This is a genomic window from Rhodococcus sp. BP-316 (genome assembly GCF_019836105.1).
Classification (GTDB): domain Bacteria; phylum Actinomycetota; class Actinomycetes; order Mycobacteriales; family Mycobacteriaceae; genus Rhodococcoides.
On record NZ_JABUEE010000006.1, the window covers coordinates 112,514 to 224,496 of the forward strand.

At 69.0% G+C, this 111,983-nt stretch carries 116 protein-coding genes and 1 riboswitch (2 of these 117 running past the window's edge); of the genes, 44 read left to right on the forward strand and 72 right to left on the reverse strand.

Features of this window, described 5'->3' with window-relative positions; all coding sequences use genetic code 11:
* Window positions 1-153, forward strand: the final stretch of a protein-coding gene (locus HQ312_RS13145; RefSeq protein ID WP_027506428.1) for an amino acid permease. The gene continues 1,254 nt to the left of window position 1, outside the view; 153 of the gene's 1,407 nt are visible here — the last part of the coding sequence; the start codon falls outside the window, past its left edge; the stop codon is at window positions 151-153.
* Window positions 154-171: 18 nt separating this feature from the next.
* Here the strand turns inward: HQ312_RS13145 and HQ312_RS13150 are convergent, their stop codons facing one another.
* Window positions 172-1,704, reverse strand: coding sequence for an HNH endonuclease signature motif containing protein (locus HQ312_RS13150; RefSeq protein WP_222638861.1), 1,533 nt, complete (start codon window positions 1,702-1,704; stop codon window positions 172-174).
* 323 nt (window positions 1,705-2,027) lie between these two features.
* Here HQ312_RS13150 and HQ312_RS13155 point away from each other — a divergent pair, with 323 nt between their 5' ends.
* The gene (locus HQ312_RS13155) at window positions 2,028-3,623 is read left to right on the forward strand and encodes an MFS transporter (protein WP_222638862.1); all 1,596 of its coding nucleotides are present in this window, start codon (window positions 2,028-2,030) and stop codon (window positions 3,621-3,623) included.
* Between the two features lie 65 nt (window positions 3,624-3,688).
* Complete coding sequence (locus HQ312_RS13160; RefSeq protein ID WP_222638863.1) at window positions 3,689-5,461, forward strand: EAL domain-containing protein; 1,773 nt, start codon at window positions 3,689-3,691, stop codon at window positions 5,459-5,461.
* 65 nt (window positions 5,462-5,526) lie between these two features.
* Here the strand turns inward: HQ312_RS13160 and clpB are convergent, their stop codons facing one another.
* Window positions 5,527-8,073 (reverse strand): ATP-dependent chaperone ClpB, encoded by a 2,547-nt coding sequence (gene clpB / locus HQ312_RS13165; protein ID WP_222638864.1) that lies wholly within the window; start codon window positions 8,071-8,073, stop codon window positions 5,527-5,529.
* Between the two features lie 206 nt (window positions 8,074-8,279).
* Here clpB and HQ312_RS13170 point away from each other — a divergent pair, with 206 nt between their 5' ends.
* The gene (locus HQ312_RS13170; RefSeq protein WP_222638990.1) at window positions 8,280-9,443 is read left to right on the forward strand and encodes a globin domain-containing protein; all 1,164 of its coding nucleotides are present in this window, start codon (window positions 8,280-8,282) and stop codon (window positions 9,441-9,443) included.
* Here the strand turns inward: HQ312_RS13170 and HQ312_RS13175 are convergent.
* On the reverse strand, window positions 9,437-9,694 hold the full coding sequence (locus HQ312_RS13175; RefSeq protein WP_027506433.1) for a DUF2277 domain-containing protein: 258 nt from the start codon (window positions 9,692-9,694) through the stop codon (window positions 9,437-9,439). The genes HQ312_RS13170 and HQ312_RS13175 overlap by 7 nt on opposite strands.
* 130 nt (window positions 9,695-9,824) lie before the next feature.
* Complete coding sequence (locus tag HQ312_RS13180) at window positions 9,825-10,118, reverse strand: WhiB family transcriptional regulator (RefSeq protein WP_027506434.1); 294 nt, start codon at window positions 10,116-10,118, stop codon at window positions 9,825-9,827.
* Window positions 10,119-10,350: 232 nt separating this feature from the next.
* Between HQ312_RS13180 and otsB the strand changes: the two genes are divergently transcribed.
* Window positions 10,351-12,903, forward strand: a complete 2,553-nt coding sequence (otsB, locus tag HQ312_RS13185; RefSeq protein WP_222633161.1) for a trehalose-phosphatase — start codon at window positions 10,351-10,353, stop codon at window positions 12,901-12,903.
* On the opposite strand, the gene HQ312_RS13190 is transcribed toward otsB, so the two are convergent.
* On the reverse strand, window positions 12,900-13,988 hold the full coding sequence (locus HQ312_RS13190) for a LacI family DNA-binding transcriptional regulator (protein WP_056444302.1): 1,089 nt from the start codon (window positions 13,986-13,988) through the stop codon (window positions 12,900-12,902). The two genes, otsB and HQ312_RS13190, sit on opposite strands and share 4 nt — an antisense overlap.
* 183 nt (window positions 13,989-14,171) lie before the next feature.
* On the opposite strand from HQ312_RS13190, the gene HQ312_RS13195 reads away from it, so the two are divergent.
* The 6 genes from HQ312_RS13195 to HQ312_RS13220 are packed head-to-tail and all read left to right on the forward strand — an operon-like array spanning window position 14,172 to window position 18,963.
* A complete protein-coding gene (locus HQ312_RS13195; protein WP_222638991.1) occupies window positions 14,172-15,083 on the forward strand; it encodes a metal ABC transporter solute-binding protein, Zn/Mn family in 912 nt (303 codons plus the stop codon).
* On the forward strand, window positions 15,080-15,883 hold the full coding sequence (locus HQ312_RS13200; protein ID WP_027506438.1) for a metal ABC transporter ATP-binding protein: 804 nt from the start codon (window positions 15,080-15,082) through the stop codon (window positions 15,881-15,883). Before HQ312_RS13195 ends, HQ312_RS13200 begins: the two co-directional genes overlap by 4 nt.
* Before the next feature lie 2 nt (window positions 15,884-15,885).
* Window positions 15,886-16,755, forward strand: a complete 870-nt coding sequence (locus tag HQ312_RS13205) for a metal ABC transporter permease (protein WP_027506439.1) — start codon at window positions 15,886-15,888, stop codon at window positions 16,753-16,755.
* A gap of 17 nt (window positions 16,756-16,772) precedes the next feature.
* The gene (locus tag HQ312_RS13210; protein ID WP_056443617.1) at window positions 16,773-17,528 is read left to right on the forward strand and encodes a LamB/YcsF family protein; all 756 of its coding nucleotides are present in this window, start codon (window positions 16,773-16,775) and stop codon (window positions 17,526-17,528) included.
* Window positions 17,529-17,530: 2 nt separating this feature from the next.
* Window positions 17,531-18,118 (forward strand): allophanate hydrolase subunit 1, encoded by a 588-nt coding sequence (locus HQ312_RS13215; RefSeq protein WP_374198299.1) that lies wholly within the window; start codon window positions 17,531-17,533, stop codon window positions 18,116-18,118.
* Complete coding sequence (locus HQ312_RS13220; protein ID WP_222638867.1) at window positions 18,118-18,963, forward strand: biotin-dependent carboxyltransferase family protein; 846 nt, start codon at window positions 18,118-18,120, stop codon at window positions 18,961-18,963. Before HQ312_RS13215 ends, HQ312_RS13220 begins: the two co-directional genes overlap by 1 nt.
* On the opposite strand, the gene HQ312_RS13225 is transcribed toward HQ312_RS13220, so the two are convergent.
* From HQ312_RS13225 to HQ312_RS13260, 8 genes are all read right to left on the reverse strand, one after another.
* A complete protein-coding gene (locus HQ312_RS13225) occupies window positions 18,964-19,593 on the reverse strand; it encodes a heme-binding protein (RefSeq protein ID WP_222638868.1) in 630 nt (209 codons plus the stop codon).
* Window positions 19,594-19,639: 46 nt separating this feature from the next.
* On the reverse strand, window positions 19,640-20,476 hold the full coding sequence (locus HQ312_RS13230) for a DUF4436 domain-containing protein (protein WP_222638869.1): 837 nt from the start codon (window positions 20,474-20,476) through the stop codon (window positions 19,640-19,642).
* 19 nt (window positions 20,477-20,495) lie between these two features.
* On the reverse strand, window positions 20,496-21,044 hold the full coding sequence (locus tag HQ312_RS13235; RefSeq protein ID WP_222638870.1) for a dihydrofolate reductase family protein: 549 nt from the start codon (window positions 21,042-21,044) through the stop codon (window positions 20,496-20,498).
* Window positions 21,045-21,260: 216 nt separating this feature from the next.
* Entirely contained in the window at window positions 21,261-22,217 is a 957-nt protein-coding gene (gene rlmB, locus HQ312_RS13240) for a 23S rRNA (guanosine(2251)-2'-O)-methyltransferase RlmB (protein WP_027506446.1), read from the reverse strand.
* On the reverse strand, window positions 22,217-23,623 hold the full coding sequence (gene cysS, locus HQ312_RS13245) for a cysteine--tRNA ligase (RefSeq protein WP_027506447.1): 1,407 nt from the start codon (window positions 23,621-23,623) through the stop codon (window positions 22,217-22,219). Before cysS ends, rlmB begins: the two co-directional genes overlap by 1 nt.
* 11 nt (window positions 23,624-23,634) lie before the next feature.
* A complete protein-coding gene (ispF, locus tag HQ312_RS13250) occupies window positions 23,635-24,147 on the reverse strand; it encodes a 2-C-methyl-D-erythritol 2,4-cyclodiphosphate synthase (RefSeq protein WP_222638871.1) in 513 nt (170 codons plus the stop codon).
* Window positions 24,148-24,157: 10 nt separating this feature from the next.
* Window positions 24,158-24,838: a 2-C-methyl-D-erythritol 4-phosphate cytidylyltransferase gene (gene ispD, locus HQ312_RS13255; protein WP_222638872.1), complete on the reverse strand. Its 681-nt coding sequence runs from the start codon at window positions 24,836-24,838 to the stop codon at window positions 24,158-24,160.
* 7 nt (window positions 24,839-24,845) lie between these two features.
* Window positions 24,846-25,334, reverse strand: a complete 489-nt coding sequence (locus HQ312_RS13260; protein ID WP_027506450.1) for a CarD family transcriptional regulator — start codon at window positions 25,332-25,334, stop codon at window positions 24,846-24,848.
* 259 nt (window positions 25,335-25,593) lie between these two features.
* Here HQ312_RS13260 and HQ312_RS13265 point away from each other — a divergent pair, with 259 nt between their 5' ends.
* The 3 genes from HQ312_RS13265 to disA all read left to right on the forward strand — a co-directional run bounded on the left by HQ312_RS13265 (window position 25,594) and on the right by disA (window position 28,866).
* Entirely contained in the window at window positions 25,594-26,178 is a 585-nt protein-coding gene (locus tag HQ312_RS13265) for a hypothetical protein (protein WP_027506451.1), read from the forward strand.
* Between the two features lie 53 nt (window positions 26,179-26,231).
* Window positions 26,232-27,653 carry a DNA repair protein RadA gene (gene radA, locus HQ312_RS13270; RefSeq protein WP_056443590.1) on the forward strand — a complete coding sequence of 474 codons (1,422 nt, stop codon included), beginning with the start codon at window positions 26,232-26,234 and terminating at the stop codon, window positions 27,651-27,653.
* Between the two features lie 121 nt (window positions 27,654-27,774).
* Window positions 27,775-28,866 (forward strand): DNA integrity scanning diadenylate cyclase DisA, encoded by a 1,092-nt coding sequence (gene disA / locus HQ312_RS13275; protein WP_027506453.1) that lies wholly within the window; start codon window positions 27,775-27,777, stop codon window positions 28,864-28,866.
* 140 nt (window positions 28,867-29,006) lie between these two features.
* Here disA and HQ312_RS13280 read toward each other — a convergent pair whose 3' ends face one another.
* Together HQ312_RS13280 and HQ312_RS13285 are read right to left on the reverse strand one after the other, a co-directional pair.
* The gene (locus tag HQ312_RS13280) at window positions 29,007-29,720 is read right to left on the reverse strand and encodes a hypothetical protein (RefSeq protein WP_222638873.1); all 714 of its coding nucleotides are present in this window, start codon (window positions 29,718-29,720) and stop codon (window positions 29,007-29,009) included.
* Between the two features lie 42 nt (window positions 29,721-29,762).
* Window positions 29,763-30,455: a carbonic anhydrase gene (locus HQ312_RS13285; RefSeq protein WP_051613514.1), complete on the reverse strand. Its 693-nt coding sequence runs from the start codon at window positions 30,453-30,455 to the stop codon at window positions 29,763-29,765.
* A 69-nt stretch (window positions 30,456-30,524) separates the two neighbouring features.
* Between HQ312_RS13285 and HQ312_RS13290 the strand changes: the two genes are divergently transcribed.
* The gene (locus HQ312_RS13290) at window positions 30,525-31,397 is read left to right on the forward strand and encodes an A/G-specific adenine glycosylase (protein ID WP_222638874.1); all 873 of its coding nucleotides are present in this window, start codon (window positions 30,525-30,527) and stop codon (window positions 31,395-31,397) included.
* Here HQ312_RS13290 and HQ312_RS13295 read toward each other — a convergent pair.
* Window positions 31,329-32,117, reverse strand: coding sequence for an alpha/beta fold hydrolase (locus HQ312_RS13295; RefSeq protein ID WP_051613515.1), 789 nt, complete (start codon window positions 32,115-32,117; stop codon window positions 31,329-31,331). The two genes, HQ312_RS13290 and HQ312_RS13295, sit on opposite strands and share 69 nt — an antisense overlap.
* A 36-nt stretch (window positions 32,118-32,153) precedes the next feature.
* On the opposite strand from HQ312_RS13295, the gene HQ312_RS13300 reads away from it, so the two are divergent.
* A complete protein-coding gene (locus tag HQ312_RS13300) occupies window positions 32,154-32,480 on the forward strand; it encodes an antibiotic biosynthesis monooxygenase (protein ID WP_027506456.1) in 327 nt (108 codons plus the stop codon).
* An 83-nt stretch (window positions 32,481-32,563) separates the two neighbouring features.
* Window positions 32,564-33,979, forward strand: coding sequence for a serine hydrolase (locus HQ312_RS13305; RefSeq protein WP_222638875.1), 1,416 nt, complete (start codon window positions 32,564-32,566; stop codon window positions 33,977-33,979).
* On the opposite strand, the gene HQ312_RS13310 is transcribed toward HQ312_RS13305, so the two are convergent.
* The 23 genes from HQ312_RS13310 to dacB all read right to left on the reverse strand — a co-directional run bounded on the left by HQ312_RS13310 (window position 33,976) and on the right by dacB (window position 57,079).
* Window positions 33,976-34,413: an OsmC family protein gene (locus tag HQ312_RS13310; protein ID WP_027506457.1), complete on the reverse strand. Its 438-nt coding sequence runs from the start codon at window positions 34,411-34,413 to the stop codon at window positions 33,976-33,978. The genes HQ312_RS13305 and HQ312_RS13310 overlap by 4 nt on opposite strands.
* Window positions 34,414-34,489: 76 nt before the next feature.
* Window positions 34,490-35,242, reverse strand: coding sequence for a VOC family protein (locus HQ312_RS13315; RefSeq protein ID WP_222638876.1), 753 nt, complete (start codon window positions 35,240-35,242; stop codon window positions 34,490-34,492).
* Between the two features lie 103 nt (window positions 35,243-35,345).
* Entirely contained in the window at window positions 35,346-37,880 is a 2,535-nt protein-coding gene (locus HQ312_RS13320; RefSeq protein WP_222638877.1) for an ATP-dependent Clp protease ATP-binding subunit, read from the reverse strand.
* A 388-nt stretch (window positions 37,881-38,268) separates the two neighbouring features.
* Complete coding sequence (locus tag HQ312_RS13325) at window positions 38,269-38,622, reverse strand: Lsr2 family protein (RefSeq protein ID WP_222633172.1); 354 nt, start codon at window positions 38,620-38,622, stop codon at window positions 38,269-38,271.
* 111 nt (window positions 38,623-38,733) lie between these two features.
* Window positions 38,734-40,266 (reverse strand): lysine--tRNA ligase, encoded by a 1,533-nt coding sequence (lysS, locus tag HQ312_RS13330; protein ID WP_222633173.1) that lies wholly within the window; start codon window positions 40,264-40,266, stop codon window positions 38,734-38,736.
* Window positions 40,267-40,288: 22 nt separating this feature from the next.
* Window positions 40,289-40,735 (reverse strand): rhodanese-like domain-containing protein, encoded by a 447-nt coding sequence (locus tag HQ312_RS13335; protein WP_222638878.1) that lies wholly within the window; start codon window positions 40,733-40,735, stop codon window positions 40,289-40,291.
* Window positions 40,735-41,271, reverse strand: coding sequence for a cysteine dioxygenase family protein (locus tag HQ312_RS13340; RefSeq protein ID WP_235579015.1), 537 nt, complete (start codon window positions 41,269-41,271; stop codon window positions 40,735-40,737). Before HQ312_RS13340 ends, HQ312_RS13335 begins: the two co-directional genes overlap by 1 nt.
* 139 nt (window positions 41,272-41,410) lie before the next feature.
* Window positions 41,411-42,205 carry a type III pantothenate kinase gene (locus HQ312_RS13345; RefSeq protein ID WP_027506464.1) on the reverse strand — a complete coding sequence of 265 codons (795 nt, stop codon included), beginning with the start codon at window positions 42,203-42,205 and terminating at the stop codon, window positions 41,411-41,413.
* Window positions 42,205-42,645 (reverse strand): aspartate 1-decarboxylase, encoded by a 441-nt coding sequence (gene panD, locus HQ312_RS13350; RefSeq protein ID WP_222633175.1) that lies wholly within the window; start codon window positions 42,643-42,645, stop codon window positions 42,205-42,207. The genes HQ312_RS13345 and panD overlap by 1 nt, the downstream gene beginning before the upstream one ends.
* Before the next feature lie 59 nt (window positions 42,646-42,704).
* On the reverse strand, window positions 42,705-43,634 hold the full coding sequence (gene panC / locus HQ312_RS13355) for a pantoate--beta-alanine ligase (protein WP_027506466.1): 930 nt from the start codon (window positions 43,632-43,634) through the stop codon (window positions 42,705-42,707).
* Window positions 43,635-43,644: 10 nt separating this feature from the next.
* Window positions 43,645-44,571 carry a Rossmann-like and DUF2520 domain-containing protein gene (locus tag HQ312_RS13360; RefSeq protein WP_222638879.1) on the reverse strand — a complete coding sequence of 309 codons (927 nt, stop codon included), beginning with the start codon at window positions 44,569-44,571 and terminating at the stop codon, window positions 43,645-43,647.
* 156 nt (window positions 44,572-44,727) lie between these two features.
* Entirely contained in the window at window positions 44,728-45,843 is a 1,116-nt protein-coding gene (locus tag HQ312_RS13365) for a DUF6779 domain-containing protein (protein WP_222638880.1), read from the reverse strand.
* A 79-nt stretch (window positions 45,844-45,922) separates the two neighbouring features.
* Entirely contained in the window at window positions 45,923-46,390 is a 468-nt protein-coding gene (locus tag HQ312_RS13370; RefSeq protein WP_027506469.1) for a DUF3180 domain-containing protein, read from the reverse strand.
* On the reverse strand, window positions 46,387-46,914 hold the full coding sequence (folK, locus tag HQ312_RS13375; protein WP_027506470.1) for a 2-amino-4-hydroxy-6-hydroxymethyldihydropteridine diphosphokinase: 528 nt from the start codon (window positions 46,912-46,914) through the stop codon (window positions 46,387-46,389). Before folK ends, HQ312_RS13370 begins: the two co-directional genes overlap by 4 nt.
* Complete coding sequence (gene folB, locus HQ312_RS13380) at window positions 46,911-47,276, reverse strand: dihydroneopterin aldolase (protein WP_027506471.1); 366 nt, start codon at window positions 47,274-47,276, stop codon at window positions 46,911-46,913. Before folB ends, folK begins: the two co-directional genes overlap by 4 nt.
* Entirely contained in the window at window positions 47,273-48,100 is an 828-nt protein-coding gene (gene folP, locus HQ312_RS13385; protein ID WP_222638992.1) for a dihydropteroate synthase, read from the reverse strand. The genes folB and folP overlap by 4 nt, the downstream gene beginning before the upstream one ends.
* Window positions 48,101-48,145: 45 nt before the next feature.
* Window positions 48,146-48,772 carry a GTP cyclohydrolase I FolE gene (folE, locus tag HQ312_RS13390; RefSeq protein WP_027506473.1) on the reverse strand — a complete coding sequence of 209 codons (627 nt, stop codon included), beginning with the start codon at window positions 48,770-48,772 and terminating at the stop codon, window positions 48,146-48,148.
* Between the two features lie 104 nt (window positions 48,773-48,876).
* Window positions 48,877-51,504, reverse strand: coding sequence for an ATP-dependent zinc metalloprotease FtsH (gene ftsH / locus HQ312_RS13395; protein WP_261782287.1), 2,628 nt, complete (start codon window positions 51,502-51,504; stop codon window positions 48,877-48,879).
* 204 nt (window positions 51,505-51,708) lie between these two features.
* Window positions 51,709-53,055 carry an amidase gene (locus HQ312_RS13400; protein WP_222638881.1) on the reverse strand — a complete coding sequence of 449 codons (1,347 nt, stop codon included), beginning with the start codon at window positions 53,053-53,055 and terminating at the stop codon, window positions 51,709-51,711.
* Window positions 53,056-53,059: 4 nt separating this feature from the next.
* Entirely contained in the window at window positions 53,060-53,614 is a 555-nt protein-coding gene (hpt, locus tag HQ312_RS13405; protein ID WP_027506476.1) for a hypoxanthine phosphoribosyltransferase, read from the reverse strand.
* Between the two features lie 10 nt (window positions 53,615-53,624).
* A complete protein-coding gene (tilS, locus tag HQ312_RS13410; protein WP_222638882.1) occupies window positions 53,625-54,620 on the reverse strand; it encodes a tRNA lysidine(34) synthetase TilS in 996 nt (331 codons plus the stop codon).
* A gap of 13 nt (window positions 54,621-54,633) precedes the next feature.
* Entirely contained in the window at window positions 54,634-55,656 is a 1,023-nt protein-coding gene (locus tag HQ312_RS13415; RefSeq protein ID WP_027506478.1) for a zinc-dependent metalloprotease, read from the reverse strand.
* A gap of 34 nt (window positions 55,657-55,690) precedes the next feature.
* A complete protein-coding gene (gene dacB / locus HQ312_RS13420) occupies window positions 55,691-57,079 on the reverse strand; it encodes a D-alanyl-D-alanine carboxypeptidase/D-alanyl-D-alanine-endopeptidase (RefSeq protein ID WP_308123888.1) in 1,389 nt (462 codons plus the stop codon).
* A 182-nt stretch (window positions 57,080-57,261) separates the two neighbouring features.
* Here dacB and HQ312_RS13425 point away from each other — a divergent pair, with 182 nt between their 5' ends.
* Window positions 57,262-57,753: an inorganic diphosphatase gene (locus HQ312_RS13425; protein ID WP_027506480.1), complete on the forward strand. Its 492-nt coding sequence runs from the start codon at window positions 57,262-57,264 to the stop codon at window positions 57,751-57,753.
* A 109-nt stretch (window positions 57,754-57,862) separates the two neighbouring features.
* Window positions 57,863-58,315 carry a histidine kinase gene (locus HQ312_RS13430; protein ID WP_027506481.1) on the forward strand — a complete coding sequence of 151 codons (453 nt, stop codon included), beginning with the start codon at window positions 57,863-57,865 and terminating at the stop codon, window positions 58,313-58,315.
* Between the two features lie 25 nt (window positions 58,316-58,340).
* Here HQ312_RS13430 and HQ312_RS13435 read toward each other — a convergent pair whose 3' ends face one another.
* Complete coding sequence (locus HQ312_RS13435) at window positions 58,341-59,171, reverse strand: crotonase/enoyl-CoA hydratase family protein (RefSeq protein ID WP_056443536.1); 831 nt, start codon at window positions 59,169-59,171, stop codon at window positions 58,341-58,343.
* Window positions 59,172-59,239: 68 nt separating this feature from the next.
* Here HQ312_RS13435 and HQ312_RS13440 point away from each other — a divergent pair, with 68 nt between their 5' ends.
* A complete protein-coding gene (locus tag HQ312_RS13440; protein ID WP_222638883.1) occupies window positions 59,240-59,731 on the forward strand; it encodes a YbaK/EbsC family protein in 492 nt (163 codons plus the stop codon).
* A 3-nt stretch (window positions 59,732-59,734) separates the two neighbouring features.
* Here the strand turns inward: HQ312_RS13440 and HQ312_RS13445 are convergent, their stop codons facing one another.
* Window positions 59,735-60,151, reverse strand: a complete 417-nt coding sequence (locus HQ312_RS13445) for a hypothetical protein (protein WP_037186306.1) — start codon at window positions 60,149-60,151, stop codon at window positions 59,735-59,737.
* A gap of 132 nt (window positions 60,152-60,283) precedes the next feature.
* Window positions 60,284-61,537: an aminotransferase class V-fold PLP-dependent enzyme gene (locus HQ312_RS13450; protein WP_081821380.1), complete on the reverse strand. Its 1,254-nt coding sequence runs from the start codon at window positions 61,535-61,537 to the stop codon at window positions 60,284-60,286.
* Between the two features lie 63 nt (window positions 61,538-61,600).
* Window positions 61,601-61,716: riboswitch (SAM riboswitch) on the reverse strand.
* Window positions 61,717-61,879: 163 nt separating this feature from the next.
* Here HQ312_RS13450 and HQ312_RS13455 point away from each other — a divergent pair.
* The gene (locus HQ312_RS13455; RefSeq protein WP_261782288.1) at window positions 61,880-65,740 is read left to right on the forward strand and encodes a Pls/PosA family non-ribosomal peptide synthetase; all 3,861 of its coding nucleotides are present in this window, start codon (window positions 61,880-61,882) and stop codon (window positions 65,738-65,740) included.
* Complete coding sequence (locus HQ312_RS13460; RefSeq protein ID WP_222638885.1) at window positions 65,740-67,038, forward strand: M1 family metallopeptidase; 1,299 nt, start codon at window positions 65,740-65,742, stop codon at window positions 67,036-67,038. The genes HQ312_RS13455 and HQ312_RS13460 overlap by 1 nt, the downstream gene beginning before the upstream one ends.
* Here the strand turns inward: HQ312_RS13460 and HQ312_RS13465 are convergent.
* The 9 genes from HQ312_RS13465 to HQ312_RS13505 all read right to left on the reverse strand — a co-directional run bounded on the left by HQ312_RS13465 (window position 67,021) and on the right by HQ312_RS13505 (window position 76,244).
* Window positions 67,021-68,232 (reverse strand): MFS transporter, encoded by a 1,212-nt coding sequence (locus HQ312_RS13465; protein ID WP_222638886.1) that lies wholly within the window; start codon window positions 68,230-68,232, stop codon window positions 67,021-67,023. The two genes, HQ312_RS13460 and HQ312_RS13465, sit on opposite strands and share 18 nt — an antisense overlap.
* 11 nt (window positions 68,233-68,243) lie before the next feature.
* A complete protein-coding gene (locus HQ312_RS13470) occupies window positions 68,244-68,900 on the reverse strand; it encodes a GntR family transcriptional regulator (RefSeq protein ID WP_037186307.1) in 657 nt (218 codons plus the stop codon).
* Window positions 68,901-69,186: 286 nt separating this feature from the next.
* Entirely contained in the window at window positions 69,187-70,965 is a 1,779-nt protein-coding gene (locus tag HQ312_RS13475) for an acyl-CoA dehydrogenase (RefSeq protein ID WP_222638887.1), read from the reverse strand.
* 19 nt (window positions 70,966-70,984) lie between these two features.
* Window positions 70,985-71,557 (reverse strand): methylated-DNA--[protein]-cysteine S-methyltransferase, encoded by a 573-nt coding sequence (locus tag HQ312_RS13480; RefSeq protein ID WP_222638888.1) that lies wholly within the window; start codon window positions 71,555-71,557, stop codon window positions 70,985-70,987.
* The gene (locus HQ312_RS13485) at window positions 71,554-72,021 is read right to left on the reverse strand and encodes an RNA polymerase sigma factor (protein ID WP_027506491.1); all 468 of its coding nucleotides are present in this window, start codon (window positions 72,019-72,021) and stop codon (window positions 71,554-71,556) included. The genes HQ312_RS13480 and HQ312_RS13485 overlap by 4 nt, the downstream gene beginning before the upstream one ends.
* A 191-nt stretch (window positions 72,022-72,212) precedes the next feature.
* Window positions 72,213-73,064: a triacylglycerol lipase gene (locus tag HQ312_RS13490; RefSeq protein ID WP_222638889.1), complete on the reverse strand. Its 852-nt coding sequence runs from the start codon at window positions 73,062-73,064 to the stop codon at window positions 72,213-72,215.
* A gap of 47 nt (window positions 73,065-73,111) precedes the next feature.
* A complete protein-coding gene (locus HQ312_RS21940) occupies window positions 73,112-73,897 on the reverse strand; it encodes a M23 family metallopeptidase (protein ID WP_308123889.1) in 786 nt (261 codons plus the stop codon).
* Window positions 73,898-73,959: 62 nt separating this feature from the next.
* A complete protein-coding gene (locus HQ312_RS13500; RefSeq protein ID WP_222638890.1) occupies window positions 73,960-75,675 on the reverse strand; it encodes an NAD(P)/FAD-dependent oxidoreductase in 1,716 nt (571 codons plus the stop codon).
* Window positions 75,672-76,244 carry a helix-turn-helix domain-containing protein gene (locus HQ312_RS13505; RefSeq protein WP_056443515.1) on the reverse strand — a complete coding sequence of 191 codons (573 nt, stop codon included), beginning with the start codon at window positions 76,242-76,244 and terminating at the stop codon, window positions 75,672-75,674. Before HQ312_RS13505 ends, HQ312_RS13500 begins: the two co-directional genes overlap by 4 nt.
* A gap of 75 nt (window positions 76,245-76,319) precedes the next feature.
* On the opposite strand from HQ312_RS13505, the gene speB reads away from it, so the two are divergent.
* Window positions 76,320-77,261, forward strand: a complete 942-nt coding sequence (gene speB / locus HQ312_RS13510) for an agmatinase (protein ID WP_222638891.1) — start codon at window positions 76,320-76,322, stop codon at window positions 77,259-77,261.
* Here speB and HQ312_RS13515 read toward each other — a convergent pair.
* A complete protein-coding gene (locus HQ312_RS13515; protein ID WP_051613522.1) occupies window positions 77,225-77,878 on the reverse strand; it encodes a DedA family protein in 654 nt (217 codons plus the stop codon). The two genes, speB and HQ312_RS13515, sit on opposite strands and share 37 nt — an antisense overlap.
* Before the next feature lie 40 nt (window positions 77,879-77,918).
* On the opposite strand from HQ312_RS13515, the gene HQ312_RS13520 reads away from it, so the two are divergent.
* Complete coding sequence (locus HQ312_RS13520) at window positions 77,919-78,377, forward strand: hypothetical protein (protein ID WP_222638892.1); 459 nt, start codon at window positions 77,919-77,921, stop codon at window positions 78,375-78,377.
* A gap of 200 nt (window positions 78,378-78,577) precedes the next feature.
* On the forward strand, window positions 78,578-79,390 hold the full coding sequence (locus HQ312_RS13525) for a GAF and ANTAR domain-containing protein (protein ID WP_222638893.1): 813 nt from the start codon (window positions 78,578-78,580) through the stop codon (window positions 79,388-79,390).
* Here HQ312_RS13525 and HQ312_RS13530 read toward each other — a convergent pair whose 3' ends face one another.
* A complete protein-coding gene (locus tag HQ312_RS13530) occupies window positions 79,391-80,137 on the reverse strand; it encodes a 3-hydroxybutyrate dehydrogenase (protein WP_222638894.1) in 747 nt (248 codons plus the stop codon).
* A gap of 81 nt (window positions 80,138-80,218) precedes the next feature.
* Between HQ312_RS13530 and HQ312_RS13535 the strand changes: the two genes are divergently transcribed.
* Genes HQ312_RS13535 through HQ312_RS13545 form a run of 3 tightly spaced genes read left to right on the forward strand, consistent with a single transcriptional unit; the run spans window position 80,219 to window position 81,455 of the window.
* Window positions 80,219-80,734 carry a polyketide cyclase gene (locus HQ312_RS13535; RefSeq protein ID WP_027506497.1) on the forward strand — a complete coding sequence of 172 codons (516 nt, stop codon included), beginning with the start codon at window positions 80,219-80,221 and terminating at the stop codon, window positions 80,732-80,734.
* The gene (locus HQ312_RS13540) at window positions 80,731-81,282 is read left to right on the forward strand and encodes a DUF2231 domain-containing protein (RefSeq protein ID WP_027506498.1); all 552 of its coding nucleotides are present in this window, start codon (window positions 80,731-80,733) and stop codon (window positions 81,280-81,282) included. Before HQ312_RS13535 ends, HQ312_RS13540 begins: the two co-directional genes overlap by 4 nt.
* On the forward strand, window positions 81,279-81,455 hold the full coding sequence (locus tag HQ312_RS13545) for a hypothetical protein (protein WP_155957085.1): 177 nt from the start codon (window positions 81,279-81,281) through the stop codon (window positions 81,453-81,455). The genes HQ312_RS13540 and HQ312_RS13545 overlap by 4 nt, the downstream gene beginning before the upstream one ends.
* Here HQ312_RS13545 and HQ312_RS13550 read toward each other — a convergent pair.
* The 9 genes from HQ312_RS13550 to HQ312_RS13590 form a co-directional block, all read right to left on the reverse strand.
* Window positions 81,436-82,323 (reverse strand): polysaccharide deacetylase family protein, encoded by an 888-nt coding sequence (locus HQ312_RS13550; RefSeq protein WP_056443505.1) that lies wholly within the window; start codon window positions 82,321-82,323, stop codon window positions 81,436-81,438. The two genes, HQ312_RS13545 and HQ312_RS13550, sit on opposite strands and share 20 nt — an antisense overlap.
* Window positions 82,323-82,892, reverse strand: coding sequence for a hypothetical protein (locus tag HQ312_RS13555; RefSeq protein WP_027506500.1), 570 nt, complete (start codon window positions 82,890-82,892; stop codon window positions 82,323-82,325). The genes HQ312_RS13550 and HQ312_RS13555 overlap by 1 nt, the downstream gene beginning before the upstream one ends.
* Before the next feature lie 35 nt (window positions 82,893-82,927).
* A complete protein-coding gene (locus tag HQ312_RS13560) occupies window positions 82,928-84,055 on the reverse strand; it encodes a TDT family transporter (protein WP_222638895.1) in 1,128 nt (375 codons plus the stop codon).
* Window positions 84,056-84,129: 74 nt separating this feature from the next.
* A complete protein-coding gene (locus HQ312_RS13565) occupies window positions 84,130-85,017 on the reverse strand; it encodes a LysR family transcriptional regulator (protein WP_222638896.1) in 888 nt (295 codons plus the stop codon).
* 36 nt (window positions 85,018-85,053) lie between these two features.
* Window positions 85,054-85,335 carry a hypothetical protein gene (locus HQ312_RS13570; protein ID WP_222638897.1) on the reverse strand — a complete coding sequence of 94 codons (282 nt, stop codon included), beginning with the start codon at window positions 85,333-85,335 and terminating at the stop codon, window positions 85,054-85,056.
* A 179-nt stretch (window positions 85,336-85,514) separates the two neighbouring features.
* On the reverse strand, window positions 85,515-85,799 hold the full coding sequence (locus HQ312_RS13575; protein ID WP_222638898.1) for a hypothetical protein: 285 nt from the start codon (window positions 85,797-85,799) through the stop codon (window positions 85,515-85,517).
* A gap of 87 nt (window positions 85,800-85,886) precedes the next feature.
* Window positions 85,887-87,419, reverse strand: coding sequence for an AMP-binding protein (locus HQ312_RS13580; protein WP_222638899.1), 1,533 nt, complete (start codon window positions 87,417-87,419; stop codon window positions 85,887-85,889).
* Window position 87,420: 1 nt separating this feature from the next.
* Window positions 87,421-88,548, reverse strand: a complete 1,128-nt coding sequence (locus HQ312_RS13585; RefSeq protein ID WP_222638900.1) for a DUF5938 domain-containing protein — start codon at window positions 88,546-88,548, stop codon at window positions 87,421-87,423.
* Between the two features lie 57 nt (window positions 88,549-88,605).
* Window positions 88,606-89,409, reverse strand: coding sequence for an SDR family NAD(P)-dependent oxidoreductase (locus HQ312_RS13590; protein WP_222638901.1), 804 nt, complete (start codon window positions 89,407-89,409; stop codon window positions 88,606-88,608).
* A 150-nt stretch (window positions 89,410-89,559) separates the two neighbouring features.
* On the opposite strand from HQ312_RS13590, the gene HQ312_RS13595 reads away from it, so the two are divergent.
* From HQ312_RS13595 to HQ312_RS13610, 4 genes are all read left to right on the forward strand, one after another.
* A complete protein-coding gene (locus HQ312_RS13595; RefSeq protein ID WP_308123890.1) occupies window positions 89,560-90,204 on the forward strand; it encodes a TetR/AcrR family transcriptional regulator in 645 nt (214 codons plus the stop codon).
* Window positions 90,182-91,393, forward strand: a complete 1,212-nt coding sequence (locus tag HQ312_RS13600; protein WP_222638903.1) for an MFS transporter — start codon at window positions 90,182-90,184, stop codon at window positions 91,391-91,393. The genes HQ312_RS13595 and HQ312_RS13600 overlap by 23 nt, the downstream gene beginning before the upstream one ends.
* The gene (locus HQ312_RS13605; RefSeq protein WP_222638904.1) at window positions 91,390-91,899 is read left to right on the forward strand and encodes a GNAT family N-acetyltransferase; all 510 of its coding nucleotides are present in this window, start codon (window positions 91,390-91,392) and stop codon (window positions 91,897-91,899) included. The genes HQ312_RS13600 and HQ312_RS13605 overlap by 4 nt, the downstream gene beginning before the upstream one ends.
* A gap of 115 nt (window positions 91,900-92,014) precedes the next feature.
* Entirely contained in the window at window positions 92,015-92,416 is a 402-nt protein-coding gene (locus HQ312_RS13610; protein ID WP_222638905.1) for an ASCH domain-containing protein, read from the forward strand.
* A gap of 163 nt (window positions 92,417-92,579) precedes the next feature.
* Here the strand turns inward: HQ312_RS13610 and HQ312_RS13615 are convergent, their stop codons facing one another.
* Complete coding sequence (locus HQ312_RS13615; protein WP_222638906.1) at window positions 92,580-93,476, reverse strand: hydroxymethylglutaryl-CoA lyase; 897 nt, start codon at window positions 93,474-93,476, stop codon at window positions 92,580-92,582.
* A gap of 137 nt (window positions 93,477-93,613) precedes the next feature.
* Between HQ312_RS13615 and HQ312_RS13620 the strand changes: the two genes are divergently transcribed.
* From HQ312_RS13620 to HQ312_RS13640, 5 genes are read left to right on the forward strand one after another with little or no spacing between them, the layout of a single operon-like run.
* Window positions 93,614-94,279 (forward strand): GntR family transcriptional regulator, encoded by a 666-nt coding sequence (locus HQ312_RS13620; protein WP_222633200.1) that lies wholly within the window; start codon window positions 93,614-93,616, stop codon window positions 94,277-94,279.
* Window positions 94,276-95,481, forward strand: coding sequence for a CaiB/BaiF CoA-transferase family protein (locus HQ312_RS13625; protein WP_056443476.1), 1,206 nt, complete (start codon window positions 94,276-94,278; stop codon window positions 95,479-95,481). Before HQ312_RS13620 ends, HQ312_RS13625 begins: the two co-directional genes overlap by 4 nt.
* A 38-nt stretch (window positions 95,482-95,519) precedes the next feature.
* Entirely contained in the window at window positions 95,520-97,574 is a 2,055-nt protein-coding gene (locus HQ312_RS13630) for a hydantoinase/oxoprolinase family protein (RefSeq protein ID WP_222638907.1), read from the forward strand.
* A 35-nt stretch (window positions 97,575-97,609) separates the two neighbouring features.
* Window positions 97,610-99,499, forward strand: coding sequence for a hydantoinase B/oxoprolinase family protein (locus HQ312_RS13635; protein WP_222638908.1), 1,890 nt, complete (start codon window positions 97,610-97,612; stop codon window positions 99,497-99,499).
* On the forward strand, window positions 99,496-100,137 hold the full coding sequence (locus HQ312_RS13640; protein WP_222638909.1) for an isochorismatase family protein: 642 nt from the start codon (window positions 99,496-99,498) through the stop codon (window positions 100,135-100,137). Before HQ312_RS13635 ends, HQ312_RS13640 begins: the two co-directional genes overlap by 4 nt.
* Here the strand turns inward: HQ312_RS13640 and HQ312_RS13645 are convergent.
* The 5 genes from HQ312_RS13645 to HQ312_RS13665 are packed head-to-tail and all read right to left on the reverse strand — an operon-like array spanning window position 100,114 to window position 104,853.
* Window positions 100,114-101,145 (reverse strand): zinc-binding dehydrogenase, encoded by a 1,032-nt coding sequence (locus HQ312_RS13645; RefSeq protein WP_222638910.1) that lies wholly within the window; start codon window positions 101,143-101,145, stop codon window positions 100,114-100,116. The two genes, HQ312_RS13640 and HQ312_RS13645, sit on opposite strands and share 24 nt — an antisense overlap.
* On the reverse strand, window positions 101,142-101,963 hold the full coding sequence (phnE, locus tag HQ312_RS13650) for a phosphonate ABC transporter, permease protein PhnE (protein WP_056443461.1): 822 nt from the start codon (window positions 101,961-101,963) through the stop codon (window positions 101,142-101,144). The genes HQ312_RS13645 and phnE overlap by 4 nt, the downstream gene beginning before the upstream one ends.
* Window positions 101,960-102,760 carry a phosphonate ABC transporter ATP-binding protein gene (locus HQ312_RS13655; protein WP_222638911.1) on the reverse strand — a complete coding sequence of 267 codons (801 nt, stop codon included), beginning with the start codon at window positions 102,758-102,760 and terminating at the stop codon, window positions 101,960-101,962. The genes phnE and HQ312_RS13655 overlap by 4 nt, the downstream gene beginning before the upstream one ends.
* Window positions 102,757-103,671 carry a phosphate/phosphite/phosphonate ABC transporter substrate-binding protein gene (locus HQ312_RS13660; protein ID WP_222638912.1) on the reverse strand — a complete coding sequence of 305 codons (915 nt, stop codon included), beginning with the start codon at window positions 103,669-103,671 and terminating at the stop codon, window positions 102,757-102,759. The genes HQ312_RS13655 and HQ312_RS13660 overlap by 4 nt, the downstream gene beginning before the upstream one ends.
* A gap of 48 nt (window positions 103,672-103,719) precedes the next feature.
* The gene (locus HQ312_RS13665; RefSeq protein ID WP_222638913.1) at window positions 103,720-104,853 is read right to left on the reverse strand and encodes a TIGR03364 family FAD-dependent oxidoreductase; all 1,134 of its coding nucleotides are present in this window, start codon (window positions 104,851-104,853) and stop codon (window positions 103,720-103,722) included.
* Between the two features lie 185 nt (window positions 104,854-105,038).
* On the opposite strand from HQ312_RS13665, the gene HQ312_RS13670 reads away from it, so the two are divergent.
* Window positions 105,039-105,797, forward strand: coding sequence for a GntR family transcriptional regulator (locus HQ312_RS13670; protein ID WP_222638914.1), 759 nt, complete (start codon window positions 105,039-105,041; stop codon window positions 105,795-105,797).
* Entirely contained in the window at window positions 105,794-106,480 is a 687-nt protein-coding gene (locus HQ312_RS13675) for a phosphonatase-like hydrolase (protein WP_222638915.1), read from the forward strand. The genes HQ312_RS13670 and HQ312_RS13675 overlap by 4 nt, the downstream gene beginning before the upstream one ends.
* Before the next feature lie 130 nt (window positions 106,481-106,610).
* Here HQ312_RS13675 and HQ312_RS13680 read toward each other — a convergent pair whose 3' ends face one another.
* A complete protein-coding gene (locus HQ312_RS13680) occupies window positions 106,611-107,849 on the reverse strand; it encodes an AGE family epimerase/isomerase (protein ID WP_222638916.1) in 1,239 nt (412 codons plus the stop codon).
* A gap of 95 nt (window positions 107,850-107,944) precedes the next feature.
* Here HQ312_RS13680 and HQ312_RS13685 point away from each other — a divergent pair, with 95 nt between their 5' ends.
* A complete protein-coding gene (locus HQ312_RS13685; protein WP_222638917.1) occupies window positions 107,945-108,370 on the forward strand; it encodes an SRPBCC family protein in 426 nt (141 codons plus the stop codon).
* Window positions 108,371-108,376: 6 nt separating this feature from the next.
* Here HQ312_RS13685 and HQ312_RS13690 read toward each other — a convergent pair whose 3' ends face one another.
* Window positions 108,377-109,060 carry a hypothetical protein gene (locus HQ312_RS13690; RefSeq protein ID WP_261782290.1) on the reverse strand — a complete coding sequence of 228 codons (684 nt, stop codon included), beginning with the start codon at window positions 109,058-109,060 and terminating at the stop codon, window positions 108,377-108,379.
* On the reverse strand, window positions 109,057-109,533 hold the full coding sequence (locus HQ312_RS13695) for a hypothetical protein (RefSeq protein ID WP_056443447.1): 477 nt from the start codon (window positions 109,531-109,533) through the stop codon (window positions 109,057-109,059). The genes HQ312_RS13690 and HQ312_RS13695 overlap by 4 nt, the downstream gene beginning before the upstream one ends.
* 74 nt (window positions 109,534-109,607) lie before the next feature.
* Between HQ312_RS13695 and HQ312_RS21945 the strand changes: the two genes are divergently transcribed.
* The 3 genes from HQ312_RS21945 (at window position 109,608) to HQ312_RS13705 (ending at window position 111,329) form a co-directional block, all read left to right on the forward strand.
* The gene (locus HQ312_RS21945) at window positions 109,608-110,102 is read left to right on the forward strand and encodes a hypothetical protein (protein ID WP_261782291.1); all 495 of its coding nucleotides are present in this window, start codon (window positions 109,608-109,610) and stop codon (window positions 110,100-110,102) included.
* The gene (locus HQ312_RS21950; protein WP_308123891.1) at window positions 110,099-110,488 is read left to right on the forward strand and encodes a transcriptional regulator; all 390 of its coding nucleotides are present in this window, start codon (window positions 110,099-110,101) and stop codon (window positions 110,486-110,488) included. Before HQ312_RS21945 ends, HQ312_RS21950 begins: the two co-directional genes overlap by 4 nt.
* 271 nt (window positions 110,489-110,759) lie before the next feature.
* Window positions 110,760-111,329 (forward strand): maleylpyruvate isomerase N-terminal domain-containing protein, encoded by a 570-nt coding sequence (locus HQ312_RS13705; protein ID WP_222638919.1) that lies wholly within the window; start codon window positions 110,760-110,762, stop codon window positions 111,327-111,329.
* 9 nt (window positions 111,330-111,338) lie between these two features.
* On the opposite strand, the gene HQ312_RS13710 is transcribed toward HQ312_RS13705, so the two are convergent.
* Window positions 111,339-111,497, reverse strand: coding sequence for a hypothetical protein (locus HQ312_RS13710; protein WP_222638920.1), 159 nt, complete (start codon window positions 111,495-111,497; stop codon window positions 111,339-111,341).
* A 129-nt stretch (window positions 111,498-111,626) separates the two neighbouring features.
* Here HQ312_RS13710 and HQ312_RS13715 point away from each other — a divergent pair, with 129 nt between their 5' ends.
* Window positions 111,627-111,983 carry the start of an SDR family oxidoreductase gene (locus tag HQ312_RS13715; protein ID WP_222638921.1) on the forward strand. The gene runs 429 nt beyond the window's last position, so only the first 357 of its 786 coding nucleotides appear in the window; the start codon lies at window positions 111,627-111,629; its stop codon lies off the right edge, out of view.

The following is a 111,983-nucleotide window of genomic DNA, read 5'->3' on the forward strand; positions in this document are numbered from 1 at the left end:
ATCGGCTTCATCGTCGTCGTCCTCGTGATGATGGTGATCATGCCGGAGCAGCGGACGGCCATCGGCTTCTCCGCGGTGCTGGCAGCGGTCACTGTCGTGGCCGGTGTCCTACGTCAGCGACGCGTGACCGCCGCCGAATCCGCGCGCGTCTGACAGCCCCGCCACCGTCGTTCAGAACGGTGGCGGGTCGTCGATCGCTGCGGCTTCTCGAGCTCGGCGGTTGCGTGCGCGTTCGGCGCGTCGCCGCGCATGAACGGCCGCAAGGCGAGTGCGTCGTCTCGTCGGTGGCGACTCGGTCCCGGGCGGCGGGTGCACCACTGGGTCGCCGAAGGTGACGTCGGCCAGTTCCGGGTGGAGGTCGTATCCGTTGTGAGCCGGACCGGGAACGGTGCGACCCTCCGGGGTGGTGACGGTCGAGAGGACTCTGCCGGGTAGCTCCGGATCGGGGTACTGATCGTCGAGGAAGTCGGTGAACGTCTTCAGAGTGTGGTGAAAGCGGCACTTGCCGTTGAGATTCACCGCCGTGGTCTGTCCACCGGCGGCCGGGTCGTCGTGGTCGTACTCGGTGACGTGGTCGAGGTCCGCCGTCACCGCCGGGTTGTTGCATCCAGGCCACGTGCAGTACTGGTCGCGGGCACGGACGAACGTCTCGAGTGCCGCGCTGGGCCGGTACGGGTCGGCCGGCTGATGGGCGGCGGGCGTCGCATCCATCGGTCGACGCACGGCATCGGAACGGTTCGCCAGATCCCGCAGGTGGTCGGGCGAGATGACACCGTGACCGTGCAGGAAGCCGGAGCGGCCGGAGGTGTCGGGGGCTGCACCTTCCGGGCTCGATGCTGCTGGGGTGGCCGCATCCAGGGTGGCCGCGTCACCGACCACGTGCACGACGACGGTGGTCGCGCTGATCGAGTCGGGGTCGGTCTCCGTGTGTGTGCACGTGGGATCGCCGCACTGACAACCGAATCCGGTGCCGGTGACGAGCGCGAACAGTGCGTCGGACGCGCGAGCGTTGCGGCTGCGCGGATCGCGCGAGCAGACGTTCGCAGCAAGAGCCTCGACACGGGTTGCGACGAGCAGCGCGTCCTCGGCCGCCAGGGTGGCACCGACGGCCGCCATGCCGTCCGGAGCGTTCTCGACCCAGAAGGAGCGATTCTCCTTGGCCTTGATGCGCCTCTCACGCACCGCATCCGGATCATGACGATGAACGATGCAGTCGACCATGTCCCGAAGCCGGGTGTCGGACCACGAACGGCGACGCCGAAGGGCGGCAGCGATCTCGGCGTCGACCTCGTCGGCGTAGTCGCGGCCGTCGACCAGATCGGTACGAGTGACGATGGTGTGCAGGTGTTTCGGCGCGAGCAGCCCGTCCCGCAGACACTCTGCGACACGCGGCAGGCGATCGCGCAACACGAGGGCGCGAAAGAGAATGCCGTCGGCGGCACCCTGACTGACGGACAGCACGGTGGCGATGCGGGCGGCGCACTGCGTCGCCGCGTCCAGGCGTCGGCGGTCCGAGGCCTCGACCGGCGCGACGATCAGGGCGTGGAGGTGCGCGGCCGCCCGGTAGCGAGTCCACTCCAGGAAGCCGAGGCCGGCGGTCGCGTGAACGACGGTGTCCAGAGCCTCCTCGATCGACGCATCGGTCAGCGCCACCGGAAGGCCCATGGCCTCCGGATCCTGCTGCGCCCACCCCGACTCGAACATGTGTGCGAAGATAACAGGAGCCACCGACACCGTCAGGAATGTCGACGAGCGAGGTCTGCCGCCAGTTCCGCGACGCGTGTCCGCGCCTCGTGCGGCTCCACCACCTCGAGGTGATCGGCGAACTGCAGCAGTTGCCGTACCCCCTCGATGGTCGAGTATCTGATCGACGTCTGCGACCAGCCGTACCACGAGTGTCCGGGTCGCCCCCGTCGACTGACCCGAGCGTGACGGCCACCACACTCGATTGACCGTGACGCAGTGACACAGTTACCTTCTGTCCACCTTCTATGCGCTACCGCATAGAACCGACGGAGCGGGGTTCCATGGCACTGCATCAGGCACCACCCACCACCTCGCTGTCAGGGCGAGGCCGCGCGCTGGCGCTCCTCGTCATCTGCGCGGCCGAGTTGCTGGTGGTCCTCGACAACACCATCGTCAACGTCGCGCTGCCGTCCATCGGCGTCGAGCTCCAGACCTCGATGTCCGGCCTGCAGTGGGTGGTCGACGCCTACACACTGACGTTCGCCGGCTTCCTGTTGGCGCTCGGGCACTTCGGCGATCGGTACGGACGCCGCCGCGTCATGATCATCGGCCTGCTCGGGGTGGCGGCACTGTCTGTGGTGGGGGCGCTGTCGGGTGACCTCGGTCAGGTCATCGCGGCACGCGCCGTCATGGGCGTCTTCGCGGCGGCAGTGTTCCCGGCGACGCTGGCCATGATCATCACCATCTTCACCGACCCCCGTGAGAAGGCACTGGCCATCGCCGCCTGGACGGCCATGGCCGGCTTCGCCATCGCGATCGGTCCGACCGCGGGTGGCTATCTGCTGGAACACTTCTCGTGGCACTCGGTCTTCTGGATCAACGTGCCCGTGGCACTCGTCGTGGCCCTCGCCGCTCGGGTTCTGGTCCCGGAGTCGCGCGCCGAGCACGTCGGCCGCTTCGACGTCGTCGGACTCGTGTCCTCACTGGTGGCGATCACGGCACTGGTGTGGACGATCATCGAGGCCCCGCATCGCGGATGGCTGTCGGCCACCTCCCTCGCCGGCTACGCGCTCTCCGCCGTGGCGATCGCCGGCTTCCTCGCGTGGGAGAAGCGCACAGCCGCTCCGGTTCTCGATCTGACTCTGTTCGCGAACCGTCGCTTCTCGCTCCCGGCCCTGTCGATCGCCGTCGGCTACTTCTCCATGTTCGGCTTCCTGTTCATGATCACCCAGTACTTCCAGGGCGTCCGTGAGTACTCACCGCTCGAGTTCGGCCTGCACTCACTGCCGTTCGCGGTGGCCGTGGGCGTGGGCGCACCGATCGCCACGCTGATCGCTCAGCGCTTCGGTGCCACCGCCGTCATCGTGCTGGGACTGCTCATCGTCAGCACGGGGATGGCCATAGCCGGCCAGACCACCGTGGACACGCCCTACGTCGGCCCGGTATTGCTGTCGATGGTCCTCATGGGGCTGGGACTGGCCGTCGTCCAGGGACCCGCGACCGACTCCATCATGTCCGCGGTCGACCTGGACGGCGCAGGCGCCGGGTCGGCGGTCAACGACACGACACGCGAGATCGGCGGCACACTCGGTGTGGCGGTACTGGGTTCGATCGTCGCCTCGGTCTACTCCGCGCGGGTCACCCCCTTGGTCGATGCGGTGCCCTCGTCGCTGATGACGGACGGCGAGAAGGGTTTCGCGTCCGAAACCGTCATCGCGGTGATCGAGATGGCGAAGCGTCCCACGCCGTCGCTGTTCGAACAGCAGAAGGCGGAACTGATTCTGGCGATGAAGTCCGCAAGCCTCGAGGGATTCCAGTTCGCCTCGTACGTCACGGTGTCCGCGTGCCTGGCGTGCGCCGTGGCCGTCGCGATCTGCATGCCGTGGAAGCCCGCCGCCGACTCGGTTCTGGCCGCAGCACGAACTCGCCGCCGGTAGTCTGACGTCGGAGTGTGCTGATTCCCAGCGCACTCCGGCGCCGCAGACCGTCGAAACGAGTCGTCGTGAGATCACAGCGGATCAGTCCTGATCCGGTTCTGTCGTTTCTCGCGTTGACGCCGAGACCAGCAGAACGATCTCGCGCCGTCATCGCGGGCATCACGGTGCTCGTCGGCGTCGCCGGCCTGCTGCTCCTGCCCTCCGACGCCCTCCGACCGGGCGGCGCGGTGTGGATACTTCTGTTCTCCGCCACGACCGTTCCCGTCGCGGTCGCCTGGTTCACGACCACGCGTCCGAGGCACTTCGAGACCGCCTACGTCGTCTACGCCGACGTGGGCGTGCTCACCGTCGTGACGATGTACGACTCCGCGTTCCTGTCGATGCCGGCATGCGCCGTACTGGTGCTGGTCTCCCTGTTCGCAGCGGCGTTCACCGACACCCTCACCCTCTCATTGCATGTCGCCTTCTCCTGCGGCCTGCTCGTCGTGCTCGCCGCCGTCTCGGTCGAGCAGGGCACGGAGATCTGGCTCGTGCTGTCACGCACGCTCGCGCTGATGAGCATGTTCGCCACGCCCTTCGTCATCCGCATGTACGTCTCCTACCTCCGCCGACAGGTCGAGGCCTCGCAACGCGATCCACTCACGGGGTTGCTGACGCGACGCGGGCTCTACAACCGGGTGACGTCGCAATCGCAGTCCGTGCAGAGTCGCCGCACCGCTCTCGGCGTCTTCGTCGAGATCGCCGACTTCGCGGACGTCGAGCAGCGTTTCGGCCGCGGCTCGGGCCGGGAGGTGCTCGAGGAGATCGCCGAGCGGCTCACCACCGAGGCTCCGGCGGACGCCGTCGCGGCACGGTTGAGCACCTCGCAGTTCCTGTGTGTGCTTCTCGTCGGCCCGGACGGTTCCGCCGATCGCGCGATGCGGGATCTGGCCACCGGACTCGAGAGCACCCCTCTGCGCAGCGCACCGGTCACGGTTCTGACGGGCTCGGTGGCGGAGACCGTCGACCCGCATGCCGACGTGGGCACCACCCTGCACCACCTGATGACGCGCGCGGAGGCGACGATGCAGCGTCGCCACGCCAGTCGGGCGTCCGCGTCGGCGGACCTCCGCGACCGCATCGCGGCGCTCATCGCGTCGGGCGGCCCGAGCATCGTCTTCCAGCCCGTCTGCACCACCGACACGGGAGCCGTCGTCGGCTACGAGGCATTGTCGCGATTCCCCGACGGGTACGGCTCACCGCAGACGTGGTTCACCGACGCGTCGACCGTCGGCCTGCGCGTGGACCTCGAACTCAGTGCCATCCACGCGGCGATCACCGCGTCCAGCGTGCTGCCATCGGGCGCCTTCGTGGCGGTCAACACCTCGGCGGACACCATCCTGTCCAGCGATCTCGCCGCGGACCTGATCGGGCGCGGCGACAGGGGCAGGCGCTGGATCGTGGAGGTGACCGAACACGACCGCATCGACGACTACGACGGGATGGGCGTCGCCGTCGAGATGTTGCGCTCGGCGGGCGTCCTCATCTCGGTGGACGACGTGGGAACCGGCTACTCGGGTCTGCGCCAACTGGTGGAACTACGTCCCGGCGTGGTCAAACTCGACGCCTCGATCGTGCGCGGCATCGATACCGACCCCATGCGTCGTGCCGCCGCCGTCAGCATCGTCACGTTCTCGCGGGAGATCGGTGCCGTCTGCATCTTCGAGGGCGTGGAGACCGCCGAGGAACTCGCCACGGCGCGCGAGGTGGGAGCGGATCTGGTGCAGGGATACCTGCTCGGCCGCCCCGCACCCGCCTCGGAACTGCTCGTGAGGGACACCCCCCACCCCACCGCGTGACGCGCAGACGGCAGCGGGCCCGGACGCCCGTGAGGCTGTCCGGACCCGCTGCCCGCGTGGACGTCTCAACTCAGCTCGAGCGTCGCACCGTCCTCCGACGTGTCCACCGTGACCGTGTCACCGTCGACGACCTTGCCCGCCAGCAACAGCTTGGCCAACTGATCGCCGATGGCCTGCTGGATGAGCCGACGCAGCGGCCGGGCCCCGTACTGCGGGTCGTAACCCCGTACGGCCAACCAGAACCGGGCCGACGGCGTGACGTCCAGCGTGAGTCGACGAGCCGAAAGGCGGCGCTGCAGTTGCAGCAGCTGGATGTCGACGATGGACTGCAGCTGCTCCTCGCTCAGGGCGTCGAAGACGACCACGTCGTCGAGCCGGTTCACGAACTCCGGCTTGAATGCGCTACGCACCGCCGCCATCACATGGTCCCTGTCGCCACCCGCACCGAGATTCGAGGTGAGGATCAGGATCGTGTTGCGGAAGTCCACCGTTCGGCCCTGACCGTCGGTCAGACGGCCCTCGTCGAGCACGGCGAGCAGGATGTCGAACACGTCCGGATGCGCCTTCTCGACCTCGTCGAACAGCACCACCGTGTACGGCCGACGACGCACGGCCTCGGTCAGCTGACCACCGGCCTCGTACCCGACGTATCCGGGCGGGGCACCTACCAGTCGAGCCACCGAGTGCTTCTCGCTGTACTCGCTCATGTCGATGCGGATCATGGCACGCTCGTCGTCGAACAGGAAGTCCGCCAACGACTTCGCGAGCTCTGTCTTGCCGACGCCCGTCGGTCCGAGGAACAGGAACGACCCGGTGGGCCGGTTCGGATCGGACACCCCGGCACGAGCGCGGCGCACCGCGTCGGACACGGCCTGGACCGCGTCGTCCTGACCGACGACACGCCTGCCCAGCTCGTCCTCCATGCGGAGGAGCTTCGCCGTCTCACCCTCGAGCATCCGGCCCGCGGGGATACCGGTCCACGCCGCGACCACGTCCGCGACGTCGTCCGGACCGACCTCCTCCTTCAACATCACGTCACCCTGGGGAACGGTGGCCGCGGTCTTCTCCGCGAGCTCCTTCTCCAGCGACGGGATGCGTCCGTAGCGCAGCTCCGCGGCCTTGCCCAGATCACCGTCGCGCTCGGCCCGCTCGGACTCGCCGCGCAGCGCTTCGAGCTGCTCCTTGAGGTCGCGCACCGAATCGATGGCGTTCTTCTCGTTCTGCCAGCGCGTGCTCAGTTCGGCCAGCTTTTCCTTGCTGTCCGCCAGCTCACCGCGCAGCTTCTCGAGACGAGTCTTCGACGCGTCGTCGGTCTCCTTGGCCAGCGCCATCTCCTCGATCTCGAGTCGGCGCACGACACGCTCGATCTCGTCGATCTCGACCGGACGCGAGTCGATCTCCATGCGGAGGCGGGACGCGGCCTCGTCGACGAGGTCGATGGCCTTGTCCGGCAGGAACCGTGAGGTGATGTAGCGATCCGACAGTGTGGCGGCGGCGACCAGGGCGGAGTCTGTGATGCGCACACCGTGGTGCACCTCGTACCGCTCCTTGAGGCCGCGCAGGATGCCGACCGCGTCGTGCACGGACGGCTCACCGACCAGCACCTGCTGGAACCGGCGCTCGAGTGCGGCGTCCTTCTCGATGTACTTGCGGTACTCGTCGAGCGTCGTGGCGCCCACCAACCGCAGCTCACCACGCGCGAGCATCGGCTTGATCATGTTGCCCGCGTCCATGGCGGACTCGCCCGTCGCGCCCGCACCGACGATGGTGTGCAGCTCGTCGATGAACGTGATGACCTGGCCGGCCGAGTTCTTGATGTCGTCGAGCACGGCCTTGAGCCGCTCCTCGAACTCACCGCGGTACTTGGCGCCCGCGACCATCGATCCCAGGTCGAGCGACACGACGGTCTTGCCGCGCAGGCTCTCCGGGACGTCGCCGGCGACGATGCGCTGCGCGAGGCCCTCGACGATCGCGGTCTTGCCGACGCCGGGCTCACCGATGAGCACCGGGTTGTTCTTGGTACGGCGCGAGAGCACCTGCACCACACGACGGATCTCGGTGTCGCGACCGATGACCGGATCGAGCTTGCCGCTGCGTGCGGCCTCGGTGAGGTCGGTCGAGTACTTCTCCAGAGCCTGGTACGTGGCCTCCGGGTCCGGGCTCGTGACGCGGGCACTGCCACGCACGGTGGTGAACGCCTCGCGCAGCGCCGCCGGTGTCGCCCCGTTCCTCTGGAGCAGCGTCGCGACATCGGAATCGCCCGTCGAGAGTCCGACCACCAGGTGCTCGGTCGAGACGTACTCGTCGTCGAGTTCGGTGGCCAGCTGTTGAGCGGCGGTGATCGCGCCCAGCGCGTCACGTCCGAGCTGCGGCTGGGTGGTGGAGCCGGTGGCCGACGGCATACGGTCCACCAGAGTCTGCGCCTGCGAGCGGATCGCGCTCGGGTCGACGCCGACAGCCTTCAGCAACGGCGCGGCGATGCCGTCCGTCTGGTCGAGCAGTGCGACGAGCAGGTGAGCCGGCCGGATGTCCGGGTTGCCCGCTGCGGATGCCGACTGCAGTGCAGCGGTCAACGCTGCCTGGGTCTTCGTGGTGGGAGTGAACGAGTCCACCGGTCACCTTCCTTCGGGTCGAACGGGTGTGTCGACGAGAACAACCTTAGTCGACTTGAGTCTATTCCGCTCAAGTTTGTTGACGCCGCATCACGCAGGAGGGCGCCGCCCAGCGCGCTGGCCGTGACCGGAAACGACCACTACTCTCGGACACACCACTCGCGCACGAACCCGTCACCCGCCACGACTATCGAAGGTGCCCATTGCTGGACCCGCAGGCCCTGGCGCGAGTGCGCGCCGGAGTTGCCTCCGCGCTGTCCGACGACGGCGCGGACACCGTGGCCGGCGCCTTCTACGCTCGGCTGTTCGCCGAGTACCCCGATTTCCGCGGCTTCTTCCCCGCCGCCATGGATCAGCAGCGGCACCGCCTCCTGCGCGCCGTCGACCACGTCGTCCGGCACCTCGACGACCGCGACTTCCTGCCCTTCCTGCATCAACTCGGGCGTGACCACCGCAAGCACGGCCTGACCAGCGCGCACTTTCTCGCCGCCCAGAACGCGCTGGTCGACGCGTTCCGCACCACGGCGGACCCGGACGTCTGGACAGACGAGACCGACGCGGCGTGGCGCCGCGTGGTGTCGATGATCTGCAACTCGATGGCCGTCGGGGCCGACACCGAGGACCTGCCGCCGTACTGGGGAGCGACGGTGGTCGAGCACCATCGCGTGCTCGACGACCTCGCGATCGTGCGCCTGCAGACGGACGCCGACATTCCCTTCGCCGCCGGCCAGTACCTCAGCGTGCAGATCCCGCAGCGTCCACGGATGTGGCGGTACCTCTCCCCCGCGATCGCACCCAACGACTACCGCGGCATCGAGTTCCACGTCCGGCGGGTGTCGGCCGGCTGGGTGAGTCCGGCCATCGTCTCGGAGACCACGGTGGGCGACCGCTGGCTGCTCGGGCCGCCGCTGGGCGGACTCAGTGTGGACACGTCGCCTGGCAGCGAGGACGTGCTCATGATCGCGGGTGGCACCGGCATCGCCCCCCTGCGTGCGCAGCTGATGGACATGGCGATGCGGAGCCGTAATCCGCGGGTGCATCTGTTCGTGGGCGGCGAGTATCCGAGCGACCTCTACGACCTGGACACGCTGTGGAACCTGGCACGCACCAACCCGTGGCTCACCATCGTGCCGGTCGTGGAGCAGCCCGAGGAGCCGTGGTGGCGGCCCGGTCCGGCACGCGAGTTCCCGCCGGGCATGAACCACACCATGGTGGGCAAGCTCGGGCAGGTGGTCACGCGGTTCGGATCGTGGGCCGATCGGCAGATCCAGGTGTGTGGGTCACCGTCGATGGTGCGCACCACCCTGTACGCACTGCGCAAGGTGGGGACGCCGATGCAGAACGTGCAGCACGATCCCCTGGGTCAGTGAGGGTGCGCGTGCGCCAGGCGGCGTAGGGGCGGCACCGTCTGCGGCGGCTGCTTGCGGGGCGGGAGCACGCTCAGCAACCGGGTGGTCGACGCGGTGACCTCGGCCACGGCGGTCTCGAAGGCGTCCCGGTTCGCGTCCGACAGTGTGCGGAGTCCGCTGACCTTGCGCACGTACTGACGCGCGGCCGCCTCGATCTCCTCGTCCGTCGCCGCAGGCTCGAGGCCGCGCAGTTCGGTGATGTTTCGGCACATGCGAATCACGGTAGACCGGGCGCCGTCCGAGGGGAACACCCGAAGAGCTTTACGCTGTACAGGCACCGCGTCGGATAATGTCCACCAATTCAAGCTTCGTGCAGTTTTCGATCACCGTGAAATAATCTGTTCAACCGATTGCGCGCTGATCGGAAAGCGCATTTCCCAGCATCCGCTCGGGCGCCGACAAACCACCCCAGACGCCGTACGGCTCACCGGCGGCCACCGCGTAATCACGGCACCGCATCAGCACGGGGCACTGCTCGCAGACCCGTTTGGCCTGCTCCTCGCGGGCTGTTCTCTTATGTCCCCGTTCACCTTCCGGATGGAAGAAGACGGCAGAATCCATACCGCGGCACAAACCGTTCAACTGCCACTCCCACGTCGTGGCAATCGGCTCGGGTAACTGGACGGGCTTCGACATGACGCTCCTCGTTGTTCGCCTCGTATGCGACGTCACGCTCTCAGTATTACATTACGAACAATCGTCCAAAAAGTTAATGCGAATAGTCGTGACACACGATTTCCAGTCATCGCGAGTCACAGACACCCTCACGGCCGCTCCTCGGACCTCTCTCCCCGATGAGGCGAGCAGGGCCCCCGTCGCCTAGGTTTGACCGAGTGAGAAGCCCCGGTCACCGTCCAGGTCGTGCGCTGTGAGCGCTGTGGACCTCCCCCTCGACCTTCGCCGCGCCCTCGTCGGCGTCGCGCGGGTGCCGAGACTGCTGGTCGCCTCCGACTACGACGGCACCATGGCGCCGTTCGTCTCCGACCCGCAGAAGGCGTTCCCGCTGCCCGAATCGGTCCGCGCACTCCGCGCTCTCGCTGGTCTCGACGGCACCCAGGCTGCTGTGATCTCGGGGCGCGCGCTGCGTGACCTGGCGATCCTCTCCCGCCTGCCCGTCGAGGTACAGCTCGTGGGCAGCCACGGGTCCGAGTTCGACGCCGGCTTCGTCACCGAGCTCGGCGGCGAGGCGACGGCACTGCTCGAGCGCGTGGTCGCCGAGCTCCGCACGGTCGCGTCCCGCGGCGCGAACATCAGCGTCGAGACCAAGCCCGCCAGCGCCGCTCTGCACGTGCGCAACGCCGACCCCGAGGCCGGACAGCGCGCCCTCGACGAGGTCCGTGCGGGCGCAGCCACCTGGGACGGCGTGCAGGTCACCGAGGGCAAGTCCGTGATCGAGCTCGCCGTCATCGCGACCGACAAGGGCCAGGCCCTCGACATCCTGCGGCACCAGGGCGGCGCCTCCGCCGCCGTCTTCTTCGGCGACGACGTCACCGACGAGAAGGCGTTCCGACGGCTGCACGGGCCGGACATCGGCGTCAAGGTCGGCGACGGTGAGTCGCTCGCCGGCTACCGCGTCGACACCCTCGAGCAGGTGGCCGCGGCGCTCGCGTTCCTGTTGGAGGAGCGCCGCACCTGGCTCTCCGGTGCGGACGCCCCGCGCATCGAGCGTCTCACCATGATGGCGAGCCCACGATCGGTGGCACTCCTGACGCCCGAGGCCGGCCTCACGTGGCTGTGTCACCCCGAACCCGACTCCGCCGCCGTCTTCGCACACCTGCTCGGCGGCGACGAGGCGGGCCACTTCACCGTCGGCCCGCTGCGTCCGTCCCTCCCGCTGAGCCAGCAGTACATCGACAGCACCATGACGGTGCAGACCCGCTGGGCCAGCCTGCAGGTCGACGACTACCTCGCGCACGACGTGCCGAGCGATCGCACCGACTTCACCCGCGTGATCACCGGCAAGGCGAAGGCCGTGGTCACGTTCGCGCCGCGCCCCGAGTTCGGGCAGGCACGCGTCCGGCTCGAGGCCGAGGACGACGGCCTCCGCGTGTTCGGCACCAACGACCCGATGGTGCTGCGCGCGCCGGGCATCACCTGGACCGTCACCAGCGAGCACGGCCAGGAGACCGCGCGGGCGGAGATCGATCCGTCCACCGGTCCCGTGATCCTCGAACTGCGCTGCGGGACGTCGGATCTGGGCCCGTCCGAGGTGCCCGAAGCCGAGCGTCGCGCCGAGGCCGAGTCCTACTGGCACGACTGGGCGGCCGGGTTGACCCTCCCCCAGCTCAAGCCCGATCTGATGAAGCGGTCCGCGCTCACCCTGCGCGGCCTGGTGCACGCCGACTCCGGGTCGATCATGGCCGCGGCCACGACGTCGCTGCCCGAGGAGATCGGCGGTGTCCGCAACTGGGACTACCGCTACTGCTGGCTGCGCGACGCGGCCCTGACGGCGTCCGCGCTGGTGTCCCTGGGCTCGCTGTCCGAGGCGGAGAACTACCTGCACTGGGTGCACGACGTGCTCGAGACGGTCCCCGGACCGGAACGCCTGCACCCGCTCTACACGCTGTGGGGGCAGTCGCTGCCTCCCGAGGCCGTCATCGACGCCCTGCCCGGGTACGCGGGATCCCGCCCCGTGCGGGTGGGCAACGCGGCCAACCAGCAGGTGCAGCTCGACGTCTTCGGACCCATCGTCGATCTCATCGCGACACTGGCCCGCGCCCGCACCGCGAGCGGCGTCACCGCGAACGCCGAGGTGCTCACCGATCAGGACTGGGACCTGGTGTGCGCCATGGTCGACGCCGTCGAGCGACGCTGGTCCGAGCCGGACAACGGCATCTGGGAGATCCGCGGCAACCCGCGCCACCACGTCTACTCCAAGGTGATGTGCTGGCTCACCGTCGATCGCGCCATCACCCTGGCCGAGGCGTACGGCCGCGAGGCGCAGCTCGGCTGGAGCACGTTGCGTGACGTCATCCGTCGTCAGGTGCTCGACAAGGGCTGGAGCGACGAGGCGCAGTCCTTCACGGCCGCGTACGGCGGAACCGATCTCGATGCGGCCACCCTGCACATCGGCCTGTCCGGTCTCATCGATCCGAGCGACCCGCGCTTCGCGGCGACGGTCACCGCGACCGAGGCCGAGTTGCGCAGCGGCGCCACGGTGTACCGCTACCACCACGACGACGGCCTCCCCGGTGGCGAGGGCGGGTTCCACCTGTGCGCGGCCTGGCTCGTCGAGGCGTATCTTCTGATCGGGCAGCGACTTCCGGCCGAAGCGCTCTTCACCCAGCTCGTCGCCGCGGCAGGCCCGACGGGCCTGCTGAGCGAGGAGTACGACCCCGTGGCCGAGCGCTCGCTGGGCAACCACCCGCAGGCCTACAGCCACCTCGGCCTGCTGCGCTGCGCACAGCTGCTGGCCCGCTAGCCGGTCCGCACCGGGCCGAGCGTCACCCCGGCGAGCAGATGCGTCGGGAGGTGCTCGGTCCGGTCCACCCCGGAATGGCTGACGCCCAGCACGATCTCACCGACGAGCCGACCCTTCTCGAGGACCGGCTGCTGGACCGACGTCAGGCCGATGCGGCGCGCCTCGTCGACCCCGTCGAAACCGGTGACCGACATCTGTTCGGGTACCGAGACACCCTGTGCGGCACAGTGATCGAGCGCACCCAGAGCCAGCACGTCGGACGTGCACACCAGCGCGGTGGTGTCCGGCGCCGCCCGGAGCGCTTCGGCGGCCGCCGACCGTCCGGCCTCCCGCGTGTGGTCGAAGCGCTCGACGATCACGATGTCGGGATCGACGCCGGCCGCGATCATCGCGTCGCGGATGCCGGCGAGACGCTCGCGCTGGACGTGGAAGGTGATGCCGCTCCGGCGTTCCGGATCGACGAGTCCGTCGTGCCGGTCGCGGCGCAGCCGCATGCAGACCACGCTGATGCGAGTGTGGCCCCGCGCGAGCACCTCCTCGGCCATCCGTCGCATCGCCACCCTGTCGTCGATTCCGACGAGCGAGGTGTCCTCCGCGTCCCGAGGCTGGTCGCACACGACCGTCGGCAGATGACGGTCACGGACCGCCGTCAGGTGCGGATCGTCGTCGGACACCGAGTAGACGACGAATGCGTCGACCCCGGCCTGCTGCACGACGGCCGCGGCGTCCTCCGGCGTCGAGGCGGGCCCCGCGGGAATGAGCAGCAGACCGCGTCCGGCCCGCTCGCACGACTCGGCGAGGCCGGTGAGGAACTGCACGGCGGCGGGATCGGAGAACGAGTAGCTGAGCGCCTCGGTGAGGACGAGCCCCACCGCACCGGCGCGCCGGGTGCGCAGCGAGCGGGCGACCGGATCGGGCCCCGGATAACCGCGGGCCCTGGCCGCGTCGAGCACACGTTCCCGCATCTCGGGTGAGAGCTGGTCCGGGCGGTTGTAGGCGTTGGACACGGTGGTGCGCGAGACGTTCAGTTCGGCGGCCAGCGACGCGAGCGTGGCCATTCGTCGCGGTTCCGTCGACCTCGCCATGAAGAGACGGTATCCGGTCGGGGTCGCGCACGTCGGCTCCGGCACGGTTTCGCCGTCGGGGTGGTGGGGCGGTAAGGTCACGACAACGGTTTCCATTAACGATAACGTTCGACCGACCCAGGAGCACCCCTCGTGTACGCACCCGCCCGAATTCCCCTCCGCACGCTCGTCACCGCCCTGGGTATGACCGCCCTGACGGCGACCGCCCTGGTGGGATGCAGCTCCGACGACACCGCGACGGCCGAGTCCGGTCGGCCCACCGTCGTCGCGTCGACGAACGTGTGGGGCTCGGTCGCCGAGGCCGTCGTCGGAGACCGAGCGGACGTCACGGCGATCATCTCGGATCCGTCCGCGGATCCGCACTCCTACGAGGCCAGCCCCGGCGACGCCGCGGCACTGTCCGAGGCCTCGCTCGTCGTGTACAACGGCGGCGGCTACGACGAGTTCGTCGACGACGTGCTCGGCTCCGCGGGCGACGTGCCCTACGTCGACGCGTACTCGCTGCTCGAGGGGCACGCGGACGACGCCGACCATGCCGACGAGGCGGGTGCCCACGACCATTCGGGCGAGACCAACGAGCACGTCTGGTACGACCCGGAGATCGCGGCGGCCACCGCCGAGGCGATCGCCACCGAGCTCGGTAAGGTCGACCCCGACAACGCGGCGTACTACACCGAGAACGCCGAGGCGTTCCACGACGACATCCACGAGATCACCGACATCACGGATCGCATCGCCCAGCAGAAGCCGGGCGCACCCGTCGCGCAGACGGAGCCGATCGCGCACTACCTGCTGGAAGGAGCCGGGGTGGACGACAAGACCCCCGAGGACTTCGAGGACGCGATCGAGGAGGGCAACGATCCCTCGCCCGCCGCCGTCGCCGCGACGCGTGACCTGTTCACCGGCAAGGGCGTCGACGTACTGGTCTACAACATTCAGACGGAGGACGCCGTGACCGAGGACGTGCGCCGCATCGCCGAGGAGAACGGCATCCGCGTCGTCGAGGTCACCGAGACCCTGCCCGCAGGGCAGGACTACGTCTCCTGGCAGCGCACGGCGGCGCAGGATCTCGCCGACGCGCTGGGGGTCGTGTGACCGCTGTCCGACTGACCGGAGCCACCCTCGCCTACGGCGACCGGGTGCTCTGGTCCGATCTCGACCTCGAGGTCGCACCGGGCGAGTTCGTCGCCGTGCTGGGCCCGAACGGCTCCGGCAAGACGTCGCTCCTCAAGGTGCTGCTCGGGCAGGCCCACCTCACCGCCGGCACCGCGACCATCGCCGGCGGTCGATCCTCCGTCGGCTACATCCCCCAGCAGAAGGCCATCGACGAGGGCGTTCCGCTGCGCGGGCGCGACTTCGTGGGCCTCGGGTGGGACGGACACCGCTGGGGCATCGGCTTCCGTGGGCGCCACGCCCGTCGCGAGGCCGTCGACATCGCCGTCGCCTCCGTCGGTGCGGACGCGTTCGCCGACGCGCCCCTGGGGCAGATGAGCGGCGGTGAGCAGCAGCGGCTACGCGTCGCGCAGGCACTCGTCGGCGATCCGGACGTGCTGCTCTGCGACGAACCGCTGCTGAGCCTCGACCTCGCCAACCAGCAGGTCGTCGCGCACCTGATCGACCAGCGTCGGCGCTCGCACGGCACCTCGGTGGTGTTCGTGACGCACGAGCTCAACCCGATCCTGCCGATCGTCGACCGGGTGGTCTACCTCGTCGACGGGAAGTTCCGCATCGGCACCACCGAGGAGGTGATGACCTCCGAGGTGCTCTCCGAGCTGTACGACACCGACGTCGAGGTCCTGCGCGTCCGCGGGCGGCTGGTGGTCGTCGGCACCGGAGACGCCATGGACGCCCTCGGGAGCGCCGGCGGCATGCACCACGTGGACGAGTCGGAGTAGGCATGGACAAGGTTCTCGACGCCCTGAGCAAGGCATTCGACTTCGGTACGACGGCCGATCTCCTCACCTACGACTTCGTGCAGCAGGCGCTGATCGCCGCGGCGATCCTCGGTGTGCTCGCCGGGGCGCTCGGCCCCCTCATCGTCAGTCGACAGTGGTCGTTCGCCGTCCACGGCTCGTCCGAGCTGTCCCTCACCGGTGCGTCCGCGGCGCTGCTGGTGGGGTTGGCCGTCGGGGTCGGCGCCATCCTGGGATCCGTCATCGCGGCCGTCCTGTTCGCCCTGCTGGGCCGTCGTGCGCGCGAACGCGACTCCGTCATCGGCGTCATCATGAGCTTCGGGCTCGGCCTGTCGGTGCTCTTCCTGTGGGCGTATCCCGGCCGCACCGGCACCAGTTTCTCGCTGCTGGTCGGGCAGATCGTCGGTGTCGGCAGCACGGGCCTCGGCCTGCTGCTCGCGGTGGCGCTCGTCGTCATCGTCGTGCTCTTCGTGGTCTACCGGCCCCTGCTGTTCGCCAGCACCGATCCCGAGGGCGCCGAGGCGCGCGGCGTACCGATGCGACTGCTGTCCATCGTGTTCGCGATCCTCGTCGGTGTCGCGTGTGCGCTCGGCGTCCAGATCGTCGGCGCCCTGCTGGTGCTCTCGCTTCTCATCACGCCCGCGGCAGCGGCGTCCCGCGTCACCGCCAACCCCGTCACGGCGACGTGGCTCTCGATTCTCTTCGCCGAGGTCGCGGCCGTGGGCGGCATCCTGCTCTCGCTCGCTCCCGGAGTGCCGGTCTCGACCTTCGTCACCACCATCTCGTTCGTCATCTACCTCGTCTGCCGGGCGGTCGGTCGACGCACACCGTCCCGCACCGTCGTCCACGCCTGACCGTTACCCTCGTGTGGATGGTCGATCTGAACTCCGATCTCGGCGAGGGCTTCGGCACCTGGACGCTCGGTGACGACGCGGCGATGCTGCGTGTGGTCACCAGCGCCAACATCGCGTGCGGCTTCCATGCGGGTGATCCGGCCACGCTGCTGCGGACGTGCGCCGACGCCGTCCGGTCCGACGTGCGTATCGGCGCCCAGGTGGGGTACCGGGACCTCGTGGGCTTCGGCAGGCGCTTCCTCGACATCACCGCGGAGGACCTGCGCGCCGACGTGATCTACCAGATCGGGGCTCTCGACGGCCTGGCCCGCTCCGTCGGCGGACGCGTGCGGTACGTCAAACCACATGGAGCGCTGTACAACACGATCGTGCACCACCGAGTACAGGCACAGGCGGTCGTCGACGCCGTCGCCGCGTACGACCCCGGCCTGCCCGTCCTGGGGCTGCCCGGCTCGGCATTCCTCGAGATCGCCGCGCGGGCGGGCCTGCGGACCGTCACCGAGGCGTTCGCCGATCGCGGCTACACGGCAGCGGGAACCCTCGTCTCCCGCCGCGACCCCGGTGCGGTCCTGTCCGACGTCGAGGCGGTGGCACGACGCGTGCTGCGGATGGTCACCGAGGGCGTCGTGGACTCCGTCGACGGGGTGACGGTGCCGGTGAACGCCGACTCGGTGTGCCTGCACGGCGACACCCCCGCCGCGGTGGACATGGCCCTGGCCGTGCGTGCGGTGTTGTCCCGCAACGGCGTCACCCTGACCCCGTTCGTGTCGTGAGGATCGCCCCGGCGGGCGACCGCGCCCTGCTGGTCGATCTCGACGACGTCCGCACAGTCGCGGCGCACCACGCCGGGTGGGCCGTCGGGCACCCGGGAATCGCCGAGATGATCCCCGCCGCCGCCACCGTGCTGGTGATCCTCACCGATGACGCGGAACCCGCACGGGTGTCGGCGTGGCTCCGCGAGACGCCACCGGCGCAGGTGCTCGGCTACTCCGGTGAGACGATCACGATCGACGTCCGATACGACGGGCCCGATCTCGACGAGGTCTGTGCGACAACGGGACTGGACATCGTCGCCGTGCACACCGGTCAGGTGTGGACCGCCGCGTTCTGCGGCTTCTCCCCCGGCTTCGCGTACCTGGTCGGTTCCGATCCGTTGTCGATCCCGCGCCGCGCCGATCCGCGCACCTCGGTGCCGGCGGGATCCGTGGCGCTGGCCGGCGAGTACACCGGGGTGTACCCGACCTCGTCGCCCGGCGGGTGGCAGATCATCGGCAGCACCGACGCGGCGCTGTGGGACGTGAACCGGGACGACCCCGCGCTGCTCGCGCCCGGCACGCGCGTGCAGTTCCGCGCGGTGACGTGATGCTCGAGGTATCGGCAACCGGGCCGCTGACGACTGTGCAGGATCTCGGACGCACCGGGTGGTCCTCGCTCGGCGTCGGCACGTCCGGCGCAGCCGATCGACGCTCGCATGACGCGGCGAATCGGTTGGTGGGGAACACGATCGACGCCGCGACGCTCGAGGTGACACTCGGCGGACTGGTGCTGCGCGCACGCACCGCGGTGGTTCTGGCGGTGACGGGGGCTCCGACCCCGTTCACGGTGGACGGCGTACCGCAGGGGCACGGCGCCGTGGTCGTGGTGGGGTCGGGCGCCGAGATCCGCCTCGACTGGGCACCGGTGGGACTGCGCACGTACGTCGCCGTCCGCGGCGGCATCGACGTGCCCCGGGTTCTCGGGAGCCGATCGACCGACTCCCTGTCCGGTATCGGACCCGAGCGAGTGGCGCCCGGCGCCGTGCTGCCGATCGGTCACGACGCCGAGGACTGGCCCGGGGTCGACGTGAATCCTTACCCGTTCGAGCACCGTACGACCCTGCGGGTGATTCCCGGCCCGCGCGCGGACCGGTTCACCGACGACGCGCTCGACCTGCTGCTCGCCCAACCTTGGACGGTGCGGACGGATTCGGACCGCGTCGGCATGAAACTCCAGGGCGCCGAGCCACTGTCGCGATCGCGGGAGGACGAACTCCCGAGCGAGGGCATGGTGACCGGCGCACTGCAGGTACCGCCGTCGGGACTGCCCGTGTTGTTCCTCGTCGACCATCCGGTGACCGGCGGCTACCCGGTGATCGCCGTCGTGGTGTCGGCGGACCTCGGATCCGCGGCGCAGTGTGCGCCGGGACAGACGATCCGCTTCAGTGTCTGATCATCGGGAGACAGGAACGGCGATCTCGTTGCGGCGGCGGAACGACACCGTCCAGGGCGGGTCGTAGAACCAGGACATCGGCTCGCCGGTCGTGTCGATGCCGCGGGACTTCAGGATCTCCAGCAGCTCCGTGGTGCGCTCGGCCACGGCCCGCGCACCGCGGTCACCGCTGAACCGCAGCACCGCCACCGTCTCGGCCGGCACCTCCACCAGGCGCACCCGATCGTCCTTCGGCGCCGGCAGAGTGTCCATCGTCCATCGCGACGGCATGAAGAACCGGACGACCCATCCCTCGTCGCTCGCGGCGCGCGACACGGGTGCGGTCATCGCGATGGTCTGCCCGCGCGACGCCGACTGCCCAACGGGAGCCGTCATCGCGATCCTGTCGGATCCCTGATTGCCCCCGAAGATGTACCCGGCCAGCCGGCGGAAGCCTTCGTTACGGGCGCGTTCCTCGTCGGCGTCCACGACGGTCTCCGCCGCGATCCGGGGTTCGTATCGGCGAATCTCGACCGCCCCCGTGAGCGACTCGGTGGTGTGGGGTGGTTCCTCGGTACCCACCCGAACCCCCACGATTCCCAGTGCGGCCTCGGCCACCTGTGTCACCGTCGTCCTCAGCCGTTCGATCATGACTCGACGGTACGCGCGGACGAGCCCCACCCCGGTCGCGCTCGACCTAGGGGCCCTGGCGCCACCACGCGACGACGTAGAGCACCATCGCCGTCACCAGACCCGCCACCACCCACAGCACCACGGTGTAGTCGACCCACGACCCGATCGGCGGGGCGCCGGGGAACAGGTTGCGGATGGGCAGCACCGCGAAGAGCGTCACCGCGAACCATGTCATGATCGGCGGCAGGAACTGCTTGCGGCGGCGCAGCGTCTGGATCGACACGAACAGCGTGCACAGCGGCAGCACTACCAGGACCACACAGATCGCGATGTCGAAGATCGTGGTGCCCACCGTGCGCGCGACGCGGATGTCGAAGGCCTGCGCCGAGGAGGAGTCGATGTCGACGGCCTCCACCGCCCAGGACGTGAGCGAGTCGGTCACCACGATCTCGGCGGGTACGGGCTGCCGGTCCGCGCCGGCGCCGGAGAACACCCGCACCTGGATCGACGACGCGTCGTAGGTGTCGAACGGCCATCGCCGGATGTCGCCGTCCGCGTACAGGGAGACCGGGAGCGGGCCCACACGGGTCCCGCTGGGGAACGTCAGGGTGCCGGCACTCGCGGTCGGCGTCACGTCGACGATCAGGTCGTCGACCAGGTTGCCGTCGGCATCGGTCAACTCGGTCCCCGGATACACGGACACGCGGGCGTCGAGCGAGAAGTTCTCACCGGAGACGGTGTCCACGTCGAGGTAGACGAGCGCGGCGTCGGGTGCGGCCTCACGGAGGTCGGGGCCGTTCGGCGGGCTTCCCAGCGCGTAGGTGAGCACCACCGCGACGTACGCGGCGATCACCACGGCCACCAGGACCACACCGCGCACTCTGCGACCCGCCGCTGTCATGGACAGATGATGACAGGACTCAGGTCTGCGCGTGTGGTTCCACGACGTCGTACTCCGCGCAGAGGAACGCGCCGTTGCGCGCGAAGTCCACGAGTCGGAGATCGAACCGACGCGGGAACAGCGGCCTGCCGGCGCCGAGGGTGACCGGCGCGATCGAGACGACGATCCGATCCAGGTGTCCGGCCTCGGCGAACTGCGCTGCCAGATCACCGCCCCCCACGATCCAGACGTCCTTGCCGCCGGCGGACTCCTCGATCGCCGGCCAGAGGTCGGCGACGTCTCCGGCGGCGAATCGAACGTCGTGCTCGGAGTCTGCGAAGTCTCGATGGGTCACCACCCACGCCGGCATGTCGTACGACCATGCCTCCCCGGTCGACGCGTTGTGGTCGAGGACCCAGGCGTAGGTCGTGGCTCCCATGACGATCGCGCCGATGTCCGCGATGAAGTCGCCGTAGTTCATCGGGCCGTGCTCGTCGATGTCCTGACGGAAGAGCCACTCGAGAGAGTCGTTCTCGTCGGCGAGGTAGCCGTCGAGGGTGCTGGCGGTGAAGTAGGTGGTCCTGGTCACAGGGCGATTCTGCACCCGACCACCGACACCGATCGCGCTTGCGGCCGGGCACGTTGCGGTGGGTGTGCACACCCTCTCCGGTGAGCGCACACCCCTCACCGCCGACTGCACAGGGTGTGCGGTTCAAGCGAGGGGTGTGCGCACCCCATCCGACCCAGACTGGCGCTCAGCCGCCGGCCCCGTTCATCGAGTCGGTTCGCGTCCACTGAGCCGGGTTCAGCCCCGGCGCTGCCGCGCGATGCCCGCGAGCACGACTCCGGCTGCGACGGACGCGTTGAGCGACTCCACCGGACCGGCCATGGGGATCGACAGGATGCTGTCGCAGTTGTCGCGGACGAGGCGGGACAGACCCTTGCCCTCGGACCCGACGACCACCACGATCGGCCCGGTGCCGTCGAAGTCGTCCAGCGAAGTGTCACCGTCGGCGTCGAGACCGACCACCATCACACCCTTGTCGGCCCAGTCCTTCAGCGTCCGAGTCAGATTGGTCGCACGGGCGACGGGGAGACGCGCTGCCGCTCCGGCACTGGTGCGCCACGCGACGGCCGTGACACTCGCGCTGCGTCGCTGCGGGATGACCACGCCGTGCCCACCGAATGCTGCGACCGACCGGACGACGGCACCGAGGTTGCGGGGGTCGGTGATGTTGTCGAGAGCGACCAGCAGCGGCGGCTCCTGACGCTGGCGCGCCTGCGAGAGGAGATCGTCGGGGTGGGCGTACCGGTACGGCGGCACCTGGAGCGCGATGCCCTGGTGCATGCCGTTGGCACTCATCCGATCGAGATCGGTGCGGGAGACCTCCAGGATCGAGATGCCCTTGTCCGCGGCGATCTGGACGCTCTCCTTCAGCCGATCGTCGGCCTCGGTGCCCGACGCGACGTACAGCGCCGTCGCCGGCACTCCCGCGCGCAGGCACTCCAGCACCGGGTTGCGGCCCAGCACGTTCTCCGGACCGTCCTCGGTCTTGCGGACCGGCGGACGGCCGCGACCCGAGCCGGACGCGTCCCGGCTGGTCGGCCGTGCGCGCCGGGCGTGCTTGGTGCGCTCGGCCGCCGGCGGGGTCGCGCCGCGGCCCTCGAGGCCCTTGCTGCGCTTGCCGCCGGACCCGACTGTCTGGCCCTTCTTGGTGCCGGTCTTGCGCACCGCTCCGCGTCGACTCGAATTGCCTGCCATTACTTCTCCGTGCCTTCCGGCTGTGCGATCGACCATTCCGGGCCGTTCGGGGTGTCGGTGACCTCCACGCCCGCGCGGGCGAGGCGGTCACGAATACGGTCGGCCGTCGGCCAGTCCTTGCCTGCCTTGGCGGCGCTGCGCAGCTCGAGGTCGTCCGCGATGAGCAGATCGAGCGCTGCCCGTTCCGCCGACGCGTCGGCCGAGCCGGACGCCCAGTGCGGATCGAGGGGATCCACACCGAGGATCGACGTCATGGCGCGGACGGACGACGCGGCCTCGACGGCCTCGTCCAGCTTCCCCGCGGCCAACGCACTGTTGCCCTCGCGGCGGAGTCCGTGGATCTCGGCGAGCGCCTTGGGCACCGAGAGATCGTCGTCGAGCGCCTCGGCGAACGCGGGCGTCCAGGTACCGATCGGCACCTCGCCCGCGCGCTCCGCGGTCTTCGTCACGAACGCCTCGATGCTCCGGTACGCCGATGCCGCTTCCTGCAGTGCCTCGGCGGAGTACTCGAGCATCGACCGGTAGTGCGCGCTGCCGAGGTAGTAGCGCAGTTCCTGCGGACGCACGGTCTCGAGCATCGTCGGGATGGAGACGACGTTGCCGAGCGACTTCGACATCTTCTCGCCGCTCATGGTGACCCAGCCGTTGTGCAGCCAGTACTGCGCGAAACCGTCCCCCGCGGCGCGGGACTGGGCCAGCTCGTTCTCGTGGTGCGGGAACACCAGATCCAGTCCACCGCAATGGATGTCGAACGCGGACCCGAGGTAGGTCTCCGCCATCGCGGAGCACTCGATGTGCCACCCGGGCCGGCCGGGTCCCCACGGGGTGGGCCACGACGGCTCGCCGGGCTTGGCCGTCTTCCACAGCGTGAAGTCGCGTGGATCGCGCTTGCCCGCACCGACGCTCTCACCCTGGTGGACGTCGTCGAGCCTGTGCCCGGACAGAGCGCCGTACTCGCCCCAGCTCCGCACGTCGAAGTAGACGTCGCCGGCGGCCGCGTACGCGTGACCCGCGTCGATCAACCGACCGATCAGCTCGACCATCTGCGTGATGTGACCCGTGGCGCGCGGTTCGGCCGACGGGGGAAGCACACCGAGGGCGTCGTAGGCCGCGGTGAAGGAGCGCTCGTACGTCGCCGCCCACTCCCACCACGGACGGCCGGCGTCGGCGGCCTTGTTCAGGATCTTGTCGTCGATGTCGGTGACGTTGCGGACGAAGGCGACGTCGTAGCCGGCGGCCGTCAGCCACCGCCGAAGGACGTCGAACGCGACGCCGCTGCGCACGTGACCGATGTGGGGATGTCCCTGGACCGTGGCCCCGCACAGATACACCGAGGCGTGTCCGGGGGCCAGCGGAGTGAACTCACGCACGGCCCTGGTCGCGGTGTCGTAGAAGCGCAGGGTCACGACGGCCGATCCTACCGGGGATTCGACTCGCCCTGTACCACGCGAGCGTCGTCCGGGACCGCGCTCTCCAGCACGAGAGCGGTGGCGATCGCGGCCACACCCTCGCCGCGGCCGGTCAGGCCGAGCCCGTCGGTCGTGGTGGCCGAGACGGAGACGGGCGCCCCCAGGATGTTCGTGAGCAGTGTCTGCGCCTCCACCCGACGTGGGCCGACGCGCGGACGATTGCCGATGACCTGGACCGCGGCGTTGCCCACGCGCATCGACTGCTGCGCGAGCAGTTCGCGGACGTGCATGAGCATGGTGGCGCCGCTGACGCCGTCCCATTCTGGGCGACCCGTGCCGAACACCGAGCCCAGATCTCCCAGACCGGCCGCGGACAGCAGCGCGTCGCAGAGTGCGTGCGCCGCGACGTCGCCGTCGGAATGCCCGGCACAGCCGTCGGCGTCCTCGAACAACAGTCCGGCGATCCAGCACTCACGCCCCACCTCGACGGGGTGGACATCGGAACCGATCCCTACGCGCATGGTCTCCCTCTCACGACTGTGTCCGGCGGGCGACGAGTGCGCGAGCCAGGACCAGATCCATCGGGGTGGTGATCTTGAAGGCCTCGGCGTCGCCGACGACCGTGTGCACGTCGACTCCCAGACGTTCGACCAGGCCGGCGTCGTCGGTGGCCGTATCGGGAAAGGAATCGTAGGCACGCCTCAGGGTCACCCCGTCGAATCCCTGCGGCGTCTGCACCGAGCGCAGCGTGGCCCGGTCGACCGTTCCGGTGACCACACCGGCGGCATCGACGGACTTCATCGTGTCGACGACGGGCAGCACCGGCACCACGGCCGACGCGCCGGCGCCGACCGCCTCGACGACGCGGGTGATCAGGCTCGGCGGCGTCAGGCAGCGTGCGGCGTCGTGCACGAGCACGATGTCCGCCGCACCGGCCACTGCCAGGCCGGCCCGCACCGAATCGGTGCGCTCGGCTCCGCCGACGACGACGTCGACCGGCAGGACGCAGGACTCGACCAGACGAGAGGTCGTGTCCTGCAGAATGTTCGGGACCACCACCACGACACGAGAAAGGGCGCCGGAGGCCGACAGGCCGTCCAGCGCCCACTCGAGCAGAGTGCGTCCCGCGAGTTCCACGAACGCCTTGGGCATGTTCTCCCCGAGGCGTACGCCCGATCCGGCTGCCGGAACGAGCGCGACGACGTCCGTCACACGCGCGTCAGGACGCCGCGGCCAGAACCTCGTCCAGCATGGAGTCCGCCCTGACCTCGTCGGTTCCCTCGGCGAGTGCGAGCTCGCCGACCAGGATCTGACGTGCCTTCGCCAGCATGCGCTTCTCACCAGCGGACAGGCCGCGGTCCTGCTCACGACGCCACAGATCGCGCACGACCTCGGCCACCTTGTTCACGTCACCCGACGCGAGCTTCTCCAGGTTGGCCTTGTACCGGCGCGACCAGTTGGTGGGCTCCTCGGTGTGCGGCGCGCGGAGAACCTGGAACACCTTGTCCAGACCCTCCTGGCCGACGACGTCCCGGACACCCACGTACTCGGCGTTGTCGGCAGGAACTCGAACGGTGAGATCACCCTGGGCTACCTTGAGAACGAGATATTCCTTGGCCTCGCCCTTGATGGTGCGTGTCTCGATATTTTCGATCAGCGCCGCTCCGTGGTGCGGGTAAACGACGGTGTCTCCGACCTTGAAAATCATGTGTTCGGTGCCCCTTTCGATATGGCCAGTTTAACACGCCTCCGATCCGGGGTCGTTCCAACGGTGCAGGTCAGGGGCACAGGGCTGGTGGGGACGCTCTTGACAGGGGGCGGGATACATGTATCGAGCAGGCTGTTCGGCCCGCGGCGGCACCGACTGGCGTCACCCGATCCACACGTCCGGACGGCGAACTACTACGCTGCGTGGTGGTGGCCGCCCGTCGGCACAACTCTCGATGACGACCAGTGGAGGACGACCAGTGACCGCATCTACCGCCCGGATCCGGCCGGCCCGAGTCGCGACCGGCGTCGCGCTCGCTCTCGGCACGGTGATCAGCCTCTCCGCGTGCAGCGCCGGGCAGATCTCCCAGACGGCGACGCAGGTCGCCGCGGTCAACGGTAACGGCGCGGACCAGGGCACCGTCTCCCTGCGCAACGTGCACGTCGCCTACCCCTCCTCCGACGAGTTCGTGCTCGAGCCCGGTGGCCGCGCGGAGCTGATCTTCACGGCGATCAACACCAGCGAGACCACACCGGACCGCATCACCGGCATCGAGACCGAGGGTGCCGCCGAGGTCGTCGTCACCGGTGCCACCGGTGGCACCTCCATCGAGATCCCGGCGCAGGCGTCCGTCGCGTCCGGAGTGCCCGCGGACCAGGACCCCACCGCCCCCGAGGGGTCGCAGTCCATCACCGCCGTGATGGAGGACCTCTCCGAGAACGTGCGCCCCGGACTCACCGTCCCGGTCACCTTCACGTTCCAGCAGGCCGGCGACGTCACCGTCAGCGTGCCCGTCGATCCGGGCCCCGTCACCCCGCGCCTCGACGACGAGGCCAACGGCTGACGGTCCCCCGTCGGCCGAGCATTCCTGTCGGTAGACACCTCTAGTCTTCGCGAGTGGCCAAGACTCGTACCAGTTATCGCTGTTCGGCCTGTCAGCACACCGTGGCCAAGTGGGTCGGCCGCTGCCCCGAGTGCGAGACGTGGGGCTCGATGGACGAGGTCACCCTCCTCGCCTCCGTGTCGTCCCGCCCGGGTGCGAGCGCCGTTCGGGCGGGCGGCGCGTCGATGATCCCGACGTCGCCGGCACTTCCGCTCACACAGGTCTCCAGCACGTCCTCCATCGCCCGTCCCACCGGGGTCGACGAGCTCGACCGCGTGCTCGGCGGCGGCATCGTGCCCGGCTCGGTGGTGCTGCTCGCGGGTGAACCGGGCGTCGGCAAGTCCACCCTCCTGCTCGAGGTGGTCAAGCAGTGGGCCGAGCGCAGCCCGCAGGACATCGCGCTCTACGTCACGGGTGAGGAGTCGGCGGGGCAGGTGCGTCTGCGCGCCGACCGGACGGGCGCCGTGCACGAGCGCGTGTTCCTCGCCGCGGAGAACGACCTGGCCACCATCTTCGGCCACGTCGACCAGGTCGCGCCCACCCTCGTCGTCGTCGACTCCGTGCAGACCATGCAGGCGTCCGACGTGGACGGCGTCATCGGCGGCGTCACCCAGGTCCGTGCCATCACCTCGGCGCTGACGTCCCTCGCCAAGGGCAGCGGCACGGCCGTCATCCTCGTCGGCCACGTCACGAAGGACGGCGCGGTCGCCGGGCCGCGCTCGCTCGAGCACCTCGTCGACGTCGTCCTGCACTTCGAGGGCGACAAGCACTCCACCCTGCGCATGGTCCGGGGCGTCAAGAACCGCTTCGGCGCCGCCGACGAGGTGGGCTGCTTCGAACTGCGCGAGGGCGGCATCCACGGCGTCAGCGATCCGTCCGGCCTGTTCCTGCACCACCGCGCCGACTCGGTCCCCGGCACCGCCGTCACCGTCACGATGGACGGCAAGCGGGCCCTGCTCGCGGAGGTCCAGGCGCTCGTCGCGCCGTCGCACATGCCCACGCCCCGCCGGGCCGTCAGCGGTCTGGACGCCGCCCGGGTATCGATGATCCTCGCGGTCCTCGAACGTCGCTGCGGCGTGCAGCTCAGCAGCCGGGAGGTCTACGCCGCCACCATCGGCGGTATGCGGACCACCGAGCCCGTCGTCGATCTCGCGTTGGCACTCGCGGTCGCCTCCGCGGCCCGTGACACCGCCCTGCCCCCGGGAATGGTGGTGCTCGGCGAGGTGGGGCTGGCCGGAGAGGTCCGGCGCGTGGTCGGCGTCGACCGGCGCCTCGCCGAGGCCGCGCGGCTGGGGTTCACCTCCGCGATCGTCCCGTCCGACCAGCGTCGCGGCGTGAAGGACGACACGGCCGGAGATCCACCGGGCATGCGGGTCGTCCGGGTCACCGACGTCGCCGGCGCGATGCAGGGAGCCTTCGAGCGACGACGGAAGTAGACCACTCGACCCGCGGACGGAACGCCGGTGCGGTGAGTACCGGTACCCTGACTCTGCACCACCGGCAACCGGGAACGACGTGGGAGGGGGACCAGTGACCGACACCGTGACGACTCCGGACATCTCCCTCGGCTTCCCGGTACCCCACTCGTCCCTGCGTGACGCCATCGCCGACCTCGCCCCGGGCACCACGTTGCGCGACGGTCTCGAGCGCATCCTGCGCGGCCGCACCGGCGGACTGATCGTCCTCGGGTACGACGAACAGGTCGAGAGCATCTGCGACGGCGGCTTCGATCTCGATGTCGAGTTCGCCCCCACCCGGCTCCGCGAACTGTCCAAGATGGACGGCGCCGTCGTGTTGTCCACCGACGGTTCGCGCATCGTCCGCGCCAACGTGCAGCTCGTCCCCGACCACACCATCCCCACGGTCGAGTCCGGTACCCGCCACCGGGCCGCCGAGCGCACCGCGATCCACACCGGCTACCCCGTGGTGTCCGTCAGCCAGTCGATGAGCATCCTCAGCGTCTACGTCGGCGGAACCCGGCACGTCATCGAGGGTTCCGCGACCATCCTGTCCCGCGCCAACCAGGCCGTGGCCACCCTCGAGCGGTACAAGGCGCGCCTCGACGAGGTCAGCCGTCAACTGTCCGTCACGGAGATCGAGGACTCGGTGACGTTGCGCGATGCGCTCACCGTCGCGCAGCGCCTCGAGATGGTCCGGCGCGTGTCCGTCGAGATCGAACAGAACGTTCTCGAGCTCGGTATCGACGGGCGCCAGCTCGCCCTGCAGCTCGAAGAACTGGTGGGCGACAACGACTCTGCGCGCCAACTCGTCGTCCGCGACTACCTCGCCGGCACCGACACACCCACCACCGCGGCCGTCGAACGCTCCCTCGCGGCACTCGACCGGCTCACCGACGTCGACCTGCTCGACCTCACGGTGATCGCTCGTGCCTTCGGCTACCCCGGCACCATCGAGGCGCTCGACGCACCGATGAGTCCCCGCGGGTACCGGTTGCTCACCCGCGTTCCGCGGCTGCAGTTCACGCAGATCCACCGACTGGTCGGGCACTTCGGCACCCTGCAGACACTGCTGGCCGCCACCGCAGCCGACCTGCAGTCCGTCGAGGGCATCGGTGGGCTGTGGGCCCGGCACATCAGAGAAGGCCTGTCCCGCATGGCCGAGGCCAGCATCTCGGGGCCCTTCGACTAATCGGCCGGCCTCCGGCCTTCCCGTTCGACTAATCGGCCGGTCTTCCCGGAGGGGTTTCGTGTTCGCGCTGCGACTGCAGCACCTGCCGGAACGCGGAACTGCCGCGGGAACCGACCTCGCTGAGGCGGAACGGACGTGCGCTACGTGATGTTGAACGTCTCCGGCGCGCTGCGCAGCTGGCCGAGCTGGCCGACCACGCTGTATCCGCCGGGTCCCACCGGGTTCCGCGGCGCCGCGCACCCGGGCTCGGAGGTGGTCGCGGACCACTTCACGGCGAACGGCGCCTGCTCACCGGGCTGCAGCGTGCGGATGTCGGGAGTCGTGGTGGGGAAGCAGTCGACGTTCGACCAGAGTCGCTGCCCCTCCAGCGTGTAGACCAGCACCTGCTGCAGACCCGAACCCAGATCGCGCTCGCACGCCGAGGTTCCGATGTTGGTGACGACGACGGTGAACGCCGGCTCCTGCCCAGCGGGGTAGGACGGCTGATCGGGCGAGGCCTTCACGGCGAGAGACTGATCCGCGCACTGACCGGGAGCGACAGGCGCAGAGGACGTCGTGGCGGACGTGGACGTCGCCGACGACGAGGACGCGGCGTCGCCGCCCTCGCTGCCACCACCGGAACCTCCTGCCGGAGCGGAGCCTCCGGTCGCGGACGCGTCGGGGCGGTACGTCGTGGCAGCGGACGGTGCGAGCGAGGCGGACGCCGCGGTGGACTCGGAATCCTGCGACCCGCCACCGGCGAGCGACACCACCAGCCACACCACGAGTCCGATGACCACCACTGCGCCACCGATCGCGAGCGCGCGGCGTCGCCAGTAGATCTCGGGAGGCAAGGGTCCGTTCGGCTCGAGCACAGGTCAACCGTATGTGCCGACGCGGTGACCGAGCGGCACCTACTACGGCGTGTCGCTCGCCGTCGCTGACGAGGTGAGCAGATCACTCGCATCGGTGCGGTCGGTCGACCCCATCTCGACGTGTCCGATGTCGCCCAGCGCGCCCTGGAACTCCACCTTGCCCTCGGCCAGCTTGTACGTCAGGCCGACGATGGCGAGTTTTCCCGCGGCGACGCGCTTCTCGAGGATCGACGACCGATCGATCAGCAGCTTCCCGGTCTCGAGGACGTGGCGCGCCTCGACGTCGTCGGCGCGCGTGTACCCCAGTCGGTGGGCGTTGAGGACGGACGGCGTGACCCGCTCGACGATGTCGCGGATGAAGCCACCGGGGACGGTGCCCTCGTCCAGCGCGTTGATGGTCGCCTTGACGGCGCCACAGCTGTCGTGGCCGAGAATGACGATCAGGGGCGCTTCGAGGACCTCGGCGCCGAACTCCAGGGAACCCAGAACGGCCGAGTCGACGACCTGGCCGGCCGTGCGGACGACGAACATGTCGCCGAGGCCCTGGTCGAAGATGATCTCGGCTGCCACCCGGGAATCGGAGCACCCGAAGACGATCGCGGTGGGGTGTTGACCGTCGACGAGCGACGCGCGGTGATCCACCCCCTGGCTGGGATGCTCCGGGCGGCCGTCGACGAAACGGCGATTACCCTCGACGAGTGCGTTCCATGCTGAGCGGGGACTCGAATTAGGCATGGCCTCATTGTTACCGAAACATGAGTCACCCGCCGGTGGCGGCCCCGACTTCCGGGAAGGATCACAGACATGGACAGCGAGGTTCTGGTCTCGTGGTACCGACGCGAGGCCAGGGATCTGCCCTGGCGCCGTAGCGGTGTCAGCGGGTGGCAGATCCTGATGAGCGAGGTGATGCTGCAGCAGACTCCGGTGGCGCGGGTCGCTCCGATCTGGGTCGAGTGGGTACAGCGTTGGCCGGTGCCGTCCGCCATGGCCGCGTCGTCGCGGGCCGACGTCCTGCGGGCCTGGGGCAAGCTCGGCTATCCCCGTCGCGCCGCACGCCTGCACGACTGCGCCGCCGTCCTCGCCGAGCACCACGGCGACGAGACGCCGTCGGATGTCGAGACGCTGCTGACCCTGCCGGGTGTCGGGGCGTACACCGCGCGCGCCGTCGCCTGCTTCGCCTACGGGCAGCGGGTCCCCGTCGTCGACACCAACGTGCGGCGCGTCGTCGCCCGTGCGGTCCACGGCCGCGCCGAGCCCGGAAACCCCAGCACCACACGAGATCTCGCAGACACCGAGGCCTTGCTGCCCGAGGACGTCGCCACCGCGGCCACTCTGTCGGCGGCACTGATGGAGCTCGGCGCCGTCATCTGCACCGCACGCAATCCCGCCTGCGCGGACTGCCCGCTCCCGTCGTGCGCGTGGGTCGAGGCCGGTCGGCCGGCGCACGACGGACCGCCGAGGAAGGTGCAGAAGTTCGCCGGAACCGATCGGCAGGTGCGCGGAAAACTGATGGACGTACTGCGCTCCACGATGGGTCCGGTGGATAAGTCCGAGCTCGATCTGGTGTGGACGACCGATCCCGGCCAACGTGACCGTGCCCTGAACTCGCTACTGGTCGACGGGCTCGTCGAGCAGACGTCCGCCGGCGCCTTCGCGCTCGCCGGGGAGGGCTCGTAGGAACGACTCGACAGCGCGCCGGTACTCCCCCGGCCGATCGTCGTGCACCAGATGCCCGGCGCCGGCGACCACCTCGTACGTCGAGTCGTGATGCAGTGCAGCCATTCTCGCCATCTGACCCGCTGGAGTGACCGTGTGCTCCGCCTCGAGCAGCAGCGCGGGAGCACGCACTGCTCGCCACTCGTCCCAGAAGTCGCGTCGTCCCCATTCGTCCGAGATCGCCGCGAACGTGTCCACGTCTCCGTGCAGGTGCAGCCCGTCCGGCGTCCGCTCGAAGGAGTCGAGGAAGTACTGCCCCGCGACGTCACCGAAGTACGCCAGAACCGCGGCCTCGTCGGGGAACGGCTGGGGCCACGCACGGATGACGGCGGCCCACCCGTCGGAGGTGCGACCGCGGAAGTCGGGAGCCATGTCCTCGACGACGATCCCGCGCACCCGATCCGGTTCGCGCGCCGCGAGGCACCACGCGTGGAGCGCGCCCATGGAGTGACCGATCAGGATCACGGACTCGAACGGCGCCAGCGCCTCGCGCAGCTCGTCGACGAACGCCTCCGTGGTGAGGGTCGCCGGAGCAGCACGCCCGTGTCCCGCCGCCCGGGCGGCGAGGACGTGGCCGTGCTCCCGCAACCAGGGCACCTGCCGCCGCCACGTGTCCGGGCCGCCCATCAGGCCGTGCAGCAGCACGAGGGGCACTCCGGAGCCGCCGTGGTCGTCCAGCATCGCTCGACCGTAACCGTCGCAGGTAGCCTCGGGTCCATGCCAGTGGTCAAGATCAACGCCATCGAGGTGCCCGAGGGCGCCGGCCCCGAACTCGAGAAGCGCTTCGCCGCCCGCGCCGGATCGGTCGACGGCTCACCCGGTTTCCTCGGTTTCCAGCTGCTCCGCCCGGTCAAGGGCGAGAGCCGCTACTTCGTCGTCACGCAGTGGGAGGACGAGGAGTCGTTCCAGGCCTGGTCGGGTGGACCGGCTCGCGAGGCCCATTCCGGTGAGCGGGCGAAGCCGGTCGCCTCGGGTGCCTCGTTGCTGGAGTTCGACGTCGTCCTGGACGTTCCGGCCCGTCGAGACGGACCGGCCGACCGGTAAACCCGGACATGACTGTAGGTAAGGTCGGTTTTTCACGGCAGTTCGAGCCACAGCAGTTCGAGCGGGAACGAGGTCGGCGACACATGCCCACGTCACGCAGGTACGCCATTCTGGCCGCTGCCGTCACCGCGACTCTCACGCTCGCCGGATGCTCCGCAGGCGTCGATCCGCTGCTCGAGTCGGGAGCCGCGCGCGGCGACGGATCCACGACGGAACCCGCCGACACGACCGCTGCCCCGGCCGCCGGCGCGCCGATCACGGCGGTCACCGACACCGTCCTCGGTTGGATCACGACGCCGGACCCCACCACGCTCGACCCGGCCGCGATCGACTCCTTCGCGGCGCCCGAGCTGGCGCAGGCACTGGCTCAGGTCGGCGGGCTGCTCGGTCCCGTCGCGCAGATCCTGGCGAGTGGCCCCCTCACCGTGGGCGAACGGACCGAGGACGGCCTCGAGTCCACCGTGCAACTGAGCACCGGCCGGAACGCGCCCGTGACGCTGCGACTGCGCGCCACCGAGGACGGCCTGCTGTCCGGGATCCAGGCTCTGCCCGACACCGAGGGCGTCGACTCCTTCGCCTCGTCGGACGCTGCGCTCAGCGCTCTCGGTGCCCGCACGTCCTACGTCGCCTCCCGCGTCGCCGACGGCACCTGTACTCCCGTCCACAGCCTGAACGCGGACGACTCCCTGCCGCTCGCCTCTGTCGCGAAGCTGTACGTGCTCGGCGCGGTCGCGCGGGCCGTCGACAACGGGACGCTGTCGTGGGACGAGCAGTTGACCGTGACCGACGCACGCAAGTCGGCCCCGTCGGGACAGTTGCAGTTCGCTCCCGAGGGAACACCGGTGACGGTGCGCGAGGCGACCGACGCGATGATCGCGATCAGCGACAACACGGCCACCGATCTGCTGATGGATCGCATCGGCCGGGACGCGGTCGAGTCCGAGGTCACCATCATGGGCGCCGCGAATCCTGCGGCGCTGACGCCCTTTCCGACGACACGCGAGTTCTTCGTGCTCGGGTGGGGACGGCCGGACCTGCGGGCGCAGTGGCGCGACGCCGACACGCAGACCCGCCGCGGCATCCTTGCCGGAATCGAGAATCGCACCATCGACAGCGAGCCCGTCGATCCGGTGACCGCCGACCTCGACTACCAGGGAATCGCGACGAGGCCCGGTACGCCGGACGGAGTCGAGTGGTTCGGCAGCGCGAACGACATCTGCCGCGCGTACGCGGCGTTGATCACGGGTCCGCAGAGCGACGTCGTGCGCCAGGTCCTCGCGCTGAACCCCGGCGCCGAGGTCGATCCCGCTCGCTGGCCGTACGTGGGCTACAAGAACGGCAACGCCGCGGGCGACGTGTCCGGGTCGTGGTTGCTGACGGATGCGACGGGCCAGGACTGGGTGGTGGCCACCCAACTGCAGTCCGACGAGGCGATCGGCCCCCTGGACAACGCCTACGCGTTCGCCGTCGTCCAGGGGACGTTCGCGCTGTTGCGTTAGCTCTCGAGAGCGGCGTCGAGCGTGATCTCGACGCCCGTCAGGGCCTTGCTCACCGGGCAGGTCTCCTTGGCGTTCTGCGCTGCCTTCGCGAAGCCGTCGGCGTCCAGACCGTCGACCTCACCGCGCACCGTGATCGTGATGCCGGTCAGCTTGAAGCCGACCTCGTCCGGTCCGAGCGACACCTCGGCGGTGACGTCGAGGCTCTGCGGAGTGCCACCGGCCTCGGCGATGACGGCCGAGAGCTGCATGGCGTAGCAGGACGAGTGCGCTGCGGCGATGAGCTCCTCGGGGCTGGTGGTGCCGCCCGCGTCGTCCGCCGCACGCTTGGGGAACGACACGTCGTACGTGCCGACCTTCGAGCTGGAGAGCTCGACCTGTCCCGAGCCTTCCTCGAGTGAACCGTTCCATGCTGTCCGTGCTGTACGAGTAGGCATCAGCCATCCTTGTCGCTGGGGAACTCTTGACTCGTTCAGAGTATCCAGCGGCTGTCGACTTCGAACCGATGCCAGGTCAGACGCTCGGGTCGACGGCGATCACCGCAAGGACGTTGCCGGACGGGTCGGTGAACCACGCGATGTCCGGGCCGTTCCCCCGCATGACACCCTTGTCGTCCTGCGGTGCCCCGTCGTATCGGACGAACTCGACACCTCGCGCTGTGAGGTCGGCGACCGTGGCGTCGATGTCACGCGTCGGGATGTTCAGCACGGTGTGCGTGGCCGGTACGTGATCCGGCTTGGGGTAGGCGAGCATGCTGGTGCGTCGGTCGATGCGAATCCAGGAAGTACCCATCTCGGACGGCAGTACGCGCATGCCCAGGACATTGCGGTAGAAGCGCGTGGTGTCCTCCATGTCTCGGACCGCGATGCCGGAGAACGGCGTCGTCGGAGCGCCCATCTGCGCTTCCATCTCGTCCCGCAGACGGACCAGCTGGATCCAGTTGCCGTCGGGATCCTTCGCGGTGGCGAACAGGTCCCCGTCGCGGCCCTCGAGGGGACTCACCCACTCGCCGCCGAGCGCGTCGATTCGACCGGCGACCGCCTCCGGGTCGTCCGGTTCCACGTTCAGGACGACGCGCGCACCCGCTCGATTCGGGCCCGTCACGTCGTCACGCTTGTCGAACATGACGAAGAAGCCGTCGAGGTCGATCACGGTGTACGGGCCCATCGACATCGGCGGCGCCTCGAACACCTCCCCGTACCACCGGGCGAGCGCTTCGGGATCGGGGCTGGACAGGAGCATCGAGTTCACGGTTGCAGTAGCCATACCGGTACAGACCGGGCGGTGCGGCCGAACTCATCGCGAGAGACACCACGAACGCAGAACGGGCGAGACCCGTGAGGGTCCCGCCCGTTGCCGTGCGTATGTACTACTCGGAGCTCTCGCCCGACTTCGCCAGGTCGACGGTCAACTCGTCGGGGAGGCTGATCGGCTTCTTCTCGCCGCGGAAGGTGAAGACTGCGTCCTCGCCCTGTCCTTCGCCGTCCCAGTTGTCGACGTCGACGAGCACGATCTGACCCGGCTCGATCTCGCCGAACAGGATCTTCTCGGACAGCTGGTCCTCGATCTCGCGCTGGATCGTGCGACGCAGCGGACGCGCACCCAACACCGGGTCGAATCCACGCTTCGCCAGGAGCGCCTTGCCCTTGTCCGTGACCTCGATGGCCATGTCCTTGTTCTTGAGCGCAACCTCCACTCGCGCCAGCATGAGATCGACCATCTGGATGATCTCGTCCTTGGTGAGCTGGTGGAAGACGACGATGTCGTCGATGCGGTTCAGGAACTCGGGGCGGAAGTGCTTCTTCAGCTCGTCGTGCACCTTGAGCTTCATGCGCTCGTAGTTGGAGCCACTGCCCTCACCCGAGGAGAAGCCCAGCCCGACTGCCTTGGAGATGTCCGACGTACCGAGGTTCGAGGTGAAGATCAGCACGGTGTTCTTGAAGTCGACCGTACGACCCTGACCGTCGGTGAGACGGCCGTCCTCGAGCACCTGCAGGAGCGTGTTGTAGATCTCCTGGTGAGCCTTCTCGATTTCGTCGAACAGCACCACGGAGAACGGCTTGCGGCGCACCTTCTCGGTGAGCTGGCCACCCTCTTCGTAGCCCACGTATCCGGGGGGCGCACCGAACAGACGCGATGCGGTGAACCGGTCGTGGAACTCGCCCATGTCGATCTGGATGAGCGCGTCGTCCTCGCCGAACAGGAAGTTCGCCAGAGCCTTCGACAGCTCCGTCTTACCCACACCGGACGGGCCGGCGAAGATGAACGAGCCGGACGGACGCTTCGGGTCCTTCAGTCCTGCGCGGGTACGGCGGATGGCCTTCGAGACCGCCTTGACCGCCTCGACCTGCCCGATGATGCGCTTGTGGAGTTCGTCCTCCATGCGCAGGAGACGAGTGGTCTCCTCCTCGGTCAGCTTGAACACGGGGATGCCGGTCCAGTTGCCCAGGACCTCGGCGATCTCGTTGTCGTCGACCTCGGCGATGACGTCGAGGTCTCCGCTACGCCACTGCTTCTCGCGCTCGGCGCGCTGCGCGACGAGCTGCTTCTCCTTGTCGCGCAGGTTCGCGGCCTTCTCGAAGTCCTGCGCGTCGATCGCGGATTCCTTCTCACGACGGGCATCGGCGATCTTGTCGTCGAACTCGCGCAGGTCCGGCGGTGCAGTCATCCGGCGGATGCGCATGCGCGCACCTGCCTCGTCGATGAGGTCGATCGCCTTGTCGGGCAGGAACCGGTCGTTGATGTACCGGTCGGCCAGCGTCGCCGCGGCGACGAGCGCGCTGTCGGTGATCGAGACGCGGTGATGCGCCTCGTACCGGTCACGCAGACCCTTGAGGATCTCGATGGTGTGATCGACGGACGGCTCGCCCACCTGGACGGGCTGGAAACGACGCTCGAGTGCGGCGTCCTTCTCGATGTACTTGCGGTACTCGTCGAGCGTCGTCGCACCGATGGTCTGCAGCTCACCGCGAGCCAGCTTCGGCTTGAGGATCGACGCAGCGTCGATGGCGCCCTCGGCAGCACCTGCGCCGACGAGCGTGTGCAGCTCGTCGATGAACAGGATGATGTCGCCGCGGGTGTTGATCTCCTTGAGCACCTTCTTCAGGCGCTCCTCGAAGTCACCGCGGTACCGGCTGCCGGCCACCAGTGAACCGAGGTCCAGGGTGTAGAGCTGCTTGTCCTTGAGTGTCTCGGGGACCTCGCCGTTGACGATGGCCTGCGCGAGACCTTCGACGACGGCGGTCTTGCCGACGCCGGGCTCACCGATGAGCACCGGGTTGTTCTTGGTACGACGGCTGAGCACCTGCATGACGCGCTCGATTTCCTTCGCACGACCGATGACCGGGTCGAGCTTGCCTTCGAGTGCGGCCTGCGTGAGGTTGCGGCCGAACTGGTCCAGGACCAGCGACGTGGACGGGGTGCCCGCCTCGCCGCGGCTGCTGCCGGACTCGCTGGGCTCCTTGCCCTGGTAGCCCGACAGCAGCTGGATGACCTGCTGGCGCACGCGGTTGAGGTCGGCGCCGAGCTTGACCAGCACCTGGGCCGCCACGCCCTCACCCTCACGGATGAGGCCGAGCAGGATGTGCTCCGTGCCGATGTAGTTGTGTCCGAGCTGCAGCGCCTCACGCAGGCTGAGCTCGAGGACCTTCTTGGCACGCGGAGTGAACGGGATGTGCCCGGACGGTGCCTGCTGGCCCTGGCCGATGATCTCCTCGACCTGGCTGCGTACACCTTCGAGGGAGATCCCGAGCGACTCCAGAGACTTCGCCGCCACGCCTTCACCCTCGTGGATGAGACCCAGCAGGATGTGCTCCGTGCCGATGTAGTTGTGGTTGAGCATCCGGGCCTCTTCTTGGGCCAGGACGACGACGCGCCGTGCGCGGTCGGTGAACCTCTCGAACATCGCTCTCCCTCACACTGATGACGGGGCAGGCGTCGGACCCTCTAGTCCGAACCTCGAGCCCGACTCTCACTCTAGTTGCCGTGACCTTCGAGTGCCGCTCCGCCGGGGAAGTTCATCCGACGGCGAACGGTGGCTCCCACGCCCTCGGCGCGTCCATCGGGACGACACCGGCACCCTTGTATGCAGTCACAACGCACTGCACCGGAGATTCGTTACCACGAGCGACAGCGGATTCACCGTTCCCGCCTTCGCCCGCAGCGAACGGCCTACTCCTGATCGGCACCCACGGCAATGGGTCGGCGTGATGAGACGTGACGGACATTCCGCCCATCCATTGGAGTCATTGTCATTCAATCGAATGACAATGACTCCGACAGACAGGACAGAATCACGAAGAAAGTTCCCAGGCCCGCACGATCTCGGACGATATGCGGCCCCGCGCGCTGATCTCGAAACCTTGCGTGCGCGCCCATTCCCGTATTGCAGCACTGCGCGCCCGATCGGCCGCTCCGCGTGTCCGCGTGCCCCCGGACGAGCTCGCGGCCGACCCTCCCCCGGTCGTCCGCGTCGACACCCGCCGCGCGTGCTGGATCCACTGATCCATGACTTTCCGCAGCTCATCGGCGTTCGAGTTGGACAGATCCAACTCGAACCACGTGCCGTCCAACCCGATCGACACCGTCTCGTCAGCCGGCACGTTGTCGACGTCGTCGACCAGCGTGACCGTCACCTTCTTGACCATTCGACGCATTCCCCCCTCCGAACACAGCGACACTTTTCGCCGAGCAGGATCGATAATAGCGCGCATTACCGAGGCCTTGCAGCGTACCGAGTGGAATGTTCCATTCGGGCGTCAGCCGCGGTCGGGACGCACCAATGGAAAGAGGATGGTCTCGCGAATACCCAGCCCTGTGAGCGCCATCAGAAGGCGGTCGATGCCCATTCCCGTACCCGTTGTGGGCGGCATCGCGTACTCCATGGCGGTGAGGAAGTCCTCGTCGAGGACCATGGCCTCGTCGTCGCCGGCCGACGCCAGCCGGGCCTGATCGACGAAGCGCTCGCGCTGCACGACGGGATCGACGAGCTCCGAGTAGCCGGTGGCGAGCTCGAAGCCCCGCACGTAGAGGTCCCACTTCTCCACCACACCGGGGATGCTGCGATGGGCCCGGACCAGAGGCGACGTCTCCACGGGGAAGTTGCGGACGAACGTCGGAGTGTGGAGCTGGTCCCCGCAGCTGTGCTCCCACAGCTCCTCGACCAGCTTGCCGTGGCCCCACCCCTTGTCCGTCGGCACGGCGAGACCCACCCGATCGGCCAGCGCACGCAGGTCGTCCGGGCTCGTCTCCGGTGTCACCTCGATACCGACGGCGGCCGACAACGACGGGTACATCTCGATGGTGGTCCACTCGCCCGCGAAGTCGTACGCGGAACCGTCCGCGAGGGTGACCTGGAGCGACCCGTACACGGCCTGGACGACTTCCTGCACGAGCTCGCGCGTCATCACCGCGGAGTCGTCGTACGTGCCGTAGGCCTCGTACGTCTCGAGCATCGCGAACTCCGGGGAGTGCGTGGAGTCGATGCCCTCGTTGCGGAAGTTGCGGTTGATCTCGAAGACCCGGTCGATGCCGCCCACGACCGCCCGCTTGAGGAACAGTTCGGGAGCGATGCGGAGGAACAGGTCGATGTCGAGCGCGTTCGAGTGCGTCGTGAACGGTCGGGCCGCGGCGCCACCGTGCAGCGTCTGGAGCATCGGGGTCTCGATCTCCAGGAATCCGCGGCGCTCGAGCCCGTCACGCAGTGCGCGCAGCGCGGCGACGCGGCGGCGGGCGTTCTCCCGCGCCTCGGGACGCACGATGAGGTCGACGTACCGCTGGCGGACGCGGGACTCCTCGTTCATCTCCTTGTGGGCGACGGGCAGGGGCCGCAGCGACTTGGACGCCATCTGCCACTCGTCCGCCATGACGCTCAGCTCGCCGCGTCGGGAGCTGATCACCTCGCCGTGCACGAAGATCATGTCGCCGAGATCGACGTCCGACTTCCACAGCGCCAGCGCGTCCTCGCCGACACCGGCGAGGGAGATCATGGCCTGGAGCTGCGTGCCGTCCCCGTCCTGCAGCGTCGCGAAGCAGAGTTTGCCGGTGTTGCGCAGGAAGATGACGCGACCGGCCACCCCCACCTGCTCGCCGGTGTGTGTGTCCGGCTCGAGCGCGGGATGCGCAGCCCGGACCTCGGCCAGCGAGTGCGTCCTCGCGACCGACACCGGATACGCCTCGCGCCCGGACTCCAGCAGCCGGGCGCGCTTCTCGCGGCGGATGCGCACCTGTTCCGGGGTGTCGTCGGTGGGAACGGCGGCGGGGTCGGTGTCTGCTCGTGGTGTCTCGGTCACGACTGCCCAGCCTATAGAGAGGTCAGTGCGCGACGAGAGTGCGCCCTTCGCGCAGGCAGTGCCGTGCGCTCCCCACGACGCCGGTGAGCCCGGCGACGACGATGGCGCGGTACCCACCGATGACGTCGGACGCTCGCGTGAGCCCCAGTTCCTGCAGCGCCGCGGCGGCCAGCGAGGAGGTGTAGCCCTCGGAGCACAGCACGATCCACTCGACGTCGTGATCCACCGCGATGGCCAGGCGTGCGCTGCTCGTGGGGTCGCACCGCCACTCGAGGACGTTGCGCTCGACGGCCAGTGCCCCCGGCATGGTTCCCTCCAGCGCGCGCTGTGCCTGGGGGCGGATGTCGACGAGCACCGCGCCGCGGGCGACGGCATCGGCCAGCTCGGAGACGTCCGTGCGGCGGTACGTGGACCGTGCGCGCTCGAGCATGTCGTCGATGCTCGATCGGGTGGTGGGTCGAGTCGTCATCACGCGTCTCCCTCGGGCAGGTCGGTCAGGACGGACCGGGTGCGGCGCAGAGCACCGCGCTCGCCGATCTCGTAGTAGGACATGGCCGTCAGCGGCGGCGAGTACGCGTGCACGCTCAGTGTCGGACCGCTCACGGTCACCGGGTCCGATGTCGGGGCCGGTGCGTGGGTGACGTCGTGGACCCACCCCAGCGGGAAGGACGCCTGATCACCCGCGTCCAGGCGGCGGTGATGCAGACCCTCACCGTTCCAACGGTATTCGCTGAGCGAGCCGCTCAGGACGGTCAGCGCGCCGAGCGATCCGGCGTGGTCGTGCAGTTCGGTGGACTTGTCCGGCACCCAGCTGATGAGCCACAGGTCGACCAGATCGTCCGAATGCAGACGGGCACACCACCGTTCACCGGCTGGGAACACTCCACCGGGCGGGAGAAGCGCATCATGGCGACCGTCGAGCACGTCCGCCGCACCTTGATCGGTGAGGCGCAGCAGATCGGCGGGACGCAGAGAGGTGGGGGCGACAGCAGAGAGCGAGAGCACGACAGGACTCCAGGGAGGTGTGATGACAGTCAGGGCAGGCGTCAGCCCCGACAACACTCCCGAGCACCCGTGCGATCAGTCACCCCGAAAGTGTGGCACACAGTTCGGCAGCGCGCCACCTCGACCGTCGTGGCCTCGATCAGCGGCGACGGGCCTGATTGCGCTCGTAGACCAGCCGCAGTCCCGCCAACGTGAGGTCCGGCTCGATGCGATCGATCGACGAGGAGTCGTCCATGACGAGCGACGCCGTGTCGCCGGTGGCCACCACGACGACGTCGTCGCCGTCGAAGCCGGGCACCTCGCGGCACACCCGGTCGACGATGCCGTCGACGAGACCGGCGAAGCCGAAGATCGCACCCGACTGCATGGCCTCGACGGTGTTCTTGCCGAGAACGCCTCGAGGCCGGACCAGTTCGACCTTGCGCAGCGCCGCGGAGCGGGACGCGAGCGCGTCCATGGAGATCTCGAGTCCGGGTGCGATCGATCCGCCCAGGAACTCCCCCTTGGCCGACACGACGTCGACACACGTGGACGTCCCGAAGTCGACGATGATGCACGGCGCGTCGTACAGGTGGTGGGCCGCGAGGCTGTTGACGATGCGGTCGGCGCCCACCTCCTTCGGATTGTCCACCAGCAGAGGCACTCCCGTGCGCACGCCGGGCTCGACGACCACGTGGGGAACGTGCGACCAGTACCGCCCCAGCATCGTCCGGATCTCGCGCAGCACCGACGGGACCGTCGAGAGCGCCGCGACACCCGTGATGGTCTCCACGTCGGGACCGAGGAGACCGCGAAAGGTCAACGCGAGCTCGTCCGCCGTCATCGACGCGTCCGTCCGCATCCGGCGTTGCCGCGTGAGCCGCGCGTGGTCACCGCTGCCGGTGAACACGCCCAACACGATGTTGGTGTTGCGGACGTCGACGGTGAGCAGCATCAGACCGAGACCGTGTCACGCGTGTCCGCGGTGAGTGTGCGCGGCGAGATCAGTCCGGAGCCGGCCGGGCTGTCCGCCGGATCGGAGCCAACCTGGACGGGGCGGTTGTCGGCGTCGACGAACACCACGTTCGGCGCGTACTCGGCGACCTCGGCCGGATCGAGGATGCCGTAGGCGATGATGATCACCAGATCACCCGGGTGCACGAGATGCGCTGCGGCGCCGTTGATCCCGACCACTCCCGAACCACGCTGCCCCGCGATGACGTAGGTCTCGAGCCGAGCACCGTTGTCGATGTCCACGATGGTCACCTGCTCACCCTCGAGCAGCGCGGCGGCGTCGAGCAGGTCCTGATCGATGGTCACCGACCCCACGTAGTGCAGATCGGCGTGGGTCACGGTGGCGCGGTGGATCTTCGAGGTCATCATCGTGCGGAGCATGGTGGGTCCTTACCTGTCTGGAGCCGGGCGGAGTTGCGGGCAGGCCGGTCGAAGTGGAGTCAGGAGTGGCCGAGATGGCGTTGTCCGGCTGCGGATTCCGGATCGCGACCCTGGAATCCGGTACCGAGAGCGACGCCCACGTTGTCGAGCAGGCGCGTGGTGCCCACGCGGGCGGCGACCAGCAACCGGCCGTCTCCCTCCTCGGGTGCGTCACGGAGATCGGCTCCGCGTACCTCGAGGTAGTCGACGTCCACCTCCGGCACCGTGTCGAGCACCGACTGTGCCGCCGCCAGAACGGCATCCGAACCACCCTCGGCAGCATGGGTGCCGGCGATCAGCGCCGCCGACAAGGCCACCGCGAGGGACCGCTGGTGCTCGTCGAGGTACCGGTTGCGCGAGGACAGGGCGAGACCGTCGGACTCGCGGACGATGGGGACGCCGCGGATCTCGACGTCGATGTTCAGGTCGCGCACCATCTGGTCGATGAGGACCAGCTGCTGGTAGTCCTTCTCCCCGAAGTAGGCCGTGGTGGGTGCGACGATGCCGAGCAGCTTCGCGACCACCGTCAGCATCCCGGCGAAATGGCCGGGCCTCGAGGCGCCTTCGAGTTCGGCACCGAGCGGACCGGGGTGCACCGTCGTCCGCGGACCGTGCGGGTACATGTCCTGCACACTCGGGACGAAGGCCAGTTCCACCCCGGCTGCGCGCAGCACGTCCAGGTCGGCGTCGAGGGTGCGCGGGTACGCGTCGAGATCCTCCCCCGCCCCGAACTGCAGCGGGTTGACGAAGATCGACACCACGACGACAGCGCCGCTCCGCTTCGCCATCTCCACGAGCTGGACGTGACCGGCGTGCAACGCACCCATGGTGGGCACGAGCGCGACTCGGCGTCCCGCCGAGCGCAGGGCTCGGGTGACCGACCGGACCACATCGGGTGCGTGATGCACCGTCAGTTCACCCGGTGTGTACGCGCCGTCGAGTGCACTCACGGCTGCCTCCTCATTCGTTGTCCCGCAGAGCGTTCATGACGGTGTCGTCCGCGCCGGCCCGCTCGGCCGTACGCAGTGACATCGCGCGATAGCCCGCGGCGATCCGCGGGTCGAGATCGGTCAACGCGTCGAGATGCCTGGACACCGTCGCCCCGTCGCCGCGCGCCACCGGACCGGTCAACGCGCCCTGTCCGCTGCGCAGCACGTTGTCCAACGCCGCCGACAGCAGTGGCGCGAGAACCCGCTCCGCCACACCACCGGGACGCTGTTCCACCGGCTGTTGGCCGGGAAGTTCCTCGTGGGCCAACGCGTCCCGCAGCGCGTCCAGGGCGTCGACGACCAGAGTGACCAGGTGGTTCGACCCGTGGGCGAGCGCCGCGTGGTACAGCGTGCGCGCCTCCTCGGGCACACCCACGGGCTCGCCGCCGATCTCGAGCACCAGTCCCTGCGCGATCGCGAGGCCGATCTCGTCGGCCGCCGTGATGCCGAAGCATGCGGTCGCCAGACGGTCGGTGTCCTCGAATTTGCCGCTGAAGGTCATCGCGGGGTGCACGGCCATCGTCACCACTCCTCGGCCCGCCAGCGGCGCGAGGATGCCGACACCGTTGGCGCCGGACGTGTGCAGCACGAGAGTTCCGGGCGACACCGCATCGGTGCGCGCCAACCCGCGGACCAGCGCGTCCAGTTCCTGATCCGGCACCGCCAGGATCAGCAGTTCACTGCGCCGCGCCACATCCGTGGCCGGCATGATCTCCGCGTCGGGGAGGCGGGTCTCGGCGCGACGCCGGGACGCGTCGGAGACGGCGGCGCAGCCGAACACGACGTGGCCGACGCGTTCGAGCGCCTCACCCAGCGCGGTACCGACCCGGCCTGCGGACACGACACCGACGGACAGGCGCGCCGGGGCGGGGTCGGACGTGACTCGATCGGGGGACAAGAAGGGTCCTCTCGGGGATACAGTTCCAGTCCCGCTCGGCGGGTACCGGACTCATCGACGCCCACACTAGTGTCCGGCGTCGACCGACCGCCATGCGACGCCGGTCACACCCGCGGCGCAGATCTCACTCGACGAAGCTCTCACTCGGCGCGGTGTCTACTCGGCACGGCGGCGCCGGCGACCCGATCCTGTCGACGCGTCCGCGGTGCCCATCCCCGCGAGGATGTCCGCGACGGAGCGCCCACTCGAATGTGCTCCCGATCCTGCGTCGACCGGTGCGTCGGACTCGTCGTCCGGATCCGCAGCGCGTCGTCGACCGCCCGACTGCACGGGTGCGACGGGCGCGGGTTCCGGAAGCTCGGGCTCTTCCGGCTCGGGTTCGGGCTCGACGTCCAGGGTCGGCAGCGGATCGGGTTCGGGCTGCGGCTCGGGTTCGGGGAGCGGCTCGGGCTCCGGCAGGGGTTCGGGCTCGGGTTCCGGCAGCGGTTCCGGCTCGGGCTCGGGTTCGGGTTCCGGCAGCGGTTCCGGCTCGGGGGCGACGGGAATGCTGTCGGCGCGGTGACTCGACGGGTTCCATTCGGGGGTGCGCGGCGACTGCGGTGCGGGTGCCGGATGGAAGGTGCCGTCGTGATCGAACTCGCCGCCGATGACCGACGTCTCCGCCGTGACCGGGTCGTCGAAGGGAGTGGCGAAGCCGGGCCGGGAGTAGGTCGGATCGGGGGCGAAGCTCGGCGGGCGGGTGCGCGATCCGGGAACGTACAGACCGGACGGCGCCGGCTCGTAGCCGCTGTAGGAGCGCTCGGCCAGCTCCCGCATCCGCATCGCCTCGCCGGCGATGGCAGCGCGGTCGTCCGGCAACTCGCCGTCGAACAGCATCTCGAGGCTGCGGCGCAGCGACGCGAGTTCGGCTCGGAGAGCACGCATCTCGTCTCCGTCGGCACCGATCTCGGCGCGCACCCGCGACTCGACGCCGAGCTCGTACTCGCGGCGCGCGGCAATCTCCCGCTCCAGTTGGAGCTCGTAGACGGTCTGCAGATCGCGCGCTTTCATCTGATCCACCGCGGCGTCGCGGCGGTACTTCGTCATCGCGAACGCGCCGAGAACGGCGGCCCACAGCGCTGCCACGATGCCCACGCGCAGCAGCGGAACGCTGTCGCTGAGGATCATCAGAACGCTGGCCACCACGCCCAGCAGAACCAGACCGGCGAGAGCCGTGTGGTTGCCGCCGCGTTTCGTGCGACGGTTCGCCTTGCTCCTGCCGGTGTCCGTCATGAATCCCAGGGTAACGGCTCGGGCGGCTGTCGCACTTCACCATGCACGGACGGGGTGTCCGAGGACGGCCGCGATCGGGTCAGTGGGCGGGCTCGTCGGCTCCGTCGTCCGGTGTCCGGCAGCAGTGCTCGAGCCACAGGGCAGCGGCCACGGCGACGATCCCGGCGACGAGGCCGATCAGCGCTCCCGGCGTGTCCTCCGACGCCGCGCGCACCGAGGACCGCAGGGGCAGCAGATGGATCAGCAGACCGGCCCACACTCCCGCCGCCGCTGCACCGACGAGGGCCGCGGCCTTCGCCAGTGCGACGGCGCGCGCGACCGTGATCGGATGCAGCTGGCCGGGCCCGGGGCCGATCCTGCGGGTGCGCAATCGGGACCGCACCAGCAGACCCACGACCACGAGGACGACCGCCACCGGATACAGCGACGCTCCGGCGAACGTCGAGATCGGCGGAACAGACCCGTAGAACGAGGAGGCAAGGATCCAGGTGGCCACCACGGCGAACGCAGCGAGCGCGACGAGGTCGCGCACGCGCGTCGGGCTCACGTGGAGTCACCGCCGGCCCGCCCGCAGCGCACCGGGTCCCACAGCCGTGTCTCGGTGCGACGCACACCGGCACGTTCGGACTCCGGCAGCTCGGCCAGCAGGTCGCGCACCGATCGGCCACGCAGCACGGCGTCGGGATCGGCGTCCAGCCACGGTGCGAGGACGAAGGCGCGCTCGTGCGCCAGTGGGTGCGGAAGAATCAGCTCGGGGTCGTCGCTGACGACGTCGTCGCACACGACGATGTCCACGTCGACGGTCCGCGGTCCCCAGCGCTGCACCCGCTCGCGGTGAGCGGCCGTCTCCAACTGCTGTCCCCGTCGCAACCAGCCCCGGCAGTCGGTGTTCTCGTCGTCCACGATCACGACGGCGTTGAGGAAGTCCTGCTGGTCGATGCCGCCCCACGGGGCGGTGGCGAACACGGTCGACACCGCGACGACGGCGTCACCGAGACCCTCGACCACGGCCCGCAACTGCTGTTCGCTGTCCCCGATGTTGCTCCCGATCGAGAGCACCGCGCGGGTCACGCAGACCTCGATCGGGTCACCACGACGGCCACGTCCGTGAAGGTCAGGGGGATCGGAGCCGACGGCTTGTGCAGGGTGACCTCGACGCGTTCCACGCGCGGATCCGTCAGGACACCGTCGGCGATCTCGCTCGCGACCGTCTCGATGAGATCGCGACTCGGCCCCGCGACGACCGCGGCGGCGGCCTCGGCCAACTCGCCGTAGTGCGCCGTCTTCGTCAGGTCGTCCGATGCCGCGGCCGGGGCGAGATCCATGTGGACGACGAGGTCGACGAGGAAATCCTGCCCGTCGCGCTTCTCGTGGTCGAAGACACCGTGATTGCCGCGCACGGTCAACCCGCGCAGCTCGATGCGATCGGTCATGTCGTGCCTTTCAGTTCGGTCGGGCCGTGCCATTGCCGGTGCACGGCGAGAGCGTCGAGAGTGCCGACGGCGTCGTGGACGCGCACCCCCCAGGCGCCCGCCACGGCGGACAGCACCGAGATCGCGGCCGTCGCAGCGTCGCGGCCGTGCGGAGGGCGAGGCTGCCCGTCGCGGGCGAGCAGAGTGCCGAGGAATCGTTTGCGGGACGCACCCACCAGCACGGGAATGCCCGTGTCGACGAGACGATCGAGTCGGCGGAGCAACGCCCAGTTGTGCTCCGCGTTCTTGGCGAAGCCGAGCCCCGGATCGAGGACGATGCGGGAACTGTCCACCCCGGCGGCAACGGCCGCGTCGACCTGACGGAGCAGTCCGCTGCGCACGTCCTCGACGATGTCGCCGTAGTCGTGCTCCTCGGCGGCACCGGGTCGGTGGGTCCAGTCGACGGTGGAACGCCAGTGCATGAGCACCCAGGCGACACCGGCATCGGCGACGACACCCGCCATGTCGGGATCGGCGCGGCCACCGGAGACGTCGTTGACGATGGACACGCCCGCACCGATCGCCGCAGTCGCCACGGATGCCCGCATCGTGTCGACGCTGACGCACACGCCGTGGGCGACTAGCTCCGCGATCACCGGTGCGACGCGCTCCGCCTCGACGGACGGGTCGACGCGGTCGGCTCCCGGACGTGTCGACTCGCCCCCCACATCGACGATGTCGACACCCGCGGCGTGCAGTTCGAGGCCGTGCCGCACCGCGGCGTCGACGTCCAGGTAACGGCCGCCGTCCGAGAACGAGTCGGCCGTGACGTTGACGACGCCCATCACCACGGGCCCGTCGGCGTGCGGAAGCGTGAACACGAGCGGTGCCTACTTGCGAAGAATGAGATCCAGCGCCTCGGACCGGGACACCGCGCTGGACTGGAACACACCGCGCACGGCGGAGGTGGTGGTGCTGGCGCCCGGCTTACGAATTCCCCGCATCGCCATGCAGAGGTGCTCGGCCTCCATCACCACGATGACTCCGCGCGGTTCGAGCTTGCGCATCATCGCGTCGGCGACCTGCGAGGTGAGACGTTCCTGCACCTGTGGCCGCTTCGCGTACAGGTCGACGACCCGCGCCAACTTCGACAGGCCCGTCACCCGGCCCGACTTACCCGGGATGTAGCCGACGTGCGCGACGCCGTGGAAGGACACCAGGTGGTGCTCGCACGTCGAGTACATCGGAATGTCCCGCACGAGGACGAGCTCGCGGTGCGCCTCGTCGAACGTCGTTCCCAACACCTCGTCAGGATCGACGAACAGTCCGCCGAACATCTCCCTGTATGCACGCGCCACTCGAGCCGGGGTGTCCTTCAGCCCCTCGCGCTCGGGGTCCTCACCCACCGCGAGCAGCAGCTCACGGACGGCCGCCTCGGCGCGCTCCTGATCGAACGTCCGACCGGACACCACGGACACAGGCTCGTCGATCGACTGATCGGCTTGGTTGACGGACACGGGAGGTCCCTTCGCTGACGGCCGCGCTGCCGATGGATCCGAGCAGCCGGAGGTGATGTGCGGGCGGGTGCGGCCGCACGGACGAGAGGGTCGGACGAGCGACTCTAGCGCGCGTCCGGGCCCTCCCACCGCTGGGTGTTCGGCGGCAGCTGGGGATCCTCGGCCTCGTCACGCGGAGGTTGGTACTGCCCCTCCGGGTTCTGCGGGTTGCGGTAACGCGGCTCGGGCTGAGCCGGCTCCCCCACACCCGAACCGGGGTACTGCCCGTACGGCTGCGGATCCTGGTACGGCTCCTGATAGGGCTGCGGGTCCCGGTAGGCCTGCGGTTCCCGATAGGGCTGCGGCTCCTGGTATGGCTGCGGTTCCTGGTAGGGCTGGGGCTCGTCGTACCCGCGCGGTTCCTGGTACCCACGCGGACCCTGGTAGCCCTGCGGGTCACCCTGACCCTGAGGCTGCCCGTAACCCTGGGGCTGGCCGTAGCCCTGCGGCTGGCCGTAGCCCTGCGGCTGGCCGTAACCCTGCGGCTCCGGGTACCGAGGTGCCTCGTTCTCGCGAGGAGGCCATCCCGGTGCGGACCAGCCGGCCGGTGCGCCGTAGTCGGGCATCGAGGACCCGGGACGGCCGCCGCGATGTGCGCCACCCTGACCGTTCGGGGTCGACCCGTTCTGGCCCTGCCCGTTCTGACCGTGACCGTTCTGGCCGTGCCCGTTCTGGGCGTGGCCGTTCTGGCCGTTCTGTGCCTGGCCGTTCTGGGCCTGGCCGGCGTAGCTCGGCTCCTTGACGATCGAGACGGGGGGCCACGGCTCCCCGCGCTCGGTCGCGAGCTCGCGCGGCGTCTTCACCGGGGGCTTCGACGACGGAACTCGATCACCGAAGTCGTTGAACGCGGTGATGCGGGGACGCTTCTCGACGCCGGTGAAGATCTTCTCCAGATCCTTGCGCGTGAGTGTCTCGCGCTCGAGCAGCTCGGTGGCCAGGATGTCGAGGACGTCGCGGTAGTCGTTCAGGATGGCCCACGCCTCGGTGTGCGCGGCCTCGATGAGGTTGCGCACCTCCCCGTCGATCTCCCGGGCGACTTCGTGCGAGTAGTCGGACTGGACGCCCATCGAGCGGCCCAGGAACGGATCGCCCTGCTCCTGGCCGTACCGGACGGCGCCGAGCTTGCTGCTCATGCCGTACTCGGTGACCATGGCGCGAGCGATCTTGGTCGCCTGGTCGATGTCGGACGACGCTCCCGTGGTCGGCTCGTGGAAGACGAGCTCCTCGGCAGCACGGCCGCCCATCGCCATGACGAGGCGCGCGATCATCTCGGAGCGCGTCATCAGGCCCTTGTCGTCCTCCGGCACCGTCATCGCGTGACCACCGGTGCGGCCGCGGGCGAGGATGGTGACCTTGTAGATCGGCTCGATGTCGGGCATCGCCCACGCCGCGAGGGTGTGACCGCCCTCGTGGTACGCCGTGATCTTGCGCTCGTGCTCGCTGATGATGCGGCTCTTGCGTCGAGGTCCGCCGATGACGCGGTCCACCGACTCCTCGAGGGCGGCCTCGGTGACCACGGTGCCGTTCTCCCGCGCCGTGAGCAGTGCGGCCTCGTTGATGACGTTCGCGAGATCCGCGCCCGACATGCCGACGGTGCGCTTGGCCAGACCCTCGAGGTCGGCGTCCTGCGCGATCGGCTTGCCCTTCGAGTGCACCGCGAGAATCGCGCGGCGTCCTGCGAGGTCGGGGGCGCCGACCGGGATCTGCCTGTCGAAACGGCCAGGGCGCAGCAGGGCGGGATCGAGGATGTCGGGGCGGTTGGTCGCAGCGATGAGGATGACGCCGGTGCGCTCACCGAAGCCGTCCATCTCGACCAGCAGCTGGTTGAGAGTCTGCTCGCGCTCGTCGTGTCCGCCGCCCAGACCGGCCCCGCGCTGGCGACCGACGGCGTCGATCTCGTCGACGAAGATGATGCAGGGGCTGTTCTGCTTGGCCTGCTCGAACAGGTCGCGCACACGTGAGGCACCGACGCCGACGAACATCTCGACGAAGTCGGAACCGGAGATGGTGAAGAACGGCACGCCGGCCTCACCGGCGACGGCGCGGGCGAGCAGCGTCTTGCCGGTTCCGGGAGGGCCGTACAGCAGCACGCCGCGGGGGATCTTCGCGCCGAGTGCCTGGTAGCGGGCCGGGTTCTGCAGGAAGTCCTTGATCTCGTACAGCTCTTCGACCGCTTCGTTCGCGCCTGCCACGTCCGCGAACGTCGTCTTCGGCATGTCCTTGGTGAGCTGCTTGGCCTTGGACTTGCCGAAGCCCATCACACCGCCACGCCCGCCGCCCTGCATGCGCGACATCACGAAGATGAAGATGCCCAGCAGGATGATCATCGGGAGCAGGAACACCAGGATCGACGTGAACCAGCTGTCCTGCGTCACCTCGGTGTCGTAGCTCTCGGCACCCGACGCGGCGACCTTGTCGAAGATCTGCTGCGACGCGGCGTCCGGGTACTGCGAGATGATCTGCGTCTCGTTGCCGGTGGCGTCGTTGCCGCTCTTCAGCGTCAGACGAACCTGCTGCTCACGGTCGTCGATCTGCGCGGTCTGCACGTTCTGGTCGTCGAGCTGCGCGACGGCGACCGACGTGTCGACACTCTTCCACCCCCGCGTGTCGTCGCCGAAGTAGCTGAAGGCGAAGATCACCAACAGGATGCCGGCGACTATCGCCAGGTTGCGGAACAAAGTCTTGCGGTTCATACAGCGTCGCCCTCGATGGCAGTCGGACTCACAGGCAGGTGGTCATGGTTCGCGTCGGTCGGCCGGCAGCAATTCTCGATCGTTGCCGGTTGCGCACCGGACAAGCCAGGTTACCGCGGATGCGGACGGCCGGGCGGCGCGCACATCTCGGTCAACGCGCCGACACGCGGTGAGGTTCCCGCGCCCAGCTGCGCGTGACGGGTGTTACCGGTCGGCCGCGGTGCGTGGCCAGGGCCGATGCTGTTCGATCTGTGCCGCGAGCGCCAGCAGTCGACGCTCGGACCCGGGAGGGCCCGCCAGCTGCACGGCCAGCGGAGTCCCCGACTCGGGATGGAGTCCCGCGGGCACACTCACGGCGGGCCACCCCAGCAAGTTCCACGGTGCCGCGAAGGGTGCGTAGCGAATGTTTGCCGCCATGTTGGCTGCCCACCCGCGCTCGCTCCACCGGTCCGCACGGATCGGCGGCGCGGCGAGCGCCGGCGTCAGCACCACGTCGACACTCTCGAAGTACGAGCGCATGCGTCGCGTGAGCGTCTCGGTCTGCGACGGCCGCACGAACCGTGCCGCTCGCCGACCCACCGCGATGTGGCGACGGGTTCGCTTCTGCAGCGCCGACACGTCGAGCCCGGCGGCGTCCGCGGCTCCGCCGGCCGTCCAGCGGGCGAGCTGCCCGAGTGGACTGGCCGGGTAGGGCAGCGCTGCCGTGCTGGTGCGGTGCCCGATCCGCTCGAGCTCCCGGGCGACGTCGAGTGCGGCCTGCCGGAAGTGGGGATCCACTCGCACGACGGGCGACGGCGACTCCACGGCGACCCCGATGCGCGTGGTCTCGGGAGCGTCGACGTAGGCGAGATCCGGATCGTCCGCCATGACCGAGAGCAGGAGCGCCGCGTCGGCGACGGTCGTGGTCAACGGACCGTTCTCCGACATGCCGAACCACGAGCCGTTGCCCAGTTCGGACGGGACGAGGCCGAGCCCCGGCTTGATGCCGACCAGTCCGCAGTTCGCGGCGGGGATCCGGATGGACCCCATGCCGTCGTTGCCGTGGGCGACGGGCACCATGCCCGAGGAGACCGCGGCGGCGGCGCCACCGGACGATCCGCCCGGGGTGAGGTCACGGTTCCACGGATTGCGGGCGATGCCGTCGGCACCGTCCGTCGCGCCCCACAGGCACAGCTCGGGAACCGAGGTGAGACCGACGACCACGGCGCCCGCGCCGCGCAGGCGCGCGACCACCGGGTGATCCGCGGCGGCGGGAGTGTCGGACGTCGCGAGCGAACCATTGCGCATCGGGTAGCCCGTCACCGGGACGTTGTCCTTGATCGCCACCGGGACGCCGGCGAGCGGCAGGGCGCGCAGATCCGCTCGGACGGCGATCGCGTCCGCTTCCCGGAGCACCTCGTCGGGACGCACCACGACGAACGCGTGCAGGTCGTCGTTCCGAGCGGCGATGCGGTCCAACGCTTCTCGGGCTACCGCGGCAGGTTGGACCCGCCCGTTCCGGACGTCGTCCGCGATGGACGTGGCGGTGGGGCCGACCTGTTCGCGCGACATTCGATCAGCCTCCGTAGACCCGGGGTTCCAGCAGTCCGATGTAGGGAAGGTCGCGGTAACGCTCGTCGTAGTCGAGGCCGTAGCCCACGACGAACTCGTTCGGGATGTCGAAGCCGACGTTCGCGACGTCGACGTCCACCTTCACCGCGTCGGGCTTGCGGAGCAGGGTGACCACCTCGAGCGACGCGGGCTGGCGCGTGGCGAGGTTCTTCATCAACCACGACAGCGTCAGACCGGAGTCGATGATGTCCTCCACGATGAGGACGTGGCGGCCGTGGATGTCGCGGTCGAGGTCCTTGAGGATGCGGACGACGCCCGACGAGGACGTGGACGATCCGTACGAACTGACCGCCATGAACTCGAGCTGGCTCGGGATCGGCAGTGCGCGTGCGAAATCCGTCATGAACATGATGGCGCCCTTGAGAACTCCGACGAGCAGCAGATCACCCTCGGGAGCCCCCACCGGATAGCGAGCGGCGATCTCCTCGGCCAGCTCGGCGATACGCTTGTCGATCTCCTCTCGGGAGATCAGGATCGATGCGATGTCGCCCTCGTACACGGGTGTCCCTTCACTCGCTCGCGGCCCGGCCGGTCCACCGAACCAGGTCGAGCTTGCCACGTCGTCTCTCGACGACCAACCTCTCGACCGGGCCGCCCCCGGCCACCGCGACGCCGCCCTGCCCGCGCCACGCGCCGACGAGATCGTCCACGGCGCGCACCTGCGCCTCGTTGCGCAACGGCACTCCCCGGTCGGCCAGCCACTCGCGGATCACCCGCCGACGGAGTGCACCCGGTACCTCCACGAGGGCGGACACCTCCAGCGCGTCGCCGACGCGGGCGGACACGGCGATGTCCGCGGCGAGTGCGTCGAGAACGGCGCCGTCCTCGCGCAGCTGGTCGGCGGTGCGCGCGAGCGCGGCGGCGACACCGCCGTGCAGGACGTCCTCCAGCAGCGGGAGCACCTCGCCGCGGAGTCGGACCCGAACGAAGGACGGGTCGAGGTTGTGCGGGTCGTCCCACGCGGCGAGACCCAGTTCGGCGCACGCGCCGACGGTGGACTCGCGGCGCACGGTCAACAGCGGCCGACCTCGCGGCGGGTCCCAGGCCGCCATCCCCCGCAGCGATCGGGACCCGGATCCGCGGGCGAGTCCGAGCAGGACGGTCTCGGCCTGGTCGTCCAGCGTGTGGCCCAGCAAGATCGGGCGGTCACCGCGGACCGAGTCGAGAGCGGCGTACCGGGCGCGCCGGGCCGCGGCCTCGGGTCCACCCGCCCCGGTCACCGACACGGTCCTCACCTCGGCGCGGGAACACCCGAGGTCTCGTGCCTGCTCGGCGGCCCTGTGCGCCACCTCGGCCGAACCCGCCTGCAGCGCGTGGTCGACGACCACGGCGTGCACCTGCGCGCCCTCGGCCACACAGGCGGCGGTGAGCGCCAGCGAGTCCGCACCACCCGACAGCCCGACGACGACGGCGCGCTCCGGGCAGTGCTCCCCGAACCAGGCGCGCACCGCCCGCCGCACCGTGAGCAGGTGCGGGCCCTCCGGCATCGGGCGTGCCCCGGTCATGCCGGGACGCCGGTCATCCCAGAACTCGCTGCGTCCACTTCTCCGGCGCCTCGATCTCGGAGAGCAGCGGCAACGTGTCCGCGTCGGTCCACACGGTGTTGAAACGCTCCATGCCGACCTGGCCGACGACGGCGTCGACGAACGCCTTGCCGCGGACGTACTGCGCCATCTTCGCGTCCATCCCGAGCAGCGCGCGGATCACGCGCTGCACCGGGTTCTGCTTCCGCGTGCGACGGGCGTCGAAGGCCTTGCGGATCGCCGAGACCGACGGCACCACCGCGGGACCCACCGCGTCCATCACGTGGTCGGCATGGCCTTCGAGCAGCGTTCCGAGCACCAGCAGACGATCGAGTGCCTCCTGCTGCGCGGGTGCCTGCGTCGCCCGGAGCAGACCGATGATGCCGCCGTCGCCGCCGTCCTGCCCGCGGGACCGCACCGCCGCCGCGAGGCGTCCCACGACGTCGGCCAGGGGCTCGTCCGCGCCGCCCTGCAGCGTGGTGACGTTGTCCTTCATGTAGCCCGCGAGCCACGGCGACGACGAGAACTGCACGCGGTGCGTCACCTCGTGCAGACACACCCACAGTCGGAAGTCGCTGGGCCGCAGGCGAAGCGATCGCTCCACGGACACGATGTTCGGGGCCACCAGCAACAGCGTTCCGTCCGGACCGGTGAAGGGGTCGTACTGCCCGAGAATGGCCGTCGACAGGAACGCCAGCATCGCGCCCGCCTGCACGCCGCCGGGCTTGCCGCCGAGGAACGAACTGTCGTCGCCGTCGGAATCACTGACCAGGTGCCGCATCGACTCGGACGCGGCGGCGATCCACTCCGGCCGATCGAGCACGCGCGCCGCCGGGACGGGCAGACCGTCGGCGAGTCCCGTGACCTCGCGCACGGGGCCCTCGGCGCGTACCGACGCGTCGGCCAGTTCGCGCAGCGCCGCGTCGGCGGTGTACCGCGACGTCTTCGGCCCCCGTGGTGCGAGCCGGGCACCCGTCCGGGCCGCCAGACCCCAATCGATCACACCAGTGTCGGACATGCCCTCACCCCTGTTCTCTCTCGGAATCGACCGGTCAGGTGCAGCCGCAGGAGCGGAGCGTCGACGCGAGTGCGTCCAGGGCCGGACGACCGACCTCGGGCGGCCTGTCGTTGGACATCAACGCGAACGTCAACACCCGGCCGCTCTCGTCGGTCACGTATCCGGCCAACGCACTGGCGGTCGAGAGCGTTCCCGTCTTGGCGCGCAGCCACCCCGCGGCCGTGCGGTCACCCGACGCGTAGCGGGCGGCGAGCGTGCCCGTGGCACCGGCGACGGGCAGGTAGTCGAGCATCGGCCGCAGGTTCTCGGTGCCGGACCCGGCGGCCCGCGTGACGAGCGCGCCCAGCACCCGGGCAGGGATGAGATTGTCGACGGAGAGTCCGCTGGTGTCCTCGAGCGTGACTCCGGTGACGTCGACGCCGTTCTTCTGCAGTGTCTCCAGGACGGCGTCCGTGGCCCCGTCGAACGACGCGGGCCGGCCCACCTCCTCGGCGATCTCGCGACCGACGGCCTCCGCGAGCACGTTGTCCGAGAACCCCAACATCTGCCCGAGCCGCTGCCGCAGAGGCGCGGACTGCACCGTCGCGAGAGATCCGGCACCGGACTGCGCGCGACCGTCCGTCACGACGGCCGGGTCCAGGCCGAGAGCACGCGCCAACGCCCTACCGGCGTCGAGACCGGGAGTGGCGCTGCGCGGCGACTCGTCGACCGTCGGCACCGAGCGACCCCCGTCGAGGGTGATCGGTTCGATGGGTGCGATGTATCCGGCGGCCACGTCGCCGGGGAACCAGCCCTGCGCCTGCGCAGGCCCCGAGTACGCGCCGCCGTCCACGGCGATGGACGTGACGGTCGTGCCGGACCTGCGGATCTGTTCGGCGAGGTCGTCGATGCGGGCTCCCCCGTCGTAGAACCCGGGTCGTCCGACCGGCTCCGCCGTGAGCGTGGGGTCGCCGTCACCGACGAGCACCACCTGACCGGCCGCGTCGCCCGCCACGACCTTGGTGGTCACACGGTGGTCGGCCGGCAGCGCCATCATGGCGGCCGCGGCCGTGAGGATCTTGGTGGTCGACGCCGGCGTCATGGGGGTGTCCGCATCGGCGCTCCACAACACCTCGCCGGTGATCGCGTCCGCGACGGATCCGGTGAAGCGGCCCAGATCGGGATTGCGCAGGGGTGCGGCGAGCACCGCCTCGAGGCCCGCCGGGCTCGGTTTCGGCGCGTCGGGTGAGACCGGAACCACCTGCGGGGCGGGCAGAACGGGCGACGGCTCGGGTGAGGTCGCCACGGGTGTCGAGTCCTCGGAGAGCGTGGGGGTGATCAGCGCGACGCCGACGATCGCCAGCACGAGCACCACGACCGAGGCTCCGATCAGCAGCACGCGCGTGCGTAACGGCGTGCCGGACGGCCGCTTCCCTGAGCTCACGTCTCTCCTCCACTCGCGGGTCCGTGGCCGTTCTCCGGCGATGCACCTCTCCTCGCACCCTATCGACGCGGCCGGTTACTGTCTGACCACCGGCGCGTCCTTCGATGCGCCCGACAGACGACTGCACGACAGTACGTGGCCGCCGAGCAGGTAGCCGGGCCACCGAGCAAAGGACAGTGGACGTGAAGTTCGACGTGACCATCGAGATCCCCAAGGGTCAGCGCAACAAGTACGAGGTCGACCACGAGTCCGGGCGAGTGCGCCTGGACCGCTACCTCTACACGGCGATGGGCTACCCCGCGGACTACGGCTTCATCGAGAACACCCTCGGTGAGGACGGCGATCCGCTCGACGCGTTCGTCCTGCTGCCGGAGTCCGTGTTCCCCGGCGTCCTCGTCGAGGCCCGCCCCGTGGCGATGTTCAAGATGGTCGACGAGGCCGGCGGCGACGACAAGGTGCTGTGCGTCCCGGCGGGCGATCCGCGGTGGGACCACATCCAGGATCTCTCGGACGTCTCGCAGTTCGAGCTCGACGCGATCGAGCACTTCTTCCTGCACTACAAGGATCTCGAGCCGAACAAGCACGTCACCGGGTCCAACTGGGTCGGCCGCGCCGAGGCCGAGGCGGAGTTCGAGGCATCGGTCGAGCGCCTGAAGAACCAGGGCGACCACTAGAGACCGTCGGAAACCCGGATGCGGTGCTGTCCGCTGATAGCATCGCATCCGCGGTCCCCCGGGCCGTGTCAGGACGAACGAGCCACGACGTAAGGGTGCGGTACCACCGATGAGTGACGCTGTGAGCGACCGGAGAAATCCCACGTCCGAGGCGGTCTCGACCACGACGCAGTTCCCGTCACTGCCGGTGACCGTCGTGCTCGACCGCATTCCGTTGGCCGTCCTCGCCGTCGAGCCCGGCGGCACGGTCGTCTTCGCCAACGAGGCCTTCGACGAACTGATGGGCTTCGACGAGGAGTCCCCCCGGTCGAACGAGACCCTCACACTGCAGGACATCTTCCCGGCCAACGAACCGCTCGGAGTCAACATCGCCGAGACGTTCCTGACCACCGTCGCCACCCGCGCCGACTCGCTCTGGCGCATGACGGACTCGAAGGGCGACATCCTCCAGGTCCGGGCGAGCAAGTCGATCCTGCGTCGCGCTGAGGACTCGGTGGTGCTCGTCGTCCTCGAGGACTTCACCGATCAGCTGTGGAACGACCCGAAGAGCGCCTTCCGCTGATCGGGCCGTTCCACCAGGGTCTCTACTACTTGCCCTGGAACGACGCGGGGCGCTTCTCGAACACCGAGGTGATGGCCTCCGTCAGATCCTCGGACGGCAGGAAAGCAGCGTTCCACGCGGCGACGTAGCGCAGCGAATCCTCCACTGCCGCAACGCGACCGTGGTCGAGAACCGCCTTGATCCCATGCACCACGAGAGGCGGGTTCGCCGCGATCTCGGTGGCCGTGGCACGCGCTGCGGCGAGCACGGCCTCCGCGTCGTCGAACACGTCGTTGACCAGACCGATCTGCTGCGCCCGGGCACTGTCGATGTCCTTTCCGGTCAACGCGAGTTCGCGAAGATGACCGTCGCCGATGATCGCGGGTAGACGGGCGAACGACCCCATGTCCGCCACGATGGCGACCTTCACCTCGCGCACACTGAACTTCGCGTCCGTGCTGGCGTAGCGGATGTCGGCGGCCGAGATGAGATCGATCCCACCGCCGATGCACCACCCCTGCACGGCGGCCACCACGGGCTTGCGGCAGTCGGCCACCGCGTTGATCGACGCCTGCATGCGCTTGATCATGTCGTGGAACGTGCTGCGCGGACCGGCCTGTGCCTTGTCCCCCATGACCGCACCGAAATCGCCTGCCATGGCGGGCAGGTCGAGACCGTAGCTGAAGTTGCGGCCCGAGCCGGCGAGCACGATGGCGCGTACCTCGGGGTCCGCGTCGAGCGCGGAGAAGACGAGAGGCAGTTCCGACCAGAAGTCGGGACCCATCGCATTGCCCTTGTTCGGGCCGATGAGGGTCACCGTCGCGACATGGGCGTCGGTCGTCACCGTGAAGGCTTTCCACGCATCCGTGTGTGTCATCCGGTCAGGATAGCCAGCGCTCCCGCTCACCGGATGTCCCGGCGGCGTGGACTGACTATCCTGCGACCATGACGCGGATCCACCATCCCGCTGCGGCACACGTGTCGGACGTTCTGATCGCCCGAGGTCATCACGGCGTGATCGTGACGCAGTCCGAGCCGACGCACACGGCGCGTCAGGCCGCGGCGGTGAGCGGGGTTCCGCTCGGTGCCGTCTGCAAGTCGCTGGTGTTCCTGCTCGACGACGACCCGGTGTTGCTGCTGGTGTCGGGTTCACACAACGTGGACCTCGATGCCACCGGTCGACGTCTCGAGGGCACGCTGACCCGCGCACCGATCGACGTGGTCGAACACGCCACCGGGCAACCGGTGGGCGGGATCGCTCCCGTGGGCCACCCGACGAATCTGCCGACGTTCGTCGACACGGCGCTGGAACGCTTCGAACGGCTGTGGGCTGCAGCGGGTCACCCCGCGACCCTCTTCCGCACGACCTACCCCGAACTGCTGCGCATCACCGCCGGGCTCGCTGTGGACATGGGCCCCGAGACCCGCGAGGGCTGAGCCTCAGGACGCGCGCAGACGCCGAACCTCCAGGGCGGGCACCACCTCGGTGGTGATCGCCCGGACGACGGACTCCCGCGTCTGCTCCACCACCGGACGCAGGGTCACGCCGTCCGCCACGTCGACCGTCACGATGTCGGCGACAAGGCCTGCGAGACCCGACGCGGTCCCGACGTACTGCAGCGTGCCGGGGCGAGGCTTGCTGTCCGACGCCAGCACCTCGCGGCGGGCGGTCCGGGCGTCGGCGGCGATGTGCACGTCGATGTCCACCACGACACGAGCACCGGGGTGCTCGGCCTTGAGGGTCGCGTAGCGGCTCTGGGCCTCGGAGAGATCGGCGGCGGAGAACCGGACGACGTCCGGGGAGGTACCGGAGACGCCGTCGAGGAAGACGAGGGAGTCGGAAGACACCGTGGTCATGAGTTGTCCAGTCAGTCGTGGGTGCAGCGGAGGCTGTGGGGTGAAGTGAGTCGCACGATCACCGGACCGGACAGGCGGTCGAGGTCGCACGGCAGAGGTCGACGTGTCGTCGACCCCACAACCTGCTCCTCGTCATGATGCTGATGCTAACGATCCGGTGGTGACGCGATCCCGCAGTGAGAGGCACGTCACACGCACCGCCTCCACGAACCGGTCGACATCGTCGGCGGTGGTCCCCAGCCCGATGCTCGCCCGCACGGCACCGTCGGCCGCGCCGACCCGCGAGAGGAGGGGGTGGGCGCAGAACTTCCCGGCCCGCACCGCGATGCCGTGATCGTCGGCCAGCGCGGTGGCGAGTGCACCCGCGTCGACACCGTCTACGGTGAAGGACACGATGCCGACGATGTCGGCGGAGTCGCTCCACAGGCGGAGGACCGACACACCGGCCAGAGCGGTGAGCCCGCCGAGCAGGGCGTCCGTGCACTCCTGATCGTGAGTGGCGATGGCACCGTGGCCGATCGCGCCGATCTCGTCGCACGCCGCGGCGATCGCGACGGCGCCGAGGAGATTGGGTGTGCCGGCCTCGTGCCGCGCCGGGGACGGCGCCCAGTCGATGTCGACCGACGCACCGAGGACGGACACGTGCCGGGTGGCTCCACCGCCCGCGAGGTACGGCTCGGCCACATCGAGCCAGTCACGCCGTCCCACGAGCACTCCCGCTCCGAAGGGCGCGTACAGCTTGTGACCACTGAAAGCCAGGTAGTCGATGCCCGCCGCGGTGATGTCCACGGCGCGGTGCGGAACGAGTTGCGCACCGTCGACGAGGATGCGGGCACCGTGTCGGTGCGCCAGATCCGCGAGTCGATCGAGGGGCAGGACCTCGCCCGTCACGTTGGAGGCACCCGTGACGGCAAGCAGCGCAGCAGGTCTCGACGCGAGTTCGTCGCCGAGGCGAGTCAGAGTCTCCTCGACCGAGTCCGCCGATCGCACCACCCGGCGGTTCCGCCACGGCAGCAGATTCGCGTGATGCTCGATGTCCAGCACCACCGTGTCCCCGGGAACGCAGCCCGCCAGGAGATTCAGCGCGTCGGTGGTGTTCCGCGTGAACACGACCACGTCGTCGGGATCCGCGCCGCAGAAGCGGTGCACCGTGTTCCGGGCGGACTCGTACTCCCGGGTGCAGACCTGCGACTTGTGGCCGGCGCCGCGGTGCACACTCGCGCAGTGCGGCAACACCTCTCGTACTCGCTCGACCACCGCGTCGAGCGCGGGAGCGCTGGCCGCGTAGTCGAGATCGATGCTGCGAGTGGTGCGGCCGTCGGCACACGTCACCTGCTGGTCGCGGCCGTGCACGGATGCGATCGGGCGCTGCAGAACTGTGGTCATGATGAATCCCTCCGTCGAGGGATCGACGCACGGCACGAGGGCCGCGATCTGACGAGAGGCGTCGATCCGCGCTTGCCGCCTCCGTCGTCGGAGCGCGGCCAGGTCGTCACCCGGAGCACCCCACCGCGGAGGAGGGTTGCCGACCAGCGAGCCGGGGCTTGATGCTGGTACTCGTGACCTGGAAGCAGGATGGCAAACGGTCGCCCGAGTTGTCAACCGGTTCGCCGCACGCGCGCCTGGTCGGCGGAGTTGTTCACCAACCCGCAAACTGGGCGTGCAATAACGTGTCGTCACACCCGCCAGCGTTCCGTCGTCCCTGTTCGATGCGAGAGGCCGTTCGTCTTGTCACTGCAGACCCGTGTTCCCGAGGCCTACCTCCGTTCCTCCGTGGCGGCCCCGGTGCGCACCCTCGTCGACATCCTCGAGGACACCGCGCGGGCATTCCCTGATGCGCCGGCCATCGACGACGGCGACACCACCATCAGTTACAGCGAACTGCTCGACAACATCGACGAGGGCGCTCGGTGGCTGTCCCGACACGGCGTCTGCGCCGGCGATCGCGTCGGGGTCCGCATGCCGTCGGGCAGTTACTCGCTCTACGCGGCCATCCTGTCGGTCATCGCCGCCGGTGCGGCCTACGTCCCGGTGGACGTCGACGACCCGGACGAGCGGGCCGAGCTGGTGTTCTCGGAGGCCGGCGTCACCGCGATCATCGCGGACGGCGGCGTCACCCGAACCGACACCGCGGGGACCGGGCGCGCGGTCGGCCATCCCACACCCGACGACGACGCCTGGGTCATCTTCACCTCGGGCTCGACCGGCAAGCCCAAGGGCGTCGCGGTGAGCAATCGCAACGCGGCGGCGTTCGTGGACGCCGAGGCACGACTGTTCCTGCAGGACCGACCCATGGGCCCGGGCGATCGAGTGCTGGCGGGGCTCTCCGTGGCGTTCGACGCGTCGTGCGAGGAGATGTGGCTCGCCTGGCGCAGTGGCGCGTGCCTCGTTCCCGCGCCTCGCTCCCTCGTGCGCAGTGGCATGGACCTCGGCCCCTGGCTCGTCGCACGTGACATCAGCGTGGTGTCGACGGTGCCGACCCTGGCGGCGCTGTGGCCTCGCGAAGCGCTCGAGGACGTCCGGTTGCTCATCTTCGGCGGCGAGGCCTGCCCGCCGGATCTCGCTGAGCGACTCGCTGTTCCGGGCCGCGAGGTCTGGAACACCTACGGGCCCACCGAGGCCACCGTCGTCGCCTGCGCCGCTCTCATGGACGGTGTCGGACCGGTGCGCATCGGGCTGCCGCTCGACGGATGGGACCTCGCCGTCGTGGGCCCGGACGAGGAGCCGGTCGCGGTGGGCGAGGTGGGTGAGCTCGTCATCGGTGGCGTCGGCCTCGCGCGTTACCTCGATCCGGTGAAGGACGCCGAGAAGTACGCTCCCATGGCGACTCTCGGATGGGACCGCGCCTACCGCAGCGGCGATCTCGTGCGGCTCGAGCTCGAGGGGCTGCTCTTCCAGGGCCGCGCCGACGATCAGGTGAAGGTCGGCGGGCGCCGCATCGAGCTCGGTGAGGTGGACAACGCCCTGCAGGCCCTCCCCGGTGTGAGCGGCGCAGCCGCCGCAGTGCGGACCACCGGCTCCGGAACACCCGTGCTGGTGGGCTATCTCGCCAGCACCGACCCGGACTTCGACCTCGTCCGCGCGCGCGAGCTCCTCGCGGAACAGCTTCCCGCCGCGATGGTTCCGCGTCTCGCACTCGTCGACGAACTGCCCACCCGCACCTCCGGCAAGGTCGACCGCGCGGCTCTGCCGTGGCCGCTGCCCAAGCGTGGTTCGACTCCGGACGACGCCTCTCTCGCCGGGACCGCCGGCTGGGTGGCCGAGCTGTGGAGCGACGTGCTGGGCGCCGAGATCGAATCGCTGGACGCGGACTTCTTCGCTGCCGGTGGCGGATCGCTCTCGGCCGCACTGCTCGTGACTCGATTGCGCGAGCGTTTCCCCGAGATCACGGTCGCGCAGCTCTACGACCATCCGCGACTCGGCTCGCTCGTCGCGTTGCTCGACTCGCTCGTCCCCCCGCCGGTGACCGAGAAGCGCATCGTCGTCCCCACACCCCGGACGGCCCAGGTGGTGCAGGTCCTCGCGACCCTGCCGCTGACGACGCTGACCGGGCTGCAGTGGGTGACCTGGCTCGGCATCATGGCGAACACGTTCAGCTGGTTCGCTCCCCGCCCCTGGCTGCCGACGGTGTCCTGGTGGTGGCTCGCGCTCGGGTTCCTGCTGTTCGTGACGCCCGTGGGCCGGATGGCGATCTCCGTCGCCGGATCACGGCTCCTCATGCGCGGCGTCACGGAGGGCGCCCATCCGCGCGGCGGCAGCGTGCACCTCCGGCTGTGGACCGCCAACCGGTTGACCGACGCCAGCGGTGCCTCGAACCTGTCGGGCGCGCCGTGGATGGTCTACTACGCCCGCGCACTCGGTGCGACGGTCGGCCGCGACGTCGATCTGCACACCCTGCCTCCGGTGACCGGCATGCTGACTCTCGGTGACGGATGCTCGCTCGAGCCGGAGGTCGATCTGTCCGGCTACTGGATCGACGGCGACGTCGTGCACATCGGCTCGATCGAGGTCGGCGCCGGCGCCACGGTGGGTGCGCGGTCGACCCTGCTCCCCGGAGCCAGGATCGGCCGCCGCGCCGAGATCACTGCGGGATCGGCCGTCTCCGGCAAGGTCAAGGCCGGTCAGCAGTGGTCCGGCTCGCCCGCCGCGAAGGTCGGCAAGGCGATGCACCCGTGGCCGGACGAGGCGCCGCCGCGCGGTCGCGGCTGGGTGCCCGTCTACGGCGTGACGTCGCTGTTGCTGTCGGGACTTCCCCTCCTGTCCATTGCTGCGGGCCTGCTCCTCGTCGCCGTCGGAGTCGCGCACGCGACCACCCTGCCCGGTGCGATCGGCCTCGGGCTGGCGCTGCTCGCTCCCGCCACCGCGGTGTCGTTGCTCGTCTTCGCAGCGGTCACGCTCGTGTCCGTGCGGTTGCTGTCGATCGGGCTGATTCCCGGCCACCACGCGGTACGCAGTCGCATCGGCTGGCAGGTGTGGGCCACCGAACGCCTGATGGACTCGGCCCGTACGTTCCTCTTCCCGCTCTACGCGAGTCTGCTCACTCCGGGATGGCTCCGGCTGCTCGGCGCGACCATCGGCAAGGACGTGGAGGCGTCGACGGTCCTGATGGTCCCGAAGTTCACGACAGTCGGCGACGGTGCCTTCCTGGCGGACGACACCATGATCGCCAGCTACGAGCTCGGCGGCGGCTGGATGCTGCTCGGCGAGGCCAAGGTGGGCAAGCGTGCGTTCCTCGGCAACTCCGGCATGGCGGCCGCGGGTCGACGCGTGCCGAAGAACGGCCTCGTCGCCGTGCTGTCGGCCGCACCCGCCAAGGCGAAGTCGGGATCGTCGTGGCTCGGCAGCCCGCCGGTGCGCCTGCGCCGAGCGCCCAACTCGTCCGACACCACCCGCACCTTCGACCCGCCGCGGCGACTCAAGATCGCCCGCGCCGTGGTCGAGACCTGTCGACTCGTGCCCGTCGTCGTGTCGTTCGGCATCGGGTTCGGCGTCCTCGCCGCCCTGACCTGGATCGCCGGGACGCTGGGCTACTGGGCCGCCGCCCTGCTCAGCGGCGTCGTGTTGCTGATCGCCGGCGCCGTCGCGGCCGGAATCTCCGCCGTCGCCAAGTGGTCGCTTGTCGGCCGCATCGGTGCGGTGGAGCACCCGCTGTGGAGTTCGTTCGTGTGGCGCAACGAAGTGGCCGACACGTTCGTCGAGGTCGTCGCCGCCCCGTGGTTCGCCCGCGCCGCCGAGGGAACCCCGGTGCTGAACCTGTGGCTGCGCTGGCTCGGCGCCCACATCGGGAAGGGAGTCTGGTGTGAGACCTACTGGCTGCCGGAGGCCGACCTCATCACGCTCGGCGACGGTGCCACCGTCAACAGAGGGTGCGTCGTGCAGACACATCTGTTCCATGATCGGATCATGAGCATGGACACGGTGAGTTTGGGGGCGGGAGCCACGCTGGGCCCGCATTGCGTCGCACTGCCCGCAGCGGGAATCGGGGCGGGTGCCACGGTCGGACCGGCCTCGCTGGTCATGCGCGGCGACACCGTCCCCGAGTCGAGCCGGTGGCAGGGCAACCCCATCGCACCCTGGACCGAGAAGTGATGCCGGACTCTCCCATCGACCCGTACCTGCCGCAGAACGGCAACCGCGGGTACTCGGTCGAGCGATACGCCCTCGACCTCGAGTACAAGGTGCAGTCGAACCGCCTGTCCGGCAAGGCCGTCGTGCATGCGGTGGCCACCCGGTCGATCACCAAGTTCTCACTCGACATGGGTCCGGCCCTCACCCCGTCCAAGGTGAGTGTCGCCGGAATGCGCGGTGTCCGGTTCACCCATCGGGGCGGCAAGCTGACGGTCACGCTGCAGCGTGCCATCGACGAGGGCGCCTCCTTCACGGCCACCGTCGCCTACAGCGGCAACCCCGCACCGATCCGCAGCGTGTGGGGCGAGGTCGGGTGGGAGGAGCTCACCGACGGCGCCCTCGTCGCGAGCCAACCCAACGGCGCCGCATCGTGGTTCCCGTGCGACGACCATCCCAGTTCCAAAGCGGCGTACACCATCTCGATCACCGCCGACTCCCCGTACCACGTCGTCTCGAACGGCACACTGACGCGGAAGTACGTGAAGTCCTCGCGCACCACCTGGGTGTACGACCAGCCCGAACCGATGGCCTCGTACCTCGCGACCGTGCAGATCGGACAGTACGAGAAGCACCGGGTCAGCGACTCCCCCGTGCCGATCGACGCGATCCTGCCGGCGCGTCTGCGCCAGAACTTCGATCACGACTTCGGCCGTCAGCAGCAGATGATGGAGACGTTCGTCGAGTCGTTCGGGCCCTATCCGTTCGAGTCGTACTCCGTCGTCGTCGCCGACGACGAGTTGGAGATCCCCGTCGAGGCACAGACGCTGTCGATCTTCGGCGCCAATCACTGTGACGGCGACCGCGAGTACGAGCGACTCGTCGCCCACGAACTGGCGCACCAGTGGTTCGGCAACAGCCTCACCATCGCGCGGTGGAGCGACATCTGGTTGCACGAGGGCTTCGCCTGCTACTCCGAGTGGATCTGGTCGGAGAGCTCGGGCGGACCGTCCGCCCACCAGGAGGCCACCCGCGCACACAGCCGCCTGTCGTCCCTGCCGCAGGACATCGTGCTGGGAGATCCAGGACCGGAGGACATGTTCGACGACCGCGTGTACAAGCGCGGAGCCCTTGCCCTGCACGCACTTCGGCGCACCATCGGCAACGCGGCGTTCTTCGATCTGATCCGCGAGTGGACCACGACCTTCCGCCACGCCACCGTGGCGACGTCGGACTTCGTCGGGTTGGCGAAGCAGTACGGCAGCACCGACGAGTTCTGGGAGTCCTGGCTCGAGAAGAAGCGGCTACCCCGACTGCCCTGACGGCAGGTGCGACCGCGTTCTCGTCGCGACGAGCGCCAATGACACCGCGGCGAGAACCGCACCGGCCGTGAACAGTTCGGGATAGGTGATCGCGTCGGGGAACTCCTGCACGAGCAGCGCCAGAATCGCCGGCACCGCGAAGCCGAGGTAGGTCACCGAGTAGAACACCGCGGTGAGTCCGGCCAGATCACGCGGTCCCGCGATGCGCTGCACCTCCTGCAGGCCCGACACCATCGCCATGCCGTAGCCGCACCCGAGCACCGCGGCGGCGAGCAGCGCCATCGGGATCGTCAGCACGTCGGCGGCGACCGAGACCAGCACCATGCCGACGACGATGATGCCCAGCGCGACCAGGACGGCGCGCGCACTCGACGCGGTGTCGATGCGTCGGCCGACGGCCTGGATGGCGAAGCCGGACGACAGCGCGACCACACCGAGCAGTGCGGAGAACGCGATGGGGAACGCGCCGGAGTGGTCGGCCATCAGACCGGGCAGCACTGCGTACGCGACGCTGGCCGCGCCGAAGACCCACGGCGCCATGGGAAGAACGACGGACACGAACCGACGGTGACCCGCCGACGGGATACGCAGATCGGACAGCAACGAGGCGCCGTCCACCGCACGCGCTCGCGTCTCGGGCACCCCGAGCAGGGCCACGGTGGCCAGTGCTGCCAACGCGACGTGCACCAGGTACGGCAGCACCTCGGGCCACGGCGCCCACTGCGCGAGCACCCCGGCGACCCCTGCGCCCGTGGCGAATCCGCCCGTGAGCGACATGGCGGCACGGCGGGCACCCGAGCCGTCCGCGGACAGCTCCTTCAACCAACTGCCGCCGACGGCCATACCCAGCCCCAACGCGATGCCGCTGAGCACGCGGCCGGTCGCGAGGATCGGGGCCGAGTGCGCGCCGAGGGCGATGACGAGAGATCCCGCGGCGGCGACGGCCGGCGCGGGCACCATGAGCGGCCGCCGTCCGTAGCGATCCGAGAGCGGGCCCCCGATCAGCAGGGCCGGCACGATGCCGACGACGTAGGCGAAGAGGAACACGTCGACGACGACGGGTGAGAAGCCGTGACCCTCGCGGTACATCACGAGGAGCGGCGTGAACTCGTTGCCGCCCCAGGCGACGGCGAGCATGCCGAGCGCCACGGGCAGCCAGGTGCGGGTGGTGGTCGTGCGGTCGAGAACGGTCATGGTGGGGTCCTTCAGCGGATTCCACGCGGCAGCGCGTGCGTGGCTGCCATGTGGAGGGAGAGGGCGTCGTCGTACGCGGCGACGTCGCCCTGCTCGACGAGTGCGGTGAGACGGGTGTGGTCGCCGATGATCGACGCCAACACGTCCGGATTGCGCGCCACGGAGTTCGCGGTCATGCGGCGCTGCCGGTCGCGCAATCCTGAGTAGAAGGTCGACAGCAGCGGGTTGTCCCCGTGCGTGACGACGATGGTGTGGAAGTCTGCGTCCTCGGCAGCGAAGCCGAGGGAGTCGCCCGCCTCCGCGAGAACGCGCTGCCGGTCGAGGCTCTCCCGCATCTGTGCGGCAGCGGAGGCCCGGCTGCCCGGATCCTGTGCGAACGCCTCGAGCGATCCGGTCTCGACGAGTCGACGGGCGGCGACGAGATGGGTGGCCTCGTCGGGGGCGACGGGAACCACGAGGGCCCCGCGCTTGGGGTAGAGCCGCATCCATCCTTCGGCCGCGAGCCTGAGGAAGGCCTCACGGACCGGGGTGCGGCTGGTGCCGGTGCGCTCGGCGATCTGCCCCTCGCTGATCAGCTCCCCGCCCGGCAGCTCGCCGGAGACGATGAGCTCCTTGACCGTCGCGTACGCCCGGTCGGACGACGTCTCGGTTGCATCTGTGTTGCGCACATCTTGTATCTAAGCAGTCGGTACACCGCGTTGCCAGGTGTGTGTGACGGGCATTACGCGGTACGCGCTGCTCGCCGCACCGCAGTTCGCCACCCGCACCCCTGATCGCGGGTGCACCGAACGATCCGAGGAGCGCGGCCGGGCGCAGCGCCCGGTTCTCTGCGCACCGTGGAAGGTGCGCGCGGCGACGAGCGGTGCGCCCGGCGAAGCTAGAGCGCACCGCAGTTCGCCACCCGCACCTCAGATCGCGGGTGCGCCGAACGATCCGCGGAGCGCGGGCGCAGCGCTACAGAACCGAGGTGTCGAGATCCAGCGTCGTACGGTCCAGGTTCTCGAGCAGGTCGAACTGCGGGCCCGTCTTGGGGAGCTCGTACCGGAAGAAGTACTGCGCCGCGACACGCTTGCCGTCGTAGAAGGCGCCTTCCTTGTCGCCGATCGCGCGGAGCTGGTCGAGCCAGAGCCACGCGACGACCACGTGACCGGTCGCCTCGAGGTACGCGGACGAGTTGGCCAGCGCCACCTCGGCGCCGCCCTGACCCCACAGCGTGCCGGTGACGGCCACGAGGCGATCCACTGCCGCTCGCAGGGCGTCGGCGTACTCGCCCGACATCGCGTCGATGGTCTCCGTGATGGTCTCGACGAGGAGCTGGAGCCCTCGGCCGCCCTGCGCGACGACCTTGCGTCCGAGGAGGTCGAGGCCCTGGATGCCGTTCGTTCCCTCGTGGATGGGGTTGAGGCGGTTGTCGCGGTAGAACTGCTCGACGTTGTAGTCGCGGGTGTAGCCGTACCCGCCGTGCACCTGGATCGCGAGGTTGTTGGCCTCGAGGCACCACTGCGACGGCCACGCCTTGGCGATGGGGGTGAGCACGTCGAGGAGGAACCCGGCGCGATCCGCCGAGTCCTGCTCGCCGGTGATCTGCTCGTCGACCAGCCGGGAGCAGTACAGACCCAGGGCCAGACCGCCCTCGACGTAGGACTTCTGCGCGAGCAGCATGCGACGCACGTCGGAGTGGTCGATGATCGGCACCTGCGGGGCAGCCGGATCCTTGTCACCGACGGGCCGGCCCTGTGCACGGTCCCGGGCGTACGCCACCGAGTGCAGGTAGCCGGTGTAGCCCAGCGCGGTCGCGCCCATGCCGACGCCGATGCGCGCCTCGTTCATCATCTTGAACATGTACGACAGGCCCTTGTGCGGCTCGCCGACGAGATAGCCTGTGGCGCCGCCGTTCTCGCCGAACGCGAGGAGCGTGTTGGTGGTTCCGCGGTACCCCATCTTGTGGTTCAGGCCGACGAGGTTCACGTCGTTGCGCTCGCCCAGCGACCCGTCCGCGTTCACCAGCGTCTTGGGAACGACGAAGAGCGAGATGCCCTTCACGCCCGCCGGACCGCCGGGGATCTTGGCGAGGACGAGGTGCACGATGTTCTCACCGAGTTCGTGCTCGCCGCCCGAGATCCACATCTTGGTTCCGGTCACCGCGTAGGTGCCGTCACCCTGCTCGACGGCCTTGGTGGTGATGTAGGCGAGCGACGATCCGGCACCGGGCTCGGACAGGCACATGGTCCCGTGGAAACGGCCTTCGAGCATGGGCCGGACATAGGCGTCGACCAACTCCTCGCTGCCGTACTCGATGAGGAGATTGGCGTTGCCGATCGTGAGGAAGGGATAGGTCGCGGTGCCGGTGTTCGCGGCCTGGAACCACGCGAGCGACGCCTTCGACACCGTGGTCGGCAGCTGCATGCCGCCGAGCGAGTCGTCGAACTGCCCGGAGATGAGGCCGGCGTCGTTGAACACCTTCAGCGCCTGCTCTACCTCGGGAATCAGGACGACCTTGCCGTCCTCGCCGACGTGCGGCTCGTTCGCGTCCGCCTTCTTGTTGTGCGGCGCGAAGTGCTTCACCGCGATCTGCTCGCTGAGCTCCATCACCGCGTCGAACGTCTCCCGGGAATGATCGGAGAAGCGCTTCCGCTCGGTCAACGACTCGACGTCGAGCCATTCGTAGAGGAGGAACTCGAGATCGCGACGAGACAGAACGAGGTGCGCGGGAACATCAGCAGCAGAGGACATGCTTCGAGACTAATACCGCCTAGTAGTTCTGTGTCTCGAGCGCGAGCAGAAGCTGCTTGGCGGCCTCACCGCCGGCGTAACGACCGGGCGTTCCGTCCGACCGCACCACGCGATGACATGGGATGACCAGGGGCAGCGGATTGCGCGCGCAAGCCGATCCCACGGCGCGGACGGCCTTCGGGCTGGCCGTCTCCGCGGCCACGGCGGCGTAGCTCCGGGTCTCGCCGTAGGGGATGCGCTGGAGATGCGTCAGGACGTCGCGACGGAACCCTGCAGCGAGGCGCAGATCCAGGTCGACGTCGACGACGCGGGACGTCCCGGCGAAGAACGCGTCGAGCCCGCGGACCACCGGGTCGAGCCGGGCCGGCGCTCGGAGCACCCGCGGACTGACGCGGGTGGCCAGCGTCTGCAGGACCGTGTCGTGGTTCTCGACGTCGAAGGCCACGCGCACGACACCTCGCTCGGTGGCCGCCACGAGGAGCGTGCCGACGGGTGAGTCGAGGGTGCGGTACGCGACGTCGAGCAGTCCTTCCTCGGCGGCACGGTGCGTCAGTCGCTCGTGGAGCGCGGTCAGTTCGGCGGCGGTGGTCACAGCAGCTCACTCCTCGTGGTCGTGCGGCGTAGCGTCGCGATGCCGTCGGCACATGCACGCCGGGCGGCGGTGGTCGAATTACCCAGCAGCGCAGCGACGTCCGCATGAGGGAGCCCACCGATGTGGTGGTACGCGACGGCCAGTCGCTGAGTGTCGGGCAGGGCCGCGACCGCGGACCACAGGGCGTGGTTCTCGTCGGGCACCATCGTGGCGACGTCCGGAACGGAGTCGGTGGGCACGGGCCGACGAGCTGCCGCGCGATGAACGTCGACGGCCTTGCGGTGCGCGATGGTCACCAGCCAGGCCTGCACGTTCGCGTCCTCGGGCAGGTCGGGGTACGCCCTGAGTGCGGCGAGGAAGGTCTCCGACCACGCGTCGTCGGCGTCGACGGGACCGACCACGGCGCGACAGACCCGCAGCACCACGGGGCCGTGGGTGGCCACGACGGTCTCGAACGGAAGCATCACGATCAGTAAACGCGTGAGGGCGGCGGAACGTGAGAATCGACGGGATCGCGAGGTGCACCGAGCTGCGTGCACACCCCCTGCGTCAACCGCACACCCCCTCCAGCCTGCGGCAACGGGTGTTCACCACACGCCGGCCGTGTGCACACCCCTTCCAGCCGGCCACCGCACCAGCGCGCGCACTCCGACACTCAGCAGGGGCTGGGGACCCGATCGGCGTAGGACCGGTCGAGCCCGCGCTGCACCATCCACAGTGCGCGGGGGTCGGTGGTCAGTTCCATGTGCCCGGCGGTGTTGCTCGGGCAGCCGTCCTGCACCCAGACGTTGTCCACGGTCGCGCCCGGGCCCGCGGCGAGGAAGGTGTTCTCGGGCGGCGTGGAGACGGTGTCCGCGCGGGTGGCGATCACGGTGTAGTCGACCCCCGGGACGGTGTCGCCGCCCGCGTTGAGCACGTCGAGGAACGACGAGCCGACCATCTGCTGGACGAACGACGGTCCGACGGCCGCGGCGGCGACCTCGCCGACCGGCAGTCCGAACTGCTGCGCGAGCGATCCGATGAGCTGCCCCGCCGAGAACGTGGTGCCGTGATTGGTGGCGCCGAGGGTGACGAGGGTGTGCACCGCGTCGGCTCCACCTCCGAACTTCAGGTACTGGCGCGCCACGACACCGCCCTGGGAGTGCCCGACGACGTCCACGTCGGCTGCGCCGGTGCGTGATCGGACGTCGTCGACGAAGGCACGCAGCTCTCGCGCGGACGTGGCGATGTCGTCGCCGCCGTAGGTCTGCAGCAGGTTCTCGCCGGGCTCGGCGCGGTAGCCGTACTCGAGAGTGAAGACGCAGTAGCCCTCCGCCTCGAGCTGAGGAGTGAGGGTGGACCAGGTGTCCGGACCGTCGACCCAGGTGCCGTGCACCAGCACGACGGGACGGGGATGCTCGGGTGAGCAGGAGCCGGCGGTGTCGGCCGCGGCCGGACCGGCGCCGAGAGGTGCGGTGCCCACGGCCACGGCGAGTGCCGTCGCCGCCGTCAGAAGTGCCCGTCTCATGCCCTGATCGTATCCGAGCGTGTTACTGGTGTGACGGATGGGACTCGTCAGTCGCCTTCCGGTCCGAGCGAGATACCGCGGCCGATCAACCACAGTTCGGGATCCACGTGCTTGTCCGCGACGACGGTCTCGAAGTGCAGGTGCGGCCCGGTGGAGTCGCCGCGGTTCCCCATCGTCGCGATCTGCTGCCCCGCCGCGACCCGCTGACCGGCCACCGCGACCAGGGTGTCCACGTGACCGTAGATGGACACGGTGCCGTCGTCGTGTCGCACGCGCACCCACAACCCGAAGCCGCTCGCAGGGCCGGCCTCGATCACCTGGCCGTCCGCCACCGACAGGATCGGTGTGCCGATCGGGCCGGCGATGTCGATGCCGTTGTGCATCGTTCCCCACCGCGGGCCGAAACCGGACGTGTACGTGCCGCGAGCCGGCGAGGCGTAGCTGCCGATACGGGCGCCGATCACGGCCGGCGGCAGCTCGTACAGTCGGCGATCCTTCTCCTCGGCGCTCGCCGCCGTCGAGAGCACGGCGATCGCGGCCGCGTACTCCTCCTCCGCCGTGGCGCGGTTGACCTTCGCGATCTGGCGCAGCGGGCCCAGGTTGCGCTCCGGTTCCGCCAGGAAGCTCGGCCGCAGGTCCGCAGCGGGAGCGGCGACCGCCCCGACGGCCGGTTCCTCGGCCGTCGGCCGGGCCAGGTGGAACACGAGCACCGCGACGGCGAGCACGAGCACGATGGCCAGTGCCTGCGCCGAGACGGTCCGCACCGGAACGGTCGCAGGCGTCGTCACGGGCGGCCGATCGGCCGCCTGTGAGCGCGAGAGCAACTGAACCACCGGAGGAACGCTACCGCTCGGTAAGTCCTCCCGGACCGAGATTCACCGCGCCGGTCGACGCATCAGTCCCCGAGGCGGAGCGGGGCGATGCTCTCGAAGACGTCGCCCGGCCCGGGATTGTCCGGATGTGTCGATCCGCCGAGGTGGTTCATGACTCCCCACACCGCGTTGAGCGCGGTCTGGATGGCGCCCTCGGCCCATCCCGCCGTCCACGAGATGTCGTCGCCGGCGAGGAAGATCCCGCGATGCCGGGGGGCGAGCTCGTCCTGCACGAAGTGCGAGAACAGGCGTTCCTGATAGCGATAGTGGCCGGGCAGGTTGGCCTTGAAGGCACCCATGAAGTGTCGCTCGGTCTCCCACGACAGCGTCACCGGATCGGAGACGATGTGGCTGCGGAAGTCCACCCCGGGATAGATCTCCTCGAGCGATCCCAGCATCAGCGTCAACCGCTCGTCGGGTGAGAGCGGCAGCAGCTTCAGCGAGTCGTCGCTCCACGTGTACGACAGACAGATCACGCCGGGCCGATCGTCGCCGTGATCGAGGAGATACGTTCCCCGACTCAACCGGTCGGTGAGGGTCATGCTGACCAGTTCCCTCCCCGTCTCGGGGTCGACGTCCTTCCAGAACGGTCGGTCCACGAGCACGAACACCTTGGTCGACCCCATGTAGTGGGTGCGTTCGACGGCCGTCCAGTGATCGATGGGCAGCAGGTCGTCGTCGGTGTCGATCGTGTTGAGGAGCATCCAGCTCTGCGCGGTCACGACGACCGAGGCGAACTCGTCCGTCCGGCCCGAGGAGTCGGTCACCGCGAAGGTGTGGTCGCCGGTGGCGTCGTCGGTCCGTCGCCGGATCTCCGTGACACCCGGGCGGGGTGTGCCGCCGTGCAGCGACGCGACCGAGGTGCCCGCCGGCCAGTGCGCCGCGTCCGACACGGCCTCCGACCACAGACCACGTGGCAGGCGGCTGGATCCGCCGACGATGCCGCGGTGGTGATCGTCCGCCTCCGTGGCCACGACGCGCAGGATCTCGAGTATCGAGTTCGGGAAGTCGGTGTCCCAGCCACCGGTGCCGAAACCGACCTGCCCGAACAGCTCTCGACGCGCGAACGACGCGAAGTGGGGGGATCCGACGAGGAACCCGTAGAACGTCGTGTCGTCGAGTCGCACCACGAGGTCGTTCCAGATGCGCTTCACCGCCGCCGCGTCCCGAGCGCGGATGGCGCGCTGGAGAGGGACGAGTTCGGACTGTTCCTCGAGCGTGCGCTGCCACGCCCTGGCCACCTCGGCGTACTCGTCGGGGAGATCGGTCAGCTGCCGCGCGTAGTGACTGGTGCCCTTGAGGTCGATGACGGTGCTGGGCGTCGCCTCGGCGAGCGGGTTGGGGAACGGGGTGGTCTCGATGCCGAGGTGGTCGAGGTAGTGGAACAGGGCGGTGGACGACGGCGGGAACCGCATCGCGCCCATCTCGGCGACCGTGTCCTCGTGCCCCTCGAACGGGACCGAGTGCATGCGGCCGCCGATCCACCCCGCCTCGTACACCACGGGTTCGAGTCCCATCCGCAGCAGCTCCCGGGCGGCGACGGTACCGGCGAGACCGGCACCGACGATGGCGACGCGGGTGCCGCGGCGCTCCGGAGGGACCGACCCGAGCCCGGCCGGGTGCGCGACGAAATCGTCGTAGGCGAAGGGGAAGTCGGGGCCGAACATGGTGACCGGCTGCTCACGGTCCCCTGCTGATCGCTCGTGGACCGAGCTGTCGGGAGTGACGGGCGTGGTCATGGGGTCGTCTCGATTCTGGTTCTGTCGTGGCGGGAGGGCAGGGACGGCGTCAGGACCCACAGCACCGTGGTGTCGACCTCCGCGCGGAAGCTGTGCCGACGACGAGGATCGAAGGTGAGCGCGTCACCGTCGTCGAGTTGCACGGTGCGCTCGTCGAGCGTCAGGATCAGCCGACCGGTGAGCACCAGGACGAACCCGACCTCGGCCGGCAGTTCGTACGACTCGTCGCCGCTGCCTCCTCCGCGCTCGATCCTGCCGTGGATGACCTGCACGCGCTGTTCGCCCGCCGGGGTCAGCAGGTACTCCGTCTGGGCATGACCCCCGAGGGCGATCGGGGGGTACTCGCCGGCGCGGACGACGTCGCCGTGCGGAACGTCGTCGAACAGCGACCCCATGGGAATCTCGAGCGCGTCGCACCAGCGCACCAGGACGGCGACGGACGCGGACGCGCGGTCGTTCTCGACCTTGGACAGGTAGCCCTTGGTCACACCGACGGTCGACGCGAGCGCGTCGAGAGTGAGACGACGGGCGGCCCGGGCCTCCCGCAGCCGGTTTCCGATGGTGGACACGCCGCGATCATGCCCTGCTCCGCGTCAGGAAACAAGTGTTGACCAACCGCCTGAAGTGAGGAAACATCACTGCTCATGACCGACATCAGGGGACCTCTGGACGGCTCGCGATACCCGCGGTACATGGAACCGTCGACCTTCGCGCGGCTGCCGCGACTCGACGAGGTCTCCCGGGCGGACGTGAGCATCGTCGGAGTGCCCTTCGACTCGGGCGTGAGCTACCGGCCGGGCGCGCGCTTCGGTCCCGGCCACATCCGCGCGTCGTCCAAACTGCTCCGGCCGTACAACCCCGCGCTGGACGTGTCGCCGTTCGCGCACCGCCAGGTGGCCGATGCCGGCGACATCGCGGTCAATCCGTTCGACATCGCCGAGGCACTGACGACGGTCGAGCACGCGATCACCGATCTGCGCAAGGACGGCAGCACGGTCCTCACTCTCGGTGGCGACCACACCATCGCGCTGCCGATCCTGCGCGCGCTGCACCGCGACCACGGGCCGATCGCCGTGCTGCACTTCGACGCGCACCTCGACACGTGGGACACGTACTTCGGTGCACCCTTCACGCACGGGACACCGTTCCGACGGGCCAGCGAGGAGGGGCTGATCGACCTCGAGCGGTCGCAGCACATCGGGATCCGCGGTCCGCTGTACGGCAAGAAGGACCTCGAGGACGACGCCGTCCTGGGGTTTCAGATCATCCGGTCCGACGACTACGAGATGGACGGGGTGGCCTCGATCGTAGAGCGGATGCGCCGCCGTCTCGACACGGGCCCGGTCTACGTCTCCGTGGACATCGACGTCCTCGACCCGGCCCACGCCCCGGGTACCGGCACACCCGAGGCGGGCGGCATGACGTCGCGGGAACTGCTGAACACCCTGCGCGGGTTGGTGGGAGCGAACATCGTCGGTGCGGACATCGTCGAGGTCGCGCCCGCGTACGACCACGCGGAGATCACCGGAATCGCCGCGTCACACGTGGCCTACGAGCTGCTGTCGGTGCTCGCGCTGGGATCGTAGGCCCGCGCCGCGCCCTTCTCGGAGCGATGAGCCCGGACGCGCCACACGATCAGCGCGATCACCACCACCGCGACCACGATGATCGCCGCGTCCCGTCCCACCGTCTTCGCGACCTGTTCGTACGAGTTGCCGGCGACGAATCCGAGCACCACGAACCCCGTCCCCCAGACGAGCCCACCGAGTGCGTTGTACGCGAGGAACTTCGGGTACGGCATGCGCGACATCCCGGCCAACGCCGGCATCACCGCTCGGAAGAAGGCGACGAACCGGCCGAGGAAGACGGCCGTCCCGCCCTTGCGCGCCAACAGGTCCCGCGCCTTGTCCAGCTTGTCGCGACGCTTGTCCAGAATCTTCATGGCCAACAGTCGTGGGCCGAAGTGCTTGCCGATCTCGAAGCCCACCGAGTCACCCACCACGGCCGCGACGACCACGACCGCCGCCATCGCCACGACACTCACGTGGTCCTGACTCGCCGCGACACCGCCGATGACCGCGGCCGTCTCTCCCGGGATCACGAAACCGACGAAGATCGCGTCCTCGAGGAACACCAGCAGGAAGACGATGAGGAACACCCAGATCGGTGCGATGTCCAGCAGGCGCTCCATCACGGAAGTCATACGACCATGATGGCCCACAACCAGTGAATCGAGGTTCGATGTGGCTCCACGCAATCCGCACGCCATCGCGGACGGCATGATCGTGCGCAGTGTCACACGCCCGGATCGGGTCTTCCGGGTCAGCGGCGATCCCGGCGGGGCTCGGGTCAATTTCGTGGCGCTGTCGCCGGGCACGCGCACCGTGGTGAACGGCAGCCCTCGCAACTACCGTCCCGAGACACCGGCCGAGGAGTTCGAGCGACTCGCGGACGCGGGGCGGGACGACGTGATCGAGGACGTCCGTCAGACCGAGCCGGCCGACGACGAATCGGCGGGTACGAGCGCCGTGGCGGACGAGCCGACCGACGACGATTCCGTCGCCACACTGTGCGTACGCATGCAGGATGCCGTCGCGCGCGTCGCCGACGGCGAGTGCGACCCGGACGACGCCGCCGCGATCGTCAGCGCCGCGGCTGCGCTCAATGCCGCCGTGATCGAGGAGCACGCACGCCGCGGCTGAGCCCACGACACGAAGAACCCCACCGGTGCGCAGGCACACAGTGGGGGTCTCCGAGACATCGGCGGGCTTCTTCACTCGACGGCTCTGGCACTTCGTGATGTCCGGACAACACGAGTACCTGATGCTTGCGATACCCGCTGGCCACCGAACTCAACCGGAGTCGCTGCTGGTGTCCCCGCGTCGTGCGATGATTCTCAACCGTGGAGAGCAGGGACAGCGCCGTGGCGGCGACAGCGGACTCGGAGCGCGCGGAGGCGGACGAGTCGACGTCGCGTGCGGCGGAGTTGGTCACCGAGGTGGCCACCGGGTCGGTCGCTCCCCGTCGACTCGCGGCCATGCTGAGCGTGGTCGGCGGCAGCGTCCGCGACGACGACCATCTTGCGGTGCTGCTGAAGCGCACCGCGGAGATCGCACACGAGGCCGTCGACGGTGCGTCGAGCGTCGGTGTGAGCATCCTGTTCGGCGGCCTGACGTACACGGCCGTGCACACCGACGACCGCACGCTCGAGGTCGACCGCCATCAGTACGAGATCGGTGAGGGTCCGTGCCTCGAGGCCGCCCGGACCGGAGAGATCGTGCGCGTCGACGTCGATGCGGCGCAGCAGCGCTGGCCGGAGTTCGTACACGCTGCTCGCGAGGAGGGCGTGCGCTCGTTCCTCGCCGCGCCCCTGCACACCGCCGACATGAAGCTCGGATCGTTCAACCTGTACGGCACCGCCCCCGATGCGTTCGGGGCGATCGACGAGTCGATCCTCGAGCTGCTGACCTCCACCGTGTCCACCGCGATCGGCGACTACGCCCGGGTGCGGTCGGCCCGCGAGGTCGCGTCGGGCCTGCAGGACGCACTCGAGCACCGAGCCCCCATCGAGCAGGCCAAGGGCATCCTCATGGCGCTGCACGGCGTCGACAGCGACACCGCGTTCGGCATGTTGTCCACGGAGTCTCAGCGTGCCAACCGCAAGCTTCGCGACATCGCCCGCGACTTCGTGGAGAGCGTCTCGCGGGGCGAGTGATCAGCTCGCGCTCCAGCCGCCGTCCATCGTGTAGGCGGCACCGGTGATCATCGACGCCTCGTCTCCGACGAGGAAGGACACCAGTGCGGCCACCTCCTCCGGCTCCACCATCCGCTTGATCGCGCTCTCGGTCAGCAGCACCTTCTCGAGCACCTCGGACTCGTCGATGCCGTGGACGCGCGCCTGATCGGCGATCTGCTTCTCCACGAGGGGTGTTCGCACGTAGCCGGGGTTGACGCAGTTGCTGCGGACGCCCCGCTCGGCGCCTTCGAGAGCGGTGACCTTCGACAGTCCCTCCAGCGCGTGCTTCGCCGTGACGTACGCCGACTTGTTGGCCGATGCCCGGATGCCGTGCACGGACGACATGTTGACGATGCGTCCGTACCCGGACTCGTACATGTGCGGCAGAGCGGCACGCACCAGCAGGAACGGTGCCTCCACCATGAGTGTCAGGATGCGGCGGAACATCACCGGGTCGAAGTCCTCGATCGGCGACACGTGCTGGATTCCCGCGTTGTTCACCAGGATGTCGGTCTCGAGGGTGAGGTCCGCGAGCGCGTCGACGTCGGAGAGATCCACCTGCCACGCGTCTCCCCCGATCTCGTGTGCCAGCGCCGTGGCGGCGTCACCGTCGAGGTCGGCGACGGTGACCCGAGCGCCGTTCGCCGCGAGGGCGCGGGCGATCGCGGCCCCGATTCCGCTGGCACCACCGGTGATGAGAGCCGATCGTCCTGTGAGGTCCGTCATGGTCACGAGTCTGTGCCCGTCGCGCTCCGTCTTCAATGACGACCTGCGCACCCGCTTCCTGCACAAGTGCAGACTGGACCCATGACCGACGAACGACTCGAGTTTCAGCGCGTGATGCCGTTGCCCGCGGCGGACATCTTCGACGTGCTCTGCGATCCCGACGGCCACGTCGCCATCGACGGCTCGGGCATGTTGATGAGCGCGGACGGCGCACCCGTGACGTCCGCGGGAGACACCTTCGTCGTGCACATGGATCGCGAGGCACTCGGCGACCTCCCGATGGGTACCTACGACGTCGAGGTCACCATCGCGACCTTCGAGCGCGATCGGGACATCTCGTGGACGATCGTCGGCACGGTCCGACCGCCCATCGGTCACCGCTACGGGTACCGGCTCGCGCCGCACTCCTTCGAGGACGGCACGGAGGGCACCCTCGTCACGTCCTACTACGACTGGTCCGACATCCATCCCGACTGGCGGGAGCGTGACATATTCCCCGTGGTGTCCGGATCGTCCCTGCGCGTGACCCTCGGCATTCTCGAGCGCACCGTGCGTCGCGGTTACCCTCGACCGCTGCGGGTATCCGACACGGTATGAATCTCACACCGCTGTTCCACCCGCTCGAGAAGGCGACGTTCCTCGATCCGGTCAGCGACCCCGTCGCCGGGAAGCTCCGATCCGCTCTCGAGGGGACGAAGGTCGACGGCCTCCTCCGTGGGACCTTCGTCGGCCACCCGATGCATCCCATCATGGCCTACTCCTCGGTCGGATTGTGGACCAGCGCAGTCTTTCTCGATGTCACCGGTGGAGACTCCGCGGCAGCGCGGCGCCTCATCGGTGCCGGACTGGTGACCGCCCCCACCGCACTGGTGACGGGGTGGGCGACGTGGTCGACGCTCAACGCGGAACAGCGACGAGTGGGTCTGATCCACGCGAGCACCAACGCCGTAGCCCTGGCTCTGTTCACGGCGTCGTATCGCCGGCGCGCGAAGGCAGCGGACGCGTCGTCGCCGCCGGACACCACGTCGAAGGCGCTCGCACTCGCCGGATTCGCCGTCGCCGGTCTGGGCGGCGCTCTCGGCGGTCATCTCGGGTACAACATGGGAGCGGGAGTCGCGGCACGGGCTCTCCCGGCGGGCGTGTGAGTACCGACGAGGTGTTCGCCCAGTTGCGAGCACGCGGTGTCACGGCCGAGGGTGCACGGCGCTTCGCGGACGGCAGTGCCGAGAACCTCGATCCGGAGGCCCTCGCGGCACTCACCGAGGCGAACCTCACCGAGGCGCAGCTGCACGACTACGTCACGCAGGCGGCGGAGTGACCGTCCGATAGTGCTCGGCGATGTCGCCGGCGGTGGTGAACCAGACACCGTCGGCGTGCGACGTCAGGTGATCCAGCGCGCGACGAAAGCGTCTGAGCCGGTGCGGTTGCCCGGTGAGGAACGTGTGGGTGGAGATGGCCAACACGCGCGGTGCGCGCCGCGACTGCTCCTTCAGCTCGTCGAACGAGTCGACGACGATGTGCTCGAAATCCTCCGCGGACCCGTGGTGATGGACGAACACCGGAAGGTCGTTGACCTCGTGCGGGTACGGAACACTCAGTAGAGGTCCACCGCGCGTGGCCATCCACACCGGCTGGTCGTCGATCGGCCAGTCGAGCGTGTACTCGAATCCCTGCTCCGCCAACAGGTCCTCCGTCACCCGGCTCGGGTTCGCGCCGGGGCTCATCCAACCCCGAGGCGGCGAACCCTCGTGTGACTCGATCGCCCGTCGTACCGCCTCGATGGTGCGACGTTCCGCGTCCTCGTCCTGCTGGTTCGGCTGCTCGGCGTTGGTGCGGCCGTGGGCGACGACGTCCGCGCCGAGTGCGCGATACGCCGCCACCAGATCGGGAGCGTGCTCGTAGATCTCGGCGTTGACGAGCAGAGTCGGACGAATTCCGCTGTCGCGCAACGTGTCGGCCAACGCGAAGCCGCCCGCCCTGTTGCCGTACTCGCGCCAACCCCAGTTGTAGGTGTTCGGCTGGTCCATTCCCGGCGTCCATCCCAGCCCGGGAGCTCCGTCGTCGTACGGGAAGTGCTCGCAGTTGACGGCGACGTACACCGCGAGGGACGCGCCGCCCGGCCACGAGAACGACGGACGGGACGTGATGGGCGAGTACGGGAATCGGCCGTGCGAGGGCAGTGCCATCACTCGCCCCGACTCGTACGGATCGCGGCGCGGAGGCCGTCGAGATAGGGCTCCATGTCGGTCTCCGACGTCAGCGCCACCGCCTCGACAGGGTGGTGCCGCGCCTCGATCACCACACCGTGGTCGCCCACCGTCGCCGACGCCCACCACCGTTCCTGCCCGCCGTGCATCTCGAAGTCGGTGTCCGCGCCGTTCACCGGCACGACGACGCGACGCGCCTCCGTCGCCGCGATGGCCTCACGTCGCCGCTTGTACTCGGGCGACATCGGCGTCAGACCGATCGCCGACAGCATCGCCTTCAGCGCCGTGCGGTGTGCGTCCTTCGTGGTGGTGGTGACCTCGACGAAGGGACCGTCGATGTCGTCGCCGTCCCAGTCGACCTCACCGTGCCGCAGTGTCACGCTGGTCAGTACGTCGTTCTCCCGCGACCACGGGCCCATCACCCGCACCCCGTTCCACCCGTTCACCGTGTAGGTCGGGAAGGTGGTCGACTCGGCGCGGATCTGATCCTCGATCGCGCGTTGCTGGGTCCAGAACTCGTCGGGCGTGAGGTGGCCGGTGATCTCCATGCCTCCAGTGTGCCCACTTCGCCGTCGTGCGACTCTCACGCCGGAAGAAACACCCGGCCGCGATACGCCTCGCGCACCGTCCTCGTCGCCACCGTCGTCCACGCCGTCACCAGCACGGCGAACAGCACGACCGCCAGTGCCTCGACGACGGACGACTCCAGCGCGCGCCCCAACGCCGCCGCGCCGGTGACGCATGTTCCGACCGGGAAGGTGAACGACCACCATGCCAACGAGAAGCGCAGTCCTCGGCGCGCCGCGTGCACGGTCAGCGCTGTGGCCAGGGCGAACATCATCGCTCCGAAGCCGCCCATCACCATTCCGAAGAGGATTCCCGCCGCACGCAGGACCACCGCCACCTCGCTCCGGTCACCGGTGAACACCATCGCCGCATCGGCACCCAGGAGGTTGGCCGCGGTGACGGACTGGCCGATGACGCCGAGAGTGATCCATATAGTCGGTGCAGCCTGGACCGGGAGGACGGAGCCGTGCAGCAGTCGACCGAGAACCGCGGTCGTCACCATCAGCCCGGTCACGAGTGCCGATCCGAACAGCGCGTAGCAGCCGACGAGCATCGCGAGCCGCCACTGCCCGTCGGCGATGTGCGGGAGGAGAAGTGCACCGGTGGATGCCGAGACCATCGGCGGCACCACGGGCATCAGCCATGCCGGGAGCGCGACCGTGTCGGCACTGCGGCCGCGGGTGATCATCACGTACGGGACGACGACACTGGTCGCGAGCCCCAGCGCGGTACCCACCGTCCAGAGGACGACGAAGATCGAGGTGGCCAGGCTCTGCCCGATGATGTCCACGCCGAGGAGGCTCGTGCCGGCACCGACGGTGAGCAGGGCCATGGGCGGCGCGCCGTAGAACTGCATCATGACCGGGTGGGCCGCGTGGGCCTGCGCGACGCGGCGGTGCGCGAGCCAGTGCGCGGCGAACAGGGTCGACACGACGACGAGGACAGTCGAGGCGAGCAGCCACATGACGACGGCTGCCATGTGGAGCACGACATTCTGCACGGGCAGCGTTGCTGCGGCAGTGGCGACGATTCCGGTCCCCATCACCGATGCGAACCAGTTCGGCGTGATGTGCTCGATCACGCTGCCGGACGAGTCGAGATCGCGGAGCAGCCCGTGCGATGTCGCGGTCCGGAAGGTCGTCATGCCTTCACAGTGCGCCGGGACGGCGACGATCAGTAGTGGTCGTGCTCTTGTCACCCCACAAACGCTGTTTGTGGCTACTGCCGGGCAATGTCGAGGAAGTCGCGACGTGGACCGCGCAGTGCTGCAGACAGGCTCCAGACCGCGCGCAGCTCACGCGTCATCGAAAGACCGGGAACGTCGATGCGCACCAACGCGCCACTCCGCAGCTCCCCCTCCACCGCGAGGGACGACACCACCGCCGGCGCATTCGCCGATATGGCAGCAGACTTGACAGCGGTGACGGAGTTGAGCTCGATGAGCGGCGGAACCGTCGGGCGGACGGCGCTCTCGTACGTGGTGCGGGTTCCCGACCCCGGCTCCCGTTGCACCAGAGCCGTCGTCTGCAGCAGCTCCATCGACGCCGCACGTCTGGTCGCCCACGGGTGGGACGGTCCCGTGACGATGATCAACTCGTCGTGCGCGACGACGGCGACCCCGAGCCCGGCCGGCACGTCGGGCCCTTCGACGAAGCCGATGTCCGCGCGCCCGTCCAGCACCTGCTCGGCGACCTCCGCCGAGTTCATCAGTCGCATCTGCACCTGGACGTCGGGCGACTGTCTGCGCATCGACAGCATCCACGCCGGCACGAGGTGCTCGGCGACGGTCATACTCGCGGCAATGGTGAGCGTCGCATTGCCCTCGCGCAGAAGCGATGTCACTCCTGTCGCGAACTTCTCGGCCGAGTCGAGGATGCCGCCCGCCCACTCCATGACCGCGACGCCCTCGGGGGTCAGGGCGACACCGCTCGTCCCGCGATCGAAGATGCGGACACCGATGTCCCGTTCCGCAGCACGCACTCGCGCGCTGACCGCCTGCTGACTCAACCCGTGTTCGCGGCCCGCTGCCGTCATGCTGCCCAACCGGGCGACGGACACCATCACATCGAGGGCTCCGAGGTCCGGTAACCGCGGCGACAATGGCATCCGCCCACCGTAGCGACTGCGCCGGTGGGCTCGGGGTCAGCTACCGAAGCCTGCTCGGATACCGACGAGCTGGTACGTGCCGAAGGCGAGGCCGGGCGCACAGTTCACGAGGATGATGTCGCCTCGTTCGCGGTACTCCGCCGCCGTCTCCTGGCAATTCTTCGCAGGCGGGAAGTAGAACTCACCGAAGGTCTGGAAATAGAGCGGGCCGATCGATGGTGCTGCAGACGCCGTCGCCCCGCCCGACAGGGCAATGGCAGCGGCTCCGGCGCCTGCCACGGTGGCACCGACGAGTGAACGGGTGATTCGACGAGACATGGTGGACCTCCTGGTTGGACGTACCGTTCGGTCCGTTTACGGTAGACCCGGTCTCCCGCCGTGTACAGAGGTCGAGCTGCGTGCCGCTTCCCGCGGGAGCTACGTCGTACCGCGCCGGTTGCAGAGCCCGCGGCAACACGAATCGACCGCGGGAACTCGTCGATCGAGTTCGCCGACGATCAGCTCCCGAAGAGATCCGTGCGGATTCCGACGAGCTGATAGCCGGGGTACGCGAGATTGATGGCGCAGTCGACGAGGATGACGTCGCCCCGTTCGCGATACCGTGCCGCCGTGTTCTGGCAGTTCTCACTCGCAGGAATGACGAGCACGCCGAACGATTGCCAGTAGATGGGTCCCTGAGCGGGTGCCGCCGACGCCGTCGCACCGCCCGACAGCGCGATGGCGACCGCTCCGGCGCCGACGGCCGTGGCGCCGACGAGTGCGCGGGTGATTCGACGAGACATGATGGACCTCCTGGCTGGACGTACCGTTCGGTCCGTTCACGGTAGACCCGGCCATTCGCCGTGTACAGAGGTCGAGCGACCCACGCACTACATCGTCATGGTGTACCTGACCTCGTTCTTCAGGATCTTTCCGACCTTCGACCGGGGCAGAAGATCCCAGACCTCGATGTTCTTCGGCGCCTTCACGCTGCCGATGCGTTCTTTGACGAAGGCGATCAGTGCGGCGGGATCCACCTCCTGCCCGGCGCGCAGCTCGACAGCCGCCACGACCCGTTCGCCCCATTTCTCGTCGGGGAGACCCACCACGGCCGACTCCTTCACTGCAGGGTGAGCGAGCAGAGCCTGCTCGACTTCGGCCGAGTAGACGTTGAAGCCGCCCGTGATGATCATGTCCTTCGCGCGGTCCACGACGTAGAGGAAGCCCTCGTCGTCGAGGTATCCGATGTCGCCCGTGTGGTGCCAACCGTGAGCGCCCACCTCTGCCGTCGCCGCCGGATTGTCGTGATAGCCGTCCATGACCAGGGGACCGCGCACGACGATCTCGCCACGCTCACCGGTGCCGACGAGGTCGCCCTTCTCGGTCATGATCGCGACCGTGGTCAAGGGTGTCGGACGACCGGCCGAGGTGAGCCGTTCCGTCGCCACCGTGCCGTCCGGACGAAAGTGGTCCGCCGGCGCCAGGGTGGCGATCATGTTGGGCGCCTCGGTCTGTCCGAACAGCTGCCCCAGCACGGGCCCGATGCGCGTGAGCGCTTCCTCGAGCCGCGTCGGCGACATCGGCGCCGCCCCGTACCAGAGGCAGCGGAGAGACGACAGGTCCCGATGATCCAAATCCGGGTGGTCGAGCACGCCGTAGATCACCGTCGGAGGCAGGAACGCATGGGTGATGCGGTGCCGTTCGGTCAGCGCCAGGAACTCCCCGATGTCGGGGGCCGCCATGATGACCACCTCGCCGCCGAGACTCAGGATCGGGAACGTCAGCACACCGGCGGAGTGTGTGAGCGGCGCCAGCGCGAGATACCGCGGACGCACACCGAAGGGATAGCTCATCAGCGCGAGCGCCGTCGAGGTCATCATGTTGTCCTCGGTCAGCCGCACCCCTTTCGGCTTTCCCGTGGTGCCGCCCGTTCCCGCCAGCATCGCGAGCCCGCGCGGCGGCCGCCTGTCCGCGTCGAGCTCGCCGCGGTGTTCGGCGAGCCACGACTCGAACGGGATCGACCACTCCGTGTCACCGTCGAGGCAGACCAGTCGCACGAGGTGCGGCAGATCGCCTCGGATCCGGTCGACCAGATCGGTGAATCGGCTCTGGAAGAACAGAGTTCGGCATCCGAAGAGATCGAACAGCTGGCGGTTCTCGTCGGCCTCGTTCCGCGGATTCACCGGGCACCACACCGCGCCGGCGCGCGAGATGCCGAACACGCACGTCAGCGCCAGCGGATCGTTACCGGACAGGACGGCGACGCGATCGCCGGCCTCGACACCGTCGTGTTGCAGCGCCGCGGCGATCTCGACCGACCGGTCGTACACCTCACCGTAGGTGGAGGTGTCACCCCCGGTCGTGAGGCACGGTGCCCCACGGCCGAGCGAGACGCCCTTGTCCAGGTAGTCGGAGAGTCGCATCTCAGCGGTGCACGGAGACGATCGGGTCCAGGACCAGACCGAACGCCCGCAGCGTGCCGAGCAACTCGCGATGACCGAACGCCTCACAGCTGGAGGCGAATCCGACCTTGCGTGGAGCTCCCTGCAGGAGTGCGGCAGCCCCGTGTGCGTTGAGCAGTGCGGTCTGCTTGTAGTTGCAGTTGCCGTGGATGACGCAGTGTGCGCGGCCCAGCGGACCCGATGCGTGCACCGAGTCCAGCGAGGTGTTCAGGCGCGGGTTCTCCCGGGGCGGCATTTCGCTGCGGATCGCGGACGACTGCTCGTCGATGATGCGGTACTTCTCCTCGTCCGACTTGCCCTCCATCTGTTCGAGCGCGGCGGCCACCAACAGCGGAACCGCCTTCATCAGAGGCGGATTGAAGACACCGCCGAGAGCCTTCGCGGTGGTGACCCGCGGGTCGTTCTTGAACCAGACCGGATGCGACGTGCCGCCCCACGGCAACGCCAGGCCGAGATCGTGCTGACCGGGAACGCTCACGGTGTAGAGCCCGGCGTCGGCGGGCCACTCGACGTACTCGTTCTCCTCCAGGTAGTACGCCTTGGAGAACGCGGCGTTGGTGAGGATGGTGTTGGTCGAGGCGACGGTGGGGTGCCCCTTCCAGAACACCTGGATGTCGAGGCTGTTCAGACCCGGGTTCTCCAGGCAGATGTTCGCGGCGATCTCACCGATGGAGTACATCTGCGCGAGGCCCGGCGTGAGAACCAGTCCCTGCGAGGCGAAGTCGGCGCTGTACTGCGCCTCGGCGTCGATCATCCAGTTCTGCTCGCCGTTGGTGTCGGTGTAGTGCGCACCGATGGCCAGGCAGGCCTGCGCCACCTCGTGGCCGTAGCGGGCGAACGGTCCCACGGTGTTGAGGACCACGGTCGCGCCGCGAAAGGCCTCGGTCAGCGCCTCCACGGTGTGCTCGACCTCGACGATCTCGTGCTCGACGGTGTCGATACCCGGCACGGCACTCACGGCATCCTTCAGGCGGGCGTGATCGCGGCCGGCGGCCAGGAAGGGAATGTTGTACTCGCGCAGGTACTCACAGATGAGGCGACCCGTGTAGCCGGACGCTCCGTAGACGACGACGCGCTTGTCAGTGGGCATGGTTGATCTCCTGGTTCGAAGTGGGGTGGTCGAGAGCCGTGCTGGTGGGGCGGCAGGTCACATGCCCATGCCGCCGTCGACGGGGAGCCCCGCGCCGGTGATGAACTTCGCGGCGTCGGACGACAGGAACACCACGGCGTCCGCCATGTCGTCGACCTGGCCGAGTCGACCGAGGGGCGTCAGTTCCACGACGGTCTGCACTGCCGCCTCGACGGACGGGAACAGGCCGAGTTCCGCTGTGTCGACCGCGAGCTTGTTGCCCATCGCGGTCGGGGTCAGTGCCGGATAGATGCAGTTGACGCGCACGCCGTAGCCGAGCTTTCCCGATTCGGCGGCCGCGACCCGGGTCAGTCGGTCGATGCCCGATTTCGTGGCGGAGTAGAGGCTGATTCCCGGGAACGCGATGGTGGCGGCGACCGAGGCGATGTTGACCACCGATCCGCCCTTACCGGCCTTGCCACCGGGGCGCATCGCGCGGAATGCGTGCTTCACGCCGAGTGCGGTGCCGATGACGTTGACCTGCAGCATCGCGGACGCCGCCTCGGCGTCGAGATCGGCGATGAGACTGGTGACCTCGATACCCGCATTGTTGACGACGATGTCGAGGCCGCCCAGTGCGCCGATGGTCGACTCGACCGCCGCCTCCCAGGCCGCGTCGTCCGTGACGTCGAGCTTGACGAACTCCGCTTTCGCTCCTGTGGCCCGCAGCGCCTCGACCGTCTCCTGACCACCCGCGGCATTGATGTCGGCGATGGCGACGGACGCTCCTGCCGCCGCGAGAGCCTGCGCCATTCCCGCGCCGAGGCCCTGCGCACCGCCTGTGACCAGTGCCGTTCGTCCGGTCAGGTCGTAACTCGTCATGTCCGCTCTCCTTGTTCGAAGCGTTCTTCGCGTGGAATCACATCCGCTGTTCGATGTGATGCAGGCAACACTAGGGACAAGTCTTGACAGTCGTCAAGAAAAATCTTGACGACTGTCAAGAGTTCGTCGATGCGGCGGTATGCTTTCCGGGTGACCCAGACCACCGACCCCCGACTTCGCGTCGAGGAGCGCTCTCGAGACAAGTTCGAGGCGCGTCGCAGCGAGCTCGCACTGGCGACTCTCGCGACGTTGGCGGAACTCGGTTACGCCCGCACCAGCCTCCGCGAGATCGCTCAGAACTCCGAGTACTCGCACGGCGTCCTGCACTACTACTTCTCCAACAAGCTCGATCTCATCGCGCATGCCGTGCGGCAGTACGAGGAGATCTGTGTGACGCGGTACGACGACGTCGTCGCCGGGGCCGACTCCGCCGAGCAGCTGCGACGCTCGTTCACCGAGACCTTCTTCGGCACTCTGCTCGCCGACGCGGCGATCCACCGCCTCTGGTACGACCTACGCAATCAGAGCCTGTTCGATTCCTCCTTCCGCGCCGACGTCCTCGAGATCGAGTCCCGGCGCGAGGAGATGATCTGGCGCGTCGTCGCCCGGTACTGCGAACTCGTCGGAGCGGCGCCTGTTCTCACGCCGGCCACCGCCTACATCACCATCGACGGCATCTTCCAGCGCGCCCTGCTGAACCAGATCGCCGAGCGCCACCCCGACGTCGACGAGGGCCGGGCTCAACTCGACGCCGTCTTCGACATGGTGACCGGTGGCGTTCCCTCCTCCCACTGACGACCGCGCCGCGGATCCGCTCGGCTATCTCGGCATCGTCCGATTACCCGGTGCCGCACGCGCTTTCCTCCCCGCACTGCTCGGCCGCCTGGCCTTCGCGATGGTCGGACTGGTCATCCTGTTGGCGGTGCAGCGTGCCACCGGATCGTTCGCGGTCGCGGGTTCCGCGACGGGTGCGTTCGGTGTCGCCAATGTGGTGGCGTCACCGTATCGGGCACGTCTCGTCGACCGCATCGGTCAGCGGCGAGCCCTCGTCTCGATGGCCGTCGGATTCGCCACGGCCCTGGGCACTCTGGCCGTTCTGACGTACGTCGATGCCCCGGCCTGGTCCCTGGTGCTCGGCAGTCTGGTCACCGGATTCTTCCCTCCCCCACTCGGCGCCTCGATGCGTGTCGTCTGGAGCTCGCTGACGCCGCCGGGGCCGACCCGCACCCGCGCCTACAGTCTCGATGCCGTGAGCGAGGAGTCGATGTTCACCATCGGTCCCCTCCTCGGCGCCACCCTCGTCACCGCCCTGTCCCCGTCGATCGCACTCGCCGCCACGGGATGCGTCGCCGTCGTCGGCACGGTCGGCATGACCACCAGCCGGCACTCGCGCGGACACGGCCCGCGCACGGCAGGGACCACTCCCTCGTCGCGCCCACTCCGACGGCCCGGCTTCGTCGGTGTCCTGACAGCGATGGCAGGGGTCGGGGCCGTCCTGGGAACCGTGGAGATCGCCGCCACAGCCTTCGCCGCGAAGCAGGGAGCCATCGGATCGGCCGGAACTCTTCTCGCGGCGCTCGGAGCCGGAAGTGTCTGCGGTGGACTGCTGTACGGGCGCCGGAGCTGGGCCGGCTCGCTGACCCGTCGACTTCTGACGACGGTCCTGATGATGGCCGTCCTCACCTCCGTGCTGGCGCTGGTCTCGACCACGGTGCCGCTGCATGTCGGACTGTTCCTGCTGGGCTTCTGCATCGCACCCGCCCTGGTGACGGGGTACCTGCTGTCCGATCACCTCACCACCGCGGACGTGCGCACCGAGGCGTCGAGCTGGATCAACACCGCGGTGAACGCGGGCGCTGCTCTCGCCTCCGCGGGTATCGGCGTGGTGGTCGACTCCCGTTCTCCCGGTACAGGATTTCTGGTCGGTGGCGCCGCGGCGGCTCTCCTCCTCGTCCTGGCAGCGGTCACGAGGCCGCGCTCGTGACCATCGTCGCCGTCACCGCGCGGCTCACGCTGCGCACTTACTCCCCGGACGACGAGCACCGGCTCGACTTCTACACCGATCCCGAGGTCTGCCGGTACCTCATGCACGAGCCGTGGACGGCGGAGGACGCACGGATCGCAGTGCAGAGACGGTGTGAGCGAACGAGTCTCGACACGGGGGCATTGAATGCTCTGGTCGAGCTGAACGGCCGGGTGATCGGCACCGTCTCCGCGTGGTTCGTCGCCGAGGACACCGTCGAACTCGGGTGGACCTTCGCGCGCGACGTCTCCGGCCACGGCTACGCCACCGAAGCGGTGCAGGCAGTGCTCGACGAGGCACTCGCTCTGGACCGGGTCCGGCGCGTCACCGCGGAGATGGACGCGCGCAACGCAGCCTCCGCACGTCTCGCCCAGCGCGTGGGATTACGCGACGAGGAACTGCGCCTGCAGGACTGCTGGTGCAAGGGTGAGTGGACGGACACGCTCGTGTACTCGCTGAGCCGTTGACCTCGACCGGCCTCCGGCCTTCCCGCTGACCGCACAGGTTCTCGTAGGTGTTGCAGCGTCCGCAGCAACCGGGAACGACCGCGGGAACCCCACCCGCGTGCGCCATACTCGAGGGATGGCCGACATCGACTCTCTCCCCGTGGCCGAGTTCGCCTTCCCCGGGCCGCTGCGCGATGCCCTCGTGTCCGTGATCGTCGCAGGCCGCAAGACGGCGACCACCTCACTGCGGGTGGAGTACGAGAACGAGCCGCTGCCCCGAGTGGGCGAGCGTCACAGGGTGATCGACTCCGGCGGCGCCACTGCCTGCGTCATCGAGATCACCGATGTACGCGTCAGCGCTCTCGGCGACGTCGACGATGCGCATGCCGTCGCGGAGGGTGAGGGTCACGCCGACATCGCCGCATGGCGTGCCGGGCACGAACGCTTCTGGCGATCCGACGAGATGGCGGACACGCTGGCCGGCCTCACCATCGACGACTCGACTCTCGTGGTCCTCGAACGGTTCCGGGTCGTCTGAGCCTTCGGCCTTCCCGCTGAGAAACGGCCGGCCTCCGGCCTTCCCGAGTCACGGCCGGCCTCCGGCCTTCCCGCTTGCCTTTCGTGTTCCCGTAGGCGTTGCATCTACCGCGGGAACACGAAACGCCCGCGGGAACACGAGTCACGGCCGTCTTTCCCGCAAGTCACCGCGGAGGAAAGCCACCCGCACGCCCGAGGAACCCCGGCACGTCCTTGCCCAGCGCCGAGCCGAGCCAGGTCGCGGCGTCGACCAGCACGTCCATGCTCACTCCCGTCTCGACGCCGGAGCGGTCGAGCGCGTAGATCAGGTCCTCGGATGCGATGTTCCCGGTGGCGGCGGGTGCGAACGGGCACCCACCGAAGCCGCCGATGCTGGCGTCGAGGGCCTGCGCCCCCGTCTCCAGTGCGGTCAGCGCGTTGGCGTAACCGGTGTTGCGCGTGTTGTGGAAGTGCCAGCGCTGCGGGATGTTCGGAGCGTTCCGGGTGGCGAGCTCCGCCAGGCGACGCACCTGCGCGGGTACTCCCACGCCGATGGTGTCGGCGAGGGCGATCTCGGCCGGTGCGCATTCGGCGATCCGTGCGACGAGTTCGCCGACTCGCACCGGATCCACCTCACCGCTGAACGGGCACCCGAACGATGCGGCGATGGTGACCGTGCCCGGCACGCCCGCAGTACGCGCATCCGTGATGATGTCGTGCGCCGCCGCCACCGCCTCGTCGACGGAGCACCCCTGGTTGCGCCTGCTGAACTCCTCCGTCGCGACGACCACGACGTTGACCTCGTCGACGCCGGCCGCCAGCGCGCGGTCGAGTCCACGTCGGTTGAGCACCAACCCGATGTACGAGACGGAGCCGTCACGCGGGACGCCTGCCATGACCTCCTCGGCGCCGGCCATCTGCGGCACCCGCTTCGGGTTCACGAAGCTCACCGCCTCGATGCGCGTGGCACCCGAGGCGACGCTGCGCGTGATCAGTTCGATCTTGTCGTCGACGGAGAGGACAGCGTCCTCGTTCTGCAGTCCGTCACGGGGACCCACCTCGACAAGTTGCACCGCAGTCATGGGCCCATCCTGCGCCGACACCCCGTTGTATGCAATAGCGGATCGGAAACGAGAATTTAACGACGATTACCGGGACACGCCATCGTCATGGGCCTACATTGTGAACAATTAACCACCGACCACAGGGAGTCGCATCCATGGCGAGAGCCGTCGACCGCGTCTACGCGCACATTCGCGACAGCATCGTGTCCGGGACGTATGCGCCCGGTGCACGTCTCGGAGAGGTCGAGATCGCCGAACTCACCGAGACCAGCCGGACACCGGTGCGTGAGGCGCTGCGACAGCTCGAGATGGAGGGACTCGTCGAGGTTCTGCCGCATCGCGGGGCTCGGGTGTACCAGTGGACGGCGGACGACCTCGAGGAGATCTACGACCTGAGGATGACGCTCGAGGCCATGGCCGCGGCACGGGCGGCCTCACGTATCGGCGAGAAGGACATCGACCGACTCGCCGAGCTGTGCGACCTCATGGAAACCGCGGCCGGGGACGGAGCGGATCAACGCCTGGACCTGATGGCGCAGCTCAACGACGAGTTCCACGCCATCGTGCGCACCGCCGCGGCCAGCACCCGCCTCATCTCGATGCTCGGAGCGGTGATCCAGCTGCCGTTGGTGATGCGCACCTTCCATCGCTATGCCCCCGTCGATCTCGCACGCAGTCACGCCCACCATCGCGACCTGGTCGCGGCTCTGCGCGCCGGCGACGAGACGTGGGCGGACTCGGTGATGCGCGCCCACGTCCGCGCTGCCAAACATGTTCTGCTCCAAGCCCTCACGACCGACGAGACGAAGGAGTCCTCATGAGCGAGGCCCCCACCGGCCCACTGTCCGATCTGCGTGTCGTGGAGATGGGCCAGCTTCTCGCCGGCCCCTTCTGCGGACAGTTGCTGGCCGACTTCGGCGCCGAGGTGATCAAACTCGAGCCGCCCGGCACCGGCGATCCGATGCGCCAGTGGGGTCGGGAGAAGCCGCACGGCAAGTCCCTGTGGTGGCCCGTCGTCGCGCGCGGCAAGAAGTCCGTGACCTGCAACCTGCGCAGCGCCGAGGGTCAGGACCTCGCCCGCCGGATCATCGCGGACGCCGACATCGTGGTGGAGAACTTCCGCCCCGGCACGATGGAGCGTTGGGGCCTCGGGTTCGACGCACTGCGGGAGATCAATCCGCGCCTCATCATGGCCAGGGTCACCGGGTACGGCCAGAACGGCCCCTACGCACCGCGGGCGGGCTTCGGGTCCATCGGCGAGGCCATGGGCGGAATCCGCTACGTCACCGGCAATCCCGAGATGCCGCCGTCTCGTACCGGCATCTCCCTCGGTGATTCACTGGCAGCCGTGTTCGCCACGATCGGCGTCCTCACCGCGCTGCATCACCGGGAGAACACCGGACGGGGGCAACTCGTCGACTCGGCCATCTACGAAGCGGTGCTCGCCATGATGGAATCCCTGCTGCCCGAGTGGGAGATCGGCGGGTACCAGCGTGAGCGGACCGGCTCCGTGCTGCCGAACATCGCGCCCAGCAACGTCTATCCCACCCTGGGCGGCGAGATGATCCTCGTCGCGGCCAACCAGGATTCGGTGTTCGGCCGATTGGTCACCGCGATGGACCGGACCGACCTGATCGAGGACGCCCGCTACCGCGACCACGAGGCGCGCGGGAAGAACATGACCGAGCTCGACGACATCGTCGGGGCCTGGACGTCCGCCCTCGACACCGACACCGTGCTCGACCTCCTGCACGAGGCGGGCGTTCCCGCCGGTCGCATCTACACAGCGCGGGACATGTTCGACGATCCGCACTTCGCCGCGCGCGAGGCCATCGTGCGTCTGGCGCACCCGGACTTCGGCGAGATCCCCATGGCGAACGTCGCACCGAAGCTCAGCGACAGTCCCGGCTCGGTTCGGCACGCCGGACCCGAACTGGGAGAACACAACTCCGACATCTACGGACGACTACTCGGAGTCACGGAATCCGACCGGGCGGCGCTCGCGGAGCGCGGCATCATCTGACCTTCGCTCCTCTCACCCTCACAGCACGGGAGAACACCATGCGTTATCGACTCGGCGTCGACGTCGGCGGCACCTTCACCGACGTCTTGCTTCTCGAGGAGACGACCGGCACCACCTTCAGAGCCAAGACACCGTCCACCCCTGCGGACCAGTCGATCGGTGTACTCAACGGCATCGCGAAGGTCTGCGCGGAGGCCGAGATCGAGCCGTCGGAGATCGGGCAGGTTCTGCACGGCACCACGGTCGCGACCAACGCCATCCTGCAGGGACGTGGTGCGCGCGTCGGGCTCGTCACCACGGACGGGTTCCGACAGGTGCTGCAGATCGCGCGCTCCTTCGTCCCGGGCGGGCTCGCGGGGTGGATCATCTGGCCCAAGCCGGAACCGCTCGCGGCGCTCGAGAACACCGTCGAGGTGGTCGGGCGACTGGCTGCCGACGGGTCGGAGATCACTCCTCTCGACGAGGAGCAGGCCCGCGCGCAACTGCGTCGACTGGCCGGTGCCGGCATCGAGGCGCTGACCATCTCGTTGATCAACTCGTATGCGAACGACGCGCACGAGAAGCAGGTCGCGGCCTGGGCGGAGAGCGAACTGCCCGGCATTCCGGTCTCCATCTCGAGCCAGGTGCTTCCCGAGATGCGCGAATACGAGCGCACTCTGACGACGGTGGCCAACAGCTACGTGCAGCCGGAGGTCTCCCGCTACGTGCGGAACCTCGACCGGTCGCTGCAGGACAAGGGCATCACGGCGCCGCTGTCGATCCTGCGCAGTGACGGTGGCCTGGTGCAGTCGGCCAAGGCGGCCGAGTCACCGGTGTCCCTGCTGCTGTCGGGCCCGGCGGGAGGCGTCACCGGCGCGGTGTGGTTCGCCGAGCAGGCCGGCTACTCCGACTTCCTGACCTTCGACATGGGCGGCACGTCGACGGACGTCGCACTGGTCCTCGGCGGTGAGCCGCGGATCGGTCGTGAGACCAAGGTCGGCGACCTCGCTGTGCGCGCCACCAGTGTGGACGTCCGGACGGTCGGCGCCGGCGGCGGGTCGATCGCCCATGTCCCCGAGCTCACGAAGGCGCTGCGGGTGGGTCCGCAGTCCGCGGGAGCCGACCCCGGGCCTGCGGCCTACAGCAACGGCGGCACGGAGCCGACGGTGACCGACGCCAACGTCGTGCTGGGATACCTGCCTGCCGCCCTCGCGGGCGGTGAGGTGAGACTCGACGTCGACGCGAGCAGGACGGCAGTGGCGACCATCGCCGACGCCATCGGGCTCGGCAGTCCCGAGGAAGCGGCGTCGGGCATCGTCGACATCGTCAACGAGAACATGTTCGGCGCACTCCGACTGGTGAGCGTGCAGCAGGGCTACGACCCCCGCGACTTCGCACTGGTGTCGTTCGGTGGCGCAGGTCCGCTGCACGCCAACGCACTCGGGCGTCTCACCGGCGCGTGGCCCGTCATCGTCCCGCCGTCGCCCGGCGTCCTCTGCGCCTACGGAGACGCCACCACCTGCGTCCGCGACGAGAGCGCTCGCACGATGATCCGTGCGTTCTCCGACACCGACGACGCCGAGCTGCGCACCGCCCTGGCGGAACTCGCGACGTCCGCGGCCGCACGACTGTCGGCCGAGGGCGTGCCCGCGGATCAGCAGACGGCGAAGTACCAGGTGGATCTCCGGTACCAGGGCCAGGGCTTCGAGATCCCCGTGGATCTCGACGCGAGCGCACTCGAGTCCGGCGATCTGCTGTCCACTCTGGGAACGGCATTCGACACCGAACACGAGCGTCTCTTCTCCTTCCTGCTGAAGAACGAACGTGAGGTCATCAACCTGCGCGTCACGGTCAGCGGGCCGCGACCGGACGTGGCCTTCCAGCCGCTCGAGGAGGGCGGTGCGGATCCGTCGGCCGCACTGGTGTCCACGAACGACGTGTGGATGGACGGCGAGTACGCGAAGGCCGGCATCTACGACCGGGCGAAGTTGCTGGCGGGCAACGTCGTCGAGGGACCCGCCGTGATCACCGAGATGGACTCGACCACGTTGGTCCTCTCCGGTCACGCCGCGACGGTCCATTCCAGCGCCAGCCTTCTCATCGCTCCCCGCTGATCCCCTCTCGCCCGGAACTCATCTCAGGAGACCTGATGGCCACGATCATCGAGACCTCGACCACGCCCTTCACCACGGTTCCCGTGGACCCGATCACGCTCGACATCATCGAGAACGCGCTCCGCAACGCGCGATACGAGATGGACGAGGTGCTCTTCCGTACCGCACTCTCACCCGGTATCCGCGAGCAGCACGACGAGTTCCCGCTCATCGCCGATCCGAGCGGGAAGATGGTCGTCGGGCAGTTCGGTCTGTCCGTGCCCGACTTCCTCGACAATTTCAACGGGACCGTCGGTGAGGGCGACATCCTCCTCACCTCCGATCCGTACGCGTGCGGTGCCGCCATCAGCCACGCCAACGACTGGCTCATCGTGCTGCCGATCTTCCACAGCGGCCGCGTCGTCGGATGGTCGTCGATGTTCGGCCACATGTCCGACGTCGGCGGCAAGACCCCGTCGTCGATGCCCACCGACGCGCACAGCATCTTCGAGGAGGGCGTCATCATCCCGCCCTTCAAGCTGTACAGCGAGGGGCAGCTCAACGAGACCGCGCTCGACATCATCCTCAACCAGGTCCGCAAGCCCGACTGGAACAGAGCCGATCTCAACGGCCTCGTCGCCGCGTGTTCGACGGCGTCCCGGCGCATCGTCGAGTTGTGCGACAGATTCGGTGTCGACGTCTACCTGTCCGCCCTCGACGCACTGCTGGACCGCAACTACCAGGCGATGAAGGTACTGCTCGCGATGCTCTTCGTCGACGGCGAGACCATCGAGTTCAACGACTTCATCTGCGACGACGGATGTGGTTACGGACCTTACGAACTCGCGATCACACTGACCCGGCACGGCGAGAAGATCCACCTCGACTTCAGCAAGGCGGCGCCGCAGGCGGTCGGTCCGATCAACTACTTCATCAACGAGAACCTCGTCCGGATGTTCTTCGGGATCTACGTCATCACCGTGGCGGATCCGCAGATCCTCTGGAACGACGGCTTCTATCCGCTGATCGACGTCACCATTCCCGAGGACTCGTTCTGGAAACCGCGCTATCCCGCGGCGCTCAACGGCCGCAACCACGGCATCGGGCGGGTGTTCGACCTCTTCGGTGGGCTCCTGGGCAAGAACAATCCCGACATCCTCAACGCCGCCGGGTTCTCGTCGTCACCCCACTTCATGTACTCGGGCCACTACGACGGCGGACCGCGAGACGGTGAGTGGTTCCAGCTGTACTCCATCGGTTTCGGTGGCATCCCCGGCCGACCGATGGGTGACGGTCCGGACGGACATTCGCTGTGGCCGTCGTTCGTCAACATCCCCTGCGAGTACCTGGAGTCGTACTACCCGCTGCGCATCGAGCGGTGGGAGACGGTCACCGACACGGGCGGCGCCGGTCTGCATCGCGGCGGCAACGGCGTGGACGTGGCCTACTACTTCGAGGAGCCGGGCACCATCGCGATCCACGACGATCGCTGGCTCACCTATCCGTGGGGTGTGAACGGCGGCAAACCCGGTGCACGCGGACGTAAGTGGCTGATCCGCGCGTCGGGTGAGACCGAGATCCTCCCCAGCAAGATTCACGACGTCGAGGTGTCGCGGGGCGATGTGCTGCACTTCGTGACGTGGGGTGGCGGCGGCTGGGGCGACCCGCTGACGCGCGATCCCGAGCTGGTGGCGCTCGAGGTGCGTCGCGGCCTCGTCAGCGCCGACGGCGCTCTGACCGGCTACGGCGTCGTCTGCGACGCGGACGGTGTCATCGATGCCGACGCATCCGCGGGCCGACGCGAGAGCATGGCAGCCGAGCGGGGCGAGATCGAGGTGTTCGACAAGGGTCCGTCCCTCGAGGTCATCCTCGAACGGTGCGAGGAGGAGACCGGTCTGCCGGCGCCACGTCCGCCCGTCAACGTACGGAAGGCGGTGCGCGCGTGACGGACACGCTCGGGTCGTATCGCGAGTCGGGTTTCGCCGGCGATCTCGGACCGGGGCGCAGCGCGGCGGTACTGGTGATCGACGTCGTGCAGGCGTACCTCGTCGACGGGTCGCCCCTGCGCGCTCCCGTGGAGGACGCCGTCGCCGCTGCCGCGACTCTCGTCGCGGCAGCGCGCGACGCCGGGGTACCGGTCGTCTTCACTCGCGTGAGCTATCAGGCCGGCGGCGCCGACGGCGGGCTGTTCATGCGGAAGATCCCGGCACTGAGCGTGTTCGAGGAGGGCTCGGATCTCGGCGACTTCCCGTCGGCCCCGCGGCCCGCAGCGGGCGAGACCGTCGTGACGAAGCAGTACGCGAGTGCCTTCTTCGGCACGTCGCTCGCCGCGACCCTCACCGCACGCGGTGTCGACACCCTCTACATCTGCGGCCTGACCACCAGTGGCTGCATCCGCGCCAGCGCCACCGACGCTCTGCAACACGGATTCCGGCCACTCGTGGTCGCGGACGCGTGTGGTGATCGGGAGGCGGGGATGCACGAGTCGAACCTGCTCGACCTGCGGGCGAAGTACGCGGACGTTCTCACCCTCGACGAGGCGGTGGGGCACTGGGGACGGTCAGACGACGAGAGCGGTGCGTAACGAGGACGACGGCCCGGAGTCCTGGAACGCGCGACCGACGTCGGCCAGTGCGAGACACGGACCCACGAGGTCCGCGAGCAGCGTGGCGGCGGGTGTTCGTGCCAGGAAGGCGACCGCTTCCACGAGGTCGTCTCGTCGGTAGTTGTGGCTTCCCACCACGGTGATCAGTTCGCGCACCAGGCGTTCGGGATCGACGGACACGGGAGACGTCGGGAACACCGACCCGACCAGCGAGACTCGCCCGGCCATCGAGACGACGTCCAGTGCGGCACTCACCGACGACGGTGCCCCGGACATCTCGAACACGGCGTCGGCCCCGTTCGTCGCCGCGGCGTCCGCCAGATGTTCCGGGGCGCATCCGACGTCCGCGCCGAGCTCGCGTGCTGCCGCTCGTCGGTCCGCATCGGGATCGCACGCGACGATCGACGCGGCACCCCGGTCGCGGGCGTAGGCGATCGCCGTCAGGCCGAGCATCCCGCACCCGAGTACGACGACACGGTCACCCTCCCCCAGATCGACCCGACGGGCCGCATTGACGACGGTCGCGGTCGCACAGCCCGCCGGTGCGGCGAGTGCGGCGGGAAGGCGCTCGGGTACCACCACGGTGCCGGTTCCGGACACCAGATGAACGTGGGACGCGAAACCGCCGTTCAACATCCATGCCTCGGTCATGCGCTCGTGTCCGTACTTGCGTCCGTTCCGACACTTCTGCGGCACCCCGCCGGCACAGGGCCGGCACGCGCCGCATGCGGTCCCCACCGTCCAGACGATGCGGTCCCCGACGGCGACGCCGGCATCGCCGCGCACCTCGATCACGCGGCCGACCGACTCGTGGCCCAGCACCGTGGGCACCGGCGTTCGGCGATGCCCAGCGACGGTGTGGCGGTCGCTTCCGCACACGGTCGACATCTCCACCTCGACCAGAACGCCCCCGGGATCCAGTTCCGGCCGTGGCAGTTCGCGAATCGAGAATCTGTCACCCGACCAGACCGCGGCGATCGGCGTCACGCGCCCAACCGCTTGCGCACGGCGCCGCTCAGCAGATCGACGGCCACGACGAGGACCAGGACCATGAGGATGTACGTCATCATCTCGTCGAAGCGGAAGAGTGAGATGGACTGATTGATCAGGAAGCCGATACCGCCGGCACCGACCAGTCCGAGCACGAGCGACGAACGGACGTTGACGTCCAAGCGGTACAGCAGAAGTCCGACGAACTGGGGAACGACGGTGGGGAGCACCACGTGCACCGCCACCTGACTGCTCGATGCGCCGGAGACCCGCAGCGCGTCGATCGGGCCCTCGTCCATCTCCTCCATCGCCTCGGACCACAGCTTCGCCATCACTCCCGTGTTGTGCAGAATGATCGCGAGTACGCCCGCGAACGGACCGAGACCGACGGCGGTGACGAAGATCAGAGCGAACACGATGTCCGGCACGGCCCGCAGGAACGACATCACTCCCCGCGAGGCCTGGTAGACGACAGCGTTGCGGTTGGTGGTGCGCGCACCGAGCACCGCCAGTGCGACCGAGAACGGAATCGAGAACGTCGTCCCGACGAGTCCGATCGCCAGGGTCACCAGGCATGCCTCGATTCCGGGGCGCACCACCGTCGACCACGTGAAGTCCGGCGGCACAGCTGATTCGAGGAAGCGGACTATCCCTTCCCACCCACCGACGAGTGCGGACACCGAGACATCGGTCTCCTCGACGGCCCAGGCGTGGAGCAAGATCAGTCCGACGACGACGGCAGCGGTGGCGAGCACCACCAGTCGGCGGCGGGGACGCGGCGGGACGGCCAGACGCCGGACAGTGAGGGTGGTCATCGATCCGAGTCCTTCTCGTCGAGTGCGTTGGCGCCGGACCCGTACAGTGCCGCGACCGTGTCGTCGTCGAGGTCGTAGGCGGCGCAGGAGAATCCGACGCGCCCCCGGTCCATTCCGACGATGCGATGACAGTGGCGGCGGGCGAGATCCGGTTGATGCAGGACGGCCGCGACAGCGATGCCGTCGGACGCGAGAGAACGCAGGAGTTCCATGACCTGCATCGCCGACGCCGGATCCAACGCGGACACAGGCTCGTCCGCCAGCAGCACAGGAGCGCGCTGGCACAGCGCGCGAGCGATGGCCACACGTTGCTGCTGGCCGCCGGACAGTCGATCGGCCCTGTCGTGGGCACGGTCGGCGAGACCCACTCGATCGAGACAGCCCATCGCCTCCTCCCGGAGCTCACGACCGAAGGCGAACGTCGACCACGATCGTCGCAGCGACAACCGCCCCAACGCGCCGGCGCAGACGTTGTCGAGCACCGATCGCCGCCCTACCAGGTGGATCTGCTGGAACACCATCGACGCGGTTGCGTCTCCCACGATGGTGACCGTTCCCGCGTCCATCTCGGTGAGACCGACGATGCACCGCAGCAGTGTGGACTTCCCGGATCCGTTGGAACCCAGGATGCCCACCACCTCGCCCGAGTGCACGTCGAGATCGATGCCGTGCAACACGGCCCGGTCACCGAACGAGGATCTGACGCCGCGCACCGTCAGAGCGGCAGCGCCGCCGGAACCCGCGGCGGCAGGCGGCACTGTCACCGCCGGCGCCGATGTCGAGGTGGGCGCGCTCATCCCGCGTCCTCGGACGTCAGACCCAGCGTCGTTGCGAGATCGAACAGCGGCTGATACGTGCTCTTGTCGACCGGGAGGAGTTGTCCTGCGGGTTCGACGTCGAGGAGTGCTCCGGCCTCGGCGACCGCATCGGCGGGCAGATCGAGCAACGCGTCCGCGACCGCCTTCTGGAACTCCTCACTCGTGCCGCCGGCGACCGTGATGGGGTCGTTCGGAATCGGATCGGATGCCCAGACCTGCCGGAATTGCGAGGTGTCGAACTGGCCTTCGCCCGTGGACGTCGCCAACTGCTGGGAGTTGATCTCCGCTGCGTCGACCTTGCCGTTCGCCAGGGCGAGGAGGGCCTCCGGATGCCCACCCGCGTAGGTGATCGAGACGTCGGAATCCTGCATGCCGCTGTCGCGCAGCGCCATCCGCGGAAGCGCATCACCCGAGGTCGACCCCGGCTCGGACAACGCGAGACTGCGGCCACGCAGATCCTCGATCGACTGGATGTCGGAGTCCTTCGGAACCCAGACGCCGGCCGTGTAGGTCGACAACACCCCGTCGGCGGTTCCGAACGACGCCAGCGGCCGCGCATCCGCCTCCTGGCTGGCGAAGACGTACCCGAGCGGACCGAAGACTCCCAGCTCGAGCTGCCCGTTGCGCATCGCGAGCACCTCCGCCGAGTAGTTGTCCACCACGGTCACCTCGACCGGGCAGTTCAGCTTCTCCGACAGGGCTTCTCCGACCACCTGGAAGGCCGGGGTGAGTTTCGCCGGATCCTCGAAAGGCTCCACGCCGAAGCGGATGGTGCCACCGGGGCAGGTCGGTGACGCATCCACCGCGTCACCACCCGAACCGCAGGCGCCGAGAGCGAGAGTGGTGACCGCGACCGTGATGACGGCGGCGGTCGAACGGGACACGCGCATGGGAAGGTCTCCTGGTCTGGGGGAAGCGTGGGTACGAGCGGGACGGGGTCAGAAAGAGTCGAGAACGGTCGGCGCCAGGCCGAATGCCGTGGTCATGCCGATGCCCGAGGTCACGGACACCACGCGTACGGCGGGCAACGGTGCAGCGGTGAGGAAGTCGGTGTCCGGACTACTGGCGTAGACACCCCGCCACCGCCGCAGGACGGTGAGGGGAGCGCCGAACAGGCGCATGCCCTCACGGAGAAGAAGCTCGGCGTCGAACTCGTCGTCGAACGGGCTGTGTGTCCGGGCATGGTGGTGGGTGTCGCCGAGGACGACGGCGCCGTCCGGACGTTGGGTGAGCATGAGATTCATGACCACGTCGAGAAGTTCGGGCGAGTCCTCGGCGATCCGTCGCCGAACGAGTGCGGCGGACGGCATCGCCGACAGTCCGGCGTATCTCAGCATGGACAGGCCGGTCAGCACTGCCGGCTCGATCACGACACCGCTGGGTGCGGACACCTCCAGCATCTGAAGACGGCAGCGCTCCATTCCGATGCCCGCCGCGATGTCCGGGAACAGTCGATCCACGTCGTGTCCGACGGCGTGAACCACTGCGTCGCACACGATCTCGCCGTGTGGAGTGTGCACGGTCGCGCCGGCACCGCTCGACTCGATCGCCGTGACGTGCGTCGCCCAGCGGAACTGCACTCCCTCCGCGGCGAGCCAGGAGGCGAGGGCGGGAATCGCTTCACGAGGATCGACTCGAAGATCGTGAGTGAACCGCGCGGCACCGGTGACGCCGGGGCGGTCGAAGGGCCCGGCGCAGACACCCATGTCGACCTGCTCGGTCCCGCGTTCGGCAGCGAACTCCTCGAGCACCGCGAGTTCGTCCGCCCCGCGAGCCACCACGAGCGTTCCGCACTCGCGGACTTCGAACCCGGCCTTGCTTCCCAGCGTCAGCCACCTCTCGCGCGCAGCGAGAGCGTAGGTCAGCGCGTCCCCTGCTTGTGCCGTCGTGCAGATGTGTCCGAAGTTCTGGATCGACGCCCCCACCGCGCGATCGTCTCGTTCGACGACCACGACCGACAGTCCCCGGAGCACCGCTTCCGCAGCGTGCGCCAATCCGACGATGCCGGCTCCGACGATGACGATGTCGGCACGGGACGGTGGAGGTGTCGATGGTTCTCGGGTCTCGGTCACGGCGATGACGTTGCTCCCCGAGCCCGGCTCGGTCAAGGAGGTCCCGCAACTTGTACATACATGTTTACCGACCGTTCATCCAGTTCATGGGTCCGCAGTCGTGGGCGATGCGGCATAGTCGTGATCGGTACGACCAGTTGTCCAGTCAGGTCGCCCATACCCCGATCCACCGGAGGGTGCGCACGATGTCACTACCTCTGCACGGCCGTGTCGCCGATGCGCTACGCGGTCAGATCACCGACGGAACGTTGCCCGTCGGTGCGCCGCTCCCGTCCGAGGCGCGCCTGTGCGCGCTGTTCGACGCGTCGCGGGGCACGGTCCGTGCCGCCCTCGCCGCACTCCGCCACGAGGGGCTCATCGCCGGCGGTCGCGGTCGTCCTCCCGTCGTGTGCGCGACCGCCGTCGCGCAACCGTTCGAGACGTTCATGTCCTTCACCGCCTGGGCCGACTCCATCGGCAGGGTTCCCGGCCAGCGCACCCTCGAGGTGGCACGCCGGGCCGCCGGACCCGTCGCCGCAGCCGCGCTCGGTCTCGATGCCGGCACCGTGGTCATCGACGTCCTGCGCCTGCGAACCCTCGACGGGGCACCCGCTCTGCTCGAGCGATCCAGTTTCGTGGAATCGGTCGGCCGCAGACTGTTCGACTTCGATCCCGATTCCGGGTCCATCTACGCCTACCTGATCGGCGAGGGGGTGGACCTGCACGGCGGCCGACACACCATCGACGCCGTGTCCGCCACCGACGTCGACGCCGCCCATCTCGACATCGATCCCGGAGCGCCACTTCTCCGCGAGCGGCGCCGGGCGACGGACAGTTCGGGCACCCCCCTCGAGTACGCGGACGACCGGTATCGGCCGGACCGCGTCGCCTTCACCATCGACAACACGCAGTCCGCCGCACACGGCGCGGCCCACGACCTACGCATCGTCAAGGAGAGCTCATGACCGCCCGCTCGTTCGACCTCGCCTGCCTCGACATGGCCGGCACCACCGTGGACGAGGGCGGGCTGGTGTACACCGTGCTCGCCGCGGCCGTGTCCGACGCGACGAACAGTTCCGTGTCCGACGAGCTTCTGTCCCGATGGAAGGGAACCGGAAAGCGCGAGGCCATCGTCGGTCTGCTCGACGGCCTCGGAGCGTCGACCGACGACCGGCACGTGGACGTCGTGTTCGACGACTTCACGACACGACTGACCGAGGCCTACCGGGAGACTCCCCCGTCGCCCGTCCCGGGTGTGCCCGACGCCCTACGGCAGTTGCGCGAGCGCGGAGTGAAAGTAGGGCTGCAGACCGGTTATTCGGCAGGGATCACGAAGGCGATCCTGGACGGGCTGGGGTGGACCGTCGGTACCGACCCCCGAGACACGGTCGACGCCGTGATCACCTCCGACACGGTGCCGGCGAGTCGCCCCGCTCCCTATCTGATCTTCCGGTGCATGGAGGCGACCGGCGTGGTCGACGTGCGCCGGGTGCTCGTCGCCGGTGACACCCCGAACGACGTTCTGGCAGGCCACCATGCGGGCGCCGGGTTCGTAGTCGGAGTGTTGAGTGGGTCGTTCGACGCCGCCGCTCTGTCCGCTGCGACGCACGTGCTGCCCAGCGTGGTCGGCGCAGTGGACCTGCTCTAGACCGCTGCGGCAGGTCACATCCACGGCACTCGTCGTTGCCACCACGGCATCGATCGCGGTCGCTCCGATTCGACTGTCGCCGAGCGTGAGCGAGTAAGGGAACCGTGCGACGACGCGCACGGGCATCGGGTCACCGTGGACCGGGCATACCGCCGCTCAGCACCGCCGCAAGGCTCGATCCCGTGGGATACCGACTGATCCACACCGCCTGGGCTGCGTGGTAGATGTCGGGCTTCCCGCACCACACACTCGTCGCCACGGCGTTGTGCTCGTCGAGTTCGTGGTGCCACGATCCGTGCGCTCGGTCGATGTAGCAGTCGGCTGCGTGATCCCACCACGCGCGATAGTCGTTCTCGTACCGCCCTTCTCCGGTCCACCGCAGCAGGGTCGCGGCGGCGGCGATCGCCTCGCACAGCACCCAGTGCAATCGCTGGGTCACGACGGGCCGGCCGGTCCAGTCGGTCGTGTAGACGAAGCCGGGCGTCGACCCTTCCTGCCATCCGTCGGCAGCGGCGCGCCGATACAGCGATCGAGCGACGTCCACGTGGTCGTGGCCGCGCGCGCTGGTGGCCACGAGGGAGACCTGCAGCATCAGGCGCGACCACTCGAAACCGTGACCGACCGTCGCACCGTAGGGCTTGAACTGATCGGCCGGACTGTCGGAGTTGTACTCCAGCAGCGGTTCCCACTCGGTGGTGAAGTGTTCGGGGATGCGCCAGTCGTTGGCCTCGGACCACTCGATGACGCTGTCGCAGATGCGAGCGGCCCGCTCGCGCCACACCGTGGGGGCGCCGGCGTCCACTGCCGCGAGCATCGCCTCCACCATGTGCATGTTCGCGTTGATCCCGCGATAGTCGTCCAGCTCCGACCAGTCGGCGTTCCAGGTGTCCACGCACATGCCACTGCGGTCGTCCCAGAACCGGGCATCGACGACGGCGAGTGCCTCGGCGAGCAGTGCAGGTCCGCGAGGGTGACCCGCCGCGGTGGCCGTCGACGCCGCGAGAACGACGAAGGCGTGCGTGTAGGCCGACTTGGTCGCGTCGTCGGTCGACTCGACCCAGCCGTCGTGTCGGTCGTCGCGCAGCACCGTCAGGAGTCCGTCGAACAGTCGGTCGGCTCTGCGGCGAGAGCCCGGATGCCCGAGCAGCGCACCGAGGTACTGCACGTGCACCATGCGCGCGGTGATCCAGGTGAACACCGGCCGCGTCAGATCCGGCTCGCCCGTGTCGTCGAGCCACGCCGCGCCTCCCGACGGGTGATCGAGAGTGCGGCCGAAGTCGAGCAACCGGGCGGATTCGCCGTCGAGCCACGACCTGTGGGACGGAAGCGTCGGCCAGGAGGGACCCGCAGGCATCTCGTTCGAGGACACCGCGTCACCCTACGAGACCGTCGGCGCCTCCCGGCTCGGAACAGCGGCACCGGTGCTGACATGATCGGGTCCCGCATCGAACAGGAGTCCCTCTGATGGCAGCACCCACGCGCGTCCACGTCACCCACACGTTCACGTCCGCACCGGATGTCGTGTTCGCAGCCCTGTCGGAGCACGAGAACCTCGGCCCCCTGTTGGGAGCGAAGATCACGCGTGTTCGTGACGGAGACAGCTCGCGCAACGGTGTCGGCTCCACGCGCGCACTGAAGCTCGGCCCGCTGCCCGCCTTCCACGAGACGACGATCGTCTCCGAACCGAACACCCTCATCGAGTACAAGATCACCAAGGGCTCACCGCTGCGCGGACACTGGGGCACCCAGCGCCTGACCCCGACGACCGACGGCGGCACCGCTCTCGACTACACCATCGGATTCGACGCTCCGGTTCCCGGCCTGGCTCTCGTCGTCGCGAAGGTTCTCACCTCGACCATCTCCGCCAAGATCGGCAACCTCGTTCCCTGAAGAGGGTCAGAAGGTCTCGTTCCAGTCGCGAGCGAACATGAATGCACCGGCGGTGCCCCAGCAGGTCACGCCGAAGTCGACGTCGGACGAGCACACCACTCCGGACGTCGAGAGAACCTCGCCGTACTCGAGCACTCGAGGTGCCGGGCTCGTGTAGATGCCCTGCGTGGTGCACAGATGGTGTGAGCCGGCATCGTCGACACGGACCGCGTACTTGTCGTTCGGCGCATTCGTGCACATCGGGCCGTCGACCGGCTGCACACTCGTCACCGCTTGGCATCCGACCTGGCCCGCGGGTGAGCCACCGGCCCAGATCCCGCACTGCACGTTTCCGCTGGGCGTCGTGAAGTTGGTCAGGCCAGGGGCGGTCTGGAACAGGGCCGGGTCGACCGTTCCCGACTCGGGGCTCGGACGCGGCTGATTCCAGGGAAACAAGTCGGACACCTCCTCCGGGGTTCGCCGCGGCGAGGTGGCAGTGGACTCTCCCGACACCTGTGCACCGGGTGCAGGAGGCGTCGCCGACTCCACCGCCGGTGTCGTGGTGGTCGGCTCCACCGTCGACGTGGCCACCGTGGTCCCCGCAGCCGCCGCGTCCGCCGCGTCCGTCGCGGAATCCCCGCCGGAACACCCCACCAGAGCCGACGCACACAGTGCAGCGATCGGAGCGACGAACGTCCGCATCGCCGTCATCGGGCCGGCACCTCGAAAGTGGGGCTCGGCGTGTGCGGGGTGTTCGTCCTGAACGTGACAGTGACCGGTCCTGCACCCGTGTCGATGTCGAGATAGGGGTTGGTCACGTTGGGGCCCTGGAAACGCCAGCTCGCCACTCGGTGTTCGGCGGTACCGCGAGCGCCGGTGTCGTGATTGTGCCAGTCCGCGTACATGGTCACGTAGCACTCGTAGTCGGCCAGCCCCACCCACGCGGGGCTGTACAGATGGGTCGTGAAGTCAGCGTGAATCTCGTCAGGGGTGTAGCCGCTGGTCACTCTGACATCGACCGTTCCGGCGAGGCACTGGGGAACCTCGGCGAGAGTGTGGATGCGCTGCTCCGGTGAGAAGTACATCGGTTGCGCACCGGCGTTCACGGTGCCACCCACCGTGACGACTGCCGTCAGGGCGCCGGTGACGACGACGGCGCGAGTGCTGATCGGGCGCTTCTTCATGACCCTCCTCGAGTGGACTGCACGACCCGCCGAACGTAACACTTTCCGGCGCGGAAAGTGTTAATGTTTCCGTCATGGAAAGCCATCGGTCGCCGGACGATGCTCGCGCCCTGCTGAGTGAGATCCATGCCGACCGAGTTGTTCTCGCCGACCGTCTCGTGGCGCCGACATGGTTCTATCCGACCTTCGCGGCACTGACCGCCCTGTACGTCGGTACACCGTCGCTGCCCGATGGCCACGTGCGTTCGGTGTCGACGTCCGTTCTGGTCGCGGCCGCGATCGTGACGACGGTGCTCTATCCCCGCCTGACGGGGGTACGCCCATCAGGAGTGGGTGTGGTCGGGTGGTGTGTTCTCTGTGGGCTGCTGGTGACCGTGCTCGGATCGTTGAGCGTCTCCTACGGTCTGGTGGCATCTCTGTCCGCGTGGTGGGTCCTCGTGCCACAGGCGCTGTGTTTCGTGCTCGTGCTGTTCGGCGGCCGCCTGTTCGACCGCGAGTATCGCCGCCATCTGCACGCAGACGACGTCCGACGCCCGTCCGGCCGGGCGCACTCCGGACCACGGTCGTGACCGAGGATCGCGGCCCCGAACCACGATTCGATGCCGTCATCCACGCACCGGTCCGGCTGCGCATCTGCGGGCTTCTACGCCGAGTCGACGAGATCGATTTCGCCATCATCCGCGACACCCTCGAGATCAGCGATGCGTCTCTGTCCAAACATCTCCGAGCTCTGTCGGACGCGGGCTACGTGTCGGCGAAGAAGACGACGTCACTCTCCCGCGGCGACTCGCGACTGGTGACGTGGGTCGAGCTGACCCGGGTCGGTCGCGATGCTTTCGACTCTCACATCGCAGAACTCGGACTCATCGCGCACGGTCGCCCGGAACAGTCGACGGCTCGGCAACCACTGTCGACGAGACTTCCCCACTTCGGACCGACACCCGAATTCGGCTGACGACCGCACGGCGCCGTCGCCTGATCCACGTCGTATCCACGTTGTTCACGCCGACGTCGACTCACCCGCCGTTCGAGTTCACCGGGGCTCGATATCAATGACCCGTCACCGTCGAACAGCGCAGCGGCACAGACAGAATTCGGGTCGCATCCTGTGCGCGGGGAGACCGGTGACGCAACGATCCGAGCGCCGGCCGACACGGGCACCCTGCTCGGCTCGGACTCGCTCGCGAACGATTGACGTGAGGGCGACGACGGTGCACAGTGCGCGCATGACACTGCCGCGCGAGACCGCCGACCGTCACCGCGCCGTCGCCGCGACCTTCACCACGCTCGTCGAGTCCACGTCGGCCTGGGATGCCCCGGCGCCCGTGGACGGTTGGACCGCACGGGATGTGGTGGCGCACCTCGTCGACTGGTTCCCGGCGTTTCTGGCGACGGCCACCGGGCTGGAACTCGATCGTGGGCGCTCACCACTCGAGGACCCGGTCGATGCCTGGCGTGTCCACAGCGACGCCGTGCAGAGAGTGCTGGACGGGCCGGACGCCGCGACCCCGTTCCACCATCCGATGATCGGCGAGATGCCACTTCCCGCGGCGGTCGGCCAGTTCTACGTACCCGACGTCTTCATGCACTCGTGGGACCTCGCCGCGGCCGGCGGGCAGGATCTCTCACTCGACGCCGACTACTGCGCCGAACTGGTCGACGGCATGCGGCCGATCGAGGAGCTCATGCGGTCGTCCGGCCAGTACGGGCCGGCTGTCGCAGTACCCGACGACGCCGACGATCAGACGAGGCTTCTCGGATTCATCGGGCGCGATCCGCATTTCCTCGGGCGCTGAGGCGCCCCGTCAGTCCTGCACTTCGTCTCGCTCGTGCTGCGCTCTCTGCTCGAGCTCGTCGTCGTCGAGATGGCTCGGTGTCTTGGCGTGAGCCCGGTGGTCCGGGTGCGCGTCCTCCGTGGGAACCAGGACGTCGTCGAGTGTGGGTTCGTCGTGTGGATCGGTCATGAGTGCGGCGTGCCCGCGGACGAATCATTCAAACGTCCCCGTTCTCACTCCGCGATAACGACCCTGGACGCCCCAGACCGTGCAGGTGTGATCTGGATGAGAATCATTCACCGAGTCACGGAGGTCTCCATGAGCCAGAACCCACGCGTCGCCGTCGTCACCGGAGCAGCCCGAGGAATCGGCAAGAGTATCGCCGAACGCCTGGGCCGAGACGGTCTTCACGTCATCGTCGCCGACCTGCCTGGTTCGAAGGACGGTGTCGACGAGACCGTCGAGACGATCGTCGGTGCCGGCGGTGTGGCCACGGGCGCCGCGGTCGACGTCGTGGACGAATCCTCGGTCGAATCGTTGGTGCGTACCGCGGTGGACGCGGGCGGGCGCCTCGACGTCTTCGTCGCGAATGCCGGAATCGCCCAGGTCGAGGAGCTGCTGAAGTACGACAGCGCCGACTTCGACAAGATCTTCGACGTCAACGTCAAAGGCGTC

Excerpts from the sequence above, each read along its gene's own strand:
- HQ312_RS13150 (WP_222638861.1), bottom strand. The coding sequence starts at position 1,704 with ATGTTCGAGTCGGGGTGGGCGCAGCAGGATCCGGAGGCCATGGGCCTT.
- HQ312_RS13155 (WP_222638862.1), top strand. The coding sequence starts at position 2,028 with ATGGCACTGCATCAGGCACCACCCACCACCTCGCTGTCAGGGCGAGGC.
- HQ312_RS13175 (WP_027506433.1), bottom strand. The coding sequence starts at position 9,694 with ATGTGCCGAAACATCACCGAACTGCGCGGCCTCGAGCCTGCGGCGACG.
- HQ312_RS13180 (WP_027506434.1), bottom strand. The coding sequence starts at position 10,118 with ATGTCGAAGCCCGTCCAGTTACCCGAGCCGATTGCCACGACGTGGGAG.
- HQ312_RS13190 (WP_056444302.1), bottom strand. The coding sequence starts at position 13,988 with ATGGCGAGGTCGACGGAACCGCGACGAATGGCCACGCTCGCGTCGCTG.
- HQ312_RS13195 (WP_222638991.1), top strand. The coding sequence starts at position 14,172 with ATGACCGCCCTGACGGCGACCGCCCTGGTGGGATGCAGCTCCGACGAC.
- HQ312_RS13205 (WP_027506439.1), top strand. The coding sequence starts at position 15,886 with ATGGACAAGGTTCTCGACGCCCTGAGCAAGGCATTCGACTTCGGTACG.
- HQ312_RS13210 (WP_056443617.1), top strand. The coding sequence starts at position 16,773 with ATGGTCGATCTGAACTCCGATCTCGGCGAGGGCTTCGGCACCTGGACG.
- HQ312_RS13220 (WP_222638867.1), top strand. The coding sequence starts at position 18,118 with ATGCTCGAGGTATCGGCAACCGGGCCGCTGACGACTGTGCAGGATCTC.
- HQ312_RS13225 (WP_222638868.1), bottom strand. The coding sequence starts at position 19,593 with ATGATCGAACGGCTGAGGACGACGGTGACACAGGTGGCCGAGGCCGCA.
- HQ312_RS13230 (WP_222638869.1), bottom strand. The coding sequence starts at position 20,476 with ATGACAGCGGCGGGTCGCAGAGTGCGCGGTGTGGTCCTGGTGGCCGTG.
- rlmB (WP_027506446.1), bottom strand. The coding sequence starts at position 22,217 with ATGGCAGGCAATTCGAGTCGACGCGGAGCGGTGCGCAAGACCGGCACC.
- ispF (WP_222638871.1), bottom strand. The coding sequence starts at position 24,147 with ATGCGCGTAGGGATCGGTTCCGATGTCCACCCCGTCGAGGTGGGGCGT.
- HQ312_RS13260 (WP_027506450.1), bottom strand. The coding sequence starts at position 25,334 with ATGATTTTCAAGGTCGGAGACACCGTCGTTTACCCGCACCACGGAGCG.
- HQ312_RS13285 (WP_051613514.1), bottom strand. The coding sequence starts at position 30,455 with ATGCCTAATTCGAGTCCCCGCTCAGCATGGAACGCACTCGTCGAGGGT.
- HQ312_RS13290 (WP_222638874.1), top strand. The coding sequence starts at position 30,525 with ATGGACAGCGAGGTTCTGGTCTCGTGGTACCGACGCGAGGCCAGGGAT.
- HQ312_RS13295 (WP_051613515.1), bottom strand. The coding sequence starts at position 32,117 with ATGCTGGACGACCACGGCGGCTCCGGAGTGCCCCTCGTGCTGCTGCAC.
- HQ312_RS13300 (WP_027506456.1), top strand. The coding sequence starts at position 32,154 with ATGCCAGTGGTCAAGATCAACGCCATCGAGGTGCCCGAGGGCGCCGGC.
- HQ312_RS13305 (WP_222638875.1), top strand. The coding sequence starts at position 32,564 with ATGCCCACGTCACGCAGGTACGCCATTCTGGCCGCTGCCGTCACCGCG.
- HQ312_RS13310 (WP_027506457.1), bottom strand. The coding sequence starts at position 34,413 with ATGCCTACTCGTACAGCACGGACAGCATGGAACGGTTCACTCGAGGAA.
- HQ312_RS13315 (WP_222638876.1), bottom strand. The coding sequence starts at position 35,242 with ATGGCTACTGCAACCGTGAACTCGATGCTCCTGTCCAGCCCCGATCCC.
- HQ312_RS13320 (WP_222638877.1), bottom strand. The coding sequence starts at position 37,880 with ATGTTCGAGAGGTTCACCGACCGCGCACGGCGCGTCGTCGTCCTGGCC.
- HQ312_RS13325 (WP_222633172.1), bottom strand. The coding sequence starts at position 38,622 with ATGGTCAAGAAGGTGACGGTCACGCTGGTCGACGACGTCGACAACGTG.
- HQ312_RS13335 (WP_222638878.1), bottom strand. The coding sequence starts at position 40,735 with ATGACGACTCGACCCACCACCCGATCGAGCATCGACGACATGCTCGAG.
- HQ312_RS13345 (WP_027506464.1), bottom strand. The coding sequence starts at position 42,205 with ATGCTGCTCACCGTCGACGTCCGCAACACCAACATCGTGTTGGGCGTG.
- panD (WP_222633175.1), bottom strand. The coding sequence starts at position 42,645 with ATGCTCCGCACGATGATGACCTCGAAGATCCACCGCGCCACCGTGACC.
- HQ312_RS13365 (WP_222638880.1), bottom strand. The coding sequence starts at position 45,843 with ATGACGGACACCGGCAGGAGCAAGGCGAACCGTCGCACGAAACGCGGC.
- folB (WP_027506471.1), bottom strand. The coding sequence starts at position 47,276 with ATGACCGATCGCATCGAGCTGCGCGGGTTGACCGTGCGCGGCAATCAC.
- folP (WP_222638992.1), bottom strand. The coding sequence starts at position 48,100 with ATGGGCGTCGTCAACGTCACGGCCGACTCGTTCTCGGACGGCGGCCGT.
- ftsH (WP_261782287.1), bottom strand. The coding sequence starts at position 51,504 with ATGAACCGCAAGACTTTGTTCCGCAACCTGGCGATAGTCGCCGGCATC.
- HQ312_RS13400 (WP_222638881.1), bottom strand. The coding sequence starts at position 53,055 with ATGTCGCGCGAACAGGTCGGCCCCACCGCCACGTCCATCGCGGACGAC.
- tilS (WP_222638882.1), bottom strand. The coding sequence starts at position 54,620 with ATGACCGGGGCACGCCCGATGCCGGAGGGCCCGCACCTGCTCACGGTG.
- HQ312_RS13415 (WP_027506478.1), bottom strand. The coding sequence starts at position 55,656 with ATGTCCGACACTGGTGTGATCGATTGGGGTCTGGCGGCCCGGACGGGT.
- HQ312_RS13430 (WP_027506481.1), top strand. The coding sequence starts at position 57,863 with ATGAGTGACGCTGTGAGCGACCGGAGAAATCCCACGTCCGAGGCGGTC.
- HQ312_RS13435 (WP_056443536.1), bottom strand. The coding sequence starts at position 59,171 with ATGACACACACGGATGCGTGGAAAGCCTTCACGGTGACGACCGACGCC.
- HQ312_RS13440 (WP_222638883.1), top strand. The coding sequence starts at position 59,240 with ATGACGCGGATCCACCATCCCGCTGCGGCACACGTGTCGGACGTTCTG.
- HQ312_RS13445 (WP_037186306.1), bottom strand. The coding sequence starts at position 60,151 with ATGACCACGGTGTCTTCCGACTCCCTCGTCTTCCTCGACGGCGTCTCC.
- HQ312_RS13450 (WP_081821380.1), bottom strand. The coding sequence starts at position 61,537 with ATGACCACAGTTCTGCAGCGCCCGATCGCATCCGTGCACGGCCGCGAC.
- HQ312_RS13460 (WP_222638885.1), top strand. The coding sequence starts at position 65,740 with ATGCCGGACTCTCCCATCGACCCGTACCTGCCGCAGAACGGCAACCGC.
- HQ312_RS13465 (WP_222638886.1), bottom strand. The coding sequence starts at position 68,232 with ATGACCGTTCTCGACCGCACGACCACCACCCGCACCTGGCTGCCCGTG.
- HQ312_RS13475 (WP_222638887.1), bottom strand. The coding sequence starts at position 70,965 with ATGTCCTCTGCTGCTGATGTTCCCGCGCACCTCGTTCTGTCTCGTCGC.
- HQ312_RS13485 (WP_027506491.1), bottom strand. The coding sequence starts at position 72,021 with ATGCTTCCGTTCGAGACCGTCGTGGCCACCCACGGCCCCGTGGTGCTG.
- HQ312_RS13490 (WP_222638889.1), bottom strand. The coding sequence starts at position 73,064 with ATGAGACGGGCACTTCTGACGGCGGCGACGGCACTCGCCGTGGCCGTG.
- HQ312_RS13500 (WP_222638890.1), bottom strand. The coding sequence starts at position 75,675 with ATGACCACGCCCGTCACTCCCGACAGCTCGGTCCACGAGCGATCAGCA.
- speB (WP_222638891.1), top strand. The coding sequence starts at position 76,320 with ATGACCGACATCAGGGGACCTCTGGACGGCTCGCGATACCCGCGGTAC.
- HQ312_RS13515 (WP_051613522.1), bottom strand. The coding sequence starts at position 77,878 with ATGACTTCCGTGATGGAGCGCCTGCTGGACATCGCACCGATCTGGGTG.
- HQ312_RS13530 (WP_222638894.1), bottom strand. The coding sequence starts at position 80,137 with ATGACGGACCTCACAGGACGATCGGCTCTCATCACCGGTGGTGCCAGC.
- HQ312_RS13535 (WP_027506497.1), top strand. The coding sequence starts at position 80,219 with ATGACCGACGAACGACTCGAGTTTCAGCGCGTGATGCCGTTGCCCGCG.
- HQ312_RS13540 (WP_027506498.1), top strand. The coding sequence starts at position 80,731 with ATGAATCTCACACCGCTGTTCCACCCGCTCGAGAAGGCGACGTTCCTC.
- HQ312_RS13550 (WP_056443505.1), bottom strand. The coding sequence starts at position 82,323 with ATGGCACTGCCCTCGCACGGCCGATTCCCGTACTCGCCCATCACGTCC.
- HQ312_RS13555 (WP_027506500.1), bottom strand. The coding sequence starts at position 82,892 with ATGGAGATCACCGGCCACCTCACGCCCGACGAGTTCTGGACCCAGCAA.
- HQ312_RS13560 (WP_222638895.1), bottom strand. The coding sequence starts at position 84,055 with ATGACGACCTTCCGGACCGCGACATCGCACGGGCTGCTCCGCGATCTC.
- HQ312_RS13565 (WP_222638896.1), bottom strand. The coding sequence starts at position 85,017 with ATGCCATTGTCGCCGCGGTTACCGGACCTCGGAGCCCTCGATGTGATG.
- HQ312_RS13570 (WP_222638897.1), bottom strand. The coding sequence starts at position 85,335 with ATGTCTCGTCGAATCACCCGTTCACTCGTCGGTGCCACCGTGGCAGGC.
- HQ312_RS13575 (WP_222638898.1), bottom strand. The coding sequence starts at position 85,799 with ATGTCTCGTCGAATCACCCGCGCACTCGTCGGCGCCACGGCCGTCGGC.
- HQ312_RS13580 (WP_222638899.1), bottom strand. The coding sequence starts at position 87,419 with ATGCGACTCTCCGACTACCTGGACAAGGGCGTCTCGCTCGGCCGTGGG.
- HQ312_RS13585 (WP_222638900.1), bottom strand. The coding sequence starts at position 88,548 with ATGCCCACTGACAAGCGCGTCGTCGTCTACGGAGCGTCCGGCTACACG.
- HQ312_RS13590 (WP_222638901.1), bottom strand. The coding sequence starts at position 89,409 with ATGACGAGTTACGACCTGACCGGACGAACGGCACTGGTCACAGGCGGT.
- HQ312_RS13610 (WP_222638905.1), top strand. The coding sequence starts at position 92,015 with ATGGCCGACATCGACTCTCTCCCCGTGGCCGAGTTCGCCTTCCCCGGG.
- HQ312_RS13615 (WP_222638906.1), bottom strand. The coding sequence starts at position 93,476 with ATGACTGCGGTGCAACTTGTCGAGGTGGGTCCCCGTGACGGACTGCAG.
- HQ312_RS13620 (WP_222633200.1), top strand. The coding sequence starts at position 93,614 with ATGGCGAGAGCCGTCGACCGCGTCTACGCGCACATTCGCGACAGCATC.
- HQ312_RS13625 (WP_056443476.1), top strand. The coding sequence starts at position 94,276 with ATGAGCGAGGCCCCCACCGGCCCACTGTCCGATCTGCGTGTCGTGGAG.
- HQ312_RS13630 (WP_222638907.1), top strand. The coding sequence starts at position 95,520 with ATGCGTTATCGACTCGGCGTCGACGTCGGCGGCACCTTCACCGACGTC.
- HQ312_RS13635 (WP_222638908.1), top strand. The coding sequence starts at position 97,610 with ATGGCCACGATCATCGAGACCTCGACCACGCCCTTCACCACGGTTCCC.
- phnE (WP_056443461.1), bottom strand. The coding sequence starts at position 101,963 with ATGACCACCCTCACTGTCCGGCGTCTGGCCGTCCCGCCGCGTCCCCGC.
- HQ312_RS13655 (WP_222638911.1), bottom strand. The coding sequence starts at position 102,760 with ATGAGCGCGCCCACCTCGACATCGGCGCCGGCGGTGACAGTGCCGCCT.
- HQ312_RS13660 (WP_222638912.1), bottom strand. The coding sequence starts at position 103,671 with ATGCGCGTGTCCCGTTCGACCGCCGCCGTCATCACGGTCGCGGTCACC.
- HQ312_RS13670 (WP_222638914.1), top strand. The coding sequence starts at position 105,039 with ATGTCACTACCTCTGCACGGCCGTGTCGCCGATGCGCTACGCGGTCAG.
- HQ312_RS13675 (WP_222638915.1), top strand. The coding sequence starts at position 105,794 with ATGACCGCCCGCTCGTTCGACCTCGCCTGCCTCGACATGGCCGGCACC.
- HQ312_RS13685 (WP_222638917.1), top strand. The coding sequence starts at position 107,945 with ATGGCAGCACCCACGCGCGTCCACGTCACCCACACGTTCACGTCCGCA.
- HQ312_RS13690 (WP_261782290.1), bottom strand. The coding sequence starts at position 109,060 with ATGACGGCGATGCGGACGTTCGTCGCTCCGATCGCTGCACTGTGTGCG.
- HQ312_RS13695 (WP_056443447.1), bottom strand. The coding sequence starts at position 109,533 with ATGAAGAAGCGCCCGATCAGCACTCGCGCCGTCGTCGTCACCGGCGCC.
- HQ312_RS21945 (WP_261782291.1), top strand. The coding sequence starts at position 109,608 with ATGGAAAGCCATCGGTCGCCGGACGATGCTCGCGCCCTGCTGAGTGAG.
- HQ312_RS13705 (WP_222638919.1), top strand. The coding sequence starts at position 110,760 with ATGACACTGCCGCGCGAGACCGCCGACCGTCACCGCGCCGTCGCCGCG.
- HQ312_RS13710 (WP_222638920.1), bottom strand. The coding sequence starts at position 111,497 with ATGACCGATCCACACGACGAACCCACACTCGACGACGTCCTGGTTCCC.